Annotated in this window: 104 protein-coding genes, 2 pseudogenes and 1 riboswitch (1 of these 107 running past the window's edge); of the genes and pseudogenes, 75 read left to right on the top strand and 31 right to left on the bottom strand. The window is 33.6% G+C overall.

The features are described 5' to 3' along the window. From DK441_RS07660 to DK441_RS07700, 9 genes are all read right to left on the bottom strand, one after another. A protein-coding gene (locus DK441_RS07660; protein WP_200822834.1) for a hypothetical protein crosses the window boundary here: on the bottom strand, positions 1–710 show its 5' portion. Its footprint begins 109 nt before the window's first position; 710 of the gene's 819 nt are visible here — the first part of the coding sequence; the start codon lies at positions 708–710; its stop codon lies off the left edge, out of view. A 12-nt stretch (positions 711–722) separates the two neighbouring features. Next, positions 723–1676: a DUF5829 family protein gene (locus DK441_RS07665; protein WP_160111990.1), complete on the bottom strand. Its 954-nt coding sequence runs from the start codon at positions 1674–1676 to the stop codon at positions 723–725. A 349-nt stretch (positions 1677–2025) separates the two neighbouring features. Beyond that, positions 2026–2514 carry a hypothetical protein gene (locus DK441_RS07670; RefSeq protein WP_160111991.1) on the bottom strand — a complete coding sequence of 163 codons (489 nt, stop codon included), beginning with the start codon at positions 2512–2514 and terminating at the stop codon, positions 2026–2028. Between the two features lie 47 nt (positions 2515–2561). Beyond that, positions 2562–3002: a hypothetical protein gene (locus DK441_RS07675; RefSeq protein ID WP_235015728.1), complete on the bottom strand. Its 441-nt coding sequence runs from the start codon at positions 3000–3002 to the stop codon at positions 2562–2564. Between the two features lie 66 nt (positions 3003–3068). After that, the gene (locus DK441_RS07680) at positions 3069–4430 is read right to left on the bottom strand and encodes a DUF3526 domain-containing protein (protein WP_235015729.1); all 1362 of its coding nucleotides are present in this window, start codon (positions 4428–4430) and stop codon (positions 3069–3071) included. 65 nt (positions 4431–4495) lie between these two features. Next, the gene (locus DK441_RS07685) at positions 4496–5902 is read right to left on the bottom strand and encodes a DUF3526 domain-containing protein (protein WP_109098198.1); all 1407 of its coding nucleotides are present in this window, start codon (positions 5900–5902) and stop codon (positions 4496–4498) included. Continuing rightward, complete coding sequence (locus DK441_RS07690; protein WP_109098199.1) at positions 5899–6615, bottom strand: ABC transporter ATP-binding protein; 717 nt, start codon at positions 6613–6615, stop codon at positions 5899–5901. Before DK441_RS07690 ends, DK441_RS07685 begins: the two co-directional genes overlap by 4 nt. 11 nt (positions 6616–6626) lie before the next feature. After that, positions 6627–7844 carry a GTP-binding protein gene (locus DK441_RS07695; RefSeq protein ID WP_109098200.1) on the bottom strand — a complete coding sequence of 406 codons (1218 nt, stop codon included), beginning with the start codon at positions 7842–7844 and terminating at the stop codon, positions 6627–6629. Between the two features lie 157 nt (positions 7845–8001). Next, positions 8002–8316, bottom strand: coding sequence for a hypothetical protein (locus DK441_RS07700; protein ID WP_160111992.1), 315 nt, complete (start codon positions 8314–8316; stop codon positions 8002–8004). Positions 8317–8609: 293 nt separating this feature from the next. Between DK441_RS07700 and DK441_RS07705 the strand changes: the two genes are divergently transcribed. The 16 genes from DK441_RS07705 (at position 8610) to DK441_RS07780 (ending at position 20551) form a co-directional block, all read left to right on the top strand. Then, positions 8610–9122: a hypothetical protein gene (locus DK441_RS07705; RefSeq protein ID WP_109098202.1), complete on the top strand. Its 513-nt coding sequence runs from the start codon at positions 8610–8612 to the stop codon at positions 9120–9122. Between the two features lie 419 nt (positions 9123–9541). Beyond that, positions 9542–11731, top strand: coding sequence for a tetratricopeptide repeat protein (locus DK441_RS07710; RefSeq protein WP_109098203.1), 2190 nt, complete (start codon positions 9542–9544; stop codon positions 11729–11731). After that, positions 11731–12468, top strand: a complete 738-nt coding sequence (locus DK441_RS07715) for a LytTR family DNA-binding domain-containing protein (protein ID WP_109098204.1) — start codon at positions 11731–11733, stop codon at positions 12466–12468. The genes DK441_RS07710 and DK441_RS07715 overlap by 1 nt, the downstream gene beginning before the upstream one ends. Positions 12469–12604: 136 nt before the next feature. Further along, positions 12605–13171: a hypothetical protein gene (locus DK441_RS07720; protein WP_109098205.1), complete on the top strand. Its 567-nt coding sequence runs from the start codon at positions 12605–12607 to the stop codon at positions 13169–13171. Between the two features lie 36 nt (positions 13172–13207). After that, the gene (locus DK441_RS07725; protein WP_109098206.1) at positions 13208–13594 is read left to right on the top strand and encodes a hypothetical protein; all 387 of its coding nucleotides are present in this window, start codon (positions 13208–13210) and stop codon (positions 13592–13594) included. A gap of 57 nt (positions 13595–13651) precedes the next feature. Then, positions 13652–14500, top strand: coding sequence for a hypothetical protein (locus tag DK441_RS07730; protein WP_109098207.1), 849 nt, complete (start codon positions 13652–13654; stop codon positions 14498–14500). Positions 14501–14515: 15 nt separating this feature from the next. After that, on the top strand, positions 14516–14857 hold the full coding sequence (locus DK441_RS07735) for a hypothetical protein (RefSeq protein ID WP_109098208.1): 342 nt from the start codon (positions 14516–14518) through the stop codon (positions 14855–14857). Positions 14858–14895: 38 nt separating this feature from the next. Continuing rightward, on the top strand, positions 14896–16176 hold the full coding sequence (locus tag DK441_RS07740; RefSeq protein ID WP_109098209.1) for a hypothetical protein: 1281 nt from the start codon (positions 14896–14898) through the stop codon (positions 16174–16176). Then, a complete protein-coding gene (locus DK441_RS07745; protein ID WP_109098210.1) occupies positions 16173–16904 on the top strand; it encodes a hypothetical protein in 732 nt (243 codons plus the stop codon). Before DK441_RS07740 ends, DK441_RS07745 begins: the two co-directional genes overlap by 4 nt. 16 nt (positions 16905–16920) lie before the next feature. Continuing rightward, positions 16921–17214 (top strand): hypothetical protein, encoded by a 294-nt coding sequence (locus tag DK441_RS07750; RefSeq protein ID WP_109098211.1) that lies wholly within the window; start codon positions 16921–16923, stop codon positions 17212–17214. Positions 17215–17216: 2 nt separating this feature from the next. After that, positions 17217–17678 carry a hypothetical protein gene (locus DK441_RS07755; RefSeq protein ID WP_160111993.1) on the top strand — a complete coding sequence of 154 codons (462 nt, stop codon included), beginning with the start codon at positions 17217–17219 and terminating at the stop codon, positions 17676–17678. Between the two features lie 31 nt (positions 17679–17709). Continuing rightward, positions 17710–18111, top strand: a complete 402-nt coding sequence (locus DK441_RS07760; RefSeq protein ID WP_160111994.1) for a hypothetical protein — start codon at positions 17710–17712, stop codon at positions 18109–18111. Between the two features lie 10 nt (positions 18112–18121). Continuing rightward, positions 18122–18628, top strand: a complete 507-nt coding sequence (locus DK441_RS07765) for a hypothetical protein (protein ID WP_109098214.1) — start codon at positions 18122–18124, stop codon at positions 18626–18628. A 72-nt stretch (positions 18629–18700) separates the two neighbouring features. After that, positions 18701–18934: a hypothetical protein gene (locus DK441_RS07770; protein ID WP_074407322.1), complete on the top strand. Its 234-nt coding sequence runs from the start codon at positions 18701–18703 to the stop codon at positions 18932–18934. Beyond that, the gene (locus tag DK441_RS07775; protein WP_074407323.1) at positions 18931–19509 is read left to right on the top strand and encodes a hypothetical protein; all 579 of its coding nucleotides are present in this window, start codon (positions 18931–18933) and stop codon (positions 19507–19509) included. The genes DK441_RS07770 and DK441_RS07775 overlap by 4 nt, the downstream gene beginning before the upstream one ends. A 196-nt stretch (positions 19510–19705) precedes the next feature. Continuing rightward, complete coding sequence (locus tag DK441_RS07780) at positions 19706–20551, top strand: hypothetical protein (RefSeq protein WP_109098215.1); 846 nt, start codon at positions 19706–19708, stop codon at positions 20549–20551. Positions 20552–20637: 86 nt separating this feature from the next. Here DK441_RS07780 and DK441_RS07785 read toward each other — a convergent pair whose 3' ends face one another. The 6 genes from DK441_RS07785 to DK441_RS07810 all read right to left on the bottom strand — a co-directional run bounded on the left by DK441_RS07785 (position 20638) and on the right by DK441_RS07810 (position 25888). Next, positions 20638–21177 carry a sigma-70 family RNA polymerase sigma factor gene (locus DK441_RS07785; RefSeq protein WP_108809047.1) on the bottom strand — a complete coding sequence of 180 codons (540 nt, stop codon included), beginning with the start codon at positions 21175–21177 and terminating at the stop codon, positions 20638–20640. Beyond that, positions 21149–22330, bottom strand: a complete 1182-nt coding sequence (locus tag DK441_RS07790; RefSeq protein WP_109098216.1) for an MFS transporter — start codon at positions 22328–22330, stop codon at positions 21149–21151. Before DK441_RS07790 ends, DK441_RS07785 begins: the two co-directional genes overlap by 29 nt. Next, entirely contained in the window at positions 22321–22506 is a 186-nt protein-coding gene (locus DK441_RS07795; RefSeq protein WP_109098217.1) for a hypothetical protein, read from the bottom strand. Before DK441_RS07795 ends, DK441_RS07790 begins: the two co-directional genes overlap by 10 nt. 91 nt (positions 22507–22597) lie before the next feature. Next, positions 22598–23959 carry an NAD(P)-binding domain-containing protein gene (locus DK441_RS07800; RefSeq protein WP_200822835.1) on the bottom strand — a complete coding sequence of 454 codons (1362 nt, stop codon included), beginning with the start codon at positions 23957–23959 and terminating at the stop codon, positions 22598–22600. 142 nt (positions 23960–24101) lie between these two features. Beyond that, positions 24102–24809, bottom strand: a complete 708-nt coding sequence (locus DK441_RS07805) for a LytTR family DNA-binding domain-containing protein (protein ID WP_109098218.1) — start codon at positions 24807–24809, stop codon at positions 24102–24104. Continuing rightward, positions 24809–25888: a sensor histidine kinase gene (locus DK441_RS07810; protein WP_109098219.1), complete on the bottom strand. Its 1080-nt coding sequence runs from the start codon at positions 25886–25888 to the stop codon at positions 24809–24811. The genes DK441_RS07805 and DK441_RS07810 overlap by 1 nt, the downstream gene beginning before the upstream one ends. A 140-nt stretch (positions 25889–26028) precedes the next feature. Between DK441_RS07810 and DK441_RS07815 the strand changes: the two genes are divergently transcribed. The 50 genes and pseudogenes from DK441_RS07815 (at position 26029) to DK441_RS08055 (ending at position 91571) form a co-directional block, all read left to right on the top strand. Next, positions 26029–28299 (top strand): GH92 family glycosyl hydrolase, encoded by a 2271-nt coding sequence (locus tag DK441_RS07815; RefSeq protein ID WP_109098220.1) that lies wholly within the window; start codon positions 26029–26031, stop codon positions 28297–28299. A gap of 10 nt (positions 28300–28309) precedes the next feature. Beyond that, complete coding sequence (locus DK441_RS07820; RefSeq protein ID WP_109098221.1) at positions 28310–30133, top strand: sodium:solute symporter family protein; 1824 nt, start codon at positions 28310–28312, stop codon at positions 30131–30133. A gap of 39 nt (positions 30134–30172) precedes the next feature. Then, a complete protein-coding gene (locus DK441_RS07825; protein WP_109098222.1) occupies positions 30173–31141 on the top strand; it encodes a glycoside hydrolase family 130 protein in 969 nt (322 codons plus the stop codon). Positions 31142–31152: 11 nt separating this feature from the next. Next, positions 31153–32256: a carbohydrate-binding family 9-like protein gene (locus DK441_RS07830; RefSeq protein ID WP_109098590.1), complete on the top strand. Its 1104-nt coding sequence runs from the start codon at positions 31153–31155 to the stop codon at positions 32254–32256. A 1-nt stretch (position 32257) separates the two neighbouring features. After that, positions 32258–33367 (top strand): putative glycoside hydrolase, encoded by a 1110-nt coding sequence (locus DK441_RS07835; RefSeq protein ID WP_109098589.1) that lies wholly within the window; start codon positions 32258–32260, stop codon positions 33365–33367. Between the two features lie 57 nt (positions 33368–33424). Next, positions 33425–35677 (top strand): GH92 family glycosyl hydrolase, encoded by a 2253-nt coding sequence (locus tag DK441_RS07840; protein WP_109098223.1) that lies wholly within the window; start codon positions 33425–33427, stop codon positions 35675–35677. Positions 35678–35771: 94 nt separating this feature from the next. Next, positions 35772–36788 (top strand): N(4)-(beta-N-acetylglucosaminyl)-L-asparaginase, encoded by a 1017-nt coding sequence (locus DK441_RS07845; protein WP_200822836.1) that lies wholly within the window; start codon positions 35772–35774, stop codon positions 36786–36788. A 93-nt stretch (positions 36789–36881) separates the two neighbouring features. Then, a complete protein-coding gene (locus tag DK441_RS07850) occupies positions 36882–39203 on the top strand; it encodes a family 20 glycosylhydrolase (protein ID WP_370444306.1) in 2322 nt (773 codons plus the stop codon). A 25-nt stretch (positions 39204–39228) separates the two neighbouring features. Next, positions 39229–40581 carry an alpha-L-fucosidase gene (locus DK441_RS07855; RefSeq protein ID WP_109098592.1) on the top strand — a complete coding sequence of 451 codons (1353 nt, stop codon included), beginning with the start codon at positions 39229–39231 and terminating at the stop codon, positions 40579–40581. 38 nt (positions 40582–40619) lie between these two features. Continuing rightward, the gene (locus DK441_RS07860; RefSeq protein ID WP_109098225.1) at positions 40620–42956 is read left to right on the top strand and encodes a GH92 family glycosyl hydrolase; all 2337 of its coding nucleotides are present in this window, start codon (positions 40620–40622) and stop codon (positions 42954–42956) included. 64 nt (positions 42957–43020) lie between these two features. Continuing rightward, positions 43021–45327 (top strand): GH92 family glycosyl hydrolase, encoded by a 2307-nt coding sequence (locus DK441_RS07865; protein ID WP_109098226.1) that lies wholly within the window; start codon positions 43021–43023, stop codon positions 45325–45327. Positions 45328–45789: 462 nt separating this feature from the next. Next, positions 45790–48903 (top strand): SusC/RagA family TonB-linked outer membrane protein, encoded by a 3114-nt coding sequence (locus DK441_RS07870; RefSeq protein WP_109098227.1) that lies wholly within the window; start codon positions 45790–45792, stop codon positions 48901–48903. 119 nt (positions 48904–49022) lie between these two features. Continuing rightward, the gene (locus DK441_RS07875) at positions 49023–50921 is read left to right on the top strand and encodes a SusD/RagB family nutrient-binding outer membrane lipoprotein (RefSeq protein WP_109098228.1); all 1899 of its coding nucleotides are present in this window, start codon (positions 49023–49025) and stop codon (positions 50919–50921) included. Between the two features lie 283 nt (positions 50922–51204). Beyond that, positions 51205–52641 (top strand): sugar MFS transporter, encoded by a 1437-nt coding sequence (locus tag DK441_RS07880; protein ID WP_109098229.1) that lies wholly within the window; start codon positions 51205–51207, stop codon positions 52639–52641. Positions 52642–52651: 10 nt separating this feature from the next. After that, complete coding sequence (locus DK441_RS07885; RefSeq protein WP_109098230.1) at positions 52652–53551, top strand: ROK family protein; 900 nt, start codon at positions 52652–52654, stop codon at positions 53549–53551. Between the two features lie 169 nt (positions 53552–53720). After that, on the top strand, positions 53721–55664 hold the full coding sequence (gene nagB / locus DK441_RS07890) for a glucosamine-6-phosphate deaminase (protein WP_109098231.1): 1944 nt from the start codon (positions 53721–53723) through the stop codon (positions 55662–55664). Between the two features lie 123 nt (positions 55665–55787). Continuing rightward, positions 55788–56543 carry an endonuclease/exonuclease/phosphatase family protein gene (locus DK441_RS07895; protein ID WP_160111995.1) on the top strand — a complete coding sequence of 252 codons (756 nt, stop codon included), beginning with the start codon at positions 55788–55790 and terminating at the stop codon, positions 56541–56543. A 748-nt stretch (positions 56544–57291) separates the two neighbouring features. Then, positions 57292–57531, top strand: a complete 240-nt coding sequence (locus DK441_RS07900) for a hypothetical protein (RefSeq protein ID WP_109098233.1) — start codon at positions 57292–57294, stop codon at positions 57529–57531. A gap of 577 nt (positions 57532–58108) precedes the next feature. Beyond that, positions 58109–58264, top strand: a complete 156-nt coding sequence (locus tag DK441_RS26480) for a hypothetical protein (protein ID WP_160111996.1) — start codon at positions 58109–58111, stop codon at positions 58262–58264. 32 nt (positions 58265–58296) lie between these two features. After that, positions 58297–60273, top strand: a complete 1977-nt coding sequence (locus DK441_RS07905) for an ATP-binding protein (RefSeq protein ID WP_109098234.1) — start codon at positions 58297–58299, stop codon at positions 60271–60273. A 12-nt stretch (positions 60274–60285) separates the two neighbouring features. Next, the gene (locus tag DK441_RS07910) at positions 60286–60954 is read left to right on the top strand and encodes a response regulator transcription factor (RefSeq protein ID WP_109098235.1); all 669 of its coding nucleotides are present in this window, start codon (positions 60286–60288) and stop codon (positions 60952–60954) included. A 480-nt stretch (positions 60955–61434) separates the two neighbouring features. Then, complete coding sequence (locus DK441_RS07915; RefSeq protein WP_109098236.1) at positions 61435–62004, top strand: RNA polymerase sigma factor; 570 nt, start codon at positions 61435–61437, stop codon at positions 62002–62004. 94 nt (positions 62005–62098) lie between these two features. Beyond that, positions 62099–62767, top strand: a complete 669-nt coding sequence (locus tag DK441_RS07920; protein ID WP_109098237.1) for a TetR/AcrR family transcriptional regulator — start codon at positions 62099–62101, stop codon at positions 62765–62767. Beyond that, on the top strand, positions 62767–63096 hold the full coding sequence (locus DK441_RS07925; RefSeq protein ID WP_109098238.1) for a hypothetical protein: 330 nt from the start codon (positions 62767–62769) through the stop codon (positions 63094–63096). The genes DK441_RS07920 and DK441_RS07925 overlap by 1 nt, the downstream gene beginning before the upstream one ends. Before the next feature lie 151 nt (positions 63097–63247). Continuing rightward, positions 63248–64843 (top strand): SulP family inorganic anion transporter, encoded by a 1596-nt coding sequence (locus DK441_RS07930; RefSeq protein WP_109098239.1) that lies wholly within the window; start codon positions 63248–63250, stop codon positions 64841–64843. Between the two features lie 11 nt (positions 64844–64854). Next, entirely contained in the window at positions 64855–65697 is an 843-nt protein-coding gene (locus tag DK441_RS07935; RefSeq protein ID WP_025663082.1) for a universal stress protein, read from the top strand. 346 nt (positions 65698–66043) lie between these two features. Beyond that, positions 66044–67135, top strand: a complete 1092-nt coding sequence (gene cobW, locus DK441_RS07940; RefSeq protein ID WP_109098240.1) for a cobalamin biosynthesis protein CobW — start codon at positions 66044–66046, stop codon at positions 67133–67135. A 45-nt stretch (positions 67136–67180) separates the two neighbouring features. Further along, positions 67181–67765, top strand: a complete 585-nt coding sequence (locus DK441_RS07945) for a cob(I)yrinic acid a,c-diamide adenosyltransferase (protein WP_074407359.1) — start codon at positions 67181–67183, stop codon at positions 67763–67765. 4 nt (positions 67766–67769) lie between these two features. Then, the gene (gene cobI, locus DK441_RS07950) at positions 67770–68462 is read left to right on the top strand and encodes a precorrin-2 C(20)-methyltransferase (RefSeq protein ID WP_109098241.1); all 693 of its coding nucleotides are present in this window, start codon (positions 67770–67772) and stop codon (positions 68460–68462) included. Next, positions 68459–69814 (top strand): precorrin-3B C(17)-methyltransferase, encoded by a 1356-nt coding sequence (gene cobJ, locus DK441_RS07955; protein ID WP_109098242.1) that lies wholly within the window; start codon positions 68459–68461, stop codon positions 69812–69814. Before cobI ends, cobJ begins: the two co-directional genes overlap by 4 nt. Positions 69815–69819: 5 nt before the next feature. Then, the gene (bluB, locus tag DK441_RS07960) at positions 69820–70476 is read left to right on the top strand and encodes a 5,6-dimethylbenzimidazole synthase (protein ID WP_109098243.1); all 657 of its coding nucleotides are present in this window, start codon (positions 69820–69822) and stop codon (positions 70474–70476) included. 65 nt (positions 70477–70541) lie between these two features. Then, the gene (gene cbiE, locus DK441_RS07965) at positions 70542–71738 is read left to right on the top strand and encodes a precorrin-6y C5,15-methyltransferase (decarboxylating) subunit CbiE (protein WP_109098244.1); all 1197 of its coding nucleotides are present in this window, start codon (positions 70542–70544) and stop codon (positions 71736–71738) included. Between the two features lie 122 nt (positions 71739–71860). Then, positions 71861–72262 (top strand): hypothetical protein, encoded by a 402-nt coding sequence (locus DK441_RS07970; RefSeq protein ID WP_109098245.1) that lies wholly within the window; start codon positions 71861–71863, stop codon positions 72260–72262. A 172-nt stretch (positions 72263–72434) separates the two neighbouring features. Beyond that, the gene (locus DK441_RS07975) at positions 72435–73442 is read left to right on the top strand and encodes an NAD(P)-dependent oxidoreductase (RefSeq protein ID WP_109098246.1); all 1008 of its coding nucleotides are present in this window, start codon (positions 72435–72437) and stop codon (positions 73440–73442) included. Further along, positions 73439–74452 carry a glycosyltransferase gene (locus tag DK441_RS07980; protein WP_109098247.1) on the top strand — a complete coding sequence of 338 codons (1014 nt, stop codon included), beginning with the start codon at positions 73439–73441 and terminating at the stop codon, positions 74450–74452. Before DK441_RS07975 ends, DK441_RS07980 begins: the two co-directional genes overlap by 4 nt. 94 nt (positions 74453–74546) lie before the next feature. Beyond that, positions 74547–76403 carry a precorrin-4 C(11)-methyltransferase gene (gene cobM / locus DK441_RS07985; protein WP_109098248.1) on the top strand — a complete coding sequence of 619 codons (1857 nt, stop codon included), beginning with the start codon at positions 74547–74549 and terminating at the stop codon, positions 76401–76403. Then, positions 76400–77134 carry a precorrin-6A/cobalt-precorrin-6A reductase gene (locus DK441_RS07990; protein WP_109098249.1) on the top strand — a complete coding sequence of 245 codons (735 nt, stop codon included), beginning with the start codon at positions 76400–76402 and terminating at the stop codon, positions 77132–77134. Before cobM ends, DK441_RS07990 begins: the two co-directional genes overlap by 4 nt. A 218-nt stretch (positions 77135–77352) precedes the next feature. Further along, entirely contained in the window at positions 77353–78450 is a 1098-nt protein-coding gene (locus DK441_RS07995; protein ID WP_109098250.1) for a cobalt-precorrin-5B (C(1))-methyltransferase, read from the top strand. Next, complete coding sequence (locus DK441_RS08000; RefSeq protein WP_109098251.1) at positions 78447–79160, top strand: hypothetical protein; 714 nt, start codon at positions 78447–78449, stop codon at positions 79158–79160. Before DK441_RS07995 ends, DK441_RS08000 begins: the two co-directional genes overlap by 4 nt. 67 nt (positions 79161–79227) lie before the next feature. Beyond that, positions 79228–79680, top strand: a complete 453-nt coding sequence (locus tag DK441_RS08005) for a tRNA (cytidine(34)-2'-O)-methyltransferase (RefSeq protein WP_109098252.1) — start codon at positions 79228–79230, stop codon at positions 79678–79680. Between the two features lie 57 nt (positions 79681–79737). After that, a complete protein-coding gene (locus DK441_RS08010) occupies positions 79738–81402 on the top strand; it encodes a VWA domain-containing protein (protein WP_109098253.1) in 1665 nt (554 codons plus the stop codon). Between the two features lie 164 nt (positions 81403–81566). Next, a complete protein-coding gene (locus DK441_RS08015; RefSeq protein WP_109098254.1) occupies positions 81567–82862 on the top strand; it encodes a cobyrinate a,c-diamide synthase in 1296 nt (431 codons plus the stop codon). Then, the gene (gene cobN, locus DK441_RS08020) at positions 82853–86599 is read left to right on the top strand and encodes a cobaltochelatase subunit CobN (RefSeq protein WP_109098255.1); all 3747 of its coding nucleotides are present in this window, start codon (positions 82853–82855) and stop codon (positions 86597–86599) included. Before DK441_RS08015 ends, cobN begins: the two co-directional genes overlap by 10 nt. 149 nt (positions 86600–86748) lie before the next feature. Then, complete coding sequence (locus tag DK441_RS08025) at positions 86749–87384, top strand: transglutaminase family protein (protein WP_109098593.1); 636 nt, start codon at positions 86749–86751, stop codon at positions 87382–87384. Between the two features lie 225 nt (positions 87385–87609). Then, positions 87610–88425, top strand: coding sequence for a helix-turn-helix domain-containing protein (locus DK441_RS08030; RefSeq protein WP_109098256.1), 816 nt, complete (start codon positions 87610–87612; stop codon positions 88423–88425). A 76-nt stretch (positions 88426–88501) separates the two neighbouring features. Further along, positions 88502–88999, top strand: a complete 498-nt coding sequence (locus tag DK441_RS08035; protein ID WP_200822837.1) for a VOC family protein — start codon at positions 88502–88504, stop codon at positions 88997–88999. Positions 89000–89157: 158 nt separating this feature from the next. Then, positions 89158–89586: a hypothetical protein gene (locus DK441_RS08040; RefSeq protein WP_109098257.1), complete on the top strand. Its 429-nt coding sequence runs from the start codon at positions 89158–89160 to the stop codon at positions 89584–89586. 16 nt (positions 89587–89602) lie between these two features. Beyond that, positions 89603–89748, top strand: a pseudogene (locus DK441_RS08045) (DUF2200 family protein); the annotation flags it as partial. A gap of 75 nt (positions 89749–89823) precedes the next feature. Beyond that, positions 89824–90579: a hypothetical protein gene (locus DK441_RS08050; protein ID WP_109098258.1), complete on the top strand. Its 756-nt coding sequence runs from the start codon at positions 89824–89826 to the stop codon at positions 90577–90579. Positions 90580–90815: 236 nt separating this feature from the next. Further along, positions 90816–91571, top strand: a complete 756-nt coding sequence (locus tag DK441_RS08055; RefSeq protein ID WP_160111997.1) for an alpha/beta fold hydrolase — start codon at positions 90816–90818, stop codon at positions 91569–91571. Positions 91572–91977: 406 nt separating this feature from the next. On the opposite strand, the pseudogene DK441_RS08065 reads toward DK441_RS08055, so the two are convergent. Further along, positions 91978–92232: pseudogene (locus DK441_RS08065) on the bottom strand (transposase); the annotation flags it as partial. Positions 92233–92833: 601 nt separating this feature from the next. On the opposite strand from DK441_RS08065, the gene DK441_RS08070 reads away from it, so the two are divergent. After that, positions 92834–93178 (top strand): hypothetical protein, encoded by a 345-nt coding sequence (locus tag DK441_RS08070; protein ID WP_160111998.1) that lies wholly within the window; start codon positions 92834–92836, stop codon positions 93176–93178. 47 nt (positions 93179–93225) lie between these two features. Here the strand turns inward: DK441_RS08070 and DK441_RS08075 are convergent, their stop codons facing one another. Then, complete coding sequence (locus DK441_RS08075; RefSeq protein WP_109098262.1) at positions 93226–93930, bottom strand: hypothetical protein; 705 nt, start codon at positions 93928–93930, stop codon at positions 93226–93228. A 123-nt stretch (positions 93931–94053) separates the two neighbouring features. Next, positions 94054–94857, bottom strand: coding sequence for an SOS response-associated peptidase (locus DK441_RS08080; protein ID WP_235015730.1), 804 nt, complete (start codon positions 94855–94857; stop codon positions 94054–94056). Between the two features lie 386 nt (positions 94858–95243). Between DK441_RS08080 and DK441_RS08085 the strand changes: the two genes are divergently transcribed. From DK441_RS08085 to DK441_RS08100, 4 genes are all read left to right on the top strand, one after another. Beyond that, a complete protein-coding gene (locus DK441_RS08085) occupies positions 95244–95825 on the top strand; it encodes a fibrobacter succinogenes major paralogous domain-containing protein (RefSeq protein WP_109098264.1) in 582 nt (193 codons plus the stop codon). A gap of 192 nt (positions 95826–96017) precedes the next feature. Further along, complete coding sequence (locus DK441_RS08090) at positions 96018–96563, top strand: RNA polymerase sigma factor (protein WP_109098265.1); 546 nt, start codon at positions 96018–96020, stop codon at positions 96561–96563. Beyond that, complete coding sequence (locus tag DK441_RS08095; RefSeq protein WP_109098266.1) at positions 96560–96976, top strand: hypothetical protein; 417 nt, start codon at positions 96560–96562, stop codon at positions 96974–96976. Before DK441_RS08090 ends, DK441_RS08095 begins: the two co-directional genes overlap by 4 nt. Before the next feature lie 14 nt (positions 96977–96990). Next, complete coding sequence (locus DK441_RS08100; RefSeq protein WP_074407391.1) at positions 96991–97209, top strand: hypothetical protein; 219 nt, start codon at positions 96991–96993, stop codon at positions 97207–97209. A 66-nt stretch (positions 97210–97275) separates the two neighbouring features. Here the strand turns inward: DK441_RS08100 and DK441_RS08105 are convergent, their stop codons facing one another. Continuing rightward, the gene (locus DK441_RS08105; protein ID WP_109098267.1) at positions 97276–98142 is read right to left on the bottom strand and encodes a winged helix-turn-helix domain-containing protein; all 867 of its coding nucleotides are present in this window, start codon (positions 98140–98142) and stop codon (positions 97276–97278) included. A 169-nt stretch (positions 98143–98311) separates the two neighbouring features. Between DK441_RS08105 and DK441_RS08110 the strand changes: the two genes are divergently transcribed. The 3 genes from DK441_RS08110 to DK441_RS08120 all read left to right on the top strand — a co-directional run bounded on the left by DK441_RS08110 (position 98312) and on the right by DK441_RS08120 (position 101380). Beyond that, complete coding sequence (locus DK441_RS08110; RefSeq protein WP_109098268.1) at positions 98312–98917, top strand: hypothetical protein; 606 nt, start codon at positions 98312–98314, stop codon at positions 98915–98917. Between the two features lie 183 nt (positions 98918–99100). Next, entirely contained in the window at positions 99101–100168 is a 1068-nt protein-coding gene (locus tag DK441_RS08115; RefSeq protein ID WP_109098269.1) for an AraC family transcriptional regulator, read from the top strand. A 63-nt stretch (positions 100169–100231) separates the two neighbouring features. Then, the gene (locus tag DK441_RS08120; protein ID WP_109098270.1) at positions 100232–101380 is read left to right on the top strand and encodes an NAD-dependent epimerase/dehydratase family protein; all 1149 of its coding nucleotides are present in this window, start codon (positions 100232–100234) and stop codon (positions 101378–101380) included. 116 nt (positions 101381–101496) lie between these two features. Here the strand turns inward: DK441_RS08120 and DK441_RS08125 are convergent, their stop codons facing one another. The 8 genes from DK441_RS08125 to DK441_RS08155 all read right to left on the bottom strand — a co-directional run bounded on the left by DK441_RS08125 (position 101497) and on the right by DK441_RS08155 (position 108788). After that, positions 101497–101946 (bottom strand): tetratricopeptide repeat protein, encoded by a 450-nt coding sequence (locus DK441_RS08125; RefSeq protein WP_109098271.1) that lies wholly within the window; start codon positions 101944–101946, stop codon positions 101497–101499. A 1-nt stretch (position 101947) separates the two neighbouring features. Further along, positions 101948–102544, bottom strand: coding sequence for a superoxide dismutase (locus DK441_RS08130; protein WP_109098272.1), 597 nt, complete (start codon positions 102542–102544; stop codon positions 101948–101950). Between the two features lie 3 nt (positions 102545–102547). Continuing rightward, positions 102548–102724 (bottom strand): hypothetical protein, encoded by a 177-nt coding sequence (locus tag DK441_RS26485; protein WP_160111999.1) that lies wholly within the window; start codon positions 102722–102724, stop codon positions 102548–102550. A gap of 347 nt (positions 102725–103071) precedes the next feature. Continuing rightward, positions 103072–104010 (bottom strand): sirohydrochlorin chelatase, encoded by a 939-nt coding sequence (locus DK441_RS08135; protein ID WP_025663045.1) that lies wholly within the window; start codon positions 104008–104010, stop codon positions 103072–103074. A gap of 168 nt (positions 104011–104178) precedes the next feature. Then, entirely contained in the window at positions 104179–104901 is a 723-nt protein-coding gene (gene cobA, locus DK441_RS08140; protein ID WP_109098273.1) for a uroporphyrinogen-III C-methyltransferase, read from the bottom strand. A gap of 2 nt (positions 104902–104903) precedes the next feature. Next, the gene (locus tag DK441_RS08145) at positions 104904–105719 is read right to left on the bottom strand and encodes an NAD(P)-binding domain-containing protein (RefSeq protein WP_109098274.1); all 816 of its coding nucleotides are present in this window, start codon (positions 105717–105719) and stop codon (positions 104904–104906) included. Next, on the bottom strand, positions 105706–106527 hold the full coding sequence (locus DK441_RS08150; RefSeq protein WP_109098275.1) for a ferredoxin: 822 nt from the start codon (positions 106525–106527) through the stop codon (positions 105706–105708). Before DK441_RS08150 ends, DK441_RS08145 begins: the two co-directional genes overlap by 14 nt. Before the next feature lie 2 nt (positions 106528–106529). Continuing rightward, on the bottom strand, positions 106530–108788 hold the full coding sequence (locus DK441_RS08155) for a TonB-dependent receptor (protein ID WP_109098276.1): 2259 nt from the start codon (positions 108786–108788) through the stop codon (positions 106530–106532). A 104-nt stretch (positions 108789–108892) separates the two neighbouring features. Beyond that, a riboswitch (cobalamin riboswitch) is annotated at positions 108893–109081 on the bottom strand. Positions 109082–109333: 252 nt separating this feature from the next. Between DK441_RS08155 and DK441_RS08160 the strand changes: the two genes are divergently transcribed. After that, positions 109334–111181 carry a Xaa-Pro dipeptidyl-peptidase gene (locus DK441_RS08160; protein ID WP_109098277.1) on the top strand — a complete coding sequence of 616 codons (1848 nt, stop codon included), beginning with the start codon at positions 109334–109336 and terminating at the stop codon, positions 111179–111181. 36 nt (positions 111182–111217) lie between these two features. Here DK441_RS08160 and DK441_RS08165 read toward each other — a convergent pair whose 3' ends face one another. The 4 genes from DK441_RS08165 to DK441_RS08180 form a co-directional block, all read right to left on the bottom strand. Next, positions 111218–111751, bottom strand: coding sequence for an AAA family ATPase (locus DK441_RS08165; protein WP_109098278.1), 534 nt, complete (start codon positions 111749–111751; stop codon positions 111218–111220). An 84-nt stretch (positions 111752–111835) separates the two neighbouring features. Continuing rightward, positions 111836–112774 (bottom strand): adenosylcobinamide-phosphate synthase CbiB, encoded by a 939-nt coding sequence (gene cbiB, locus DK441_RS08170; RefSeq protein ID WP_109098279.1) that lies wholly within the window; start codon positions 112772–112774, stop codon positions 111836–111838. After that, positions 112756–113778: a histidinol-phosphate transaminase gene (locus DK441_RS08175; protein ID WP_109098280.1), complete on the bottom strand. Its 1023-nt coding sequence runs from the start codon at positions 113776–113778 to the stop codon at positions 112756–112758. Before DK441_RS08175 ends, cbiB begins: the two co-directional genes overlap by 19 nt. Further along, complete coding sequence (locus tag DK441_RS08180) at positions 113775–115238, bottom strand: cobyric acid synthase (protein WP_109098281.1); 1464 nt, start codon at positions 115236–115238, stop codon at positions 113775–113777. The genes DK441_RS08175 and DK441_RS08180 overlap by 4 nt, the downstream gene beginning before the upstream one ends. Positions 115239–115343 lie beyond the last annotated feature (105 nt).

Raw genomic sequence — 115343 nt, forward strand, 5'->3', positions numbered from 1 at the left:
CCTTTGATAATCTGCGGGGCCCATTCTGTAATGATAAATTCTTCACCATTAATAGTAGCACGAACTTTATGTCCATCTTTAGAAAGAGTGGTGTTCAATACAAAAAAATCAAGTAATAAATTCTCAGCATCCTTACCGGTATATTCTCCCTTAGGACGACTGTAGATAAGGGTTGGAGCTTTCATATCTAACCCTAGAGAATCTTGGGGATTGGTACCAACCATAAGTTTTCTAACCACTACCGAGTTTGTATTTTTAACCGATTCATGGTACGAACGGCTTAAGAAAGCAACCAAATGATGCACACCATCGGGGATTTCTTTTTTAAAACGCGGTTCGTAATGCGCCGAGTAGGGCTGATTATCCAAAATAAAATGAATATGTTGTCCTTTGCCCGAATTTGCCAACTTTAGAGAATTTGGTCCCTGGGTTTGAGCACCTAATTCATAATTCTCTAAATTAAACGCAAAATCCATATCACCTCCCTGAGAAATTTTTATGGTTTCAGGTAAATCCAAAGTGAGCGCAGCATTTGTATAGACCGGAGAGTTTTCTAATTTTTCTATGGTGATTGATTGTTGAATTTCTATCGATTCTTCAACAGACGGGGTTGCAATTTCTTCTTCTGTAACATTTTTCTTTTGTTGTTTACACCCTATTAAAGTAATAGACAAGGATAGGATTAGGGTAGTTAAATAATAAGTTTTCATTTTTATCTGATTTTAAAAGTTATTTTTATGAAGGTTATCAAAATTCCATATAGATTCTTTCCCTTTGTTGACAATAGTGACATTTCCCAGATTAATTACACTATCGTCAGCTCTATTTAAATGACATCGTATCTGGGTGATTTGGCTATATTCAATCTTATTAGATGTCGTAATTTTTATAATTATATCTCCTCCATCAATACTAAGCATGTGACCATCTTTTTCTAATAGTTTGCATCCCAGATGATATAATTCTTGTGTAATACGGATGTAGTCATCAGTAGTACAAGTCATTGCAATCGATTTTATACCGTTAAAGAGCTTTTGGTTTGCGTAGTTAGGCTTTAAAAACGCTTCACGAGAATAAAAAGGATGATGTTTTTGGTAAAGACTATCAAGAAAAATAGGATTATAAAAAGCATACCAGGTATGTAAAGCAGTGCCAGGACTAGAGGTATAAAACGCTTTGAACCAAGTCTCTTTTTGTTTACTTAATTCCATATCTACAGTTTTTGTAGCATTAAGAAACCGAGTGTTTTCTACTTTTAGCTTTGGTTTAACGCCTAAATGAAAATGTTCATCATCATTCTTTAGAGTAAAACCTACGCCACTTTTTCCAACAGGTTCGTTGAATACATTGTTAGGCCCTAAAATTTCTATATAATGTTTATGTCCTCTTAGATAACACATAGGTGTATCATTATCTATTGGAGCAAAAGAAGGAAGTCCTTTATCTAATGCTCCATAAGTTTTGCCCCATCCAATATCTTTTGTTAAACTAGAGTATGAGAGACTATCCAGAACTATATATAAATGATTCAACATTATCGCAGAAACATGCTTGCCAAAGGCCGCATCAATCTTTTCTCGATCAATTGCAGATGGGACGTGCTTTTTTTGTACTTGATCTTTACAGGAAACTGAAAACATCAAAAGAAAAAGATAAAGAGCAATTCGGTTAAACATGATTAAAACTGTATTAAAAAGTGAGTTTACTGATAATTTATTTTTTGTCTTAAAATATATTCTCAACCTCTACTGCCTTTAGCATAAGATAGTGTAGGTCTTTCGAGGTCATTTTATTTAAGCTTTATTTTCATTGATTTTAAATTTCAGTTTTAGACTTTCTGTTTTCAATGACTTAAGTTCAAAAAATCGGACTTGTTTAATTTCTCATCAACATCCAATACCTACCATCGAAATAATGATAGGTATTTGGAAGCAGGAAGTTGTCTATCTCGTTTTGTACGGCAAAGAGAATCTTCATCTAAAGCAAAAAGACTAAAAACATGAGTTTTTCATTTCATATCGTTTTTTAATTAGCCATCATCCCATCAAATAATTTTGCCCTATTTAAAACATCTCCAGTAGTTGTAAAGTTTTTATTAGAAGGTTCATAAACAAGACTATCTACACCTATCCCATTACGTAGCAATCCAATCCCTAAAAGTTCGGTATTAAGAAGACGTTCTCTTTGCTGGTCAAGGTGTTCGCCTATAATCATTCTCGATTTTAAGAAAGAGCCTTTCTGTCGTTCTATCCTGGGAGCAATACCAGTTTTCAATTGTGCCAAAGATCGCTCCACAGGAAGGTGCAATGGCGTCTGCCAATCGAGCAATGCCCCCTGGTAGAAATCCCCATCAGCCTTGGCGACCAATGTGATATAATCTATCCCCTCTTTGTTTATTAGCTTATAAAGATTATACTGGGTGGATTCATCGAACTCAAGAAAAACCCCCAGGGCAGTATAAAAAAAAGAATTTCCTTTATATCTTTCCCTGATTACAGGTTCTATAAAATCCATAGGACAAACCAGAAAAAGGGTTTTTTCTTGCCGTTTACCAAAAAAAATCATACCGATGCCCCAGGATTATAAGGTAGGGAAGAATGATGAACGTCTATCTTTAATTTTCCAGAAGGATCAAGAGTATAGCCAAAGGTATATTCAACCTTGACCTCCTGTCCATCTAGGTCGGTAAAGTAATAGTTGCCCATGGCCAAAGCTCTTTTTTCTTCGAGTATCATAACTTCGTTTTCAAAGCGTACTTTGGTCCACGGTTGAATAGCAAAACCTCCATCCTCTGGGTATAGATCGTTTCCTGCAATAAAATATGAAAGTGCCCCTTCCTTATCAGGCCTAAATTGAATGACCGATGTTTTGGTAGGCTTGAACAGTACCTTTTTTTTATCAAAAGCATAGCGTTCATCCAGAAAATTGCTTGTAAAACGCTCGCATTCCTCTCTTTGATCTTTTTTAGCACCGATCTCGACAACCCCGTTGCCCCATTCCATTTGTGCTTTTTGTACTTCTTCTTTAGTAATCATTATTATTTTATTTAAAAATTGAACATTATTTTCTTAATTGAGTATACCTTTTGTTTTTAGATGTTTCGAACTGAAAAATCCAAGGCCAAAAAGTACGATGGATATCAGGTAGAGTGTTAAAGCCACTGGAATCAATTGATATGAGGCCGGGCTATATTGAAACTTTGGTAATGTAGCATAGTCCTTCTGCGCAAACTTTTTATTATTGTAAAGAAGGGGGACAAAATATTCCCGCCAATTTCCTGCAAAGGCGATGACCTGTTTTCGGTAATTTTCGTAGTCTTCTGTAGAAGTTCCTGCCAAATGGTTGAATGACTCCTGAACAGTGATTGCCGGAGATATCCATTTGAATTTATTCATCCAGTCTTGTTGTTTTTGTAATTGGTTCTCAAAAGAACTTACTACCGGTTCTAATTCTTCTTTGACCAACTGTTGCGAAGCCATATAACTGTGCCAAAAAGACCTCCTTTGAGAGGTGTCATTAATTGCATACTCTGGATGGTCACGTAAATAATTGTCAAGGATTTCGTCCTGTTTTTTGGTGACTTCTGCTTTCACTTCACGCATCTCATTGACCATGAGGGTACGCGACGGCATAGGATAAAGGGTATTTCCTAATTGGTTTAATACAGAAGGAACCAGTAACACAAATAGTACCCAAAGCCCGAGCATTGCTACTGCATTTTTGGCCGAACTACCTACCCATAGGTTGACCAAAAAGGCTAGAGTAAACCAAAAGAGCATATATCCCAACACCAAAGTGAATAGCCCTAAAACTAAACTCCTTTGGCTTAGGATGTCAATACCGATGATAAGAAAAACAAGTGTTAAAGCTGCAATGACCAAAACCGACATCCAGAAGAAACGTAATCCCAGTTTTTGCATTACCCAATTGGGAATACCAATGGGTTGTGCGGCCAGCAATCGCAGTGCACCACTTTCTTTCTCGGCAGAAAGCACGTTATAGGAAAAAGCAATGATCAAAAGAGGTAGTAGATATACAATCACAAATGCCAGGTCAAAACTGCCGAACAGCAATTGCACAGGACTGGTCATTTCGGTAAAATTTAAGGCAAAATCATCGCCTGTTGCCGTTGGTTTTACAAAATGGGTAAAAAGATCTGCCTGGCCCGTTGATACAAATGCCATAGGTTGAGGCTCCATGGCAGCTACTCTGGGATGATAATTTCCTACAGCCATTGGGCTTGTGGGTAGAGTCCACCGAGAAGCACTTACTTCCATCCCACGTTGTACCGAGTCGAGAAGTTTTAACATTTCGGCATCGTTTTCCCGTAATTCTTCTTGTGCCTTTACAATGACATTTTTACGCTTCTCTACTTTTTGTTTTCCATTAAAAGCCGAAAAACCAAAGAGAAGCAATAATATCAAACTCAAGAGCTGTATCCATCGGCTACGGAGCAACAGCTTTAATTCATATTTAAAATTGTAACTGAACATACTTATAAATTTTTAGGAATGAAAAAAAGGAATCCAAAAGAACCTAAGAGCCAAAACCCCATGACCATAAGGTTAGAAGTATTTTGCTCTAGAATGGCTCCGAGTTGAGGAGGAGTGTAGTTAAAGTCAGGTAACTGTTTCCAGGTTTCGGCATCTGCTTGGTATGCCCAATTACCGTATTCTGAGTTTTTAGCAAAATTACCATTCAAAAATTTTTGAGTAGCGATGCGATAGTCCTCTGCAGCATCGGCAAAATCCCAATGCGTGGCATAATCGGTCTGGGCAATGGCCATACTCAAAAATCGTGTAGGAAGATAGGGAGAGAGAAGCGCCAAATTCCTGTATACATCCGACTGCTGCTCATATTGATTCTTGAGATGATTATAGTGTTTTAGATAGATCTTTGCCTGGTGTTCCTCACCTTTTTGCATTCTATAGGCATCATAGTTAAAGGGAAGCTGAGATAAGCTATCCACACCGTATTCTTTCAATATTTTTTGCTCTAGAAGTTTAGCTTCCTTGTTCCAGGGATTATGACCATCGAGCCCGGATTTTTTGTCTTTTAAGACATTTGCCGTAAATTCTTGTCGTGTTGGGTAGGGATATTTGTTTTCGGCAAAGTTACTTGCCGCTTTTGGTGCTGCCAAACAGGCGATGATCCAAGCACATAGGGACACTACTAGTGAGATACCTGATTTTTTAGTTTTGATAGAAATTAACAGTACCAAATTGATAAAGATAATATAGTAAACTACATATATCACAAACAATAAGAACAATGATTCCCATTTGAACACCCCAAAATCTTGTAAGCTAGACAATAGGATACCTGCTACCAGGAACAGAATAGCTGTAATTAACAAAATAGGGAAGAAAAGTGCCATCCATTTTCCCCAGATCCATTTCCATTGGGAAATGCCCTGACTCTTGAGTAATGTTAAGGTACCCATTTCACGTTCTTTGGTAAAACCGTTATAACCCAGAAGAACAATGAGTAGGGGAATGATAAAGAGCAACATAAAATCTGGTGTCAAATCTCCAAAGCGAGCGAGGCCTGTTTGATCTGCCGCTGCGCTAAATTGTGCCTCGTTACGTTTATGAGCCTCCAAAAAAATGGAGGTACCTGTATATTTATCTACACCTTGATCTACTAACGAAAGAGGATATTTTGGTTTAAAGGCATAAGTACCATAATGTGCTGCAGAATGTGGGTTCTTTTTACCTTGATTATCCCAAACCTCACGTTCTGCCGTTTTAGCAGCAGAGTACTGTGCGTTTACATTTTGGTATTGTTGAGCACTGATCCATACCGCTACACTTAATAAAAAGAATACGATAATTAAGGAGATGCGAACGCGACCGTCACGCAACAATTCCTTGGTTTCTTTAAGAAAAGTTTTTGTTATCATGATACTATTTCTTTATAGTCCATGGTATCGAGATATACCTTTTCTAACTCGGCAAGGGAGATATCGTCGGATACAAATTGTTGCCGTAATTTGCCATCTTTCATGATACCTATATGAGTGGCTACTTCTTTGGCACGAAAAAGGTCGTGTGTCGCCATTAGGGTGGCTATCCCCTTTGATTTTAACTTGTGCAACAGCAATCCAAACTCATTACTAGCCTTGGGATCAAGACCAGAAGTGGGTTCGTCTAACAGCAGTACTTTGGCATCTTTGGCCAAGGCAATAGCGACTCCTACTTTTTGGCGCATACCTTTAGAAAATGCAGCGATACGTTTGTCAAAGGCTTCTGTCTGCAGTCCCGCTTCTTCCAAAAAGCCTTTTAATTCTTTTGTCGAAAGCTTTTTTCCTGCTATTCCAGAAAAATAATCGAGGTTTTCCAAAGCGGTTAAGCTTGGGTAAAGCATCAGATTCTCTGGGATGTAAGCTAAGAAACGCTTGGTTGCCTTGGGATTTTCCTGTACGTCTATTTGGTTAATAGAGGCATTGCCCGAGGTTGGTGTCGTAAAACCTAGCAAGAGGTTGATTGTGGTAGTCTTTCCGGCACCATTAGCTCCGAGAAGACAATATATTTCACCTTCTTTGATTTGAAGATTCAATTCGTTTAGAGCAACGTGTTCGTTGTATTTCTTTGTAAGATTGTTAATATTGATCATAATACTATTATTTATACGTTTGAATCTTGATAGCTTGGGATGGGCCAATTATCGATATTAGAGAACTCTCCTGTTTTCCAGTCTAGTACCTCCTCATCGGTAAGTAAACATTTTTCAAGTTGTAGGGTTATCGCGGTAACATCGAGATGCTGCCCAATAAAGACCAGTTCTATCTTTCGATCCCCGAAAGGGTTTATCCAATCTGACTCTATTAATTTTTGGTTATCCAGAAAGGAAGGGTAGCTAATTCGTTCTGCAAATGACATAGATGCCCACCATACCCCAGCGGGGTCAATTTTTGTAGAACCTCCTGCTGTACTCCAGATTAGGGCTTGATTACTACGAGAGGCCAACCAAAACAGGCCTTTACTTCGAATAATGTTTGAGGGGAAATGGTTAGAAACATAGTCGAGGAACCGTTCTGGGTGAAACGGTTTTTTATTACGGAATACAAAGGAACCAATACCATACTCTTCGGTTTCAGGAACATGTTCATTTTCGAGTTCCCGTATCCAACCTGCAGAACTTTCAGCTTCTTCAAAGTTAAACAACCCTGTATTGATAATTTCCTGTAATGCTATTTGTGAATTTTTAGTAGGAAATATTCTGGCTCCTGGATTTAATTTATGAAGAATATCATACACATTTTTTAATTCTTGTTCGGTAACCAGATCTACTTTATTGAGTAAAATCACGTTTGCAAATTCTATTTGATCGGTAAGTAGATTTACAATCGTACGGTCATCGTTCTCGATATTAGTAAGCTGTCTATCCGATAGATATTGGGCACTCGAAAAATCTTTCAAAAAACTATATGCATCTACTACAGTAACCATAGTATCGACATAACTGAAGCGACTTAGGTCGATACTGCCGTCCTCATTGGCAAAACTAAAGGTTTGAGCCACAGGAATAGGTTCTGAAATACCTGTACTCTCGATAATTAGATAATCAAACCTGTTTTCCTTAGCTAATTTTTCGACTTCTATCATCAGGTCTTCTCGAAGGGTGCAGCAAATACAGCCATTGCTCATTTCTACAAGGCGTTCCTCTGTTCGAGAAAGGGTATTTTCATTTTGTACGAGCTGGCTATCTATATTGACCTCACTCATATCATTGACAATCACGGCAACTTTTAACCCTTCTTTATTATGTAAAATATGGTTAAGCAATGTAGTCTTGCCTGCACCGAGAAAACCACTCAATACAGTAACGGGTAATTTTTTCATGACTAAAAAAAATTAAATACTAAAAATGTTGGAAGAAAATTTTCTGACTAACAGAGAAGGGTAATTGATCTATTGTATACACTATAACATGATTTTATAAATCATATTGTCGTAAGTATCAACGTACAAAAAGAAAATTTTCAAAAATAAAACGCAACTACCCTAAATATTTGGGCGGAGGTTTATTATAGATGCTTTTAGGTAGTGTAATACAGTATTGTGATGTTTCGTAACAAAAATTGGTTTTGTACTCATGGAAATCTATCGCAGATTTTTGTTCTACTTCTACAAATGTATTATCTGTAAAAGGAGTGAGTTTATATGATACCGCAATAATTTCACACAACTCACAATGGATTTGATCATCGTCATCAGAAAAATGAGAAATAGCATGCACATTAACAATTCTAAGAAATAGAAAAGCGGATAGAAAAAAAAGAGTAATAATATTTTTCCAAATGTTCATTCTCATTTGCCAAATATAGTAATTAATTGGATTCTTAAATCTTAAGATATTTATAAGGAATAAATTTTGGCAAAAATTTTGTATTTGTAAAACCTCGTAATGGTTAACACGATACCTACAACATTGAAAAGGAAACTATAATTTATTAGATGAGTACCTCTAAAAAATCGTGAAATACTCCTTAATAATTTTAATTGAGTTTACTGATAATGCAAACATTAAAAATATGGTGACAATAATGTTAAACAATGATTTAGTAAATATTACATTTGCTAAAGTTTAACTAATTTATCAAAATCATGAAAACACTCAGCAAATTAACATTTATCGCAGTATTATCTGTATTTTTTTCTTGTAAACAAAACCCAGCAGAAACACCAGAGCACAAAGCCATGGTAGAAGAGCATAAAGAAATGGAGGCTTCTCATGAAGCAATGGCTACAGAACATAATACTATGAAAGATGATCATCAGCAAATGGTAGATGCTCATAAAGCTATTGAAAACGATTCTATTCATCTAGTAATTGAAAAGAACCACTTGGTTTTATTAGCTAAACACAGTGAACTTATCGCAGCTCATAAAGCATTAATAGAAAAGCATGCTGAATTAGAAACAAAACATGCTTCTGGAGAATTTACTTTAGAACAGATGACAGCAGAACATGAGTCTATGAAAACAGAGCATGCAAACATGGAGAAAGAACACCAGGGGATAGCTGCTGAGCACAAACGAATTACAGAAGAAGATAAAAAATTGATAAAGGAAGATCAAGAGAAAGCAACTGAAGAAGAAAATTCAGAGAAAAAATAAAATAAACATATTTAAGTTATAGAAAAGCCAAATCGTTCCTTAGAGTTCAATTTGGCTTTTTAAGTTATAAAACGTTAATTTTAGTGATCTAATGATAGGAATCATTTTCTTTTTAAAAAGAAGGAGTTAATTCTATTCTCGCTACTAAGCAAAAGCTTTACAGAAATGTGAGGTTTTTTATACCCAAAACCTGATGCCTTGCATCATGGTTTTCTTTGTGCGAGCTCCTCTCAAAGGTCTAACGACAAAATGTAGTGAAGGAGTAAACCGTTCCTATTATTATAGTTTATGAACTTTTTTCTTCTTTTACCTTAATGCGAATTCTTTTTTAGTGTTTTTATCAAAATCTACAAAGCAAGATCGAGTAGAATAATTCCCTGTTTTTTTGATTTAAAATTTTAATAACCGTTCTTTATTTTATGAAAATAATAAATACATCTATTATTTGCTTATTATGTTTCTTGTCTTTTTCTAGAACTGTTTTATCCCAGAATAAAAAGATAGACAGTTTAAAAAAAGAATTAAAAATCTATACCAAAAAAGATACTGTTAGAGTAAAAATCCTCAATCATTTAGCTTATTATCATTATAGAAATAATCCTCCTCAATCATTAGCATATGCCGAACAAGCAGGAAAACTTGCCGATGAAATAAAATCTATAAAAGGAAAAGCCCGCAGTTTTTATATGAAAGGGATTACTCATATGGAACAAGCTAATTTTAAAACTTCTATTACTAATTATGAAAAAGCAATAGAACTATATACGTCTATAGACAATTTAAAAGGATTAGCAGGTTGTAATAATGCACTGGGAGTTCTAAATAAATACAAGGGTAACCAAAAACTCGCTCTAAAATATTATAAAAAAGCTTTAGCAATTGATCAAAAACTGGGAGTGAAAAAGAATATGCCTAATTACCTCTATAATATTGGTAGTATTTACTCTGATATGGGAAAACATAAAGAAGCTTTAGGTAATTTTAGAAAGGCATTAAAGACGTATACAAGCAATAATAACGAATATGGTATGCTTAGCTGTTGGAACTCAATGGCTATAGTGTACCTTGATCAAGGTAATTATCCTCTGGCAATAGAGTACAATCATAAATCATTAGACATTGCCAAAAAATCTAAAGATTCTATTAGTATGTTTCAGTCATTAAATAATATCGGAAATATTTATAGACAACAACAGCTTTATGATAAAGCATTAGATTTTTATAAAAAAGCTTTAGCTATTAAACAGGCTAATCACAATAGCAAAAGTAGTACGGCCATAAAAAATAATATTGGAGGCATCTATATCGATAAAAAAGAATTTGCTAATGCTATCTCTTATTTTAAGGAAACAATTACCCTTAGTAGAGAAATTAAGGATAACGAACATTTAGCGGTTAGTCTTAATGGTTTAGGTTTTGGGTATTTGGGAATTAAAAAATATGCTGAAGCTTTAGCTAGCTTTAAAGAAGCAAATAAAATTACTTCTGTTAATCAAAAACAATACGAATTAGTAGAATCTTATATAGGTATGGCATGTGCATATTACTATATGAAAAAATACAACCAGGCATTAATTAATGCTGAAAAAGGAGCTCAATTGGCAAATACATATAAACTTTTAAAACACCGACGTGATGCCTATGAATTGCTTTCCAAAATAAACAATGAATTAGGAGAACACAAAAAAGCTCTTTTAAGTAATCAACAATTAAAAATATTGAACGACAGTCTTTTTAATAAAGAAAATATTCAGAAAATTACAGAAGTAGAGTATGAATATAAGTACAAAAATGAATTAGAATCTGCAGAGAAAAGAGAACTAAGACTTACACAAACAGTTAAAACTACAACCAATAACTTAGAGAAGTCACAACGAAATTTATTACTTGGTGTGATTGCTTTTTTAGTCACAACTTTAATTTTAGGAGCAACAATTTTCTTTTTAAAATTAAGGAACGAAAAATCTAAAACTCAAAATATAATCATAGAACAGAAATTGCTGCGCTCACAGATGACCCCTCACTTTATATTTAATTCACTTTCTGTATTACAAGGAATGATATTGAATAAAGAAGAAAAAAAATCTGTTTCCTATTTGTCAAAGTTTTCAAAATTACTTCGTATTATTTTAGAAAACTCTAGAGACAAAATAGTGTTGCTTTCTCAAGAATTAACTGCTATAAAAAGCTATTTAGCACTTCAGAATTTAGAAAACAAAACCTATCAATACACTGTTTTTGTAGAGAACACTATAGACGTATCTGTGTTTAAAATACCTCCTATGCTTATTCAGCCATTTGTTGAAAATGCTATAGAGCACGCATTTGTAAATCAAAAAGAAAATAGGATAATTGATGTTCACCTGTCTTATTCAAATAAAAATTTGATTTGTACCATTACAGATAATGGTATTGGGGTTGATTCTCAAAAAGAAAATAAAAAGGATAATAAAAAATCATTATCTACAACGATAACTTCTGAACGATTAAAAATATTATCTAAAGATTTTAAAATGAAAAGTTCGGTTACTGTAGAAGATAGAAAGAAATATAACGAGCAAGGAACATTAGTTACTTTGATCATCCCTTATAAAATACAGGAAGTATAATGAAAACAGTAATAGTAGAAGATAAGGAATACATTAGAAAAGGCTTACTTAATCTATTGCAATTAATAGATGCCGAAATAGAAGTAATAGGAGAATGTGAATCGGTAAAAGATGCTGTTGCTGTAGCAAACGCCTGTAAACCAGAATTGATTTTTTTAGATATAAATCTTACCGACGGTACTGGGTTTGATTTTTTAAAGCAGACAGAAAATCTAAATTTTAAAGTGATCTTTATTACGGCTTATGAAGAGCATGCGTTACAAGCCTTAAAAATTGGTGCGGTAGATTATCTATTAAAGCCCGTAGATATAGATGAATTACAAATAGCATTACAAAAAGTCATAGCATTACCAATAACAGAACAAAAAAAGCAGATAAAAACGGTAAAAGAGGTCTGGAATAATGAAGACTCTACATTAATATTATCGCTTCATGATAGTTTTCAGGTTGTAGATTTAAACGAATTACTATTTTGTGAGTCAGACAAAGGCTATACGACTTTTCATTGCAGTGATAGTAAAAAATATATGGTTTCAAAAACCTTAAAGGAATTTGAAGAACGCCTTTCTAAAGCTAATTTTACACGGCCGCATCAATCATTTATGGTCAACTTAAAATTTATAGATAAGTATGATAAGTCTGGTGTTATTTATTTAAAAAATGGTAAAAAAATACCTGTATCTTCTCGAAAAAAGGAACACTTCTTAAACGCTTTTTTAAATTGGAATAACAACTAAACCTCTTTCTTTTACGGATATTTTTTGAAGTACCGCACTTATGTATTCTAAAACTTCAGAAATAGATTTCCTATTTCCTACTCCACTTGTACTATATACTTTTATCGTGTTGAAATGAACTAAAAACACGCTAAAAATGAAAGTATTAAAATTTACAGTAATCGTAACAGTATTAATTATGTTAATCTCTTGTAGTGGCAGAACTAGTAAAGAACCGGCCAATGCAGAAGGATTTGAAGCCATAGAAAAGGAAATAAAAAGCAAGTTTGGAGAAAATGCCTATTTCACGAATTTGAATATTATTTATAATGAATCTCTAGGAAATTCTATTGGAGTTACTGTTACAGAAGCACCAGAATCGTTACAAATGGGAGAATGGCTTTTATCTCAAGATTCTTGGAGACAAACTTCAGAAATCACTCTCGAAGTTCCTGATGGAAGCAAGGCGGAAGACTTTATGTTTCAGTTAAACGAAAAGATTAGTCTCTCAAAATTAGGAGAATTAGTAGAAAAATCTAGTGTACAACTAAAAACTGAAAAGAATATTAAAAACCCAGTTTTGCATATAGCATTTATAAAATTCCCAGAAAATGGAGACATAACCAAAGCTGAGTATGTAGTAATGTTGAAACCAGAAAGCGGTGGAACCACTTTTACTTTTAATTATAAGTTAGATGGTAACCTTATTGAAATGGATTATTAATATTTAGAATTACCTAAAATCAAAAAAATTAAACCAATGGAAAAAATAATTACAGTTAAAGATCAATACAATTCGTTAGATACACTTTATGATTTTTTAAAAACAGCATCTTCTTTTGAATGTTATAAAAACTATGATAACTGGGAAGTTAGAACAGATGCCAACGGTCAAATGGCGCAATGTATTGTTCTTAAAAAAAGTGCAATGCATGCAGTAAAGCTATATTTTGCAGAAGAAAATACAATAAAAATAAATCATATTATACCAAGTTCGATCATGAATGCTTATTTTGGAAAAAGTGTTAAAGCAAGAAGAAGTATAATTGAAATAATTGCAGGAAAAATAAAAGAAACAGTACTAGCTCCTGCTCAGGAAAAAGCTTTTCAAGAACTGGAAACAGTGGTTAATAAAGCTGCGATGTAAGTATATTCATTTTTTATACTAACTTACTAAGTATACAAATGTATTGAACTCATTCGAATGAAAATAAAATTAGTAATCTTATTGTTAGTATTTGTAGCTTGTAATTCGAATAAAAAGAAAGATACCGATATACTAATTGTTGACACTATCAAAATAGATATAAGTGATTATATAATCACTTCAAAATTGGATGAAAAACAAGAAGTAACCTTAGCTACAATTGATTCTGTAAGCATTAAAGAAATAAAGCAGTATATAGATGATGAGTTGCCCACGATTTTCGATTACTACAAACAAGAGTTGATTGAAGAGCATAGTGCCTGGTCTGATAAGCTATTTGGGAGGTGTTGCTCAAATACAGACCTAACTTTTACCGAGAATTTATTTTATAAAATAAATTCTAACGTTAAGAATGAAAAATATCCGATTATAAATATCTCGGATGCCGATTATTCAACAGCTTATGTTTTTAAACCCAATACCAAAGTCAAAATAAATATACAATTAGACCTGAGTGAATCTTTTTTAAGTGGTAAGTATTCAAACAAAAAATTGCTGAATCCAAATGAGGTTATTATGAATCCCATAAAACTAAGTTTAATTAATGGATACGTGAAATCAAAAGCGCTTTTTTATGAGAACACAAGAGTTAAAGAAGTAAAAGTATATATTAATCATGAATACATAGAAACAGTAGTTTTGATGGATAAACCTTTAGTGCAAGAATTTAAAGTGAATGCAATTTTTAAAACTAACGATATAATTACATTAGAACCAATAAGCTTTTACAAAGGGAGTAAATACGATGACGTTTGTATTTCTGAAATACAAACAAATTTAGGTAAGACTGCACTTCCTGGTTTAAATAAAAAATATAATCTTATGGAGTTATTGAATAAACAGTGAATCTAAAGCAAAACTATGAAAGCCTTAAAACAAGTTTTAACCTACTTAATATGGATTGCAGTATCACTTATACTAGGTATAGTATATATGCGTATTCTCTTAGGTCCCAACAAAGCATCTTCGGATGGTCTATGGTATCTGCTCCATATTTTTTACAATTTAGGTTTACTTCATATAGGCGCAAGCATTGGAGGTGTAATCGCCCTTTTGTTTATTCTATTGGATGTTTTTTACCTTAAAAAGAAATTAAAAAACAATATAAAAGCAACAATTACTCGGTTTATGTTTCTTATTGGTATTACTATGGTTGTTGCAGTAATACATTATGTATTAGAGAAGGTTGTTGATGTTATTTAGAAAAAAGAATCCTCCAAATCATTGAAAAAAGTAAAAAAATGAAAAATCGATACATTCTAGTCTTACTGGTATTAATCTCTTGTTCTCAAAAAGCAAAAGAAAAAGAAGAAACCGTTGTAAAAGCACAAGATGCTGTTGCAGAATCAATCGATTCGACGAAAGAAGTAAGTCCTATAAGCTTTAACAAGATCATTAGCGAAATTAAAACCAAATCAACCCCACTAATAGACGCTACAAATTTTGACAGCTTCATTGATGAAGATGATTATAAAAAAGTAGATGTTAAAGCGTTAAAATTAGAAAATATATATCCTGATTTTAATAAAGAAGGTCACCATTATAGAGCAATAGCTTCCTATAGAGTAAAAATATCAGGAGAGTTTCATTCTATTGTAGTAACTATTCTTAAAGGCGACCATGAAATGGAGTCTGTACTAATTAATTACGATTTAGAAGGAAATATTATCGATTCTAAAGTCATTTCTTATGATGAAATAGCCGAAGGTCAATCGAGAATTGAATCCAAAATTGAAGAAAACGAGCTAACCATTAATAACATACTATGGATTGATGAAAAGAAAGTAGAAACAACATCATTTCAAATAAAAGCTAACGGAAAAATAGAACCTATTTCTCAAGAAGAAAACCTTATTGATAGCGCAATACAACAACTTAATTTAGAGATTTCTAAGGTTAATATCGATTTATTGGTTACCAAAGTAATGCCTAACAATCCTCAAGAAACTATCATCGTTATTCCTGAATATGTAGATGATCATAATGATGAATATCATTTTGAGTTAAATAGCCACATAATAGTAGTAAATAGTATTACAGGGAAAATAACGCACAAATACTTTGAAAGTTCTGAAACAAATGGTTGGGTCTCTGATGCAATAGAGTTGTCAGAAATAGCAATTGATACAGCTCCATACATAGTTGCTAAAGATACAAGAGCCTTTGGTATTCGAGTGTATCATTACGGCAGGTCTAAACCAAACCCATACAGTAACAGAACCATTTCTTTGTTTATAAAATCAGGAGATACTTTAAAAAAAGTGCTTGATAATTATGACGTAGAGGATTATGGTGGAGAATGGGATACCCAATGTGCTGGAGAATCCACGAGTGTAAAAAACACACTCATTATGTCTGAAGAAAAGACCAATGCATACTTTGATATTATTGTAAAAAGCAAGGTTCTGGAAAGTAAAACTTTTGTAGATGAAAACGGAGAATGCGATGAAGAAAGTAAAACCTCTTCTAAAACAACAGTATTACAATTTAATGGAAAAGAATATGTAAAAAATAAATCATGAAAAAATTAGAATTCTTTTTTTGCATATGCTGTCTATTTTTAACCCTATCAGGGTGTGCTCAAAATAATAGTTTAAAAACACAATTACAGCTATTACAAAATCCATCAGGATATAAATTCCCTTTGGACAGTACGGGATTTTCAGTAATAAAAAATGCTAAATTCTATACCAAAAATGGGGATACAGATGTGTTTGATATCAATAGCGAAAATATACATGTAGTAGATGTTAATAATGATGGAGAAAAAGATATCATCTATCAAGATATTCGGCATTATCAAGCAACTGTATTACTGCTAAAAAAAGGTAATGATTTTGTTGAAATATGGAATGGGCCAGGAGCATTAGTTAGCCTAAAAGAAGGGGGGAAAACCACTATGTATGTTTTAAGCAGTGCTATAGGTTGCTTTGATATGACGATGTTGTCAACGCTTGTTATTAACAGTGATAATACCCTTGTCGAAAACACGATAGCGCTCTATTCGGATACAAAAATGAGTACAATTAGTAAGACATTCGAACAGAAAATAATTTTAGGAATCCTAAGAACTCAACCTGTTATAAATGACCAAAAGAAAACAGATCCTTGTACTGGTGATCTCAAAACGGGAAACCAGATAAGAACCATAGAAAACAAAGCCGTAACTGTTATAAAAAAACAAAACGAGTGGTTCTTAGTGGTTCTAAAAGAAAAAGATCAAAGTATCATTGGTTGGATAAAAAATTAATTCTAACAATAAATAGATGAGACTAAGCAATTCATTTAGCGGCGCACTAAGAACATTTGCCTATTTTATGGCGAGTGGTACACACTACCAATTAAAAGGGATTGATTACCTAAAACTGTATGGAGAAGAACCCAGTGCTATAGAACAAGTCTTTGCCATATTTGCTAATGTGATTGAGTTAGACGAAAACGGAAATATATTAAACGCAAAATATGCCGAAAAAAGAGCGGTAGATTACCTTCGCTCGTATTGCGATCCAGAATTTGAAGTTAAACCCCCTTATGAAGATTGGGAAATAGAATTACATTAATTATGTATAAGAAAAAAAACATAAAACTTAATACCTGTAGTAAAAAGGCTATTGTTGTGATGATACTGTTTTGTATATGCTGTTTATCATCTCATGCCCAGGGAATGAAAAATCATTTAAACAAAAAACTCACAGCAAAAGTTGGAGCTGTCTACGAGGAAACTCCCGATGACAATCCTTGCGCAGGTAGCGAAATCTATTTATCGTTATTTTTTGATAAAAAACAGGTAAAAGTATCAGAAATAGAAATATTAACCTGTGGTAAAGAATCAGTATACGAAATAGGAAATTATAACTGGGAATTATTGTACAATAAAGAAATCAGTATTGATTTTATTCCAGAACAAACAAAAGGTACTTACGCAGAGTATTTGTCTTTAGAGCTACGGGATAAAAAGCTTATTGCGTGCATAACACATTTAAATGGAAAAGTAGTTGAGTATGTTTTTAAGGAGGAAAAGTAATCATGAAAAATCAAGAGATAAAAATCTAAAAATGAAGCATATTTATTATATACTTTTAGTCATAGTTAGCTCTTGTGCTCAAAACGTAAAAGAAGCTAAAACTAATGGTAATCAAATAATTGAAAAAGTAGAAAAATCAAAAGATAGTATATCTATTCAAGAATTGAAGCTTTTAACAAAAGTAGAAGCCGTACATAAATACGGTACACCTTCTTCTATAGAACAATTTATTTTACACGATGCCTATGGAGAATTTAGAAATACTATTACCAATACATACAGCCAAGAAGAAAGGCAAAGCGAATCTATTGTAATAGATGAACTTACCTGGGAAAAAGACGAAGAAACCTGGGTTACGGTTTGGTACGAAGTTCAGCAAAAAAAATCAGTACCTAAAGAAACCTATATATGGGATAAAGGGACAGAGTTCTAAGGTGAAAAAAATGAAATTAAAAACATCCATAGAAATTGATATTCTAGAATTTTTTAAGACAGCGAAGTTTGACTATTTAAAACTGGGACAAACCAAAGAATGGATCTTAAACAACTTTCCTGATCCTGATTGTTTTGGAACCAATTTTTTAACAGAGGAAGTCAATATCTGGACCTATGGCGGTATTGAATTGCATTTTGAAAACAAAAAACTCTATTTAATATTTTCAGATTATTGGTACGAAGGAAAACTAGATAGCAGTCGCCAACTAAAATTAAACAAATGGATCTTCGAAGATGTTAGTCAACTCAACCTATTATTTGTTTTAACAAAACTAAACGAACACAATATTGATTATAAAAAGAAAACCGATAACCTGGGTGTTTTATTGCGATTAAAAAGTGGTGTCGAATTAACCTTTGAAAATATAAATGACATTGAAGGGTTAAACTCAAACGGTTTTCAATTAACCTCTTTTGCCTTGGTGGAAGAAAATCCATATCGTTGGAAAGAGTAGTACTTTATTATGAAGATGTAGAAAACTCTGGAACATTAGATGTTAGTGAAAAAGAACGATTTTTAAAGAATTATGAAATATATACGCTACATCATACTCTTAATCATTGGATTAATTACCTCTTTCTGTATTTGGAGTTACATCCAAAGAGCAAATTTTGAGTATAACCCTGAAGGTAAATTTTTATCTCCTGAAGATGGAGTAGTTTATACAGAACAAGCAAAAGAAGTATATGGAATTCTTGCGTTTCTCGGACTGATTGTAACAGGAATAATTATTTATAGAACAATAAAAAAATCTAAATGAAAATAGTAGCACTAACATATCTATCTGTTCTATTACTCTTTTTAAATAGTAATGCTCAAACTACTAACAATGAAAATAGGATGTTACATACTATTTTTAAAGTTATTGATGCTCATTCACGTACCGAAGTCCCATTGGCTATTATAGAAATTAGTTCTGGAAACAAAAGAGTCGGTGGGATTCAAACAGATTTTGACGGATTAAGTCCTTGGGATGTATGTTCTAAAAAATTAGTAGATCATAAATTTAAGATTAACGTATTTGGAATGAATTATAAACCTTTTGAAAAAACATATTCCATTAAAAATGACACTATACTTACTATTAAACTCGACCCTGGAGAAATAAAATTTAAGAATCAAGGAGAATGGGGAACCTTTATTCGAAGGGAATTAAGGATTCCTTTTTGTGGAACAGGCTTAGAAATAGACATAGACATAGAAGTTTTAGAAAATGCAGAATATCGGCATTGCGATGGTCGTATAAAACGATTTAATGATATCCCTACAAAAGAATTACATCAATGGGAAAAAATACATAAACAATCAACTAAAAAAACAAAAGATGAGAATTGAAGAAGCCAAAAAACGTATACATCAAGTTTTTTTTTCAGATGACGGTTTAGATATGTTATTTAGAATGAGTTTTGATGTATAACAATCCTGATAATTATGTTTTGTTTGAAATGTGTATGAAAGAAGAGCGAAAAGAAACGCTAAATGATATAAAAGAGATATTAATAGCGTTTGACAGAATCATCAACTAAATTCTATGAAAACCACTCAATTAATCTACATACTATTCTTTGTAAGCTTTATTTCGTGTAAAAAAGGAGTAACAGACAAAACCTTTAAAATATTCCATTTAAAACCTAATAGAGTATATACAGATACCGCAGCAGTCAATGGAAAATTCTCTAAAAGAAGAAACGATTTTTTTGTAGTGAAAAATTATGATATCAATAACGAGCAACACAAAATTAAAATAGACAGTTTTATAGTTAATTATGTAAAGAAAGATTCCTTTTTAATCCAAAACAAAAATGTGAGTTGGAGATTGACTTTTTTTAAATATGGCGATGGAATTGATGAATATACCCAACACGAATACGATACCGATTATACCATTCATGATTTGTTTTCATACAAAAAGGAAATAGGTAATGTTTATTTTGATACGAAAGAAGGTTACAGAGGTTCTAATTATAACGTACCTCCTGACAAGCATACGAGTAGCAACCGAAAAATAATCACCGATTATTTTAATACCAATATTAAACTGCAACACAACATAAAACAAGAGCAAAATGCTAGAGGTAGTTTTAATCCATACACCTATAAACAAGATACCATAAAAGTAGTTGCTAAATTCATAAAAAGAATAGGAGGTAGTAAAATACAAATAGTGCAATACAAATTTTTAGAACCTATTACAAGACTCATTGTATTAGAAGGAGACACCCTTAATATTGCCTACTCTATAGCTTATGAACCAAAAGAGTTTCCAAAAAAATCAATGCTAACCTTGGTAAAAGATAGTGCAAATGTAGGATTAAAGAACTACTATATTTTTCCTGGTTACAACCCTGAAAAAGGGATAGAACCTATTAATGAATAATGTTATATCAAAATAAAATATTGGAATAAAAATTAGAGAATGATAAAATTTCATTTTTAGACTTAATAAACAAGAAGGAATTGTATTTAACAGGATGATTTCTTATTACTTCCGGTTTTTGATTCGAAGTCTATTATACTCCCTTTCCCACCTTGTAAAATAGTACAACAACCTTCAAATAATTCTTTAAGTTTTTTTCTTCCCCGCTGAATTTTAGAACGTACCGTAACATAATTTATATTAAGCTGTTCGGCTATTTCTTTTTGTGGTATTTCCTTTATTTCAGATAAGATCATTAATTCTCGATACTCTTCTGGCAATTGATTAACAAAAGAATGTACACATTTACCCAGCTCTATCCCAGCATCCTCATTGGTATCATAATCAAAAAAGGTGTCATCTTCAATTGAGTTAGTTTGCAGCTGCTTTTTCCTGTAGTAATCGGTAATTGTATTTTTGGCTATAGTATACACCCAGCTTTTAAGGTTATCGACACCATTACTATTCGATTTGGATAATTTTAAAAATACATCTTGGGTTAAATCTTCGGCATCTTCCTGATTGCGGACACGCTTTTTAACATAGCCCAATAATGGATTATATAGTTGAACGACTTGATTTTGCATTTTTTATAGAGAAATTGATGAATAAAATTGTTCCGGTTATACACAAAGATAAATATAGGTTTTGTATTCCAAGAAATTCTATGGCGTAGATTCCGATAAATGCACCAACAGCAGCACCTATATCCCACCATGTACTTACACTAGAAATTTCCTGTAAGGAATTATCTTTATTTTGTGAGTTCTTGATGGCAATAAGTGGCGAAAAAGTAACCACAATTGTATTGAATACAAAAGCTAGAATAATACCCAAAATGGTACTGTCGAATGCAATCAACGCCATTGCTAATAAACAAATACTAATTGAAATTGAAAATAAGATTAGTGGTCGAAAACGTATGGTGAGTATGCCTCCGATTATAGAAAACAACAAAACAAATAATCGTTTTAATAACAAATAAAACGCCACATAACCAAGTAACTCACTCGAATTGATCATGTTTCCTGATAATAAATGTGATAGGGATACAACTAAAATACCATCTATTGAAACAGATATTATAAATACTAATAAATTGATAGCATTTGGATAAAAAGTAAGGTTTGTTTTTACGATATCATTTTTTGCCTCAGTTTCAATTTTTGGTAATGAATACGCTAAAAGTATACCTAACGAACTTATTAAAGCTATGCTAAATAAGCCATTTTGAATACCAAATTCACTAATGACGATTGGCCCAAACCAAAGTACAAATAAAGCTCCTAATGATTTGATGCTTTGTGATAATCCGAATGCTAAACCAGACTTTTCTTTAGCTTGTGAAGCATAAGATAAAGTGGATATTTTTAATCCGGAATAACTTAAACCCCAAAAAATTCTTGCTATTAAAAAAGAAATTAAACCTAATTTGAGTCCATATATAAAGGTGGTTAGCGTAGCGAGAGTTGCAGTAATGATCAGCATTTTTCGAATTCCGATTCGATGTACCCAATTCGCAATAGGTGTGTTTGCAATAATCCTCACAAAACGGTTTATGGATAATAATATGCCAATAAAAAATACCGAAAAACCTAATTCTTTACCATAAATGGGAAGTACAGGGTATAAAACGGCATCACCTAATCCTGCAAAAGCCATCACCCCACTAGCACGCAAAGCCCCTCGAAATGAGGAGCTTTGTTCTTTAGGGATAGGAGAGCTTTTGGTTAGCAACATCCCGTTTTTTCAATGTTAATTTCTTTACGCTCTTCTTTATCGCAACACGATGATCCATCCGTAGGTTGCTCACAACAAGAGCTTTGTGCAGATTGTGCTTGAGCCGATGTAGATTCACAGCATACACTACTTTGTTGAATTGTTTCTACCTGCTTATTTGTATTTCTCTTTTTCATAATTATTGATTTTAATACTTCTATGTTGTTATGTATTGTTTTCACTCTTTAAGACGCAAGACTTTTATAATGATGCATCATTTTTATTTTTTTAATTGCATCCCGATGTACCGCAACTCGAACCTGTAGTTTCTACTCCTTCTATAGTTAGTTCTGAAGAACAACAAGCTACACTGTCACTTTTTTTGTCTGTTGCAAAATCGGTACTACACACTCCTGTTTCTGGTAAATTAAGTTCAACTCGCTCTGCAGCTTCAATATCACCAGCCATATGAGCTACTATAGAGCGTACCTGCTCATATCCTGTAGCCATTAAAAAAGTTGGAGCTCTACCATAACTTTTAGAACCCACGATGTAAAAATCTTTTTCGGGATGGCGAAGCTCTTTTTCTCCGTGGGGTCTTACTGTTCCACAACTATGAACATTTGGATCAATTAATTCGGCAAGATCAAAAACCGATTCTAGCGAGGCATCTAAGTCTGTTCGTACCTCGCGAATCATTTCCAAATTTGGTCGAGAACCTGTATTACTGATTATTTCGTCTATTTGGTTAATGGTTTCTATTTCGCCATTTAGGTCACCGATGATTTGGATACCGTCTTCTTTTTTAGTCAGTTTTAAGATATGGAAAGGCGTATAGACATTTAATTTTCCACTATTCACCAATTGCTCAATACGAATACCAAGAGCACCTCTGGCTTCCAATGCATCCTCTTGTTTTCCACCATACACCTTGTTCATATTATCTTTTCTCAATACCCAATTAAGTTGTGTTTCTGGGTATTCTTTCTGAATGTCTCCTAAATCTAATAAAGCATTAATAGCAGAATGCCCTCCCCCTACAACAACTACATTTTTGTTTTTATAACGTTCTAGATGTTCTGCTTTTACATTTGGGATACCATAAAAGATATGCTCATTTAGTTCTTGCTCTCCTTCTGCAAACACACCGCCAGAACCAATGGGATTGGGTTGATTCCAGGTTCCTGTAGCATCAATTACTGCTTTTGCTTCATAATAATTAATATTTTCATTTTCTTGAACCTTAATAGAGAAAGGTTTATTCTCACGCCCCCAGGTTTTCATTTTATCCAAGCCTTTTCTTCCTATAGAAAGAACTTTGCTATTCAAATGAATGTATGGTTTAATCTGAGGTAAATTTGCTAATGGGTGAAAATAGTGCTCTACCAACTGTTGTCCTGTTGGTAATTCATTTTCATCGGGAGCTATCCAATCGGTTTGTTCTAATAATTCTTTCGCAGCTCGATCTATATTATATTTCCAGGGAGAAAACACACGAACGTGGTTCCAGGAACGTATATTTTGTCCGACAGAGCTTCCCGATTCAAATACAATGAAAGGAAGATTTTGTGTTAGTAAATGTGCAGCTGCAGCTAATCCTACTGGGCCAGCACCTATTATTGTTATGGGTAAATTATTGTTTTGCATCATTTTTAGAATTTGTATTCATCTCTTAAGACGACAACTTTAAAAAATGATGCACTTTACTATAAATAAAAAATCAAGTAATTAAGGTTAGGGTATAAAAAATGATCGTGTTTTACCATTTTATATATGAGATTTAATCAAATCGTTATGCTTTAAAAATAACACTTCTTACTTCATTTAAATAGCTTCTTCCAATTGGATATCGATTATTTGCAATTTCTATACTATTACCTTCAATAGATTCTATTTTATCAATTGATATGGTATAAGATCTATGAATTCTAATAAACTTATCAGAGGGTAAGTCATCTGTAAAATTACTTAACGTTTGATGAGCAATATAGTTGCTTGAGGACGTATTTACTTTAATATAATCCCCAAGGCTTTCGATAGATAATATTTCATCCAGATATATTTTTTGCATCTTTTTTTTGTCGATTTTCAAAAAGATATATGCTCGTTTGTTAGGAGTAGTAAAGCTATCTTTTTGTTGATACTCTTTTATTTTGAAAGCTTTATTTACAGCCATAATGAACCTATGAAACGAGATGGGTTTTACCAAATAATCTACTACCTCTAACTCATAACTTTCTACTGCAAATTCTTCATGGGCAGTAGTGATTATGGTAAGTGGTTTTTGATGCATGCTTTTCAATAGATTCAACCCATCTAAAAGAGGCATGTTAATATCTAAAAAAAGAAGATCTATTTCTTGATTCCTTAAATAGTCAAGACTTTCGGTTGCATCGCTAAATGAAGCTAAAAAAATCAATCCTTTTGTTTGATCAACATAGTTTTTTATCACTTTAATTGCCAGTGGTTCATCATCAATAATAACACATTTTAAATCCATTACACTTTAATTTTTAAATCAACAATATATTGATCATCGTTTTCACTAATCGTTAAGTTATATTCATCAGGTTTATAACCCAATTCAAGCCTTTTTTTTACGTTTCCTATTCCAATACCACCAGAAAAGGAATCAATTTTGTTTTTATTATTTTTAGAAGGAATTGGGTTGGTAATCTGAAAATACAGGAAATCATCTATTATGATGAAGGAGATATTAATTTCGATTTCTCCAACGTTTTTGTTAGCTCCATGTTTAAAAGCATTTTCTATAAATGAAAGAAGTAACATTGGAGCAATTTTTTTACCTTCTATCTCTCCAGAAATATTTACATTTATTTTTAAGGAATCTCCATATCGAATTCTTTCTAAATCTAAATAGTTTTGAAGACACATGATTTCTTTACTAAGATATTGTCTTTTTTGATTGGTTTCATGCAATAAATACCGCATTAATTCAGATAACTTCAATATAGTTTTTGGAGTTTTGTCTGATTTTTCAACAGAAAGAGAATATATGTTATTTAGGGTGTTAAAAAAGAAATGAGGGGACATTTGAGCTCTCAGAAAGCGTAATTCTGTTTCTAATTGTAATTTTTCTACATCAATTAATTTTTTGTGCTCTCTTAATCTGTCTAAGGTTACTTTGATAGCAGAAACAAAAGACACCACATAAAGCTCACCCAACATCATTTCTATAGTATAATTTAAGGTCAATTTATTGGTTACTTCAGGGCCTTCTGGCCATACATTATGATTAACAAGAAAATAAGTAAAATAAAATTTTGCCAAGACCATTGTAAAAAGAGATGTAAATAGTAAAAATATGTATATCAGGTATTTACGCTTATCTACAAATTTTGGCATTAAATAATATATGTTGAAATAACTTAGAGACATATGTATAATAAATCCTAGAATAGTGGTTTTTAAAGAATAGGCATAGTCGTTAAAGTAACTTCCCCATTTAAAAGTTGTAAATAGAAAATATACGAGCCAGAATATAACATGATGTTTTGTTGTTATAGTATAATTGTTACCAGATGTTATATTAAGTGCGTTTTTAATTTTTTGCAGCATATTTCCCCAAATTTTATGACGTTTAACTGAGTTGCTTTGTTATTGATCTAAAATTATTCTTTTAACCATAAGTTTTGTAAATATTTATGTCTTTACTTGCTCTTTCTGTAGAACAATGATAAAAAAATAAATATAAATAGATGAAAATACCTCGTAATATTAAATTATTGATAATAGCAATATTGAGTACTTTTTCGTGTAAGAAAGAGCATGAAAATGAGGATAGTATAAAAATAAAAGACAGTACTATAATTGAGTATGTAAACCCTTTTATTGGTACAGGAGGTCATGGTCATACCTATCCGGGAGCAACAGTACCATTTGGGATGGTACAAGTAAGTCCGGATAATGGTATTTCAGAATGGGATTGGTGCTCGGGATACCATTATTCTGATTCATTAACTATAGGTTTTAGTCATTTACACCTTAGTGGCACAGGGATTGGAGATCTTAATGATATTAGATTGATGCCAATTAATAAAAAAGTAGATTTATCTACTTCTTTTAAAACAAGAGACGAAATACCTTTTAAGTCTAAATATTCTCATGATAAAGAGAAAGCTACACCTGGATATTATAATGTGTTTTTAGAAGATTTTAATATTAATGCAGAATTAACGTCTACCGTTAGAACAGCTTTTCATCGATACGAATATAAAGAAGGAGACACACAATCTGTAGTATTAGATTTGGGATATGCTATTAATTGGGATAAAACGGTAGAATCACAAATACATATTGAAGATAAATTTACAGTTTCAGGATATAGAAATAGTACCGGATGGGCAAAAAATCAAAAAGTGTTTTTTGTGATAAAATTCTCTAAAGCTATTAATGATTATGATTTATATACAGATACAAAAAAGGTTGAAAATAGTAATATTATCAAAGGTGTAAAATCGTCGGTACAGTTGTTTTTTAATGAAGGAAATAAAAATCAAATACAGGTTAAAGTAGGGATCTCTTCGGTAAGTGTTGAAAATGCAAAAAATAATATTTCTAACTATAAAAATAAATTTGAATTTGATAAAATCGTTGAAAGTGCCAATTCATCATGGCAAAATGTACTATCAAAAATAGAAGTAGACACTAAAAATGATTCGTTAAAAACCATTTTTTATACTGCACTATATCATGCTCAGGTTGCACCAGTTACCTATAGTGATATGGATGGTGCGTTTAGAAAAGAAAATGATAGTATCGTTTTTGCAGAGAATTTTACTGCATATTCTACACTTTCGCTATGGGATACCTTTAGAACAGAACATCCATTACTCATATTCTTAGAACCAGATAAAGTTTCTGATATAGTAAATTCTATGTTAGCTTATTATGAACATAAAAAGATTTTACCAGTATGGACTTTATATGCTAACGAAACCAATACCATGACAGGATATCACTCGGTTTCGGTAATTGCAGAAGCGTACTTAAAAGGTATCAAAGGCTTTGACATCGAAAAAGCATATGAGGCGATGAAAACGACTATGATGGAAGATGAAAGAGGGTTAGAATATTATAAAAAATATGGATACATTCCGTATACTTTACTAGATGAATCGGTTACCATTACATTAGAATACGCCTATAATGACTGGTGTGTTGCACAAGTTGCCAAGACTCTGGGGAAAGAAGAAGATTATAAGTATTTCCTAGAACGATCCAAAGCATTTGTACATCTCTTTGATACTAAAACAGGATTCATGAGAGGAAAATCTGAGGATGGAAAAAAATGGCATGAGCCATTTGATCCTAAATACTCTGCACATAGAGTGCATGCTGATTATACAGAAGGAAATGCATGGCAACATAGCTGGTTTGTACCTCATGATGTTAAGGGACTGATACAATTGTTTGGAGATGAAACCACTTTTGTAACAAAGCTCGAACAGTTATTTACTGAAGATTCTAAAATTACAGGAGATAATATTTCTGCAGATATTACAGGCCTTATAGGGCAATATGCACACGGTAATGAACCCAGTCATCATATTGCCTATATGTTTAATAAAGCTAATGCTCCCTGGAAAACTCAATATTGGGTAAGTCAAATATTAAAAACACAATATAATACAACACCTAATGGATTAAGTGGTAATGAGGATTGCGGGCAAATGTCCGCTTGGTATGTCTTTAGCTCTTTAGGGATTTATCCTATGAACCCTGCATCTGGAGAATACCAAATTGGAAGTCCGATTTTTGAAAAAGCTACTTTAAAATTATCAGACAATCTCAACTTTAGTATAGAAGCCGAAAACGTTTCAGATAAAAATATATATATCCAATCTGCAACTCTAAACGGAAAAGAATTTAATCGATCATATATTACTCATCAGGAAATAACGCAAGGAGGAACGTTGCATTTCGTAATGGGAGCATCTCCTAATAAAAACTGGGGTGTACAGAAATAACCAACTCTAAATGAACCTAGCTACCGTAGATATTGTAATAATTCTATGTTATATTATTATTACTCTTCTTTTTGGATTTTATGTTGCTAAGAAGGCATCAAAAGATATGAAATCGTATTTCCTTGGCGGAAATGAAATACCCTGGTATTATCTCGGATTGTCAAATGCTTCAGGGATGTTTGATGTTTCTGGTACGATGTGGACAGTTACTATTCTTTTTGTCTACGGAATGAAAAGTGCCTGGCTCCCTTGGTTATGGCCCGTATGGAATCAGGTTTTTATTATGATTTTTATGGCCGCGTGGTTACGAAGGTCAAATGTGATGACAGGAGCACAGTGGATAACCTATAGATTTGGATCTGACATGGGTGCTAAATTATCTCATATCATAGTAACAATCTTTGCCGTTATCAGTACTTTAGGTTTTATAGCCTACTTTTTTGAAGGGATCGGTAAATTTGCAATTATATTTTTTCCTTGGGACTTATCTATAGACCTTGGATTATTTGTAGTAGCTTCAGAGCAATCTTATGCTTTGATAATTATTGGTATAACTACTTTATACACTTTAAAAGGAGGAATGTATAGTGTAGTAGGAACAGAAGTCATTCAGTTTGTAATTATGACCATTTCATGTTTGGTTATTGGATATATTGCTTTTACCACTGTTACAGCAGAACAAATTGCCATGGCCACACCAGAAAACTGGAATAATTTATTCTTTGATATGAAATTGGATTTGGATTGGACCGGATATATCGATAGCGTAAACGAAAAGATAGAGAAAGACGGATTTTCTTTGTTTGGTTTCCTATTTATGATGATGATCTTTAAAGGTATTTTTGCCAGCCTTGCAGGCCCCGTTCCCAGCTATGATATGCAACGTGTTTTGTCTACTAAAAATGAAGCCGAAGCCTCAAAAATGAGCGCTTTTACAATCATTGTCCTTTTCGTACCCAGGTATTTAATGATCACCGGCTTTGCTGTACTAGGTTTGGTGTATTTAGGACCAGAATTACAACAAGCAGGGATAGATGTAGATTTTGAAACCATACTGCCAGTGGCCATTCATCGCTTTGTTCCAATAGGTTTTAAAGGGTTATTGTTGGCAGGTTTATTAGCCGCTTTTATGGGAACATTTGCAGCATTTATAAACGCTGCGCCAGCATATATAGTTAATGACATTTACAAGAAATATATCAACCCAAAAGCATCAAATAAAACATATATTAAGTATAGCTATTTATCATCTATTCTTATCGTATTAGTAGGGGTGATTGGTGGTTTTTTTGCATCATCTATTAATGAATTAACCATATGGTTAACCTCAGCTTTGTATGGAGGATATGCAGCAGCAAATGTGCTAAAATGGATATGGTGGAAATTTAATTCTTATGGGTATTTTGGAGGAATGCTAGCAGGACTTATTGCAGCAACAATAGTACCTGGTTTTTTCCCTGATACAACAGCTATTTACTTGTTTCCAATAATTTTATTGATGTCCTTTATTGGTTGCCTTTTAGGAGTAATATTAGGAAAACAAGATGATATAGAGGTGTTAAAAAACTTTTATAGAACCACCAAGCCCTGGGGATGGTGGAAACCAGTTATTGATGCAATACAAAAAGAGGATCCGGATTTTTTACCTAATAAAAACTTCTGGAGAGATATGTTTAATTGCGGTATTGGAATTATTTGGCAAATGACCTTTGTTCTGGTGCCTATGTATTTAATTATAAAAGAATATTATAGCTTGGCTTTTGCGATAGTATTAATGATCATTACATCAGTAATATTAAAGAGAACATGGTATGATAAACTTAAGACAAAATAATACTTTTTGAAAAGTAGTAATATTTATACTAGAAATACGATGAAAAAAGAAATACCATGGCAGGATAAACCTGAAGGATGCACTGATGCTATTTGGAGGTATTCTGCAAATCCCATCATCTCTAGAGATGCTATACCCACTTCTAATAGTATATTCAATAGTGCTGTTGTGCCATATAATGATGGTTATGCAGGAGTGTTTAGATGTGATAATAAAGCTGTACAGATGAATATTTTTGCAGGATTCAGTCATAACGGGATTGATTGGGAAATTAATGAAGAGCCCATTGTCATGGAGGCAGGAAATACCAAAATGATAGCTTCTGATTATAAGTATGACCCTCGCGTTACTTTTATTGAAGATAGATATTGGATTACATGGTGTAATGGGTATTATGGTCCCACTATTGGAATTGCTTATACTTTTAACTTCAAAGAATTTTTTCAATGTGAAAATGCATTTTTACCTTTCAATAGAAATGGAGTATTATTTCCAGAAAAAATCAATGGTAAATATGCAATGTTAAGCCGCCCAAGCGATAATGGGCATACTCCTTTTGGCGATATATTTATTAGTTATAGCCCTGATATGAAATATTGGGGAGAACATAGAAACGTAATGCAGGCAACTCCTTTCGAAGAAAGCGCCTGGCAGTGTACTAAGATAGGAGCTGGATCTGTCCCTCTTCTTACCGATGAAGGGTGGTTGATGTTTTATCATGGGGTAATAAACACATGTAATGGCTTTAGATACGCTATGGGAGCTGCAATTTTAGATAAGAATAGCCCCGATAAGGTAAAGTACAGGACAAAACCATACCTTTTAACACCTTCTGTGACCTATGAACAAATAGGAGATGTTTCTAATGTGATATTTCCTTGTGCAACTCTACAAGATATCGAGCAGGATAAAGTAGCTATTTATTATGGAGCAGCAGATACTGTGGTTGCATTGGCTTTTGGAAGAATAAGTGAAATTATTAAGTTTACTAAAGAAAATTCATTATAGAAATGTTTACAATGAAATTGAAACTTTTTCAAAATCTAATCAATACAATACTTTGTATCATAGTATTAATTTTGAGTAAAACAACTATTATCTACGGGCAAAATGTCGAAAGTAAGATATCTCCAAAATCTTATATCGCGCATTATACCAAAGAATCAATAGATATAGATGGGTCTGCCTTAGAATCTTCCTGGAGTAAAGCAAAATCTACAGAGTTTTTTATAGATATTGAAGGAAGCAAAATCCCGAAATATAAAACTACTGTAAAAATGCTTTGGGATGATGAGTATTTTTACTTTTTGGCAGAAATGGAAGAACCTCATGTATGGGGTAACCTTAAACAAAAAGACACCATTATTTTTTATAATAATGATTTCGAAATTTTTATCGATCCAGATAATGATACACATAATTATTATGAATTTGAAGTTAATGCATTAAATACGTTATGGGATTTGTTTATTACAAAACCATATAGAGAAGGAACCCCGGTATTAAACGATTGGGATGCGAATGGATTTAAATCTTCAGTTAAAGTAAACGGAACCATAAATAACCCACACGATACCGATAAAGGATGGATACTAGAAATAGCTATTCCGTTTAAAGTATTTAGAACCTCATATTATCACAAAAACATTCCGAAAGATAAGTTTTGGAGAGTTAATTTTTCCAGAGTGAATTGGGATTTTGAACTTCAGAATAATAAATACTCCAGAAAGCGAGATAATAAGGGAAAATTTAAACCAGAATACAATTGGGTTTGGTCTCCTATCGGTGTGATTAATATGCATCAACCAGAAGATTGGGGATACGTATATTTTTCCTCAAAAGAAGTGGGAGAAAATGATGATTTCAGAATTCCTGAAGATGAAAAAGTAAAACGATTGTTGTATCAATTATATAGAAAACAAAAGGAATATTTTAAAAAGAATACCCGTTGGGCAAAAACTTTTAAAGAACTAGAAGCCAATGATCTGTTGGTTGATGGAAATAAAGTTGTTAAAACCATAGAAAATCACCAAACAGGTTGGAATATAACAGTGGTAAGCCCAGATACAAAACACCTGTTCATTATTAAAGAAGATGGTAAAATTATCCAAAAAGAAGATTGATATGAAGATGCTCAAAATTATACTCTTATGTACTGTATTTATTAGTGTTAGTTGTAAAACTGAAACTGAAAAAGAAGAAGAAATCGTAAAAGAAGTTGTAGAAGAAGTAAAAACAACATCATTTAAATACTGGACCTGGATTACTGCGAACCCCTCAAAATCAAATGATGAATATAGAGAAGAGTTCAAAAATTATAAAGAAAATGGCATAGACGCAGTATTAATAAATACATTGGCTGACCCCGAAGTTTTAAAGAAACTAACACCTTTAGCCACAAAAGAAGGATTAGAAGTGCATGCCTGGATGTTTACCATGAATCGACCAGGTGACAAAGTTGCTTTAGAGCACCCAGAGTGGTATGCCGTAAGCAGAGAAGGTAAATCGTGCTACGACACACGACCATATGTAAATTATTATCAGTGGTTATGTCCTACCAGAAAAGAATCCAGAGCACATATTTTGGGGTTAGTAGAACAACTGGCAAAGGTTGAAGGCATAACTAGTGTACATCTCGATTATATTCGATATCCAGATATCTATTTGCCTATAGGGTTATTACCAAAATATAACTTAGTACAAGATGAAGAGCTGCCAGAGTTTGATTTTTGCTATTGCGATGTATGTATAAAAACATTTGAGCAAGAGCATCATAAAAATCCAAAAGAAACTAAAAATGTTGCGATAGATATAGAGTGGAAACAATTCAGATTAAATCAGATAAAAAGAGTAGTAGATGAGGCTTATGAAATTGCTCATAAATATGATAAAAAGTTAACCGCAGCCGTATTTCCATATCCCGAAATGGCGGATCATATGGTTAGACAACGATGGGATAAATGGAATGTAGATGAAGTATTACCTATGATTTATCACAACTTTTATAACGAAGAGGTAGATTGGATTGGTTTTGCTACCAAACAAGGAGTTAATGATCTGCAAGGAAAGCAAACTAAATTGCATACAGGAATATATCTTCCTCCTATGAGCGCAGATGATGTATCAAAAGCTATACAATTAGCAAAAGATAATGGAGCATCGGGGATTTCATTTTTTGACGGAAATGCAATAACAGAAGAACAACTAGAGGCAATTAAAAAATCAAAAAAGTAATTCGATATATGAACTTAGTAGGTTTTCAAAATCTGTGAAATCTTATTCATACCAAAAATGAAAAAAATATTCTATTCACATATCATTCTTTTACTATTGTTTTGGTCTTGCAATCAAGAGAAGGTTTCAGTAAATCTACCAGAACAATCATTAACTTCTTATGTAAATACATTCATAGGAACAGATGGTCCCGGCAATACATACCCGGGAGCAACTCTTCCGTTCGGGATGGTACAGTTGAGTCCGGATATAGGAATTCCCGGATGGGATAGAATTGCAGGATACTTCTATAAAGACTCTATAATCAGTGGTTTTTCTCATACACATCTTACCGGGACCGGAGCAGGAGATTTATATGATATTTTGGTAATGCCCACAAATAACAGGTTTTCAAAAAAAATAAAAGAAAACAACTATAAACCATTCTCTACATATAGTCATGATAGAGAATTTGCTACACCAGGATATTATACCGTAGATTTATTGGATTATGGGATTAAAGCAGAACTTACAGCAACCAATAGAGTAGGGATACATAGATACACGTTTCCTAAAGATACTGCAACAGCAATACATGTGGATCTGGGATATGCTATAAACTGGGATAAACCTACTGATACTTATATTGAAAAAATAGATGACAAAACGATTCAGGGATATCGGATGTCTACTGGGTGGGCAAAAGATCAACGAGTCTATTTTGTAATGCAGTTTTCAAAGCCTTTTACGACATATCAAGTGTTTAAAGATGAAGAACTAACTACACTTCCCGTTCAAGGAGCAAATACAAGAATTGTATTACACTATAACACAGAAGAGAATGAACAGGTTATTGTTAAAACCGGATTGTCTACAGCTAGTATTAAGGGAGCCCAGGAATCAATAAATACAGAAGCTCCTGACTTCGATTTTGATCACTATGTTAGAAAAGCACAAGCCATTTGGGAACGTGAATTACAAAAGATTCAAATTACAACTGCAGATGATGATAAGAAGAGTATTTTTTATACAATGATGTATCAATCTATGTTGGCCCCAACATTATTAAGTGATCCTAACGGAAATTATAAAGGAGCTAACGATTCTATTGTAAATGCCAAAGGGTTTAATCGCTATGATACATTTTCGTTATGGGACACCTTTAGAGCAGCACATCCTTTATATACAATAATTCAGCAAGAAAGAGTTCCTGATATGATCCAATCTATACTGGCTCATTATAGAGAAACTGGAGTATTACCTGTATGGTCTATGCAAGGAAATGAAACCAATATGATGATAGGGTATCATGCCGTTCCGGTTATAGTTGATGCATATTTTAAAGATTTTCAATTTGATGCCGAATTTGCTTACAAAGCGTGTAAGGAAAGTGCCATGGTAGAGGATAGGGAAATAGATATTTATAAGAATTTAGGGTATATCCCAGTAGGAGAACATCACGAAAATTGGTCTGTTTCTAAAACTCTTGAATATGCCTATGATGACTGGTGTATCGCTATGTTTGCAAAAGACCTGGGTAAAGAAGAGGATTATATATATTTTATGAAACGTTCTGAGAACTGGAAAAAATTGTATAACCATAAGAATAACTGGATTCAACCCAAAGACACGCTGGGAGAATTTGTAGTTCCTTTTAAACCAAAAGAATATACACCTTTTTATTGTGAAAGTAATGCCTGGCAATATTACTGGTTTGTACCTCAACATATAGAAGGGTTGATAAAAAATACAGGAGGAAAAGAGCGATTTATCCAAAAACTGGATTCAATGTTTTCTTATGACCCCAAACCAGGAGATAAACTACCTATTTTTAGTACAGGAATGATTGGGCAATATGCACATGGTAATGAACCAAGCCACCATGTAGCGTATCTATACAATTACGTAAATCAACCTTCAAAAACTCAGGAATTAACCTATAAGATTTTAGAAGGGCAGTACAAAAATGAACCCAATGGACATTGCGGGAACGAAGATTGTGGACAGATGTCATCCTGGTACATATTTAGTTCCCTTGGGATTTATCCTGTAAACCCGGCGCAAGGAGTATATCATATTACAGCACCAATATTTAAAGAAACCAAAATACATCTATCAAACGGGAAAACATTTTTAATCACGGCTAAAAACCTATCTAAAGAGAATACATATATTAAGAACATAAAATTAAATGGAGAACCACTTGATCGTATGTATATAACACATAAAGAAATTGTAAATGGAGGATTTCTCGAATTTGAAATGAGTAATTCTTCAAATGATGAAGCCTTTAAAAACTCATCCTTACCAGAAGTAAATAAAATATATTGATTATGAAATGAGCCATAATTATTAGGTTAATACCAACCGATATGATCAATGGTGAATTCCATCTGACAATTAAAAGAACAATAAAAAAGAACAGATGAAAATTAACACTAAGTATTGCTACGTATCACTTTTTTTAATACTAACAACTTTTGGTTGTAACACAAATGAAAAAGAAGGAGAAACAACAGTGATTAAAGAAGAAAAAGAAATTAAAAAGAGTATAAAACCTATTGTTATTTCGACCTGGAATCATGGTATTGCAGCCAATGAAGAGGCATGGAAAATATTAAGTAAAGGAGGCAATGCATTGGATGCAGTAGAACAAGGAGTGCGAGTAACAGAAGCAGATCCAAAAAATCAAAGTGTTGGGATAGGAGGATTTCCTGATAGAGAAGGTAATGTTACTTTGGATGCTTGTATAATGGATCATAATAGCAATTGCGGAGCCGTATCCTTTTTGCAACATATCAAACACCCTATTTCTGTAGCTCGAAAAGTAATGGAGGAAACACCCCATGTTATGTTAACTGGCCAGGGAGCATTGCAATTTGCTTTAAACCAGGGATTTGAAAAAGAAAATTTATTAACTCCAGAAACCAAAAAAGCGTACGAAGAATGGTTACAGAAATCTAATTATAAACCCGTAATAAATATCGAAAACCATGATACGATAAGTATGCTGGCCTTAGATGAGGATGGAAATATATCAGGAGCTTGTACAACCAGCGGTGCAGCCTGGAAAATGCATGGAAGAGTGGGAGATTCTCCAATAATTGGAGCCGGATTATTTCTGGATAATGAGGTTGGAGCAGCAGCAGCGACCGGCTTAGGAGAAGCTGTTATTCGTACAGCAGGAAGTGCTATGGTTGTAGAATTAATGCGTCAGGGAAAATCTCCTGCAGAAGCTTGTAAAGAAATCGTAGAACGAATCTATAATAAACATAAGAACCATAAAGATATGGAATACCTTCAGGTGGGATTCATAGCTTTAAATAAAAATGGAGAATACGGAGGCTATAGCTTAAGATCAGGCTTTAATTATGCTATAAATGATATAGAGAAAGGAAACAGACTAGAAGATGCAGCGTTTAAAATGGCTTGGGAAAACTAGAAATGAAGGTGGTTTTATAGATAATACTAGCTCGGGTCTATCAAAAATAAGTATAACAAGGTGTTCAGATTAAATCAACACAAAAACCATATTATGATGAAACAACTCACAATATTCATCACCATTCTATTAGTATTAGGTTGTAAAACCAATGAAAAAAAAATGTATTCAGAAGAGGATATTCATATTATCCCAAAACCAGAAATGGTAAAAATCAACCCTGGAGTATTCGAATTTAATGAAAATACTAGGTTTTTTATTTCAAATGATATATCCAAAGAACCAATTCATGTCTTAAAAGATAATTTTAAAACAGTAGCAGGATGGAATTTAATAATAACAGAAGAACAGCCCAAAAAGAATTATGTAGCCTTTACGATTGACAAAACCAGAAAACCAGAAACATATAATCTTAAAGTAGATAATAATCATATAGAAATCACGGCAAGTAGCCCATCAGGTTTTTCATATGCAATACAAACAATACGTCAATTACTACCTCCCGAGATAGACAGCAAAACTAAATTAGAAAATAGAACCTGGGAAATTCCGAATGTAGAAATTAAAGACGGTCCCCGATTTAAGTGGAGGGGCTTAATGTTGGATATTTCTCGTCATTTTTTTGATAAAGAATACATCAAGGAGGTAATTGATGGTTTAGCTATGCATAAGATGAATGTGTTACATCTGCATCTGGTTGATGATCAGGGGTGGCGAATAGAAATAAAAAAATACCCAAAACTTACAAAGGTAGGAGCATGGAGAGTAGATCAGGAGAGCTTACATTGGAATGCCAGACTACCTGTAAAACCAGAAGATAAAGGGACTTATGGAGGTTTTTTAACTCAAGAAGAATTAAAAGAAATAGTTAAATATGCTCAATCTAGAAATGTAGAGGTTATACCCGAAATAGAAATGCCCGCTCACATATCTAGTGCGATTGCCGCATACCCACATTTATCATGTTTTGAAAATCCAATAGGAGTACCTTCAGGAGGAGTTTGGCCAATTACAGATATATACTGCGCAGGAAAAGAAAGTACGTTTACTTTTTTAGAAGATGTATTAGTCGAGGTTATGGAAATATTTCCTTCAAAATATATACATATAGGGGGAGATGAGGCGACTAAAACTAATTGGGAGAAATGCCAGCACTGCCAGAAACGAATAGCAGAAGAAGGATTACAAAATGAAGAAGAATTACAAAGTTATTTTGTAAAACGAATGGAGAAATTTATAAACTCTCATGGTAAGAAATTAGTAGGTTGGGATGAGATTTTAGAAGGAGGATTAGCTCCAGATGCAACTGTGATGAGTTGGAGAGGCGTAAAAGGAGGACTAGAAGCCGCAGCACAAGGACATGATGTAGTCATGACACCTGGAACTCATTGTTATTTTGATCATTATCAAGGGCCACAAAATGAAGAACCATTAGCAATAGGTGGATACACACCATTAAGTAAAGTATATCAATTTGATCCTGTAGTAGATTCAATGACTGCAGAAGAAGCTGAGCATGTGCTTGGTGGGCAAGCAAACTTATGGTCAGAGTATATCTCCACAAAAGAACATTCCCAGTATATGATTTACCCAAGATTAGCAGCCTTGTCAGAAGCCGTATGGAGTGCTAAAAATCAGAAAGATTGGGATGATTTTTCAAATAGAATGACCAATATGTTTCAGCGGTATGAATTTTTAGGAATTAATTATGCAAAGAGCTCGTATCTAATACGACCAGAAGTCGAAACAAATTTAGAAAAGAAATCAGTTTCATTAACACTACAAAGCGAATACACTAATGCAGATATACGATATGTATTGAACAATAATAGACTAGAGGATACTCCTGTTAAATATGAGAAACCAATTATATTAACCCAAACTACAATAGTTAAGGCATCAATATTTAAGGAGAACAAACCGATTGGTAAAGTATTTCAGGATACCATTGTATTTCATAAAGGAGTAGCCAGTAATGTAGTGTATACTATTCCTTATAGTGATCGATATACGGGAACAGGAAAATCTACATTGGTAAATACCTTAAGAGGAACCAAAAATTTTCAGGATGGGCAATGGCAGGCATGGTTAAAGGATGATATGGAAGTCATCATAGATCTTAAAAAAGAAGATACCATAAATCAGGTAATTGTTGGATCAATGGAACATCAAGGCCCGGGAATATATTTTCCTGTTGCAATAGAAGTGTTTACAGGAATAGATAGAAAAGATTTTAAAAAAGTAGGAGAAGTAAAACGACCTTATGCTGATAATGCAAATATTGAATTAAAAGATTTTAAAATTAATGTTGAAAAACATACAGCAAGATTCATTAAAGTGAAAATAGCAAACTTAAAAGAAAACCCAAGAGGAGGAGATACCTGGTTATTTATAGATGAAATTTTAATTAACTGATAATTAGATATTTAAAATGAATCAGATGAAATGTATAAGAACGATTTGCATGCTTGTTTTGTTGAGTATCGGAAATCCGATAGTTGCACAAAACGAAAAGCCAACAGAAAAAGAACGGTTATCCTGGTTTGAAGATGCCAAACTAGGGGTATTCATTCACTGGGGATATTATGGCGTGAATGGAATTGCAGAATCCTGGTCATTATATCACAAAAAAATCTCATATGAAGAGTATATGAAGCAGGGCAATGGATTTACAGCAAAGCATTATGATCCAGTAAAATGGGCTAAACTGTTTAAAAAAATAGGAGCAAGATATTCTGTAATGACTACCAAACACCATGATGGAGTTTCTCTGTGGGATACCCAATACAGTACTCTAAATGTTAAAGAAAAAACACCTGCAAATAGAGATTTGATAGGCCCATATGTAGAAGCACTTAGAAATGAAGGATTAAAAGTAGGATTATACTATTCTTTATGTGATTGGTCGCACCCAGATTATGATGTTGTATTTCCCAGGCCAGATACTAACAATGAATACCCTCAAAAAGGATTGGAGAACCTAACAAGATGGGAACGTTTTGTTAGATTCTATAAAGGGCAATTAAAAGAGCTAAGTAATCGATATCAACCTGATTTGTATTGGTTTGATGGAGATTGGGAAAAATCAAGTGAAGAATGGAGAGCACAATCTTTAAAAGATTCATTACTATCCTGGAATCCTAAAACCATTGTAAATTCTCGCTTAAAAACACATGGAGATTATAGTACTCCCGAACAAGGGATTCCTGTGGTGAGGCCAAAAGGCCCATGGGAATTTTGCATGACTATGAATGATAATTGGGGGTATTTTCCTTCGGATACGAACTACAAGCCTTTCTCCCAGATTATAAGAACCTTTGTTGAGGTGATAGCCTCAGGAGGAAACTTACTGCTTAATATTGGAATGAAACCAGATGGAACAATTCCTAAAGAACAAGAAGAACGATTAGAAGTACTGGGAAATTGGATTAATACCCATAAAAAAGTTGTTTTTGGCACTAAAGCAGGATTGCCATATGGTCATTTTTATGGCCCCACACTATTAAGTAAGGATACTACAAAATTGTATTTATGCCTGTTTGATGAACCCAAAAATTATATCTCTTTAAAAGGAATTCAGAATAAAATAAAATCAATTAAAGTAGTCGGAAAAGAACAAGAATTAGTTTTTGTTCGAAACGGAGGAGCATCCTGGAACAATATTCCGGGAATTGTAAGAATAGAAGTCCCTAAAAAAGAAAACTTAGATACCTATGTAACTGTTTTGGAGATAGAATTAGAAGGAGAATTAAAACTGTATAGAGGTCATGGAAATGCTGTAGAGTTAAATTAACAATAGAAGGTAGGGTTAATACATAAAAAAAGTAAAAGATGAAAGGTAGACTAATATGGAGTTGTTTGATGGTGATATCAATACTATCCTGTAAAGAACAAAATGTAGAAAAGATAGAAAGTAAAGAAACTGTTCTAACACAAAGTTTGGTAGATTATGTGAACCCATTAATGGGAACCGACTCAGCTTTTGACTTATCTAATGGTAATACCTACCCCGCAATAGCTACTCCCTGGGCAATGAATTTCTGGACACCCATGACTTCAAAAATGGGCGATGGATGGACCTATAAATATGATGAGAATAAATTAAGAGGAATAAAACAGACGCATCAGCCAAGTCCCTGGATTAACGATTATGCGGCATTTTCGATAATGGCCATAACAGGAGATCTCAAGTATAAAGAAGATGAAAGAGCCTCCTGGTTCTCTCATAAAGCAGAAACCGTAAAACCATATTACTATAAGGTATATTTGGCAGATTATGATGTGGTAGCAGAGGTTGCACCTACCGAAAGAGCAGCACATTTTAAATTCACTTTCCCCAAAGCAGATCAATCCTATATTATGTTGGATGCCTTTTTTAAAGGTTCTATGGTAAAAATTATCCCAGAAGAACGTAAGATAATAGGATATTGTAGAAATAATAGTGGAGGGGTTCCAGATAATTTTCATAATTATTTTGTGGCCGAATTTGATAAAGATTTTAACATCAATCATACCTGGGGAGAGGATTGGAAATTGGTAGAAAATTCAAAAGAAAATGAAGGAGAGCATGTGGGTGCTATAATAGGTTTTGAAACTAAAAAAGGAGAAACGATACATGTAAAAATAGCATCATCCTTTATTAGTCCAGAACAAGCACAATTAAATTTAAACCGGGAAATAGGAAACGATACATTCAAACAGACTCAAATAAAGGCAAAAAAGGCCTGGGAAAAAGAGTTAAGTAGAATTAAGATAGAAGATGATAATTTAGATCATATTAAAACTTTTTATTCCTGTTTGTATAGAGTGTTACTTTTTCCAAGGAAATTCTATGAATTCAATGAAAAGAACGAGGTGGTACACTATAGTCCATATAATGGGAAAGTGTTACCAGGTTATATGTTTACGGATAATGGATTTTGGGATACCTTCAGAGCAGTATTTCCTTTTTTCAACATGATGTATCCAGAATTGAATAGCCAGATAATGGAAGGGTTAGTAAATACCTATAAAGAATCAGGGTGGCTCCCCGAATGGGCTAGCCCGGGACATAGAGATTGTATGATTGGTTCTAACTCTGCACCCATAATAGCAGACGCATTTTTAAAAGAAATTCCTAATATGGATGTAGAAACCTTATTCGAAGCGATCCTCAAAAATGCGACAACATCAGAAGGGCGTCCCTTATCTAATGGCAAGGAAATCCGCTCTGTAGGAAGAGAAGGGATTGATTATTATAATAAATTGGGATATGTCCCATATGATGTTAATATCAACGAAAATGCAGCAAGAACCTTAGAATATGCATATGCAGATTTTACCATTGCTAAAATGGCAGAAAAACTAGGAAAAAAAGAGGTCGCGAAAACATTCTATGAGCGATCTAAAAACTATAAAAATTTGTTCGATCCTACTACTAAATTAATGAGAGGTAAGAACCAAGATGGTAGTTTTCAATCCCCTTTTAACCCTTTAAAATGGGGAGATGCCTTTACCGAGGGCAATAGTTTGCATTATACATGGTCTGTTTTTCATGATATAGAAGGTCTGATTCAATTGATGGGAGGGAAACCTGAATTCGAAAAACAATTGGATCATGTGTTTAATATGCCGCCAGAATTCGATGCTTCCTACTATGGGTTTACAATCCATGAAATTAGAGAAATGCAAATTGTAAATATGGGAAACTATGCTCATGGAAATCAACCTATCCAACATATGATTTACCTCTACAATTATGCTAATGCTGCGTATAAAACTCAGGAAAAAATACGAGAAGTATTAACTAAACTGTATTCTGCAACACCAGATGGATACTGTGGAGATGAGGATAATGGTCAAACTTCTGCCTGGTATGTTTTTAGTGCTTTAGGGTTTTATCCGGTTACCCCGGGAGTAAACCAATATGTAATAGGAAGTCCATTGTTTAAGAAAGTTACAATTACATTAGAAAATGGAAATGAATTTGTAATTAATGCTCCAGAAAATAATCAGGAGAATTTTTATATTCAATCGACTTCGTTAAACGGAGAAACATATCATAATAGTTATTTGGATTATGAAGCAATTCAGCAAGGAGGTCGTTTAGATTTCAAAATGACTAATACTCCAAATAAAGATTGGGCCAACTCAAATGAAGAAGTTCCCTATTCTTTAAGTAAGGAATAGTTTTAATTATAAAAGAGACCTTCATGGATTACATCTCGAAGGCGTTATATAAAGATTAGAGAAGATGAATAGTATTGTTTTTAAAAAGACGTATTTTTTGAAGCTATGGGTAATAATTATAGTATTGTTTTTTTCTTGCCAAGAGAAGACTAAAGTAGAAAATACAAAAGAAAATAATACATCTAAAAAGTTGTCAATTGATGTGACAAAGTATGTAAACCCGTTTATCGGAACCTCAAACTTTGGAACAACTAATCCAGGGCCAATTGCAGTACGAGGAATGGCAAGTGTATCCCCTTTTAATGTGGCAGGAAAACAAAATCTTCCTTTAGAAAAAGATAGCCGTTGGTTTTCTACACCTTATGTTCACGAAAATAAGTATTTAACAGGTTTTAGTCATGTAAATCTTAGCGGAGTAGGATGTCCTGAATTGGGTGTGATTCTCGCAATGCCAACCACAGGAGCGATTGAAACTGATCATTCTTTATATGGTAGTACGTATTCTAATGAAATTGCAGAAGTAGGCTATTATTCTAATATGCTGGATAAGTATACTATTAAAGTAGAAACAACCGCTACGACCAGAACAGGAATAAGTAAATATACTTTTCCAAAAGGAGAATCTAATATAATGCTCAATCTGGGATTAGGACTTACCAATGAGCAAGGAGGAATGATCAAAGTAGTATCTTCAACAGAAATTGAAGGAATACGTGCTGTAGGGTCTTTTTGTTACTATAAACCCGAAGAAGCATATCCAGTGTATTTTGTAGCTCGATTTTCAAGACCAGCAGACGAATTTGGAGTGTGGAAAAAGCCAAAGAAATACAAGGGAGTTGAAGCACAGTGGATGGGGTATAATGGAAAAGAAAGAATAAAGAAAGGATACACAAAAGAGGTAGTAGGAGATAGTATTGGAGGATATATGAAGTATCATTTTGAAACTCCTACACAAGTAGAAATGAAAGTAGGAATCTCGTATGTAAGTATTGAGAATGCCAGAGAAAACCTGGAAAAAGAAACTTTAGATAAAACTTTTGATCAAATTAGACAAGAAACCAGGAAAAATTGGAATCAATACTTATCAAAAATTGAAGTAGAAGGAGGAAAAAAAGAGGATAAAGTAAAATTCTATACAGCCCTATATCATACGCTTATACATCCAAATACTCTGAATGATGTAAATGGAGAATACCCTAAAATGAAAACCAGGGAGACTTTAAAAACAGAAGGAACGCGATATACTGTTTTTTCACTTTGGGATACCTATCGAAATTTACATCAATTGATGAGTCTAGTATATCCAAAACAACAATCAGATATGATCAAGAGCATGTTGCAAATTTATGATGAAACAGGATGGCTACCTAAGTGGGAATTAAATGCAACAGAAACAACAACTATGGTTGGAGATCCTGCAGGAATTATTATTGCAGATACTTATCTCAGGGGAATTAAGGATTTTGATGTTGAAAAAGCATATAAAGCTATGCTCAAAAGTGCAGATCAATTGGATGATAACCCGCTGCGTCCCGGTATCAAAGACTATATCGAAAAAGGATATCTCACCACAAAAACAACTAATAGCGGATCGGTATCTACCACACAAGAATACAATATTACAGATTTTGCCATAGCGCAACTAGCTAAAGAACTGGGAAAAGAAGAAGATCACTTACGTTTTTCAAAGCGGTCATTAACATATAGGAAGCTTTTTGATAAAGAATTTAATTTATTACGACCTAAAAATGATGATGGAAGCTGGTTAGCGCCTTATAATCCTGATACAGGGGCTAATTTTGTAAAAAACCCTGGATTTATAGAAGGAAATGCATGGCAATATACTTTTATGGTTCCACACGATATCTCTGGGTTAAAAAAACTTATGGGGGGTGATCAACCATTTTTAGAGCAATTACAGAAAGTTTTTGACAATAAGCAATACGACATGGCCAATGAGCCAGATATAGCATACCCTTTTTTGTTTAACTATATAAAAGGAGAAGAATGGAGAACACAAAAAACAGTCGATGAACTTTTAGAAACGTATTATAAAAATACTCCGGATGGGTTACCAGGAAATGATGATACTGGTACTATGTCTGCATGGGCTATATTTTCGATGATGGGGATATATCCAATTTCTCCAGCCCAACCCATATATACGTTTTGTACTCCAAAATTTGAAAAAATTACGATTCATTTAGATAAAGAATATTATAAAAATGATAAGATCGTAATCACCTCTACTATTCCTGAAAAAGTATCTTTTATAGATACAGTAATTGTAAATGATAAAGAATGTCAGGATTATTTTATCTCACATCAGGAATTAATTAGCAAAGGAAGATTACAGTTTGTTTTGAAATAGAAGTGATTTAGACTTTTTTGATTCTGGCGAAAAATAATTGTTTTTGATTAATTAAAGTGTTTTTTGCACTTCATAGTAGCACTACAGAGTAAGGAAAACGCGAAAATTGAGTGAAAAAAAGCATTTTTATAGCGAATTGAAAAAAGCTTAAATCACTTCATAGTAAAGATAAACTAGTTTACTATTTGATATAAAACATGAAAAGTATTAATTCAATTTGGTTTTTATATCATTGGATAATGATCATATTAAATATAGAAATAACTGCATGAGAAACTATAATATGAAAATGGTATGATTTGAAAACGATTGATTTGTCAATATCTACAAAATTTTATGAATCAATTCGATGTTATCTAACCTTTTTGAGTTGTCATTGATCGAAAAATTTATATAAAAAATTAACATTAGAGTAACATTTGTACTGTCGATATAGAAATAAATTAACTAAAAGAAGATAGTATGATTGATAAATTACTGATTTTTTTAACAATTGTGTTGTGTTTGTCAAGTAATGTAACATTAGCACAAAGTAAAAAAACCGTTTCTGGTATTGTAACGGGTGAAGACGGGATACCACTAGTTGGGGTGAATGTGATTGAAAAAGGAACATCTAATGGTACATCAACAGATTTTGATGGGAATTATACTGTTGTAGTTTCGGATCCATCGGGTATATTAATATTTTCTTCTCTAGGATTTGTAGAAAAGGAAATCCCTATAAATGGGCAATCCGAAATTAAGGTGTCATTAATTGAAGATACTGAGCAATTGGGCGAAGTTGTTGTTACAGCTTTGGGAATTAAAAGAGCGAGAAAATCTCTAGGGTATTCTGTGCAAGAAGTAAAAGGTGCTGATGTGTTAGAAGCAAGAGAGAATAATTTGGCAAACTCAATTTCTGGTAAAGTAGCCGGACTTCAAATTGTAAGAGGGAGTAATGGCCCAGCAGGTTCTTCAAAAATTGTATTAAGAGGAAATAGCTCTCTTACAGGAGACAACCAACCATTAATTGTAGTTGATGGAATACCAATGAACAATTTTACAGGAGCTACCGAAAATGATTTTTTCAATCCCTCACAGGATTTAGGAAATGGTTTAGGAGATTTAAACCCAGAAGATATAGAAAGCATTTCTGTGTTAAAAGGAGGGGCTGCTGCTGCGTTGTACGGGTCACGTGCAGGAAATGGTGTGATACTAATTACAACGAAGACAGGAAAATCAAAACAAGGACTAGGGATAACATTTTCTGCAACTACAGGATTTCAAAGTATATTTTTAAAACCAGAAATTCAAAACTCTTACGGACAAGGAACAAACGGAGTTTTTGAAAATCAATCAGTTTCAAGCTGGGGACCAAAAATAGAAGGACAATCAGTAGAGGATTGGGAAGGGAAACAAGTTACCTTAAAAGCTTATGATAATTTAGACCATTATTATAACGGAGGATTTAATCAGACGTATAGTATTTCATTTCAGCAGCAGGTTACCGATGCAACATCAGTTTATTCTTCGATAAATTTTTTAAATGATGATAGTAATATCCCGGGAGCTACTCTAGAAAGACTAAACTTATTAACAAGAGCAGTATCTAAATTTGGTAAAGAAAACAAATGGACTACAGATGTTAAAGTACAATATACCAACTTAAAAGCAGAAAACAGGCCGTTAAATGGAACAAATATCAGTAACCCCTATCGTACGGTGGTATTATTACCAAGATCATTAAATATTGCAGAATTTGAAATGCATACAGATCAATCAAATAATATGAGATGGTATTTGGATACTAATGCAGTAAACCCATATTGGTCAACAGAGAAGAATTTAAGTGAAGATTCAAGAGATCGTTTTTTATTAAATGGCTCATTAAAGTATGAAATGACCGACTGGTTAAGTGCTGAGATTAAAGCAGGTGCCGATTTGTATACTACTAACGCAGAGTCTAAATTGTATTCTGGTAGTCCCCTTTCTAATACCGGGAGATATTCTTTAGGGAAAAATACATTTATAGAAAAAAATTATAGTGCTTTACTTACTGCTTCAAAGAATAATATTGTCGGAGAGTTTGGTGGTGTATTGACTTTAGGAGGAAACTTAATGTCCAATAGAGTTAGTGGATTAAGTTCTAATTCTGGAGATCTAGAAGTTCCAAATTTATTTTCATTAAATAATGGAATAAATAATGCAACTATAGAACAAATTTTTAGTGAAAAAAAGATTAACTCTCTATATGGTTCATTGCAATTAAACTATGGAGGTTATTTCTTTGTAGAGGCAACTGGACGTAATGATTGGTCTTCTACATTAAGCAAAGCGAATCGATCATTTTTCTACCCATCTATCAGTACTTCTTTAGTGTTTACAGAAATGTTTAATGAATTACCAGAGTGGTTAAATTTTAGTAAAATAAGAGCTTCATATGCTTCGGTAGGAAATGATCTAGATGCATATAAACTCTATAATTTTTATACAATAGGGAGCGATCCCAATGATAATACAACGGCCACTAGTGGTGATGTCTTATTTAATTCTGATGTGAAAAATGAATTGATTAAAACGTTAGAAGTTGGATTTGAAGGACGATTTTTTAATAGTCGCTTAGCTATTGATTTTGCGTGGTATAAATCTAATGCTACTAATCAATTAATAGAGATTCCTCTAGATCCATTAAGTGGTTTTAATTCTGAAATAATTAATGCAGGTGATATACAAAATGAAGGGTATGAATTAGGGATAAGTGGAAAAATACTTGATAACCTGAAAGGGTTTTCATGGGATGCAAATCTTAATTACTCAACCAATGAAAATACGATACAGGAACTTACAGATGAGGTCACAAAATATCGTTTGGGAGGATTTGATAATTTATCGATCCTGGCATTTAAAGGAGGAGGTTATGGTGAAATATGGGGAACCAAATATAGAAGAGTAGAAGATCCATCTAATGCAAATTTTGGTAAAATAATTGTTGATGGAGATGGATTGCCTTTGGCAACTGAAGAGAGTTTCAAATTAGGAAATCAACAACCAGATGCAATGATTGGGTTTTCCAACACATTTACGTATAAAAATATATCCCTTGGGTTCTTGATAGATGCTCGTTTAGGAGGAGAAATCTTTTCAGGAACAAATCTAGCACTACAAGAAGCTGGTAATGCAGCTGTTACGGTAGTAAACGGAGAGAGACAAGATATCTTGGTCGATGGAGTAGTAGATGATGGTAGTGGTAATTTTACAACAAATACAGTAGCTGTTTCTCCTGAGAATTATTGGACAGCAATTACAGGTAGATCTGGTAATTTAGGGATAAGTGAAGCTAATATTTATGATGCCACGAATATTCGATTAAGAAATGTAAACTTAAGGTATTCTCTTCCATCTAAATGGCTAGAAAAAATAGAAATTCAAAAGATGACATTAGGAATTTCTGCTAACAATGTTTGGATGATTAAAAGTCATTTAAATGGTGTTGATCCAGAATCAGTTTATGCAACCTCAACTAATGCTACAGGTTTTGAAAGCCTTTCATCTCCAACAACACGTAGTATAATTTTGAATGTATCGGTAAGTTTTTAAAAATTTAATATAGTTGAATGGAATTATGAAATGAACCATAACAATAAAGTTATACTACCCAACTGAAATGTTCAATGGTGAATTCCATCTGATAATTAGAAAAAAATAAATTTAAACAGATGAAAAAAATATTAAAAAAAACAGCTTTGCTTTTGAGCTTGTTGATGTTTTCATGTTCTGATTTTGAAGAAATCAATGTAGACCCTATAGCAGCTAATGAAGATCAAGTGCAGATAGAATATTTTATAAATAATTCTATTGGAGGAGCACAACAAGACCCACATATTGCAGAACGAGTTTTTGTATTGTATTGGAAAGATGCAGGACGAATGGATAGAATTGGAACATTATCTGAAGGTTTTCAAAATGATGGATGGACTAGTGACTATTATAACAGATATGTTTCTAAATGGTTAAATGATATTAATTCTGGAATCAAAATAGCAGATGCTCATACCAATTCTGGAATAGACAAAGAATATACTGCTAATTTAAAGCAAGTTGCAAGGATTTGGAGAGCATATGTCATGAGCGAAATGAGTGACAATTTTGGACCTATCCCTATTCAGGGTTTCCAAGGAGAAAATCCAGAATATAATAGTGTGAAAGATGTGTATTATTATCTTTTATCTGAGCTGAAAGAGGCCGCAGCAGAATTAGATGTGTCAATTATTAATCCAAGTGGATTAGAAAAACTAGACCCTGCTTATGGATATGATTATACCAAATGGAAGAAATATGCTAATTCATTAAGAATGCGTTTGGCTATGAGATTATCTGAAGTAGATCCTTCTAAAGCGCAACAGGAGTTTGAAGATGCGGTGAGTGATGTGTATATAGCATCTTTAGCAGATAATTTTGAGGTTCAGGAAGTAGATGGGTGGAATTCTTATACTGGAGTAATGACTAGACAATGGAATAATCAGTATTTATCTCCAACTCTTAACAATATAATGATAGGTTTAGGGGGTATAACATCTCAAGATTTATTACCAGTAGATAAACATACCAATATAAAACCAGCAAATTATATCGGATTAAAATTTGAAGATCATTTTACAACAATGACTAATGATCCTTCTGCGGGTTTTTGGTTTGATGGATTACACAGCAGTATAGACCCAAGAGCGTATGCGATGTATAAAATCCCCGGAGATTTTGATGATCCAGATTTTAATACTTACCCTTCTTGGTCCAATGCCGCAACTACAACTAAGAGAGACTTACTTGATGATACAGACAATGTTGTTGTTGAAATAGACGCTGCATTTACTTGGAATGCTCCAACTACTGGCGACTGGGGAGCTAAAGGTTCAAAAAATGGATTGAGATATGCGGGTACATTACCACGTTTATCCAATAAGTATAGAGATAGTGCTGCCGAACGTATATTTTTTGCTTCATGGGAATCTTATTTCTTAATTGCAGAAGCTGCTATAAGGGGGTGGAACGTCCCAATGAGTGGCCAGGCAGCTTATGAACAAGGGATTAGTGAGAGTTTTACCCATTTAAATGTTTCTTCACATTTAAGTTCATATTTGAGTTCTCAGGATTATAATAGAGTGGGAACCTCTGTAAGTTGGGGGCATATTATAGAGCCACCTACGAATATCTCGATGAACTATATCGATGGTTATACAGGTACTCCAGGATCAGTTAATGTTAACTATCCAGAGAATACAATTTATAAATCTGGTACTGTGAAAAATGATCATTTAACTAAAATTATTACACAAAAGTATATTGCTCAAACACCATGGTTACCCCTAGAAGCCTGGAGTGATCACAGAAGACTAGGCTTGCCATTTTTTGAAAATCCTGCAGTTGAGAATCTATTACCAGATTTACCAGCATTAAATAGTGGTAATTTTATGACTAATAGCGTGAATTTTTATGGACAACGGCTAAAATATCCTTCTGATTTCCCTAATAATGTACCAAATGGATATCAACAAGCTATCAATCATTTGGGAGGAGATGATACTGTACATACTCCCTTATGGTGGGCTAAACAATAATAAAACTATAGTTCTCATAGTGTGATTTTTTTGATAGTAATAATCAACCCTCCTATATAAAGGGAGGGTTTTTAAAGAAATTATTTTTGTTCTACAACTCCATGAACTATTTAAAAGGAATCTGATATAGAAATCATAAATGGTACTATAAAAATAGAAAAATGAATAAGTGAGTTTAAGAAACCTAAATATTTATTTGTCATAAGATTTTGCCAACTAAAACAGCATAGGATTTTATCGAGTTTTTTCATGGCCCATTTTATAAACAACAATTTTCAATAGTATGTCAATATTGTCAGGTTACGAACCCACAAAATCAGAAAAGCAAAACAATTATAATAAACCCTTTTTTGCAATTATCTTTTTGTTTTTTTTATGGGGTTTTATTACGGTTATGAATGATGTGTTAATTCCTCATTTAAAAGCTGTTTTCGAACTTAGTTATTTTCAGGCGGCATTAATACAGTTTGCTTTTTTTGGAGCCTTTTTTATCATTTCTCTTATTTATTTTATTACTTCGGTAAGTATAGGAGATCCCATTTCTAAGATAGGATATAAAAATGGAATTATTATAGGGCTCATATTGTGTGGGATTGGCTGTTGCCTTTTTTACCCTGCAGCTAGTTATCAACGATACCCTATATTTTTAGGAGCCTTGTTTGTTCTTGCTTCTGGGGTAACAATTTTGCAAATTACTGCCAATCCATATGCAGCCATATTAGGAAAACCAGAAACTGCATCAAGTAGACTTAATCTCGCACAAGGATTCAATTCTTTTGGTACTACATTGGCCCCGATTGTAGGTGCAATACTGCTATATAAAGTGTTCTCTGATGGTGAAATTACAGTAGATTCTTTAAAGATGCCATATCTAATATATGGAAGCCTGTTTTTTATATTAGCTATTATCATAAAATTTGTTAGGCTACCCTCTTTTATCAATAACGAAAAAATTGAGAAAGGGTTTGGAGTATTAAAATTCAGGCATGTTGTTTTGGGTATGTTTGCTATCTTCTTTTATGTAGGTGGTGAAGTATCTATTGGGAGTTTTCTGATAAATTTCTTTGGCCTGGAAACCGTTATGGGAATGGAAGAAGCAGAGGCAGGAGTATTTTTATCATACTATTGGGGAGGCGCAATGATTGGAAGGTTTTTGGGATCGGTATCTATGAGTGAAATTACCAGCCAAACGAAAAAATATCTCCTCATGGCTTCATTGTCGATTCTGTTCTTTTTTGTTCTTTATTTTATTACTGCGATAAAGATTGAGGATGGTATATTTTCACTACAATTTTTATCATTTTCTAAAATTTGGTTATTTGTAGTTTTCTTAATTAGTAACTATTTGTTTTTTCTCATAGGGGGTACTAAACCTTCAAAGGTATTAACCTTATTTGCAGGAATAATTATAGTATTATTATTGATCATGATCTTATATAATGGAGAACTAGCCTTTTGGAGCGCTATAGCGATTGGAGCATTTAACTCAATCTTGTGGTCAAATATATTTACACTAGCGATAAAAGATTTAGGAAAATATACAAGTCAAGCATCTTCATTATTAGTAATGATGATAGTCGGAGGAGCACTAATACCTCTATTACAAGGAGTAGTAGCAGATTATATAGGTATTAAACTATCCTTTTTTATACCTCTCGTATGCTATGGGTATTTAATTTTCTATGGTCTGGTTGGATACAAGATAAAACATACACTTTAAAAATATAAAAATGGTTCTAGGAGTAGATATCGGAGGTAGTCATATTTCTGTAGCTATTATAGATGAAAATGTACCAAATCAAGTACAGAACATCTATACAATGAAAATTAGTAATACATCTGATTCAGATCTGATATTAGATAGTTGGATTGGTGTTATAGAAATGGCAATAGATAATTTAGGAAATCAAAAATTAAAAGGAATAGGCATAGCTATGCCAGGCCCTTTTGATTATGAGAAAGGAATTTTTCCTGGCGAAGGAGAAAATAAGTTTCAGAAGCTAAGTAATCTTAATCTTAAAGATCATATTATCAAAAAATTAAATCTAAAACCCGCTGTTTCTGTTCGGTTTTATAATGATGCAGCCTGTTTCGGAATAGGAGAGGCTTGGGTAGGAGAGTTGATTTCTTTTAATAAAACTATTGCAATTACTTTAGGAACAGGTCTGGGAGCTACTTTTTTAGAAAAAGGGATTCCTATATTAGAAGGAAAAGGAGTTCCGTTATACGGAGAGTTGTATCATTTACCATTCGGAAATGATATAGCAGATACTAATTTTTCTACCGTGTGGTTTCAAAAGCGTTATAAAGAAATTACTAATAAAGAAATAAGTGGAGTAAAAGAACTCATTAGATTTGAAAAAGATAATACGGTAACCGTACAAATTTTTAAAGAATTCTCAGAGAATTTAGCAATTTTTCTAGCTCCCTGGCTAAGAGATTTTGAGGCAGAAGCTATAGTAATTGGTGGTAATATTAGTAACGCCTGGACATTTTTTATAGAAAGCTTAATCCAAACACTTAACAAACTAAATATTACCATACCGATTTATAAAAGTACACTTAGAGAGAGTGCAGCTCTAATAGGTGCAGCCAGATTAATAGATAATGATTTTTTTAATGAGTTATAAGGGTAGTAAAGTACCGATGTATAAGGGTAACAGTACATTTTAGAAATATTAAGCAATTTAAAAATTAATACAAATAGATTTCATTACACAAACTATTAGTGATAATAAATTTGAAGAAGAGTAAATACGTTATTTTTATCATGAAATCTAATAACAATTTAAAAGGATTATGATTACTAAAGTTGAATTAAAGGGGGTTAAAGATATTAGTTATAAGGAAGCCGGAATTTATGAAAACACCAAGTTTGAAAAAATTCACAATGTTATATTCAAAAATTCAGATTATGCATCTATAGTAATTGCTCAGGAAATAGCTGCATTAATAAAAGAAAAGCAAGCAAAACAGAACTATTGTGTTTTAGGACTAGCTACAGGTTCATCTCCTATTAAGGTTTACGAAGAATTAGTTCGACTTCATAAAGAAGACAATCTAAGTTTTGCTAATGTTATCGTATTCAATCTGGATGAATACTACCCTATGGAAAGAACAAGTGTGCAAAGCTATCATTACTTTATGCATGAACACTTATTTAATCATATAGATATCTTACCAGAGAATATTCATATACCAGATGGCACGGTGTCACAAAAAGATCTTCATCAATATTGTATAGATTATGAGCTAAAAATAAATGCAGTAGGAGGTTTAGATTTTCAGTTATTAGGAATCGGAAGAACGGGGCATATTGGATTTAATGAACCTGGTTCACATCCAAATTCAGGAACACGAATTATCACATTAAATCACATCACCCGATCTGACGCTGCTGAAGCTTTTTTTGGTATAGAAAATGTCCCCAAAAGAGCCATCACTATGGGAATAGGAACCATAAAGAAAGCCAAGCGAATAGTAATCATGGCTTTTGGGCATAAAAAAGCACCTGTCGTAAGAGAAGCAATAGAAGGAGCTATAAAATCTGATATTCCTGCATCGTACCTACAAGAACATAAAAACACCACCTTTGTACTGGATCAGGAAGCAGTCGGAGAATTAACAAGAATTAAAACTCCCTGGTTAGTAGAATCTTGTATTTGGAATGAAAAAATCAAAAATAAGTCAATCGCCTGGTTAAGTCAGAAAGTACAAAAACCAATACTGAAACTTACCGATAAAGATTATAATGACAACGGAATGTCTGGATTATTGGCAGAAAAAGGGTCAGCTTATGATCTTAATATCGATATGTTTAATAAACTACAATCTACCATTACCGGATGGCCGGGTGGTAAGCCAAATGCAGATGACACTAACCGGCCAGAACGTAATACACCCCATAAAAAAAGAGTTTTGATTCTTAGTCCTCACCCAGATGATGATGTAATATCGATGGGAGGTACTTTTCTTCGCTTGATCGAACAAAAACATGAAGTACATGTAGCGTATCAAACTTCGGGAAACATAGCTGTATCTGACGAAGAAGCCATTAAATATGCAGAGGTTGCTAAAAGTATGTCATTAGAAAATGTAGGAAGTGTAAATATTGATGCTATCATTGCCGAACTTAAAAAGAAAAAGGAGAATGCTATTGATGTTATAGCGATTAGAACCCTTAAAGGGCTTATAAGAAGAGTAGAATCATTAGGAGCGACTCGTTTTTTTGGGTTACCTGATACTCATGTGAGTTTTTTGGATTTACCATTCTATGAAACCGGAACGGTAAAAAAGAAGCCTTATGATAAGAAAGATATAACCATTCTTACCAAGTTAATACGGGATATAAAACCACATCAAATATATGCCGCAGGAGATTTGGCAGACCCTCATGGCACCCATAAAGTCTGTTTGGATATATTGTTTGAAGTAATAGAAAATAGTAAGGAAGAGGAGTTTATGAAAGATTGTTGGGTATGGTTATATCGTGGTGCATGGCAGGAATGGGATATCCATGATATCGAAATGGCTGTTCCTCTAAGTCCCGATGAGGTACTTAAAAAACGAAAAGCAATATTTTTTCATCAATCTCAAAAAGATAATGTAATGTTTCAAGGAGATGATACCAGAGAATTTTGGGTAAGAGCAGAAGAACGTAATAAAGATACCGCAAAGAAATATCATGAATTGGGATTGACAGACTATGCCGGGATCGAAGCTTTTAAAAGGTATTATTTTTAAGTAATAAAACAAAATATATAGATTTTTCATTAATGATAATAAAACCAAAAAATGTCGAAAAATATAAAGCTGATCGCTCTATTCGTATTCATTACTTTGAACCTTAGTGCTCAAAAATCTATAATGTCTTACAACATAAGGTATAACAATCCTAATGATAGCGAAAATTGGTGGGAGAATAGAAAGCTAGACGTAGTGGATATGATAAACTATTACGCTCCCGATATTTTAGGAATTCAGGAAGGGTTAAACGACCAGGTAACATATGTAGATAGCCTGTTAACAAATTACAGTTTTGTTGGTGTTGGTAGAGAAGATGGTAACCAAAAAGGAGAATATGCTGCTTTATTTTTTAATACTAATACTATTGAGTTGATAGCAACTAAAACATTTTGGCTTTCAGAAAAAATAGATACAGTATCTATTGGTTGGGATGCCGCAATGGAGCGAATTGTGACCTACGGTAAATTTAGAGATAAATCTACTAATGATACTATTCATGTTTTTAATTGTCATTATGATCACCTTGGAGAAGTAGCAAGGGAAAATTCTTCTACATTAGTACTCAGTCTAATTAAAAAAATGAAAATAGAAGACGAACGCATTGCAGTAATTGGTGATTTAAACTGTTTGCCAAAAGCAAAACCTATTCAAATATTAAAAACCAGGTTAGAAGATTCATTTGAGATTAGTAAAACTCCTCCGTACGGTCCAATAGGAACTTTTAATGGTTTCAATTCAGAAAAAAAGATAACTTCAAGGATAGATTACATCCTGACCAGAAATATAATAGTGAATAGCTATACCAATGTTGATGATAGAAGAAAGAATAACTTATTGCTTTCAGATCATTTACCGGTCTTCATTAGAATAGAATAAGATACTTTATTAAATTTTAATGATCACCTGGATCGAATTCATATTCAAATACATATATTTGCGCATTAATTTGGAAAATAAGACTAAAATCGTTATTTTTTGTATAACAAAATGAAACAGAATAGTATACATATGGCATTAATATTGCGGCTTAATCAGTGTGATTATCGATGGATTAATGAAGTCTTTCTACAAGAAAGGACGCTATGTGACTATTGTAATTGTTTTTTGAAGTGATATAAATTAGAAAACGATATAATATAGCAAGCGTCCAAGAAATTGGACGCTTTTTTTTATTCAGGTTTTTTTGGTATAAACCAAATTCAAAAGCATAAAACCGATAAAGGGAAATAGTAAAACACACACTTAAATAGTAATATGTTATAAAACAATTTAAAAGAAAAGAAGTAAAATTATAAAGGAATGCGTAAAAGCTAATTAGTACATAAAGAGTAAGTGATTGGAAAGCAAGTATCAGGTAATTAGGTGATTGCCAAAATATCCAAAATCTGTTATAAAACGGACAGGGATTTCTTTGCTTAATTTTAATTGTAAATACTTGATAATCAATAAATTAATATTAAAAAATAGTTGCAGGATCTTAAAAATATCCGTATCTTTGTATCTCAATACAAGCATTATATTATTCGTTCAGTTTTAGAAAAAATAATACGAATTGACTACGTAAAAAGAATACGTATTCATACTGAACATTTATATGCTAATTAATTAACTAAAAAATAAAACAATGAAGTATAATCAAAATTCTAAAAAAGGACAGGAGGACAGAAACCATCTGTTAGCCGATGCATTCGGAAGTGTCCTTGGGATGGGTTTATATACTTCGGTTGTTAATCCTCTTCCAAAAGTGATATCCGAATCATTAGATGGCGAAAGACAGGAAGAAACACTTCAATTTATAAGTAAAAACTTCCATGAAGTAGTAATCAAAGGCAGTTATGTTTCTTGTAAAGTATTCGTTTCGTAAACTTTATAAGAGTAATTATAATTCGTATTAGTGATTGAGTTTGTCTCTCGAGGCAAACTAAACAATAGTAAGAAAAACATCGATTTCCATTCGAGCAATAAACACACCGTATTAGCAAGTGCTAATATGAAAAACCGAGTAGGATAATCGATCAAGTATCTAACCATGTAAGATCGCTAATACATTAATTACATACGCTAGCTGTTACCGACACTACCAACCAGTATTTTCTATAACACTATAGGGTTTTTAGAACTATATATAGTTTTTGGTGCAAAAAGCCTGAAAACCAAGTATATCTAAAAAAACAATATCCACAGCGTGTATACTTAACAAATTGTTAGGGCTACAACCGGATTGTATAGAAAATACAGAAAACTAACCCATCAAAAACATCCAAATTACAGTTTGCTGCTACCCAAAAGGGGAAAGTAGGGTATCGCAACTGTATTGGATCACACTTTCCCAAAAACCAATTGATGATTCCCATAGGTAATGGGTATGTAACAACATACCGATCTGGGGTTGACACCTATGGGCGTACCCTAAACTTTGGAAAACAAAAAATTTAGCAACAATGAGAACTTTAAAATACATACTAATAGCCATACTTTTAGGAGTCAACTTTGCTTCTTGTACGCCAGATGATAGCGTTAAAGAAAACGAAATCCTAAAAACTGAAGTGTTAAGTACTGATGGAGAAAATGAAGTAATTGAAGAAGATGATATTTAATCTTAATCATTATAATTTAGTACTTTTGAGGGATGAAACGATATACAGTTTTATCCTTCTTTTTTTTGTATATATTGATAGGTGTTTTTTTTAATTCCTGTATTCATGAGGTTACCAATGATCCGATTTCCTCACAGGTAATCAAACAGGTCGATTCTTTACATAGCTATTACGATATAGCCTCGAGTAATTCGAATACTGAAGAAAAGAGGTTAGAAGCTATGGACCATTTTTTACATGGAGCCAGGAAGTTGGAAATAGATTCGTTACACCATAAAGGGCTCTCCTTATATGCAAAGTTGCTTAATAAGTATCAAGGCCCTGAAAAAGCGATTGAGCAATCCTATTTGTTATTACAACTTGCTCAACAAAATAAGGATAGTATTTATATAGGAAAAGCATTATATAAGTTAGGTCTTTATAACAAAAAACAGAATAACTACCTGGAAGCTTTTGAGTATTATAACCAATCGTTTAAGGTTCACAGAAATCTTAAGGATAGTATCAATGCAGGAAGGTCTTTGATGGCTATGTCTAATATTCAAATTGCTTTAGGGGATCATAATGCCAGTAAAACGACAGCTACAGATGGTTTAAAATATGTAGAGAATTCTTCTGAATACAAAATAATATCTGGATTGTATCACGGTATATCTATATCTTTTACTGAATTAAAAAACCCTGAAAAAGCTTTACTTTGGAATTCTAAAGTCTTAGAATTACTTAGTGATTCAATTGCTAAAAAGAAGATAGGGATTCATAATTTACCAATTTTTAAAAATACTCGAGCAAATATTTTGGCAGAGCAAAAAAAATACCAGGAAAGTATTGATATTTTACAGTCCTTATTAAAAGACGAGAATGTAATAAAAAAACGAACGCGATATGCGCAAATCTTAAGCAATCTGGGACATATTAAATTCCAAAAAAACTCTTTAAACCCAGAAAGTGAATCTTTATTATTAAAAGCATTACGAATTAGGAAAGAAAAAGGTGTAATATCTGGTTTAGTTGCTAGTAATGTACACCTTACAAAATATTATCGTAATAAGAATTTAACAAAATCACTTCATCATGCTAAAGAAGCTTATCGAAATGCAGTAATTAAGAATAATCAAGAATCGATTTTTGAAGCTTTAGATTTAATCACTGATTTAGATACAGGTTCCATTGAATACCATCAACGCTTTAAAGACGCTAGTCTTAAACTCATGCAGCTTCGAAAAAAGACTCGAGAAATCTATGCACCTACACGATTCGAGAATGAAAACTTACTCAAGGAGAACGCAGAAAAAAACAGAAAAATATCTGAGGTTCGTAACGAAAATACAATCTACCTTCTCGGGATGTTACTATTAATTACCGGTATTGGGTTTATAGTCTATTTTTTTAGACAACAAATGCATCATCTCAACCAGCAAAATAAAATAATACAGTTTGAAGCCAGCTACGAAACCGAAACCCGTATTTCTAAACAATTACATGATGAACTGGGGAATGATATTTTTCAGGTGATGATGCAATATCAAAACGATCCTCATGATCCTCATATTAAAGATAAACTGAATACTACTTACCTCAAAGCACGTGATATCTCGCGCGAAAACAATGAGTTCGAAACTGGTGAGACCTATCCCGAAGAATTAAATAACATGCTACAAAACTATACCCAAAACGGGATTCAGCTAATCGCTATAGGATTTGATAGAATTGATTGGGATGCGATGGATAAAACCGTAAAAATAACGGTATACAGAGTATTGCAGGAATTAATGACCAATATGCAGAAACATAGCCAGGCCAGCCTGGTTAAATTGAGGTTTTCTAATGCTAATGATACCCTCACAATTAACTACTCTGATAATGGTGTAGGGGTAACAAAAGAACATGTTAAATCCAAAAATGGACTCCGGAATACAGAAAACCGTATTCGGGCTATACTAGGAACACTTATCTTTGACTCAGAAAAAGGAAAAGGCTTTACAGCCGAAATACAAATCCCTAATTAAAAAGTCAGCAAGATGTTTTCTAAAGTATTGGTAGCAGAAGACTATGAAATTGCCAACCAAGGCATTATAAAAGTATTAAATGATGAAATTGGAATCCATAATATTGAGGAAGCTAAATATTGTGATGATGCCTATCTCAAATTCCGAAAAGCACATAATGACCAGGAAGTATTTGAGTTATTGATCACAGATCTTTCGTTTAGAGAAGATCATAAGGTGCAAACCAGAACCTCGGGTATCGAACTCATAAAAGATATCAGAAGTATACAACCAGATATTAAAGTGATTGTATACTCACAGGAAAACAGACCAGACAAAATCAAAATGTTGTTCGAAAAACTTAATATCGATGGATATGTTTGTAAAGGTCAGCATGCCATAAAAGAATTAGTAGCATGCGTAGATGGTGTTTATCAAGGTAATATAGTATGGCCACCAGAATTATCCAATAATTCTGCCACAAATACGATGATTCATCTGGATGATTTAGATATGATACTGTTAGAAGAATTATCAAAAGGATTTACCAAAAAAGAAATCCGAATCAAGCTTAAAAAACAAAACATATCTCCAAACGGTGAAAGTGCTATCGATAAAAGAGTAAGTAAACTTTTTGATGACTTTAAAGCTAAGAATAGCACTCATCTGGTAGCTATTGTAAAGGATTTAGGAATATTATGACCTGAGTTTCGATGTAAGCTAAAATATTTAAAAAGCGTCAATTCGAGTGGTTTTTCAGAATGACCCCTCGATGGAGCCTGTATTGAGCAAAGTCGAAAGGTTCGAGGGGACATGGAGGAAAACTGTACTTCGGCAAGCTCAGTAGGACTATAGAGAATAGCTTTTTCCTACATCGAATTCATGCTTATAGTAGCATAAAAGCATTACTCAAGATGAGTTCACTGATAAAGAAAAAGTACTGTACATCTTCAAAAGCAGTATAATATATTTTTTTGCAAAAAAAACAGATCACATTACAGAAATCTGTATTGACATCTGACGTAGTCGATTTATGTTTGTGTCATAAAGGCAAGTGAGCGATAAATGACAATGAGCTTATACCATTTGTTGTTTGAATTTACCTGAAAAGAACATTTTATCCTAGTAAACTCAAACGATAAATGGTATTACCTAAATCCTAAAAGATACAAACTCACAATAATGATGAATAACGATCAAATAATCATAGCCGGAATCATTGATGGGGACGAGAAAATACTAACCTGTTTTTATAAAGAAAATATACGATACATTCAGGGATATATTCTTCGTAATAATGGAAACCCCGAGGATGTAGAAGATGTCTTTCAGGATGCATTAGTTGTGCTATATCAGAAGCTACGATCAGGTCTTTTAGAACTAAGAGTACCGATAAAAACCTATTTCTATGGGATTTGTAAAAACCTGTGGAGGAATCGCTTAAAGAAAAAGAAAAAACTCGTTATCGATGATGGGTGGTATCGTTTTGAAGAAGGAACTAGTGAACCCTTAATAACCGATATTGAAAATCAAGAACGCGAGCATCTTTATAGAAAATACTTTCAAAAACTAAGTACAGAGAATAAGAAACTATTATCTCTTTTTTTTGAAGGAAAATCAATGAAAGAAATTTCGAAAATCATAGGACATTCTGAAGGGTATACCAGAAAAAAGAAATTTGAAGCCAAAAAAAAACTGTTAAACATGATCGAAAAAGATCCAATGTATAATGAGCTAAAGGCGGTATGTTAGCATATATCAGAGGGTTATAAGTATAATACTTTCATAAAAAATAGTTAAACCACCTCGATTTAATAGTAATACTTTCATATCTTTGCTTTCCTAGATGGAAAGTTTATCAATACATATAACAATTAATCCGGAGTTATACACCAAAAATCCTGAATCCTCTGATTTGGGAAAGAAAATAGTACAGACTAGTATCGAGATGATAAATGATTTAGGCTTTGAATCTTTCACATTTAGAAAGCTAGGAGTCGTTATAGGATCTAATGAAAGTTCGATTTATCGTTATTTTGAAAGTAAGCATGCGTTATTGGTATACTTGATCAATTGGTATTGGAGTTGGATTGAGTATAAACTGGTTTTTGCAACGACAAATATTACCTCTGCAAAAGATAAATTGAACATCGCTATCACACTATTTACTCAAGAAGTAAAAGAAGACAACTCTTTTACTTTTATTAATAAAGTACTACTTAATAAAATTATCATTTCAGAATCTGTTAAAGCTTATCATACAAAGGATGTAGACGAAGAAAATAAAAAAGGATTCTATAAAACTTATAAAAGAGTCGTACAAAGAGTAAGCGATATGGTTTTGGAGATAAATCCAAAATTTGAGTTTCCGCATATGCTTATTTCAACAGTAATTGAGGGAGCACACCATCAACGTTATTTTTCTCAACATCTTCCTTCTTTAACCGATGTTGAAGAGGGAAAAAACAATGTAGTGAGATTTTATACTGATTTAGTACAAAAAACTATTGCGTAATGAAGTTATTTTGTCATAACATATTTAGTTTTATAAAGTATGGTTCATTTATCATTGTGCTTGTAAGTATGTTATTACAGTCAATAGTACAGACTATTACACTTTTGGCTAACGATGATATCGAATTAGTTGAAGTAGGTTGGGAAGAGGATTCTGATGAAGAAGAAAAACAAGAAGATGATTGTAAGTATGAAAAAAATGAATTAAAAATTTTAAATTCTTACGATCGTCATTTTATCTATGCTTCAGAACATTCTTGTTATCAGGTACTACAACCTCATTATGATTTTGATCTCGAAATTCCCATCCCACCTCCCGAACAGGTGTAATTATTAAATTAGGATTCTACTTCTTAATCCGAATCCTTATCATATTTCAATTTGGTTCCATTATTATGGGACTTATCATTTACATAATAACTTATTAATTGCTCAATGTTTTTGTACCTAATGGGTATGGCATTTTCAAATCTAAATAGCTATGAATAATTCAAATTTATTTAAAAATTTAAAGGCCGATATTCCGGCCAGTATTGTCGTGTTTTTTGTGGCGCTACCTTTATGTTTAGGTATCGCTTTGGCAAGTGGAGCTCCTCTGTTTTCTGGTTTAATTGCAGGTATCGTAGGAGGTATCGTAGTGGGAGCCATGAGTGGATCCCAAATTGGTGTTAGTGGCCCAGCGGCTGGGCTTGCTGCAATTGTATTAACCGCTATTGGCGCATTGGGAGGGTATCAAAACTTCCTTTTGGCTGTCGTTTTGGGTGGTGTGATACAATTGGCATTTGGTTTTTTGAAAGCAGGAATTATTGGATATTATTTTCCATCATCAGTAATTAAAGGAATGCTTACAGGAATAGGTATTATTATTATACTTAAACAAATACCACATTTCTTTGGATATGATGCAGATCCAGAAGGTGATTTTGCATTCTTTCAGGTAGATGGAGAAAATACGTTTTCAGAAATTTTAAATGCAATTAATGCTATTAGTCCTGGAGCTACTTTAATAGCCGTTATCGGTCTTGGAGTTCTTGTTTTATGGAGTAAAGTACTCTCTAAAAAAGGAAGAATATTTCAACTTATTCAAGGGCCTTTGGTGGCAGTTGCTGCCGGTATTATATACTTTATAGTTACAGCAGGAAATAGTACCTGGGGGATATCTTCAGAACATCTGGTAAGTGTACCTGTACCAGAGGATGCATCTTCGTTCTTAGCGCAATTTAGTTTTCCGAATTTTGGCGCCATTACCAACCCACAAATATGGGTAACTGCATTTACTATTGCTTTGGTAGCTAGTCTAGAAACTTTATTGTGTGTAGAGGCTACCGATAAGCTGGATCCTCGCAAACGGGTAACACCAACCAATCGAGAACTACTAGCTCAGGGAACAGGAAATATTATTTCTGGACTCATCGGAGGATTACCTGTTACCCAGGTAATTGTTCGTAGTTCGGCAAATATCCAATCAGGAGGTAAGTCCAAAATGGCAGCAATCTTACATGGGTTTTTGTTGTTAATTTCTATAATTTTAATACCAAAACTTTTAAATAAGATTCCATTATCGGTATTAGCTGCAATTCTTTTTATTGTTGGGTATAAGCTTGCAAAGCCAGGATTATTTAAAACCATGTATCGATTAGGTTGGAAACAATTTGTTCCGTTTATAGTTACAGTTACAGGTATTGTATTTACAGATCTTTTGGTAGGGATAGGACTAGGCTTATTAGTAGGTGTTGTAGTTATTTTGATAAAGAGTTTTCAAAATTCACATTTCTTGCATATCGAAGATAAGAGTAACGGAAAACATAAAATAAAGATGACATTAGCAGAAGAAGTAACATTTTTTAATAAAGGTGCTATTCTTAAAGAATTAGACAGTCTTCCCAGAGATACCTATCTAGAACTTGACGTTCGAAAAACAAGATATTTAGACAATGATATTATCGAAATTCTAGAAGACTTTTCTGAAAAAGCAAGAAATAGGAATATCGACATTCAACTTATTTCAGAAAGAGGTACTATAGAAAATCCAGACAGTTTTATTAAATTTTTCAGATTACGCCCTAAAAGCGCTTAAAATAAGAACTTATGAAAAAACGTATATTAAAAACAAAATACAGATTATTAGTATTAATTGATCAAACCAAATCTTCATACACGGCTTTACGAAATGCCGTGAATTTGGCAAAGGTTATAGATGCAGGAATAGAGGTTTTTTATGTAAAATCACCTATGCAGGTTGTTCAGTATGATAATCAAATAGCAGCATTGCGAACATTAGACGAAGAAAGAATTGCTTCAAAAAAGGCAATGCAAAAATTGGTCGATACTGTATCAGACAACGAAAATATTCCTATTATTTACAGTTTTGCTTTCGGGAATGTTATTGCCGAAGTACAAAGTCATATTGCTAAAACAAATCCGGATATCGTTGTTATTGGTAAACGAAAACCTAAACGAGTGAACTTTTTGAGAGGTGGATTAACTTCTTATTTATTGAAGAATTATAAAGGAGGAATTCTTATTTCTGGAAATGATAAGCATCTTATTTCTGGCCATAATGTATCTCTTGGTTTTCTTGATGATACCTCTATCCATAATGAAGTCGGGATTGTGCAGGATTTAAAAAAGTGTACTGATATACCTTTTAAATTGTTTAAAATTAAGAAAACAGGATCTCAAATTAAAACACCAACGGCATTTTCACAACCTGAAGAGCAATCTATTGTAGAAAATACAGTAATCTTTGAGTTTGAAGAAGGAATGGATACCAGTAGTGGTCTCTCAAAATATATTGAAAAAAATAAATTAGGATTGCTTTGTGTAAAAAGAGAAGCCAAACAAACACTAAGTAAATCAATTGGTTTTGATACTAAAATTCAACAAACCATAAATAAAACAAATGTGCCAGTTCTTATACTGGATAACTAAAAATGCTGATGATGAGAGGAAATACTAAATAGAGGTAACACCCCCTATGCCAGATTTGGATCCGGATATTACCAGAGTAAGAATAACCGATCATCAAAATATTAAAAGTAAGCTGTCTGAAAAGTGATTTTTAGACAGCTTTTTTTATTTATAGATTGTCAATAGAAATGAATGTATGTTTAAAGATTAATAATGAGGCAAAATCGCAATAAAACGATCTAATATATTTCTATTAGTAGATCATTATAAAAACATGTGCACAATCTAATATAAACATATCATAATTTGTTTTTTCCTTTAAGCAATAATAGATAGTTTTGCTTAGAATCATTTTTGATAAGAACATATGGCTTTAAACACACAAAAAATACCTGTAACGATTATTACAGGGTTTCTGGGATCTGGAAAAACGACTTTGATACATCAAATTGCTAAAAATGCAAATGGTAGACGATTAGCAATAATTGTTAACGAATTTGGAGAATTAGGAATGGATGGAGAAATTCTAAAAGGTAACGACTGTGGGTGTGAAGAAGAAAATATATTAGAATTGAGTAATGGATGCCTTTGTTGTACAGTACAGGAAGAGTTTTTGCCCACCATGCTTCAATTGATGGAGCGTAAACAGGATATTGATCATATTATTATCGAAACTTCGGGATTAGCATTGCCTAAACCATTATTAAAAGCGTTTAATTGGCCTGATTTGAAACCACAAATCACTGTAGATGCTGTAATTACTGTTGTCGATTGTGTAGGACAGGCCACAGGCGAAATATGCGACCGTGATAAGGTACAATCTCAGCGATTAGACGATGAAAACCTGGATCACGAATCTTCTATCGAAGAGTTATTCGAAGATCAGCTTTCTTGTGCAGATTTGATTATAATGACCAAATCAGATTTAATCAATACAGAAGAATATAATCAAGTGAGAGATATTATCCAGAATCGTGTTGGCGACAACATCAAGTTGATTTCTGCAGTAAAAGGTAATATTCCTGCCGATGTACTATTAGGAATTGATGCTAAAGCCGAAGATCATGTAGATGACAAACATTCTCATCATGAAGAACACCACCACCATGATCATGATGAACATGGTCATCACCATCACGACCACGATCATGATGATTCAATCAATTCTATTGTAATAGAAATTAAAGCACCTCATACCCCAGATACGCTAATCAAAAATTTAAAATCATTAGTAGCAGAACACCATATCTACAGGATTAAAGGAATTATCCATGTGCCTGGTAAACCAATGCGTATGATTGTTCAGGGAGTGGCAGATCGGTTTGAAAACTATTTTGATAGAAAGTGGATTGAAGGAGAAATCAAGGCCACTCGATTAGTAATTATTGGTGAAGAACTCGAAGAGCAAAAGATTCAGGAAATATTAGAAGAAAAATTACTGGTAGGAGAAAGAGTATAACCATTCATTGACATAATTTCAGTATTAATTTAAAATTTTAATCCCTTGAAAATATACACACGTAAAGGAGATACAGGTAAGACTGGAGTCTTTGGAGGAAAAAGAGAATTTAAAGATTCAGCACGGATAGAATGTAATGGAGCTTTGGACGAGGCGAATTCTACTATTGGATTGCTACGTGCAAAATTAGGTAATGACCACGAGTGGCAGCCAAATCTTCATAAAATTCAAAAAGATCTTATGGATATGATGTCACACCTTGCAAGACCATCAGATTCTAAAAAAGAAAACCCTAATCCCAAACCTAAAGACGGAGCAGATTTTTGTGAACAATGGATGGATGAGATGGAAGCCAATATTAGCTCTCCGTCTGACTATTTTTTACTACCAGGTGGAAATGAAATTTCAGCACTATGTCATGTGTGTAGAACACAAATAAGAAGAGGTGAACGCAGATTGGTTACCTTAATGCATGAAGATCCCGAATCTGTAGAAGAATACGTGGTTGCCTATATTAATAGACTATCAGATTTATTTTTCACCATGGCCAGAGCAGAAATGGATAAAGCCGGAGTAGCAGAAGAAAAATGGCAATTGTTTTTGTATAAAAGAAAAAAGAAAAGAACATAACGGTTTGCATACAATTTATGGAATAGCTTTAGGGCCCGGAGACCCAGAACTTCTTACACTTAAAGCGTTACGAATACTAAAAGAAGTCGATCTTATCTTTTATCCGGGATCTATTACCAAAGATCAAAAAAAGAGCTTTGTATATCCAATATTACAATATCATGGATTAGAGCATAAAGAGCTAAAAGGATTTTTCCTAAATATGTCATACGATCGCCAAGAGGCTTCAAAAACGTATGCAGCAACGGTAAAAGACATAGAAAAAGCTTATCAGGCAGGAAAAAAAATAGCAATTGTATGCGAAGGAGATATTAGTTTATATGCTTCTTTTTCGTATATATTAATAGGGCTTCAAGAATTGCAATTACCAGTATCTTTGGTGCCGGGAATCAATTCTTTTTCGCTGGGAGCATCGCAACATCAAATACCATTAAGTTTACTTAATGATAAAATTGCAATCGTTCCAAGAGTAAAAAATATCGCAGAAATCTCTAAATACTTTTTAGAATTTGATACCGTGATATTAATGAAAATACGCTCTGGTTGGAATGATTTTCACTCAGAATTAGTACAGAAAGATTGGAAATGTTATTATTGTGAACGTTTAGGAACCAATCAAGAATATATAACAACAGATTTAACCACTCTGACCAATAGAGAAATTCCATATTTCTCTTTATTAATTATCAAACAATGATCAAAGTTGTAGGACTAGGTCCCGGGCATTCAGATTATATCATTCCGATGGCTACACAAGCAATTTCAGAAGCTTCTGTAATCATAGGATATCACTATTATTTTCAATTTATTCAACATCTAGTGCGTCCTGATGCTTTATGTATTGGTAAAGAATTAAGTGAAGAAGAAAAAAGAGCAGAAATCGCAATACAACATGCTTTAGAAGGAGAACAGGTTGTCGTTATTGGTTCTGGTGATGCCAGTATATATGCAATGGCATCTATAGTATATCAAAAAGTTGCAGAGCAAAAATTAGATATTCCTGTAGAGACTGTACCAGGCATTTCTGCCTTTATCACAGCAGGAAGTAAATTAGGAGCTATCTTAGGTCATGATTTTTGTTGTATTTCCTTATCTGATTTGATGACTCCCTGGACCACAATAGAGAAGCGCATCCATGCTGCGGCAATGGGAGATTTTGTAACAGGGCTGTATAATCCTAAAAGTAAAAAACGGTATTGGCAATTGGGAGCGTTAAAAACTATTTACCTTAAATATAGACCCAAAACTACACCTGTAGCGATATGCAAACAATTAGGAAGAACAGAAGAAGAGATTAAAATCACCACTTTGGCAGAGTTAGATGTCGATGAGGTAGATATGTTTTGTGTGGTATTGATAGGAAATAGTCAGACTTTTAGATATAAAGATTATCTAGTCACACCAAGAGGATATTTAAACAGAAAACCAGAGACTGGTGTAGAAATACAACAAGCCAGCTTTAAAGAAATATTAGATAATATCCCATCAAATACATTAGCAAACGATACTTTATGGGCAGCAATACGATGTATACATACCTCTGGTGATTTTGAATATATAAACTATCTGGAGACTTCTAAGCATGCGATTGCTACCTGGCATGATTATCTTAAAAATGGAGGTACAATCGTTACCGATGTAACTATGGTGGCTGCAGGTATTACAAAAGCATATACTGCCAAATATGGTAACCAAGTAGTTTGTTTATTAAACGATAAGGAATCTCTTCAACTTGCAGAAAAAGAAGGGTTAACACGAACACAGGCGGGAATAAAACTCGCTGCAAAAAAATACCCCAACGCACTATTTGTTATCGGAAATGCACCTACTGCATTAATTGAGATTGCAGATCAGATTCAAGAAGGAATATTATCTCCTACAGGAGTTATTGGAGCGCCAGTAGGATTTATCAATGTAATAGAATCCAAAGAACGACTAAAAACAATATCCCATATTCCGTATGCATTGATTACCGAAAAGCGAGGAGGTAGTAATTTTGCAGCGGCTATTGTTAATGCAGCATTTACGCTAGAAGAAGCCAAATTATAGAATATATGAAAGAGCATCCACAACGTATATTTAACGATAAAGAACAAGCATTGCTCGAAGAGGTAATGGCGCATCGCAGGGATGTCCGAGGAAATCGATTTTTAAATACTCCTATATCTCAAGAGTCAATTGATAGGATCATAGAAGCTGCATTGGCAGCTCCTTCGGTAGGGTTTTCGCAGCCCTGGGAATTTGTATTGATCCAGGATCAAAAAACGAAGCAAGCTGTAAAAGAAACTTTTTCTGAAGAAACGGCACGTGCCGCAATTCAATTTACAGACGAAAAGCAAAAAGAATATATCAAGCTTAAACTAGAAGGGATTCTAGAATCCCCTCTAAATATGGCCGTATTTTATAAACCTGCAGAAGGCCCTGTTTTGGGACAAACAAGTATGCCTAATATGGGTAAATACAGTGTGGTTTGTGCGATACAAAATATGTGGCTCATGGCACGATCCTTAAATATAGGTATGGGATGGGTGAGTATTTTGGATCCAGAAAAAGTAAAACAAGTACTTGGTGCTCCAGAACAAAACCAATTAATAGGGTATTTATGCTTTGGGTATACCGACATGTTTTATAACCAACCCGAGTTAGAATTAAAAAAATGGGATCGTAAAAAACTTCAAAAAGAAGTCGTTATTCAGGAAAAATATACCTAAAAAGAGAATCAATCTTTTATGGCATTTGGTAATGCTATCAGAATATATACAATATCAATAATACTATGACTTTCCATATTATAGGTATCGGAAATAAAACCCCGGATTTCACAACAGAACAACAACAAAATATTCTGGATACCCTATTTTTTAGTGGAGGAAAACGTCATTACGAATTGGTTAAAGACTACCTTCCAGAAAATCATGAATGGATAACTATTCAATCTCCGATGTCTCAAGTATTCGAGGCATATGAAAAAGCAACAGTACCAATTATTGTTTTTGCTTCTGGCAATCCACTGTTTTATGGATTTTCGAATACATTAAAAAATAAATATCCCGATGCAGAAATTATAACAACACCCTATTTTGGTTCAATTCAATTATTGGCTAATGCTATGAATTTGAACAGTAATCACTTACAAACCATAAGTGTGCACGGAAGAAGCTGGAAAGCATTAGATGCTATCTTAATCCAACAAAATGAAAGTATCGGGGTACTTACAGATGCAGAAAAAACCCCAGCTATCATTGCAAAAAGACTTTTGGAGTATGGATATGATAATTATGTCATGCTTGTAGGAGAGGATATAGAAGGAGAACAGGAAAAGTTTCAGGAACTAGCTTTGCAAAAAGCTTCAACAATGAAGTTTTACTCACTGAATTGTGTGATATTAAAAAAAACAGCGCATCGCCAAATTGATTTTGGGATAAAGGATGCTGATTTTAAAGGTTTGCCAGGAAGACCTAAGATGATTACCAAAATGCCTGTTCGATTAACGACGCTACATTACTTAAATGTTCTTAATGTTGATACATTATGGGATATTGGCTTTTGCACTGGATCTGTTAGTGTCGAGGCTAAATTAAAAAATGGGGATTTAGATATCATTGCTTTTGAAAAGAGGCCAGAGTGTAAAGCCATTTTAGCGGAAAACCAAAAACGCTTTGGAGTTCCTGGGATTCAAATTGTAATGGGAGATTTTTTTGAGCAGGATCTTACTCAATTTGCAAAGCCTGAAGCAATTTTTATTGGGGGTCATGGAGGTAGATTAGAAGAACTTTTTCTAAAGATAACTCCGGTTTTAAAACTTGAAACCTGTATAGTAATTAATGCTGTAAAAGAAAGTTCGGTACAAGCTTTTAAAGCAGGTTGCGATAAAATAGGGTATACTATCATAGAAGAATCCGTATTATCACTTGATGAATACAATACAATTACGTTACTTAAGGCAATAAAATTAAGGTCTAAAACCAAATAGGAATCTAATTTTTTTTCAGTATGTGATTTGCTCGTTTTTGATAAAATTCACGGTTTCCAGTGTGTTCTTCACTTCATATAGTGTATACTTTTGTGTCTAAGTATTAGGAAAAGAACATGATTATGAAAAAAAATAAACTACTTAGTTTACTGGTGATTGGCGCTGCTGTTCTATATTCTTATAGAGAGGATGGTGATATGTCCAAACTCGACATCAAAAAGATAGAAATAGAAACAGAGGTAGAAGAAACCAACAGTGTTATAAGTACTATTTCTTCTGAAAAATTACTTACAAATCATCTTATTTTAGAAGATATAGATACAAAGAACATTTCATTACAGAATGTTGAAATTATTATTGATAAAGCAACAGAAACTAACGATAATAATAGGTGTGTCACTTATAAAAACATTTTATTGAATGAGGGTTATTGCTTAGGATCAGACTCAGAAGACTTGATCGAATCACTCACAAATACTCGCATAACACCATTTCTCATATTAGATTATCGTTATAGACTCTAGAATCATTAACGTTTGGTTGTAAAGCCTGTTATATAAGAGTGTAAATAACAGAAAGCTTGTTTCAAGATCTATTATAGATCTTGAAAATAATTCATTTTAAACAAAATCTGCCCCATATATGATCAATTTATGTAGGTTTGCCAAATGAAACGAGCATTAAAAATTTAAACGTGTGAAAATAACTTCACTTGTAACTGGCGGAGCAGGATTTATAGGTTCGCATGTGGTCAATCATTTACTAAAACAAAATCACCAGGTTATAGTTTTAGATGATCTTTCTGGAGGAGATAAAGAGAATATAAACCCAGCCGCACTATTTTATGAAGGGTCGATACTAGACGTTACCTTAATACATACTCTTTTTGATGAGTATAAGTTCACTTATGTTTATCATTTGGCTGCCTATGCGGCAGAAGGGTTAAGTCATTTTATTAGAAATTTCAATTATCAGAATAATCTGATCGGTAGTGTTAATCTGATTAATGCATCAGTAGCTCATAAGGTAAAATGTTTTGTTTTCACCTCTTCTATTGCAGTCTATGGAACAAATACATTGCCATTGGTAGAAACACAATTTCCGCAACCAGAAGATCCGTACGGAATAGCAAAGTATGCCGTAGAATTAGATTTAATAAATGCACATAAGATGTTTGGTATGGATTATATCATTTTTAGGCCTCATAATGTATACGGAAGACATCAAAATATAGGAGATAAGTATCGTAATGTTGTAGGGATATTTATGAATCAGATTCTAGAAAATAAACCGTTAACTATTTTTGGAGATGGTAAGCAAACCAGAGCTTTTACACATATTGATGATATTGCACCTTATATTGCTAATTCGGTAACAGTACCCGAAGCATATAATACAGTTTTTAATATAGGAAGTGATACAGTTTACTCTGTAAAAGAGCTGGCAATAGCAGTTAGTAATGCAATGCAATCAGAACTGAATATAGAGCAATTAGAAAAACGGGAAGAAGTGACTCATGCCTATGCTAATCATTCAAAATTTGATACTGTTTTTAACCCCAAAAAACATATAGATTTAGAGAAAGGGCTTTTAGAAATGGCCAAATGGGTAAAAACTCATGGGGCGCGTTCTAGTAAAGAATTCCAAAACATTGAAATAACAAAAAAGCTACCGAGTTCCTGGAGAAAACCTTTAAAGCAATGACAGATCAACCACTAGTTACTATTGTAATGGCCGTTAAAGATACGGCTCCCTATTTGAGGGATTGCTTAGATTCTATTTTGGCACAAACGTATCAAAATTGGGAACTTATTGCGGTAAATGATCACTCATCTGATGATAGCCCAATAATTTTGCAGGAATATGCTGAAAAAGACTCCAGAATTCGATTTTTTAATAGTGATAGCCCTAAATTAATCCCAACACTACAAGTAGGATATGCAGAAACCAGAGGAATGTTGATTAACAGAATGGACTCTGATGATAAAATGCCAGCGTATAAAATAGAAGTACTTGTAGAAGAATGGAGTAAACATGGAAAAGGAACTGTGATTGCAGGAGGAACTGAGCATTTTGTTGATGAGGGAGTTGTAGGTGATGGGTTTCTTAAATATGAAAAATGGCTTAATGAAGTTGCCAGAACAAGTACTCACTATCAAGAGATTTATAGAGAATGTGTTATCCCATCTCATTGTTGGTTACTACACAAAGAGGATTTTGATGCGGCAGGAGCTTTTGATCCGATTGTATATCCCGAAGATTACGACCTCTGTTTTCGGTTTTACAGATTAGGTTTAACAGTGGTAGGGATTGATAAAATTCTACATCACTGGAGGGATCGATCTGATAGAATCTCACGTACCTGGGACGAATATAAAGACAATCGATATTTTGATCTTAAGCTACGCTTTTTTTATGAATTAGATAGAGATAAAACACGACCTTTAGTACTGTGGGGCGCAGGGAAAAATGGTAAAGATATGGCCAAACTCTTGCAATCTTATGATGATAAATTTCATTGGGTATGTGATAATGAGAGAAAAATAGGAAAGGACATCTATGGAGTACGATTAGAGCATTATGACAATGTCAAAATGCTCGAGAATGCTCAGATAATTATTGTAGTAGCATCACCAACAGGGAAAAAGGAAATAGAAGAATTACTCCTCTTATGGAATAAAAAGCCTGTTGTTGATTTTTGGTTTTTTGCATAACAGATATGCATAATCTTAATAAACATTTTTTAAGACGTTAATAACCTAATATCTTTGCGTCGTAGGAGAATTTAATAGCTTTTTCAAAAAACACATGTCAGAACACACTATAAAAGTTGCAATACTCTGTTTTACAGATCAGGGATTGTCTATTGCTAAAACCTTGCAAAAAGAATTTTACCGCTCTAAGTTGTTTACAACAAGAACAGTAGAAGCGAGTAAAGATATAAAGCAAATCAATTCGGTATCAGAGTTGATAGAAGGCTTATTTCATAACTATGATGCATGGGTTTTTGTCGGAGCATTAGGGATTTGTGTGCGTAGTATCGCCCCACATATCAAGGATAAAGCAAGTGATCCTGCTGTGATTAATGTTGATGATCAGGGAAAATTTGTACAAGCTGTACTTAGCGGTCATATTGGTAAAGCCAATACACTCACAGCCCAAATTAGTAGAATCTTAAATGCGCAGGCGGTGCTATCTACATCTAGTGATTTGCAAAACCTATGGGCACTGGATACATTGGCAGAAACCTATGGATGGAAAATGAAAAGTTCTATTCCTGTAAATAAGATCATATCACTGTTTGTGAATAGGAAATCTACAGCATTAGTGTTAAAAGTTAAGAATAAAGGAGTTCAATATCTGGAGAAAACCTATCCGGATTTTGTAGATATTTATTATGATCAGGGAGATTTTGAACATAGCAATTATGAATTAATACTATATGTGGGTTATGAACTTATCGTTACAGAGACTCCTCTTCTTTCTTTCTACCCTCCTTGTGTGGCATTAGGTAGTGGGTGCGCAAAAGGTATAGAGCCTCAACTCCTAATGAAAGGATTAGAGTCTGCATTAGAAGAACAGCATATCGCGATAGAAAGTATCTACGCTATAGGATCTGCAACTATTAAGAATGAGGAACAAGCATATCTTGATTTTGCAGGGTATTATAATATTCCTTTTATTACCTATACAGGCGAAGAACTTAATACCATTACAGTTGCCAACCCTTCAGAAGTTGTAAAGAAAAAAGTAGGTGTTTATGGTGTTTCTGAAGCCGCTGCGGCATTAATAGCAGGTCAATCAACATGGTTGGTCGAAAAAACAAAAGCGCTCACATCGTCTGGTAAGAAATTTACCTATGCATTAAGCTTGTCGGCCAGATATGAGCGTAAAGCAAGTATTGCAATTGTAGGCGCAGGATCGGGAGATCCAGAATTATTGACCTTAAAAGGGCAGTACATTCTAGAAAATGCTGATTGTATTTTATATGCCGGGAGTTTGGTGCCAGAAGCTTTGACGCATATGGCAAAAGAAGGCGCATTGGTGCGTAATTCTGCATCGATGACCTTAGAAGAGCAAATAATGATTATTGATCAATATTATGAACAAGGAAAATCTATTGTGCGCTTACATTCTGGAGATCCTTCTATATATGGGGCAATACAGGAGCAGATGACTATTTTTGACGAAAAAGGATATGATTATTATATCGTTCCGGGAATTTCTTCATTTCAGGCGGCAGCTGCGTATCTCAAATCAGAATTTACCATTCCCGAAGTAGCACAAACTATTATCCTTACCCGAGGAGAGGGAAATACACCAATGCCAGAACACGAAAAAATTGCAGATATGGCAAAATTAAGAGCTACCATGTGTATTTTCTTAAGTGTAGGCATCGCTAAAAAAATACAAGCACAACTTCTGGAACATTATCCAGAAAATACGCCATTAGCGATATTATACCGTGTGAGTTGGGAAGATGAAGAAGTATGGACAGGTACCCTCTCTGAACTAACTACTATCATCAAAAAAAATAAGCTAACTCGTACGGTGCTTATTGTAGTTGGCGAAGCTGTAGGTGCCCGTAAAAACAGATCGTGGTTATATGATGATAAATGGCACCATATCTTTAGAAAAAAAGAAAAAGAAATTCAATCTTCATGATACTCGTTTTTGGAGGCACTACGGAAGGGAAACAAGTCGCCAGAATATTGGATGAACTAGAATATCCGTATTACTATTCGACCAAAACAAGAGTGGATTATGAAGGGAAAGGAATTCCTATAGATGGAGTAATGACAACTTCTCTCTTAGAGAATTTTTGCAAGAAACATGAGATTACACATATTATTAATGCTTCTCATCCTTTTGCAGTGCAATTGCATCAAATGATTGCAGATATTTCGATCGCATTGCCTTTAATACGTTTTCAAAGACAGTTTTCTCCAAGAATACTAGATCAAAACGTATTTTATGCAGATAGCTTTGAAGAAGCGATACGCTATTTTAACAAAAATAAGTATAGTTCATTACTGGCACTTTCGGGAGTGCAAACTATTGCGAAATTACGATCCTACTGGAAGAATCACCTTACCTGGTTTCGTATTTTGGATCGGGATAGCTCTAGAGCGATTGCCGATGAGGCTGGATTTCCAAAAACAAAGTTATTATTTGGATATCCACAGTCTAAGGCCGCCGAAATGGAGTTATTTACCAAACTATCTCCAGGGGTAATTTTTACTAAAGAAAGTGGAAGTAATGGAAAACTGGAAGAAAAAATAGCTGCGGCCTTAGCAATAAATATTCCGATAGTCATTCTCAAAAAACCAAAAATTTCTAATCGATATCTTTGTGTAAATACAGAAGCAGAGTTGATTAAAATGATTAGTAGATAGAAATTAGTTAAGAATTTCTTTAATGATGGTATTTTGCGTGAAGGATAGTAGTGAAAACCCCGCAGTATTGCCTTCCTGAGCTTGTCGAAGGCTTGACCTGAGCGTAGTCGAAGGATAGAAGATACGAGGAGTTGTAACGAATAGCCTGACCCAAAGGGGGCACGCCACAAAAAATAACTGTATGCTATAAAAAGAGAATTGGTTTAAACTAACAACTATTGAGCGAATTACAAGACATACCAGATAGACCTTTACGAAGAGGGTATACCACAGGAGCCTGTGCCACGGCCTGCGTTAAAGCTGCGTTGTGGAGTTTGGTAACCCAACAGGAGATTACCGAAACACAAGTGCAATTGCCTATAGGTGAAATCGCTACATTTCAGGTTCAATCCAATACGTTAACACAAAAAGAGGCTACATATTCGACAATAAAAGATGCGGGTGATGATCCCGATGTTACTCATAATGCAGAGATCATGGCTACCGTATCTCTTAATAATACAGGAGATATTCTTTTTAAAAGAGGAAAAGGAGTGGGGCTAATTACCTTACCGGGATTAGAAATACCTGTTGGAGAACCAGCAATCAATCCAGTTCCCAGAGATATGATGCGTATCGTTTGTAAAAAGATAATATCAGATTATCAACTCGAGAAAAACGGAGTAACCATTACGATATCGGTGAAAAACGGAGAAGAGCTTGCTAAAAAAACATTGAATAGTCGCTTAGGGATATTGCATGGAATTTCAATATTGGGAACTACGGGTATTGTTACTCCGTTTTCTGCTGCGTCTTATATTGCTAGCATTCAACAAGGGATTGATGTTGCTGTTGCCAATGGCATGACAGCATTATTAATAAACTCTGGAGCACGCAGTGAGAAGATGTTGAGGTCTATATTTCCTAACATTTCAGAAGTATCTTGTATACATTACGGAAACTGGATACAGGAAACTTTTGAAAAGATTGATCAATCTCCCCAGATTACCAAAGTATCTATGGGGATTATGCTAGGAAAAGCAGCAAAATTAGCACAAGGTAGAACGAATACACATAGTGGAAAAGCAACATGGGATAAAGATTTTATATACCAGTTGGCTATATCAGCAGGATATCCAGAGGAAATTGCTAACAAAGTTTTAGCATTAAATATGGCAGGACGTCTTCGGGAAATTTTTACTTTTACAGCCCAGGAAAATTTTTATCAAAAACTAATAGAAGAATGCCATTATCATTGTCAGAAAATAGCACCAAATGTAACGATTGCTATGTATCTGATTAATAACGATGGAACTCACATATCATACACTATATGAACATCATGAATCTCGCCCGTCCTCTGATCGCAGGAGTTTTACATTCTTTTGAACCGGATCATATGTCGGCAGTATCCGTACTTGCGGCAGAAAATGCTATTCAAAAAAAGAAAGTATCTTTTAAAACGGCATTCACAGCATCTCAATGGGCATTAGGACATTCGGTAACTTTGTTGATGTTTGGAGGAATTGCGTTAGTATTTAGAGCTGCCTTACATGCTTTTGTAGAGAGTATCTCTTTTTGGGCAGAATTTTCTGTCGGTCCAATTATGATTTGGCTAGGTGTAATGGCTATTCGAAGAAATCATAAGATTAATGAGATGATGGCAGATCATAAAAAAATAGAAGCGCATGAGCATGTAGCTAATAATCCTATTCATTTGCATGGAAAAAGAGGCGAAGAAATTGCTATGAATCCTATTAACAGGTCGTTTTGGATAGGGATGTTACATGGATTGGCAGGTACAGGAGGTGCGCTAACCTCTGCACTAATAATTAGTGCAGACACAATCTCTGATGCTATCCTGATATTAATAGTAGAATCTATCGGGATTATCTTTTCTATGGCAGTATATAGTTATGTACTAATCTTTACCATGAGCCGTTTTATAGAGCGTAATATGTCTATATTTAAATGGATGAATGGTGTTATTGGTATCATTTCGATAGTCGTTGGATGCATTGTATTACAAAGTGTACTTTTTGAATAACCTTAAGTATACTAGTTACTGGCATATATTGCTTATAAGTGATTGAAGAGCGTAGATATAATAAAGAATGGCATATAATATTGTACTTGTAGAACCAGAAATCCCTATGAATACGGGTAATATAGGTAGACTTAGTTTAGCATCGGGATCAAATTTACATTTGGTAAAACCATTTGGGTTTGAATTAAGTGATTCGAGATTAAAAAGAGCTGGGCTAGATTACTGGAAACACATCTCGGTATATATGTATGATAGTATAGATGAATTTTATGTTATAAATAAAGGTAAAAACATGGTATACCTATCGAGCCATGCAAAAAAAGACTACTGTTCTATACCCTATGAAGATGATCTATTTTTTGTTTTCGGAAAAGAATCTACTGGTTTGTCAAAAACTATAACAGAAAAATATCCAGATCAACTCTATAAAATCCCAATATACAGTGATAAGGTAAGAAGTTTAAATCTGGCTAATGCAGTGAGTATTGTAGTCTATGAAGGGATAAGAAATATTAAATAAATAGATCTTAGCTACATTATAGAATTCCGTATTTTTACCAATCATACAAAAATACAGATGAAACCAAAATATACCTATCCTTTTACTGCTATCCCCGATCAGGAAGATCTAAAATTATGTTTGTTACTCAATCTGGTAGATCCAAGTATTGGAGGAGTGCTGGCAACCGGTGATAAAGGTACTGCCAAAACCACTATGGTAAGAGGGCTTAGTCAGTTGATGGGAGAAGATTTCCCATTTGTTAATTTACCTATTGGCGCTACCGAAGATCGGGTATTAGGGAGCATTAACCTGGAGGCATTGATTAACCAGAAAACTACGATTGTAGATAAGGGGTTATTATCGCAGGCACATCAGGGGTTTTTGTATATCGATGAGGTGAACCTCCTCAATGATTATCTAATGGATGTATTATTAGATGCTTCGGCAACAGGAGGGTATCACCTGGAGCGTGAAGGAATCTCACAATGGATGGATAGTCGTTTTTGTCTTGTTGGTACAATGAATCCAGAAGAAGGAGCCTTGCGACCACAGTTACTAGATCGATTTGGATTAAGTGTTACCATCCAGACTCCCAAAAAAATAAAGACACGTACCAAAATTGCAATGCAACGTCTTAGTTTTGATAATGATCCAATAGCATTTTATAATCGGTTTCAAGAAGAAGAACAGCAGGTTAAACATCAGGTGATTTTGGCCAAAAAGATACTTAATGCTGTAATTATTCCAGAATCGATACAAGAACAGTGTGCTACATTAACTATAGCTAATCAGGTAGAGGGAATGCGTGCAGATATCTTACTTTTAAAAACGGCAAGAGCATATGCAGCATTTTATAATGAGAAACAGGTAACTGAAGCAATGGTAGATCGTATAGCACCTTTTGTATTACAACATCGTGCAAAAGAATATACGCCTCCAACAGATCAGAATAAAGAAAACCCTTCTGATACAGAAAATTATACTCCCAAGGAAGAAACGGCACCTCAAAACGAGCAAAATAATACAGCATTTCAATTGCCAAAGGCTGTACAACAAGGATTGAAATTTTCGGCTTCAAAGGCAACTAAAAAACAAGAAGTCCTTTTAGATACTCAACAGAAATTATATTCAGTAGCATATCCGGCAGAACGACAACAAGAAATATCAGTACTGCAATCTGTAAAAGAGTATCTAAAGACAGGGAAATTTACAACAGTATATAAACAAGCAACAAAGAAAGCAGTAGCACGAATTATATTCCTGGTAGATACCAGTGCTTCTATGGCGCTAGATCAGCAAATGGCATATTTAAAGGGAATCATAGAGAAAACAATTACATCTTATCCTCTGCAAAAAATCCAGTATGCTATAGTTGGCTTGCAGAATACTACAGCTAAAGTTATTCAGGGATTTACAGCCAACACCGAACAAATTTTGAATATAAATCACGAATTAAAAACAGGAGGAAAAACGAATTTGGGAGCTGCTTTTTTTAAAGTATATGAGTTATTGCGATCTGTAAATACACAAACAGTACAACTATTTGTTTTTACAGATGGAAAAATAAATGCGGGAGCAGAAAACCCATTTCAGTACGCGGTTTCTACCTATAAAAAATACCTGGCGAGGATTCAAAAAGCTACTGTTATTGATACCGAAACAGGGTTTGTACGATTAGGTAAAGCCAAACAATTAGCACAACAACTAAAACTGAAGTACACTATAGTTTCTGATTTTTAATGATGTAAATAATTATGTGTATAGAAATATACAAGTATAAAAAAGAATGTCCTTCGACAAGCTCAGTATGACAATGAATCGACTAAATTACGCCAATACAAAATTTATAATCTAATCTCTAACAGCGAAGCGATCTAAAATCTCAATTCTTTTTAAACCACCATATGTCCAAAGCATTTTTAATAGCTGCTCCGTGGAGTAATTCGGGAAAAACAACACTTACATTAGGGATGTCTCGTTGGTTTAGTAACAAGGGAAATACCGTACAAACGTTTAAATGCGGACCCGACTATATTGATACGATTCATCACAGTACTGCTGCCCGAAAATCAGCCGTAAATTTAGATACCGTGATGATGCCTGAGGAGCATGTGAAAACCGTTTTCGAACGGTATAGTGCGTCTGCCGATATTAGTATTGTAGAAGGAGTGATGGGATTGTTTGATGGTGCAGTAAAGGATAAGGGAAGCTCGGCAGCGATAGCTAAATTATTGGATATTCCGGTAATCTTGGTGGTTAATGCCAGTGCTATGGCATATACTATTGCTCCAATCTTACACGGGTTAAAAACGTTTGATCCCAAAGTTAAGATCGCGGGTGTTATTTTTAATTTTGTAAAAACAGCATCACATTATGCATTCCTTAAAGAAGCATGTGATACTGTGGGGATTCTATCTTTAGGATACATTCCGCCGAATGGGGAAATTGCAATTCCCTCACGCCATTTGGGATTACATATCGATGGTACTTTTGAAAATGTTATCGAAAAAGCAGCCTCACATATTGCAGCTCATGTATCATTAACTACACTTTTAGAATGCGCAAAAATAGTCCCTAAAATAGATCAGGAAGCATCAGTTATTATAACTTCTGAAAAAAAATATAAGATAGCGATAGCAAAAGATGAGGCATTTACATTTACCTATCTCGAAAATCTAAAATGGCTAGAAGCTATTGGAGAAATCCTATATTTTAGTCCAATTCATGACCAGAAACTCCCTGAAGCAGATATGATTTATCTGGCAGGAGGGTATCCTGAATTATATCTTGAAATGTTATCTGATAATATCGCAATGCGAAATCAGTTAAAAAAAGCTGCTGATCGAGGAGTAAAAATCCTGGCAGAATGTGGTGGGATGATGTATCTGGGAAATACCATTATTGATGAAGAAGGTAAAGAATATGATATGGTAGGGATATTTCCGTTTCGTACATCTATGCAAAACAAAAAATTATCTTTAGGATATCGAAAAGTAGTGTACAAAGGATTAGAAATTTGGGGGCATGAATTTCATTATTCTAAAGTGCTAAATGATGATATCATACCCACTGTAGGGCAAGTATTCTCGGCAAGAGAAAAAGAAGTTACCACAAAAATATATCAATATCAAAACGTATATGCCAGCTACATTCATTTGTACTGGGCAGCGTTAGAAGAACCTATAGACTTATGCATCTAATCGCAACCATACCCGGAGGGTGGAACCCCAATGATGATGGTATTTTTTATATCGATCAGCAACCGGGAGATATTGTATTTCTGAGTGCCGGAGATACCGAAATTCATACTTTAAATGAGGCGTATAAGGGACTATATAAAGCAGAAGGAGATAAATTGCCTAGTTTACGAATGACCAACCTGGTATATCTCAAACAAGAATTGACCATAGATACTTATCTTGAAGAAGTATTAAGTAAGGCCAAAGTCATTGTTTGTAGTATGCTGGGAGGAATCAGCTATTACAAATATTTAGTTGAGTCTCTGGTGAGTTTACAAGAGCAAACGGGTAATACGATATTGTTTTTACCAGCTCATGAACCTGATTTTGAGTTAATGCAATTGTCATCTGTCGATATACAAATTGTACATCAGTGTCGACAATATTTACAGGAAGGAGGAAAAGAAAATGCTGTTGCTTTATTCAATTATTTACGAACTCGTTTCTTTGATATACAACTTCCGATTGTACCTGCTATAGGTATTGCAGAGGTGTTTTTATATACTACAGCGTTAGGAATGACTACTCAAGAAGTTTTAGAAAGTACTATAGATGCCTCTAGACCTAATGTGGCATTATTGGGATATCGCACCCATTTTCTATCTGATAATATGGAGCCGTTACATGCGATGAGTACAGCGCTTCAGGAACGAGGAATGAATGCTTTTGTGGTTTTTGCAAGTAACTTGCGAGATCCTAAATTATTAGATCAGGTACAAGCATTAATGACTCATAACGGGGAGCGTGATGTGCATACCATTATCAATACTACAGGATTTACGATCAAACCCATGGATGGTTCAGTGTTTATCTTCGAAAAACTTAAAATTCCCGTTTTGCAAGCCATATTTTCTACTGCTAATAAGCAAGTATGGGAAGAAGGACTCTTTGGATTACCGCCTACAGATATTGCTATGAATATCGCCTTACCCGAAATTGATGGGCGAATTATCGGTCGAGCGGTTTCGTTTAAAAAAGAAATTAGTAAAGATGCACTTACCGATAGTTCTATTTTAAAATACGAAGCCCATATTCCTGCCTGTGATTTTATGGCAGAATTAGCCCAACGATGGGCTGCATTACAGTATAAAAAGAATATAGATAAAAAGGTAGCGGTCATTTTACCAAATTACCCCAATAAGGACAGTCGTCTTGCAAACGGAGTAGGTCTCGATACACCCGAAAGTTGCATTGTTTTATTAGATACCCTTAAAGCCGAAGGATATAGTGTAGGAGAGCAACTACCAAAGAGTGGTACAGAGCTAATGCATTGGATTACACAAGTAACCACTAATGATGTTACGACCACGATGACCCGGCCGCATGCATTGACTTTTGATCGAGCAGATTTTGATATATGTTTTTCGGCATTATCTTCAGCATTACAAGATAAAGTAACAGCGCAATGGGGGACACCAGAAGATGATCCGTATTATACCGGTGATGGATTTATAGTATCTGGATTCTTATTGGGAAATATCTTTGTGAGTATTCAACCTTCCAGAGGGTATAATCAGGATCCACAGGCAATCTATCATTCTCCTGATCTGCCACCAACCTATCAATATCTGGCTTATTATTTTTGGTTACAACAAAACTATCAGGCAGATGCCGTGATCCATCTAGGAAAACACGGAAACCTGGAGTGGTTACCCGGAAAAAGTGTTTCACTAGATCCCGAAACTTGCTTTCCTGCAGCCGTATTTGGCGCATTACCACATTTTTACCCGTTTATTATTAATGACCCGGGAGAAGGAACACAGGCAAAACGACGCAATCAAGCCGTGATCATAGACCATTTAATTCCACCGATGACCCGAGCAGAAAGCTATGGTAGCCTAATGAAACTAGAGCATCTGGTAGATGAATATTATGAAGCTTCTACCTTAGATCCCAAACGTTCGCGTGTATTAGAAAAGGAAATTGCTGATCTGGTTACCCAAACCAAGCTCAATGTAGATTTGGGAATCGCCTCAGATGATGTAGATGAGTTATTAGTCAAATTAGATGGGTATTTGTGTGAATTAAAAGAAGCACAAATCAGAGATGGACTTCATATTTTTGGAAAAGCCCCTGTAGATGAACAGCTCATAGATTTGTTAATAGCATTGCATCGCGTACCAGGATATCAACAGGAAGGAATCACACAAGCACTGGCTAAAGATTTGGGAATTACCAAAAACATTCTTGAGGTTGCCTATACAGAACCTATGGAGTTGACTATTGAAGGTGTTTTTTGTAAAACGACAGGACACGTGATTCAACAATTAGAAAGTATTGTAAAAAGACAATTGATTACGTATTTAGAAAAAGAAATCCTTGCCGAAGAATATCCTGTCTTAAACAAGATGTTACAATATGTCAAATCTACAACTTTGGTTGCGGTGCAACAGACTACAGATGAACTACGATATTTATTAGGTGGCCTTAATGGATGCTATGTTCCTTCTGGGCCGTCGGGAGCACCAACACGAGGTCGATTGGATTTGTTGCCTACCGGTAGGAATTTTTATTCTGTAGATGTACGTACCATTCCAACTGAAACGGCCTACCGTTTGGGAGAGAAAAGCGCACAGCTGATTATTGATCGATATTTGCAGGAAAACGGGGATTACCCAGAAACCATTGGAGTTTCGGTATGGGGAACCTCTACCATGCGTACAGGGGGAGATGATATTGCACAAGCATTTGCATTAATGGGAGTACGCCCGTTATGGAAAAATGCCAATCGCAGAGTTACCGATTTTGAGGTAATTCCCTTAATAACATTAGGAAGACCCAGAGTAGATGTTACATTACGGATCTCAGGGTTTTTTAGAGATGCATTTCCCGATGTGATCAATCTGTTTAATGCGGTGGTAACGCGTTTGGCAAATCTGGATGAACCTTTAGACGATAATCCCATCAGAAAACGGTTTTTAGCAGAACAATCACAGTGGCAAGAGCAAGGATTACCACAAGAAGAAGCTTCGCAACGTGCTTTATATCGTGTGTTTGGTTCTAAACCGGGAGCATACGGAGCAGGGCTGCAAGCCGTAATCGATGAGAAAAACTGGCAAACCCAGGAAGATCTTGCCAAAGTATATATCAATTGGAGTGGATATGCCTATGGCAATTCTAAAAAAGGAGTTTCTGCGCATGAATCGTTTCAGTATCGATTGCAAGCGATGCAGATCGTAATGCAAAATCAGGATAACAGGGAACATGATATTTTGGATAGCGATGATTACTATCAATTTCATGGGGGATTGGCCAATGCCGTAAAAACTGTAAAAGGTAATGAAGCTGAAATCTATTTTGGAGATCATTCCAGACCAGAAACGCCCAAGGTAAAAACACTGAAAGAAGAATTACTAAAAGTATACCGCTCACGGGTAATTAATCCCAAATGGATTGCCGGAGTACAACGGCATGGGTATAAAGGAGCTTTTGAGATGGCTGCCACTTTAGATTATCTGTTTGCCTATGATGCCACGACAAACCTAATTGATGATTTTATGTATGAAGGGATTACAGAAAGCTATTTGTTAACTCCCGAAAACAAAGAATTTATTACCCAAAATAATCCCTGGGCACTAAAAGATATGAGCGAACGCTTGTTGGAAGCCATACAACGAGGAATGTGGGCAAATCCATCTGATGAAGTTAAAAGACAATTAGAGGAGTTGTATATGGAAGGTGAAGGATTGGTAGAGTAGTAGGATAGACCATATGATAAGTTACCAGATTAAAAATAGTTGATTGAGTAAAAACCGGTAGATTTGTAGATACAATAGTATTTAAAGGACATGTATCCTTTATAACATTGTTAGCCACAAGCACAACAATAAATACAAATAATAGAAAAATGAATTATTTAGAATCTACATATTATTTTGACTATGAAAGTGACGAAATTCAAGAAATCATCTCTGAATTTAAAACAGAATCATTATCCAAAAAAGAAAAGACTATAAGTTTGTATTTGAAAGTTCGTGACTCTTGGAGATATGACCCCTATAATTTGAGCTTTTCAAAAGAGAATTTTAAAGCAAGTACCATTGCTAAAAAATCAAAGGGGCATTGTGTAGAAAAATCTATAATAATGATTGCTTGTCTTCGGGCTTTAAGAATTCCTGCTAGACTTCACTTAGGAAAAGTTAAAAATCATATCGGAGTGGAAAGATTGACTGAGAAATTTGGAACAAACGTATTAACGCCACATGGAATGGTTAATGTTTTTTTAAACGGTAAGTGGCTTAAACTATCTCCTGCCTTTAATAAATCAATGTGTAGAATGTGTAATGTTGCTCCTTTAGAATTTGATGGAGAAAATAATTCATTTTTACAACAATTTAATGACAAGGGAAATCTTTTTATGGAATATCTTGATGATTATGGACATTTTGAAGATGTTCCATTAGAGTTTATGATAAAAAATGTAAAAGAGCATTATCCTGATATTTTTGACACTAAAGAAAATATCACAGAATTCAAATTATAAAAAGCCAGTGGCTAACAATGTGTAAGAAAACATAGGGCTACTAAGCTTAATCGAATGACTAATGTCTTTTTGTAAAATTGTCAAATATAAATTTAGTATCTACACGAAATGATAAGAGCAAAATATTTATATTTGATTTAGTGCCAACCCGAAACATATTGCTTATAAACTACCCTGCGTTTCTTATATGGTACGTTATGTTTCACCTAAGAAAACAAACAGTTAATGAACTATCAAACTTTTCAGCCCCATCCAGATTTAGAATCGCTAATTAGTTGTTATTGGACTTTGGAAGTTCCTGCAACAGAGGATACGCAGAGACAACGAATAATTCCTGATGGCACGATCGAAATGGCATTTATACTTGGAGATGATATAAAACGATATACCACCGAGGATAATTTTATTATACAACCTCGTTCAATGGTATTAGGACAGATCATTGACCCTTTTTATATAGAACCAACAGGATATGTTAACACATTTGCAATCCGTTTTTATCCTTATGGTTTTGCCAATTTTGTAACTACACCAATCAAAACATTGGCAAACAAGGAAACGCCAATTGAAATGTTATTTGAAGAAAAAACTGCTCGAAAATTAGAACAAGAGATAATTCAAGCCACAGATACAAAACAAAGAATAGAGATCATCGAATTTTTTCTTCTTAATAAACTCAGTGAGCAGGTCACGGTCGACAATATTGTTAAAACAACTATAGATACCCTCTTATCAACAAAGGGGAGCACATCTATACGTGATATTCTTAAAAAAGATGTATCCAAAAGAAGACAACTTGAAAGATTGTTTGTAAAACAAATAGGGATCAGCCCGAAACAGTTGGGTAGAGTAATTCGGTTACAAGGTGCCCTAAAAATGTTACTTAACGAAGAAGGAGAAAGTCTTACTAACATTGCTTATAAAAGTGAATACTATGACCAGGCACATTTTATTAAAGATTTCAAGGAGTTTACAGGAATTAGCCCGAAAGAGTTTTTAGGAAATGAAAACATGACGCTTTCTTCCATTTTCTACAAATGAAATAGATCTGTCGCATTTTTACAATTTCGTTTCTCATAGACAGTTTAACTTTGCCGCAATATTTTAATCAATAAGCATGAGGAGAATAATATGTAGTCTTTTTATAGTAATATTAATCTTGGGTTCTGCTGCTTGTAATAGCACAGATAAACCCAAATTAGAGAGACAAAAGAGTGATTCAGTCATAAATCAAAGTGCAAAAGACATGAAAAGTTATATTTCAATTTTTGAAATTCCGGCAACAGATATTTCGCGAGCAATCGAATTTTATCAAGCAATTTTGGATATAAATATTGAGAAAATGGAAATGCCAGGTATGGAAATGGGCATATTTCCATATGAAGAACAAATGGTTACTGGTGTTATTATGAAAGGAGAAGATTTTAAACCCTCTGCAGATGGTGTGACTATATATCTAAATGGTGGAGACAACCTTCAGGTAATCCTTGATAAAGTCGAGAAAAATAGCGGTAAAATCATTGTCCCCAAAACACCTCATGCCGATGAAAGTGGATATTTCGCATTGTTTCTTGATTCTGAAGGAAATAAAATGGGGTTACATTCTCCAAATTGATTACAGAAAAAAGCAAACGCAAAACAAGGTATAGTAACAATAGCGGTTCGGGTACAAACTCGAACCGATTTTGTGTTTAAATAGGTATATTGCTACATAAAAGGAAGTACCTTTTACAAACCATTCCCAAACATTTAAACAGAAATACCAAACTGAATATGCAAATAACATTAGAGTATTGGAATACTTTAGCTAATCAAACTATTCTGATAAGTTCTTTATTGAGCGGATTTTCTATTACAGTAGTTGCTAATCTGTTGGTTTCTGATAAGAAAGATAAACTAACTAATAAAATTTTGAAATCCGCAACATTATCTGCTGGTTGTTTTCTCGTTACTGTATTTGCAATGATGCAAATCTCAATGATAACTACACCAGGAGGATATGTAAAGAATGTTGTTATAAATGACTTTTTAATGCCCAGGATAATTGGGATGTTGACTTTTATGATTGGACTCTTTTCTCTAACAGTTATGATTTCATTATCAGGATGGACCAAATCAAAAAAAGTGGGAATGTTTACAACTATTGTTGGGATAGTAACATTGCTGCTAATTTTTATTACGATGATAAGAATAAACTTTTAATTAAGGATGATACACTAATACTTCCCTTATTACTGATGTAATTTGTGGTTATCGAGTAGAAGACATCGAAAATTTGTTAACACAACACCAAGGTACTTAGACAAACTAGTAGACGAATTGGCAAAAGGGCGTAAGATGGATAAGATTTTTCGAGTTGGATAAGTCGACTTATCTTATTGAACTGTAACGTTTTGATATAGTTGTACTCTTATATTTAACCCGTTAAATATAAATATCATGCAAGCATCAATCAAAAAAAACAAATCACTATTTTATTCAAACCTCTTTTTTTTACTATTTCTATTTTTCTTCTCTAATACTATTTTTGCACAGAAAGAACTGCTTTGGTTTGGAACCTACACAGACGAGAACGGAAAAGTACATCAAGGCAGGTATAACATCATCAAGGACGGTAGGGCTTTAACTAGCATCATTCTCGCTCCATATGGAAAATCTCCAATGCAATTCACTGTTATCAAAAACGACACAGTTCAAAGATTTGTAGAGATTTCTTGGCCCGATATGCCTAAACGAATAGCAACTCTTATTCAATATACAGATGGTTATTATGCGGGAAACTTTGAAGACGAGACAAAAATACTCCCTATGGTCATTAAGGAATTTAACTTTCAAGATGCACAATTACAAGGAAATTGGTTTAAGCCAAGTGAAATTGAAGTAAAAATTATAGAAAACACGATTAAACTACTGGATTCTAAGAAAAGTTGGAATAAAAATGATAATAGAGTATGTGAATCAAATAACACCTATAGCTTATTTTGTGCGCTCTATGAATCATCTATTGTTATTGATGGAGAATATCGTCATTTAAGGCCTGCAGTAAAATTTGTTAGGGATGCTATACAAGAAAAATATCCTAAAAAATATGATCATGTTCTAGTTGATTTTAATAATGCAGCAGAAATATCTCTAAAAGAATTACATGAAATTTTAAAGTTAGCGAAAGAAAATCTAATTAATGCTATAAAATAGCTATTGTACAACATCAAGTATGTGACCATAGCGATAATATGATTAATCAAAGGTTCTTGTATATTTGCGATAGCGCAAAGATTTTTATGATGAGAAATCATGTAATCAGTACAGCACTATCGATGGCAAGGTAATTTTACTCTGCTACAGGACATTCTTATAACGTTTGCTGCAATAACTAAAAACCAACAACTAATTTAATGATAAGAACTACTATACTTTTAACCTTAATATTAATGTCAACTAATATACGCTCTCAATCACCAAGGAAAGCCGAATCGGTTTCGGTAAATGGAAAAAACATATATTACGAAATTTATGGAGAAGGAAAACCTTTGTTTCTTTTACATGGTTACACACAGTCTTCTAATTCGTGGAAACCATATGTCAAAGACTATGAAAAAGAGTATGAAGTGTACTTAGTTGATTTAGCTGGCCACGGAAAATCGGAGCCCTTTAAGCAAGATCTTAACATAAGATCTGTGGCTGAAGATCTTAATTCTCTAATCAAATATTTAAAATTAGAAAAAATCAAAGCGATAGGATTCAGTTTTGGCGGGGATGTACTTTATCAACTAGCTTTGATCAATCCAACTTTGATAGAATGCATGATAACAATCGGCGCAGTAGGGACTTGGACAATTCTTGACTTTCCCGAATATTTAGAAGCATTTACTTTTGAAAATCGAACCAATTTTCCTTGGCTCAAGACATCTCATGATGGAGATGAACACATCAAAGCAATAATGGATCAGTTTAAAAATTATATTGTCAAACTAAGTGACAAAGAATTACAAAACATAAAACCAGAAGTATTAATCATGATCGGAGATGATGATGAAGGGATGAGTCTAAATGAAGTAGTACGTGTGAAGGAAAATCTACCTAATTCTGATCTTTGGATATTACCTAATGTTTCTCATGGGGCTCACGAAGGTGAAACCAGAGAGGAGTTTATCATAAAATCAAAAACGTTCCTAAGTAAAAGATAATACTACTACTCATCATATCTCTTCAAAACATTGAAGTTTGTTATATTTAGCGTTGTTACTACAACACGAAAAAGTACTATAAAATTGAATGAACAACCGATCAAAGTAAAAAAAAGAATTGATGTATTAGATGTTTTCCGAGGATTTGCAATTCTCGGAATTTTTGTGGTCAATATTGTGATAATGAATTCTACTTTTCTTAATCAGGATGAATTTGCAAAGCAATGGACTTCTAATACTGACCAAATTTCGAATAAAATTCTGCAACTATTTTTTTACACAAAGTTCTTTCCTATCTTCTCTTTGCTTTTTGGCTTAGGAATTTCAATGCAAGCTTTAAAAATGCTTGATAAAGGCAAACTCTCATTTTCATTTTTTGCAAGGAGAATGTTCATATTGAAGTGGTTTAAACTTTTTTGTTATGTTTCTTTTTTATTTTTTTGAGTGCTATAGCCATGAATGCTAAATAATTAAATCCCTTCCAGCTTTCTGTTGTCGTATCAAATCTGTTGAGTATTGATCTATAGCTATCCATCCAAGCATTCGATCTTTCTACGGCATATCTTTGTTCATAGAGTTCTTTGTCAAAATATTCGTTTCTATCTGTATTTTCATTTCGCTTCTTGAAACAGATATTAGCATTGATCTCTTTTTTTGAACATGATTTGTGTTTTTCGAAAACCTTTTTTAAATACACTAATAATCAGTTTGCCGAAAAAATCATTCTTAGAAAATGTATAGTGTTTACCAAAACTATACTCCAAAAACTTCTTCACGTGGAGCGATACCGGAATTTCCTTTATGATATACTTACTTATTTTTACCCTTTGTTTTCATAAGTAAAATAATAAAATCAAATACGATTGTAGTTATTATCTATCATGATTTTAATCATAATAACAAAAAACTATTTTACATATTCATTTTATAACGCTTAAGGTTTAACTGAGTAAAAAGCGTTAACATTTTTTTACAACAGAAAAAAAAGAAAAAAACTATAAAAATATATGTCTCTATTTTTACGATTCAACGTTCAACAGTCCAACACTTTTGTTTAAAATTCTGAAAACCAAATTATTATTGATAAAAGTAAAAATCTGAAATATTGGAACTTGTTGAACTGTTGAACCGGATTCGCTCATCTCATTAATTGTTTTTATAGTTTTTTAAATTGGGGCGCGAGGAAAACAAAAAATAACGCTAGAAGATCAGTAAGATTAAAATATCATGATCATATTTTTTACGGTAAAACCGTAATATTAGTGGAATATTTCCTAATTTTGGGAAATATCTCCAATATAATGTTGAGTAAATCTCAAAAGGCTATAGGTGTCAATCCAGAGTTTATCGATAAAAAGATAAACCATGCGTATTGTGGTTTATCGTACATTACAGTAAAGGATTCTGGAAAGAAATATGCATCTCTAAAAAATAAAGTGTACCTCTATTTTGATGGTGTTAAGAAATACTCTGGTAAAAGGAGTGAACGAGCTTGCAAAAAAATATTTACTGAGCTAATTGGTATTCATAAGAATTTCGAATGTGATAATGTACTATATTATTTTAATGATAATACTGGGTTTTGGATGTGGCAAGGAATAAGTTAAAATAAACCCTTATGATACTCATAAGGGTTTGTTGATTCTTATTTAAATTAGAAGCCACCGATCCCGATCCCTCCACCACTACCGCAAACTGGGGGGCTAAAATTCGTGCTTACTGTTCTTGTACAGGAATCCGATCCAGATGAAGCCGTTACTGAAGCCGTAACTTTTTTAACCCTATCTGTACAATATACTGGAATTAATATTTGAGGATAGCCATTAGGGTTTTGATAACCAATGAAATTAGAAACATTATTGGATTGATAAGTTACTGAAAAAGAGCTGCTTGTAATACTCCATCCTGAATCTAATGTCGGTATTGTAAAAAAGGCTACTTCATTTTGTTGATTACCATTAAGCTCTCCTACATTGCTAAGATTTAAACCACATATATCTGCATTAATATAAAAAAACACACTACATGTATTATTTACAACATCACCTGCATTAAAATATCCTCCTGTAAAATTCGAATTAAATTTTAAAGTCAGAGAGAATGAATTTGGGTTTCTATTTTCTTGTAAAACTGTAGTATTAGAAGGAGCACTCCATGAAATATTATGGCCATTTACATCAAATAGTGTATAAGTATGTATTGTACCAGGTATCACTAAATTAGGACCTTGATATTGACATGTTGGATTGTTCTTTTCATAAATTAATGTTGGATCAATTTCTTCTTCAAGATTATCGATTTCATTTCCACAGGAATAAAATAGAGTAACTACTACAAATAAACAAATTATGTTTTTCATTTTTAAAGGTTTTAAGTTAATCACAAATTTACGTCTTAATAGTTGATGTCTTAACTCGAAAAAATGATACTTAATACTTTAAAAATTAACACTAATTTATGATATACAAAGATGAAATATAAACTAGAAGACTAGATTTTCGTATTCTACTGGTTTGGTAATGTCTTCAACATTACCCATGTATGCTTTACCCCTTAATCTATCTATTGTATAGCAATCTAACAAATCATCTGGATAAGGCTGTATAAGTTCTTGAATTTCCTTTTGATCTAGCTCATCAGTGATCGGATTAAGCCAATTATCTGCCAACTCATCAAGAAGTATTACAGGCATTCTTGGTTCCTTCAATTTTGGATTATTATGAATCTTGGCCAATAATGCATTTCCCTTTGTAGTAACAATGGAAAATGAATTTAATACTTCCCCAGTACTTTTATCAATCCATTCATTCCAAAGTCCTGCAAATATTATTGGTTCTCCGTCTTTCCTATGAATATGAAAAGGATAGGTTTTACTTTTGAAGTGATGATGCTCATAAAATCCATCTACATAAACTAAGCATCTATTATTTTTTGCCGAGCTTCTAAAGGAAGGCTTTTCAAATATTGTTTCTCCTCTGGCATTTAGTGTGCTTCTCATCATAGAACTGGCCTGATTTAAATCTTTAACCCAACTAGGAATCAAACCCCATTTAGATACCGTAGGAATATTAGGATTACAATCAGTGTAAATTAATAGTTTCCTATGTGAGTGACCCTGCGTATGAAACAAAGGTAAATTCGTTTGAGGGACTATTTTTTCTTCAATCTCCTTTATTTGTTCATCATTCCCATAATGCTTTACTCTTCTTAACTGAGATTTTAAACTAGCATGTACATCGTAACACATAATTTTAGTTATTATCAACTGAAGGTAGCATCCCTCCATTTAAGTTAATCTTATGTCTAAATTGTTGCGCATACTTAATACGCCCTTTTATTGTAAACAATGATAAGTCTGTTACAACTGCATCATTATTTCTTTTTGGGGTTTTGCATATCGTGTTTTTATGGTCGGGAGATGTTTAACGTATAAAGAATTATTACCCATAAAAAGAAATACTACATCCAACAAAGGATAAAACATTGTAGTTAAGAGATTAGCCGAAGCTTCTTGTATATTTGTTCTAGAACGAGATTTTAGAAAGGAAAAGATATAATGCTTGTACTCACACCAGGCTTAGTATCAATACAACGTTGTAGATAGAATCTGATAACATTTGATTTTATTACAATTCGTCTTATAATGTTGTATTTCATTAGAAAAACTTAGATATGAATAAAATATTTTATAGAATACTCCTTTTTTGTATGATTATTAGTTGTAAAAGTGAAACAACGAAATTGACTGATATTGATGGGAATCAATATTCGATAGCTAAGTACGGAGAAACTTTTTGGATGACTGAAAATCTTAAAGCTAGACGAGATATAAATGGAAACAATGTAAACTATTTTTTTCCTGATAATGATTCAGGTAATGTTCAATTGTATGGGTTGTTATATGATTTTGAAACTGCATGCAAGGTATGCCCTCAAGGGTGGAGATTACCGAATAATAAGGATTGGGAACAACTATTTAATTTTTCAAAAGATAATGTAGCTGGCAATTATAAAGATAAACAGTTTTGGAAAGGTGAAATAAATTCAAACAATAGTGGATTTTCTATAAGGCCTTCGGGAATAGGGAATAATGAGGAACATCCAAATAATTTTGGAGAAAACACATTGTTTTGGTCAGATTCTAAAGAAGAAGAGCATTTTATTTGGACGTATATTTTGGAAAAAGGTAATAATAAAATCAGAAAAGCTTCGCAACATCCAACGTATGCTTTTTCTATACGATGTATTAAATAAATTAAGTGTTTAAAACACGGATTCTTATCTTTTAGTCTAAACTCTTTTTTCTACTGCACGGCTTATATAGTCGCTAGTAAAAAGAAAACAATCCATTATAAATTTTATTTTTTTTCAAAAAATATATTGAAAAATGCAATAGATTAAAAAAGTATCGTCTTTTTAATCGAAGGCCCTTCATAAAAGGTTTTAATGAATTTGGAATCAGAAAATAATAAAAAGCTTACCGACTTTTTTGGAAGAGAATATGAATCTCTCAAGAGGTATGTGAAAACTAAAATAAGTGACACAGCCAATCGTGATGCAGAAGATATCATCCAGGATGTCGCTCTAAAATTATTTTCTGGAGCAGATCGATATGCTCCAATAAATAATGTAGCTGGTTTTGTTTACAGATCTGTAAAAAACAAAATCATTGATGTGATGCGAACTACAAAAAAAACGAATTCGGTAGACGCTGATGAAGATTTAGTAGAGCTGGCAGAGGTACTACACCAATCAAACGATAATTACACTTCTTATCAGATGATTGTAGTGCTAAAAAAATGCATCGAACAGCTAAAACCAGCATATAAAGATATCATTATAGCTGTAGACTTTGAAGGGTATACATATAGAGAGATTTCAACTAAAACAGGGATTTCTATAGGAACATTAATGTCTAGAAGGCATAGAGCAATTGCAGTATTATATAAAAAAATAGAAGTAGAGATTAATAAAAATAAAAATATATTATGACAAATTTTTTCACTCATAAATTTAGAAAAAAGTCACCAGTAGAGATTGTAGGAATAATCATTTTTGGTGCCATAGCAATAACAGGATTAGCCATTTTATTTGGCTTTGTCATTATGTGGTTATGGAATTGGCTTATGCCCGAGATTTTTGGGCTAACAACGCTTACCTATTGGCAAGCTGTGGGAGTATTTATATTATTCAAAATACTTCTTGGCGGTTGTGGTAGCGGTAGTAGTAAAAAATCATCAAAAGATTCAAACGATCATTGTAAAAAAGATTCGAAGACTGATTTCTCAAAATGGAAATACTATGATAAATTTTGGAAAGAAGAAGGTGATGAATATTACAAACAATATATCGAACGACAATCAAACCAAGTGCAAGAAGACACTTCAAAACCAGATTCAGAATAACAATATATTTTAATATGGAATTACTAATATTTCGAACAGATATTAAATCAAAGAAAAAAGTTAGATCATTAAAACCAATGCTTAACAATCATTCAGATATCATTAAATGGTCAATTGATTTAGAAGATATAGACAATGTACTTAGAATTGAAGCTACCACAAATTTATCAGAGGGAGATGTTATTGACCTGGTAGAAATACAAGGCTTTTATATCAAAACATTGTCGGATTAAAACTCCTAAGGAAAAGCCTGCTATAACCACCCAAAATTGAATTTTAAAAAGTGAAAATGATACTGCTTAAAGTTCTATTTCTAACTTATAGCCTATACCATGAATATTTGTTAGTTTAATCGCCTGGTCGTCTTTTAATTTCTTACGGAGTTTAGAAATGTACGTATCCAGGCTTCTCCCTACGATTACACCATTGTCTTCCCATACTTTTTTAATTAATTCATCTCGTTTGACAATTTGATTGGGATGCGCAACAAAAATCTCTAGTAGTTCGCATTCTTTTTTTGAAAGACTAATTTCGACAGTTTGTTTAGTTAATTTGTGTTGCTTAGGATAAAACTGAAAACTACCTATAGGTATATAATTTATGCCATTTTCTTTAGTATCCCGAAGTTGTTTTCGCTTATATAGAACTAATAAAAGGAGCACAAATACAATAAAAAGTATACCATAGATTAATGTTTGATTGCTAAAGCTACGTGATGCTGTTTCGGTAAATCGAACTTCAATAGTATAACAGTTTTTGGGTAAAAACCTTCCACCACAAGGGACAATATCTCTTGCAACGTCATTTCTTATTAGGTAACTATACGGAACTTCTTTATTTATACATCGCAAGACTTCAACACGATATTCTTCTGGTAATCCGGCTTTTCGAAAACTTTTTTTTACAATAGAAACCAAATCACCAGGATCGAATGAAAGTGTATTTTTAAAAGAAAGTTGATACTTTGATTTTTCTAGTTTAACTACTGGTAAAACCAAAGAAGTACTATCTTGATTAGCTAATAGTAATTGGTTACCAACATCGCGTAACGCAATTTTTACTAGTTCTGAAAACTCCTCTGTTTGCTCTTTTATATCAGAGAAACCCAAAATGAGAAAAATAATTCCTGCCAAAGCTCCTAATGCATATATCTTTTTGTTCTCCATGTGTTACAAATAACATACAATCTTACGAGATTTTACAGTGGTTGACACTTCTTTGACACTTTTTTGACACTTTTAACCGCAGTTCGATTTAGTTTTACTAAAAATAAAAAATAATACAAGAAGAATCATAAGAAAGTATATCTCTACTAATCATTAAAACAATCAAAAAATGAACAAATCTATCATCATACTCATAGTACTATTAAGTATTGGTTGTACTAAAAATAATCAAAACGACAAGGTAGTAACAGAAACTGCTCAAACAGATACAGCCAAAACGGCAACGATTAATAAAATGGATACCCCTTATGCGTTAGTGTTAAAAATCGATACTACAGATAAGGGTGAGCCGCATTTTATTGTTTCGATAGATTTATATGATAAATCCTATTTTGTATCTCCGCATTCCAATGGTAATTTCTTGGGACGTTTTAACCTTTCATTAGATGAAACTAAGCACCTTACCATGAAAGATTCGATTATAGAATTTCCGAAGTCGTTAGAAAGTTATGATCCTTTTAGTGGTAGACAGGTAAACTTTGTAAAACGTAATACCACCTACACCCAGAAACTTACCATTGACTCGCAAAAAGATTTTGAAGTAACTGGTTTGATCAAATTTGTGATTGAACCACGTTGTACCATGGAAAAGGTAAAATTCGTTATTTCACAACGTTCTGGAGTCTTATCTGTAGAAAAACGACAAGTATCTGCTCACTTTGGGATCTTTGCGGATATGTTATGTGATGTGTCTAACGCAGCAAAGAAAAGATGAAGTTTGTGAGGACATATAAAAACAAAGATTTTAAAAACTTATTATGATTCTGAAATAGACATAAAAGAATGTTGTACTAAGATATTAGGGTTAAAGATTTTTTGAAATTAAAGAAGAAATCATATTATCTTCCCACTAATTTTTAATACTATCCGGCAACTTAAGTCAAAATCTATAATAAAAATGTCTAATGTATTAGTCGTAATTTTAGGAATTGGATCTATTCAGAGTATTTTATTTGCGATACTTATTGTATTGAAAAAGAAAAGAAAACTATCAGATCTGATTTTGATGACTTGGTTTTTAGTATTCTCTGTCCATTTATTATTAGGGATAGGTAAGAGTTCATACTTAACTGATGTAACCGGGATATTAATAGCTACAATTAGCTTTTTGCATGGCCCTTTTTTTCTGTTTTATACCAAATCCTTATTTAATCAATATATTGCCAAAACCAATCTTTTACATTTTTTACCATTTGTAATTTTTACATTTTTTAGTTTTTTTATCAGGCAGGAATTAGAATTATTATGGGAAATAATAATTCTAATTGCAAAATTGATTTCTCTAACTTTTTATCCATTATACATACTATATTTCTATTACAAAACAGATAAGTTTTTTAAGACCCATAAGGCCGATAGTAGTATGCTAGAGCTCTCCTGGGTTAGAATTATTGCAATTTTATTTCTTATAAGTACAGGAATTAGTCTTGTAAGATTAGCAATAGAACTTTTGGTGGGAGTAGCATATTTTCAAGTTTGGGATGTTTTACGGTATGTTATTCTCGTAACTGTGATCGGGTTTTATGGGTTGAAATATGGAATGGTATACCGCCCTGAAGTACCTTTTGATGCTGTAACTGATAAAAAGAAATATAAGCATAGCCCGCTTAAAAACGATGAGATAATTATGTTTATAGATTCTATTAATCGGTTTTTTGGAGAAAATAAAACATATTTACATCCCGATTTTTCATTAGCTATTTTGTCAGAATCTGTAAATATTCCTAAACATCATCTTTCGCAGATCATAAATTCTGAAATGAATACTACTTTTTATGATTTGGTCAATACCAAAAGAGTAGCGTATGCTATAGACAGAATAAAAGAGGGGGATAAATTAAAGTTAACTTTAGAAGGTATAGGCTATGAGTGCGGATTTAACTCTAAATCGGCTTTCTTTCATCATTTCAAAAAACATACGGGTAAAACCCCAGGACAATTCAAAAAAGAAATAAGTACTGATTAATTAAGGAGTTCCGTTATTCTTTTACTTGCCCCCATATTTGTATTCTAACATAAGATGAATTACATGAATAAAAGAGATTTTATTAAAACTTTGGGGGTTGCTTCGGCCATTACTTTTTTAAACCCAATAACTGCTTCTGGATTTAAAATGTTTAGTGATACCAATAAAAAAGTACTTATTCTGGGAGGTAGAGGGTTTTTGGGGCCTACTATTGTCGAAACATTTTTAGCCTCAGGTTATGAAGTAACATTATTGAACAGAGGAAAAACCAATCCCGAACTTTTTAAATATTTACCTGCTATCATTTGTGACCGGGAGAAAGAAAATAAAGAAGGGCTTAAAAATATTGATAAAAAACATAAAGAAACCTATTGGGATATTGTTGTAGATACATGGCAGAAATCTCCAAAAGCTGTTTCAGATTTCCTTGAAGAGTTTAAAGGGCAATTTGGCCATTATCATTATATATCTACAATTTCGGTTTATGACAAATGGGATAAAAAGTTTATTGAAGAATCAGAACCCTTAAATCCTCTGCCAAAATTCCCAAAAACGATAAGCGAAGATTTTAGATATGCTATAAGAAAAACATTCGCAGAAGAAGCGATTAGAGAACGAATAGATAACTTTACGATATATAGATCTCATGGAATGAAAAGTTTTAGAGTTACTCGTCCAGGTGATCCAAATGCAGAGCCTTTTTGGCCGATTAGATTTTATAGGGGAGGAGAAATACTATTGCCAAATGTTCATAATCATCACATGCAGGTTACAGATGTAAAAAGTTTGGCAAACTTTATTGTTCATTGTTCAGAATCAAAAATATATGGCGAATACAATGTTGCTTCTAATCCAACTCCTTTTAAAGATTATGTATCTAGTCTTATTCATGCTACAGATATGCCCAAAAAACTGCATTGGATTGATGGAGATTTTCTTATAAAAAATGAGATTCTTCCCTATAAAATAATGCCTTTATGGAGGTCAAGACCAGTAGGGGCGTATTATTTTAATGTTCAAAAAGCTATTAGCGCTGGGTTAATTAACCGTCCTATGGTCGAAACGATATCTGATCAATTAGAAGGATACAAAAGCAGATACCCCAAAAATGATATTGCCTTTGGCGAAGTAATACAGGGAAAACAAATAAAATACTATAGTGCAGGAAAAGAAAAGGAAGTCATAAAAAAATGGGTGTCCAGACCAAAATAAACTTTCTGAAAACATAAATAATTCATTTACAAAAAGTGTATATCTTAACTATACAGACCTCACAGGTTTTTAAAACCTGTGAGGTCTGTACTAAAAATAGCCCGCTTTAGTAATAATCAATAGCTTTCTATTAATTGTTCTTTTAGTACAGTAAATAATGTTTCCTGTTGTTTTCTATCTCCTCCGTTTTCCTTCACAAAATTTACATAAGCAATGGTAGCTCTTTTTAGTTCTGCTTTAATTTCATCTATGTTTAAGTCGATATTACTGGATAAATGTAAAAGGTAGTAAACAACTCTTTTAAGTGTGTTTTCAGTCTCTTCGTACTGTTTCAATTCCTTATAAGTATTAGCAATGTTATTACAAGAAATGATATATATCTGTATAAATGGAATGTTATCCCGAATACAATCCGACTGATTTATGTTTAATATTTCGGCTCGGTATAGAGCATCTTTATATCCTAATAATGCTTGGTCGAATTTACCTTTATTAAACAATGTGTTAGAAGTTGTTATTTTGGCTTTCCAATAATTTTCAATTTGATTAGTGCATAATTCGCTCATCTTATTTTAGATTTTGGTTAGCAAAATTCCAGTTTACAACCTCCCAAAAACTCTCTACAAATCTTGGACGTGCATTACGATAATCTATATAGTATGCATGCTCCCAGACATCGAGTGTAAGGATCGGAGTTTTATTTTCAATTATAGGTGTTTGAGCATCTTTCAAGGATAAGATTTCTAATTTTCCTTCCTGGTTTTGTACAAGCCAAGTCCAGCCTGCGCCAAATAATTTAATGGCGCTGGTAGAGAATTGTTTTTTAAATTTTTCGAATGTTTCAAAATCTCTTTCGATAAGTTTTTTGATCTTCCCGTGTGGTTTTTTTCCTTCATCTGGAGATAAACAATGCCAGAAAAAACTATGATTCCAATGTTGAGCAGCATTATTGAAAAGCAAAGTGTCATTATGTTGAAACCCGTATTGAATTATTTCTTGTACCGTGACGTCTACTAATGGAGTATCTTTTATCAATGTATTTAAATTGTTTACATAAGCTGCATGATGTTTTCCATAATGGTAATCAAAAGTTTCTTCGGTGAGTATGGGTTCAAGTGATTTTTTATCATATGGTAGGTCTGGTAATTGTTGTGTGATCTTCATGTTTTAATTTTTGTATTTGTATTTTTTTGATTTTAAAACCTTTATTGCTTTGGTTATTTCTGTGATTTTTGATAATTCTGAAATTCCTTTTCTAATATCTTTCTGCAGAAGATTTTGATTCATGACTTCACGGTTTAACTGCCGTTTCTTCATTTCCAATAGTTCAATAACGTAGTCCATGTGTAAATATATAATTTATTAGTTATATAAAACTAAAAAAGTTAGTCTTAACTAACAAATTATATTTTATAAATATTTTTATAACATGTATAACGCCATAATTACATATAATGATAAATGCATAAGGGAAGAATATTTTTGTTTATACTACTGATAATCAATATCTAATGAGGTGGTAGAGCTTTAGGAAGATATAAAAACGAATGGGATCGTCTCAAAACGATATCAGTGCACATAGAATGGCTTAGTAAAAACGAATTAATACTATTCTGTAAGACTTGTATTGTACGTATGCTAAGTTCGGAATCTTATTTTTACCAGGATTATAGGAATAGAATTTCAAAAATCTAAATCCCCAGCATCTTCTTGATTTTGCTACCCAATGAGTTTTTTACTTCACCTGGTTTTTCATCTTCTTCAAAAAGGATACCTTTTACGTTGAGGTGGTGTCCAACTTGTTCTTTACCATAATCCTGCTCAAACCCTACCACTTGCTTTCGATATTTACAAAGTTGGCAATTCATATGGGCAGTACCGCTTTTAGCTTCTTCTAAGCGTTCATCAAAAGCTTTCATTAATAACTCATCGGTACCAAAAGGATCTGTATAGATATATTCTAGGGTAGAAGATGTATTCATATCGGTAACATGACCATAAATACGTTCTAGTAATACTCCTGTAAAAAAGAAAAAAGGAATAACAATAGTTCGCTTAAATCCTAATTTTTCAATCATTTGTAGAGATTCGTCAACTTTGGGATAGGCTGTTCCGCTATACGCTGTAGTAGCAAATCCAAATCCCATTCCTTCCCAGAGCATGCTGGTTAGTTTACATACATCGCTATTGGCATCTGGATCTGTAGTGCCTCTGCCCACAACTACCAGGCAGGTTTCTTTTCGATCTAGAGTAGATAAAGTAGCTTCTGTCTCTTCGATTCGCTTTACAGCAAGATCTAACAAAAAAGAATTAACACCAATATGCTTTCCCATGGCAATGGTTAGATCTTCATGATAACTTTGAATGGTGTTCAATTCATAAGGGATATCATTTTTGGCATGAGATCCGGCAAATAAAATAACAGGAAGCGCATATATTTTTCGGATTCCGTTCAGGTACATGCGCTCTACTGCAGCTTCGTAAGTAGGGTGATTAAATTCTAAAAATCCATAATCTACTTCATAGTCATTTTCATAACGTTCTTTTAGGATACTTACCAGCCGTTTAAAAGAAGTAATGGCAGCTTCTCTACGGCTTCCATGTCCACAAAGTAATATTCCTTCTTTCATCTGTTCTTTTTTATTGTCTTTTAGTTGTCAGATAAAATTCGCCATTGAACATCTCGGTTGGTATCAACTCAATTGTTATGACTCATTTCATTGTTTTTGTTTATAAATTGAATTGTCCACTATAGTTGAAAATGGATTCCAGTCTGCGCTGGAATGACAAACATTAATCTACCTAATTGGATGTGCCCCGATTAATAATACTACAGGCATTTGTAATGTACTATTTTTAATCTGTTCTTGTATACTCCCTAGCGTACCCGTTATAATTTCCTGATTAGATCGTGATACATTAGAGGCTGCATTCACTGGGATAGTATCATCTTCGCATACTTCTAAGAGCTTGGGGATAATCCTATGTAAACTTTTAAGTCCCATATATATCGAGATGGTATTTCCGGCTTTAAGCATATGGGCAATACCGGTGAGTTGTTCAAAAGAATAATCTGCAGTATGTGCTGTGCATATCAACATGGCATTAGACTTATTCCTTTCGGTAATAGGAATATTAAAAATATTAGCAGCTGCCAGTGCTGCAGAAATACCGGGAATTACCTCAAAAGGAACATTTTTTTCAGTCAGATATCGTGCTTCTTCGGCCGCTCTTCCGTAGACATAAGGATCACCAGATTTAAGGCGAACTACTTTTTTGCCTTTTTGGTAATGAGCACAAAGTAGTTCATTGATCTTTTGCTGACGTTCTATTTGATCAGACGTATCTCCAAATTTACGCCCTACATATACTTTTTCTCCAACTGTATTGATCGCTAAAATAGCATCTGAAACGAGATTATCATGAAGGATGATATCTGCTTCTTTGATAAAGCGAGATGCTTTTACAGTTAATAATTCTGGATCTCCGGGACCAGCACCTACTATGGCTACAATATTCATAGTCAAATTAATTTTAAAGGATCGGGATGAATATAAGAATACCCCAAAAGTGTTTTGCTTTTGGTATTAGAGATAATCTTATAAGCTTGTTTTTCTTGCTTGATAAAAGTAGGAGGGGTAAGTCCTATTTTTTGGGCAGCAAGTGTATAATATTCTTTTCGTATCGGGTGTTGGTCTGCACAACCATTTATAATTTCTCCCCAGGCTTCTTTTTCTATAACCGCATTAATTAATCCAATACAATCCTCTCTATGAATTACATTAATGGGAACATCTCCATTCTGTACTTCTTTCTTATTAGCAAGAAATCGACCTGGTAAGCGATCATCACCAATAAGACCCGATAGTCTAATAATACTCACTCGGTTTTCGAATTGTTCCTGCAATAATCGCTCTACAGCGGCAACTGCCTTTCCTGATTCTTTTTCTGGCGCAATATTCAATGTTTCAGTTACCTCTGCATTTGTATTTTGATATACCGAAGTAGAACTGATAAAGATTATTTTTTGAGTATCAGAAATAGATGGAAGTATACTTTTTATTTGATTTTGGTATATTTCTATAATGTTTGGAATTCGTTTAGGAGGAAAATTAATAATGACAATTTCACTTCCTGATAGAAAATCCAAATATTCTTTTTCCGAAGATTTTCCAAGTGTAAAAAGATAAGGTGTAATCCCTTCGGATTTTAGTTTTTCGATTTTACTTTCTGTGGTTGTAGATCCTTTTACCGTATCCCCATTGGCAATTCGATTTATTGCCAATGGTAATCCTAACCATCCACAACCTAGTATGCTTATGTGTTTAGACTTCTTCACTGATTCTAATATGGTTTGGTGACATTCCCAGATAAACCGTAAGGATATGTTCCCACGTGTTTGTATCCTCTTCTTTTATCCAAAATGTGACCAGGTGTTTTCCTTTTTTATTTTTTAGACGTATTGCCTTGGTAAAGATAGTAGATTTTTTAAGCCAGATCACTTCTGCAACACTTACTTTACGATCGGCAATCTCTTCTGAAATGTCTTTCGGAATTCCAGCGATTGTTAATTGTAACTGAAGCTCTTCTCCCGTAATTTTTACCTCATAATCATCAGTATAATCGACATAGTGAGGTAATTTTATTTCAAGGGTAGCTGTGTCGTATTGTTGCACCACAATACGTTTTGGTTCTTGAAATAAGTATTTAAATAGAGGATAGAGATGTTGATCTGAAGCAAAAGACCGCGCTACTAACGCTTCTCCGAGTTCTGGATCTATTTTATCTTTAAAAACAATTGGTGCTATAGTTTTCTCGTTCTCTGTGGCTAATTCTGGCCATCCTTCTTTATATAGTAAATACTCTTCGACAGGTTGATCTTCTTCTAAATGGGATTTCAGAATTGAAACGGCTTTATCGGGAGTCAGGTTTTTATACCAATAGTTTCCAGGTTGTACAATCCAGGTCGGTGCATCTTCACAACGACCATTGCATCTTGTTTTGATAGTATGCGTAGCATCCCAAAGCCCGTTATTGCGCAAATATGCTCTGGCTTCTCGTATAGCTATTTCACCTTTTGCTTTTTGGCAGGACCCTCCATCACAAAATTGAAAGGTGGTATTTACTTTACTTAGATTTTTTCCCATAATTAAAAGAAATAAGTTACACTTAATTTGGCTAAAAAAGGTGTTCCTGGAGTGAAATGAAAATCATCTACAGGAGTAGTTTCATTTTGAAGTTGAGAGGAATCATAGAATACCGCTTCCATCCATTTTTGATCAAATATATTTTCTATCGCTAATCCGATCTCGTAAGAGGGGTTGGTGTAATTAAGTACAGCATCCATCAAAAAGTAATCATCTGCTTGTACAGATTCATCTTCAATTAGAGGTCGTTCTGCCATATACCTGTATCGTAGAGATCCTTTGATTCCATTTTTTAATTTTAAGGTAGCTCCGCCAGTCGAGGTAAATCGAGGAGCAGATGGGATTTTGTTTGCCTCTTCTGGTTCATCCAGTAAAGTCCCATAACTATAGTTTAGATCAGTGTCTAACCAAAAATAGGATAGTGGTTGATAACGAAAAGAGGCTTCTGCACCAATACGCTCAGAACGGCCTTTATTTTCGAACTCAAAACCATCAGTAACAAAAACATACTCGGCATCACTTTTTATGTACCAGGCAGCAAGATTAGCAATCAATCTATTGCCAATTTTAAATTCTGTACCCAAGTCATAGCCAATAGCTTTTGGCAAAGGGTGAACAGATTTTTGATCTACAGCAGCCTGACTATAATTAGAATGAAAACCAGAACTCGCTTTTACATATAGTTGGATTTTTTGAGTAAGGTCATAGAACAGGCTGAGTTTAGGACTAAATCGAAATGCGTCGTTATCATCTTTACCAGGTTCTGGAATAAGTTCTTTGAGATCAAAAGTGAAATAATCCCCTCTAAGCCCTACCAGTATCGAAAGCTTATCGGTTAACTTTAGTTGCTCTCTAAGATATACGCTATAATTGGTTTCTTTTATTTTGAAGGAGTTTACAGTTTCTAATAGAACTCTTTTGTTATTTCTATCCAGTTTAATTTCATTGTTGTTATGTTGTACACCAAATCCAAACTCTGTTTTACTATTCATTGTTCCTAATTTGGTGTCTAAGGATAGCCTTCCGTTATAAGCAAATATATTCCTGTTTTCTGACTGATGTATCATATCCCCATTTGTTGGGTCATTGAGATAAAAGGAAAAATTAGAAAACAGATTATACTGGTTAGATACGTAGTAAAGTTGGTTTTTAAAACTAATCTTTTCTGATAGTTTAGACTGTAATTGGGCATTAATATGAATACGTTCTGTATCTCCCCCTTCACTATCGTCTATGGCACCAAATCTGTTTATTAATCCAGACTGTACCGCTCTTAACGGTATTTGTCCAGATGCATTCCAATTACTATGGAAAGTAGATACCGAGGTTGTTAGCGTATTATAATCGTTAATATCTACGGTATATTTAGAAAAAGTGTTTAATCGTCTTAAATTTTGTGGACTGTCAAAAAAGCTTTTATTGTAGGTTCCTTCTATTGCGATATATGCATTCTCATAGTTTTTGGATAAAAAGTTCTTTTTATCCAGGAGCGTAACCATACCTAGTGCTCTTATAAAATTATACTGACCATATTCTAACTTTAAAGAGTTTTGATTCAGCCTACTTTTTGTAGTGTATGAAGCAGCACCAGATACTGCAAAATTACCCAAAGAAGCCTCATGTGGCCCTTTATAATAATTAGCATCACCTACAGTTTCGGAGATAAGAAAGTGCATATCTGCATATCCCTGCCCATGAGCATGAGAACTCAAATTGATTGGGATATCATCTACAGAAACAGCAAAATCAGTACCGTGATCATTGTCAAAACCTCGTAAAAATATCTGCTCGGCTTTACCTCCTCCTGCATGTTGTGCAATAAAAAGACCAGGAACTGTTTTAAGTAAATCCTGGGCACTGTTTACCGGTCTTAACTTTAAAGATATTTTGGATACATGATGTACTCCTATTTCCTTTTTTTTGTCTGATTGGATAATTACTTCAGACAATTCTGTGGCAGAAACGGGAAGTCCTACATTTAAGATGTTTTCTTCTCCTTTTAGTACTACCTTTTTGATAATGGTAGTATATCCTATTGCCGAAAACTGAAGATCATATTTTCCTGAAGGTAACGTTATTTGATATTGACCATCTAAGTCGCTAATAGTTCCTTTACTTTGTTCTACTATCGATAGAGACACATCAGGAATATTATAGCCAGTGCTGGCATCTTTTATAATTCCTTTTAAAATAGTGTTGGATTGTGAAAAGACAGATTGACTAATCAAAACCAATACACCACAAAACATAATTCTTTTCATCTAAAAAATCTAAGTTATGTGGGAAAAGTTATAGAGATAAAAAGAGTCTTTTTAAATAGAAAGTAAGACCCGTAGTTATATCTAACTCTTTACCCGAGAGTTAATATTATATTTTGATTTATGGCAGGTCTCCTGACTTTACACAATTATGATCACCTTCCCATAGTTGTACTACAGTGGCATATAGATCATAATTTTAGATATGTATTACAGTTGCGGGAACAGTTTTGGATTTTCACCAAATTCCCTTTTCATCTTTTGTTTCCAAAAGAACCGTAAATCAGCAGCGAAGATACTTTTTTTGTTTAAATAACAGATCTAATAAAATCTACACGTTTTGTTAAAGTTGTTTTGGGTATTAATTTTATTGCGAAATTGCGGCTTCGATCAATATGCTAATATAGGAAGTAAATACATATACAATAAACTTGAATACCATTATGCCTTTACTCTATACGGAGTATGATCTTCATTTTTTTGGGATATAAGCCCACCCTCATTTTAAAAATAAAAATGATTTTATTGAATAAATAATCAAATAGGTAATGAGAAAAAATTATAAATTACAATTAGTATTCACATTCTTTTTTATAATTACATTAAATGCGCAACAAAAAACTGAACCTGTTTTTAAAGATGGAGAGGCCCAGATTGTTGAAGCTTTTAATACGCCTGATCAATGGATCAGGCACGATCTATGGGTAGAGACAGAATTTGATACTGATGGAGATAAAAAGTTAGATAGAATGCATGTTTCTGTTACACGACCTTATCAAACAGAAACTGAAGGTTTAAAATTACCAGTCATTTATGTATCTAGTCCATATTTTGCAGGAGTTGCCCCTGATGTAGAAGGTTTATTCTGGAATGTAAAACATGAAATAGGAGAGCAACCAAAACCAAGAGTACAGGTAGAAGTAACACGTACAGGAAAAAGACCAATTATTTCTAATTCTCACATAAAAAAGTGGGTACCAAGAGGGTATATTGTTGTTCATTCTTCTTCACCAGGAACAGGCTTATCTCAAGGTGCTCCAACGGTTGGTGGAGATAACGAGTCTTTGGCGCCAAAAGCAGTTATTGATTGGCTATGTGGCCGTATCGATGGATATACAAGTCCAACAGGAAATGAAAAGATTAGTGCATTTTGGTCTACAGGAAAAGTAGGGATGACAGGAACTTCGTATAACGGAACCATTCCGTTGGCAGCAGCAACTACAGGAGTAGAAGGGTTAGAAGCAATTATTCCTATTGCACCAAACACATCGTATTATCATTATTATAGATCTAATGGTTTGGTACGTTCTCCTGGAGGGTACCTAGGTGAAGATATAGATGTATTGTATGATTTTATTCATAGTGGAGACGAGTCTAAACGTGCTTATAATAATAAAACAGTACGGGATACAGAAATGAAAAACGGTATGGATAGAATTACGGGAGATTATAATGATTTTTGGGCGGGACGTGATTACCTTAACGATATGAAACCCATGAAAGCTGCCTTATTAATGTCACATGGTTTTAATGATTGGAATGTAATGCCTGAGCATAGCTATAGAATATATAAGAGAGCTAAAGAAATGGGTATTCCTGCTCAGATTTATTATCACCAAGGTAGTCATGGTGGTCCTCCGCCAATGAAAATAATGAACAGGTGGTTTACAAAATATTTGCATGGAATTGAAAATGGAGTAGAAAAAGATCCAAAATCATGGATTGTACGTGAGAACAAGCCATATGGTGAACCAGTCCCCTATGTAGATTACCCAAACCCAGATGCAACAGATGTGATACTGTATCCCAATTCTGGGGGTACGAAAATAGGAGAATTAAGTAATAAAAAGGTAGTAGATAAGAACACTGAGACATTAATTGATGATTATACTTTTTCTGGAGATTCTTTGGCAAAATTAAAAAGCTCAACTCACCGCTTGCTCTATGTTACACCAAAATTCACTGATGATATACACATATCCGGAGTTCCAAAAGTTACCATTAAGCTTGCTAGCAGCAAACCTGCTGCTAACCTTTCGGTTTGGCTAGTATCGTTACCATGGAATGAAGAAGTTTCTAAATCTCTAAAAAAGAGAACTGTACAAATTACAGACAATATCATAACCCGTGGTTGGGCAGATCCGCAAAATCATGCATCTTTAACAAAAAGTGAACCACTCAAACCTGGGAAATTTTATACGATAAGTTTTGATTTACAGCCAGATGACCAAATTATTAAAAAAGGACAACAAATAGGGTTGATGATTTTTTCCAGTGATAATCAATTTACGTTATTACCCCAATCAGGAACCGAATTAACAATTGATCTTAGTGAAACTTCTATTGTGATTCCTGTTGTAGGCGGTAAAAAAGCATTTAATACAGCTATAAGATAAAATAAGAGTTATATCGGTTATAGGTAATTTAGGATTTTATCGTTGTAAAATAAGAGATTGTACAAGATCTACACGTTTTGTTAAAGTTGTTTTAGGGACTACTTCTATTGTAAAATTGAAGTTTTGGTAGACTTCTATAAGATGCTTATGAATACATTGGGCTTCTACGAATGATTGAGGACGTTGAGGATCGTTGATATAAATTTCTTCCCAGAGAGGCATTAAAAATACAGTAGATGCATAATGCGTCTTGAAAGGAAAGTCCAACAGATATTCTGGAATAGAATGAGATTTTGCTTTTAGATAAGCTATGATATCAGGTAATCCCCGATCTACATAAGAATTTTCTTGAAGTGGTAATTGTAACTCTTCGAGAGTTTGAAGATACACCAAATTAGCAAAGCCAGGAAGATCTCCCCACGGAGTTTTATTACTTTTTATCTGTTGTTGTTCAAGTATTATTTTTCTCGAAATTTCGGAAAAACACAAGTATCCATTAGCTTGTAAAGCCTGGATTAAACTTGTTTTTCCGGTTCCCGGTGCTCCGGTAATGATATATCTTTTGGGCATATTTTTTTTAGATGTTAGAATTTAGACCGTTTCACTAATTAGATTTTAGATCTTTTTCTAATAAATCGAAAAATTATTGTCTTGTTATGTGTTTAAATAAAGGAAATAGTAAACCATACAAATTAAAAGAACAAATGTAAAGGTTACTTTTTGATTGATCCTTGCTACTGTTTTTATTTCCTGATCCTTCAGGATTCGATCATTCGTTCCTATAAATGGTTTATCAACCAGTTTTCCGTGATAGTAATTAGGTCCGCCAAATTTGCAATCTAGAATCGCAGCCAGTGCAGCTTCGGGATATCCGGAATTAGGGCTGGAGTGTTGTTTACCATATTGTACTACAAAAGAGATTTTATGAAGTTTGCCAGTTACCAGTAACATTAGAAATGCCGTAAGTCTAGCCGGGATATAATTAACCACATCGTCTAGTTTTGCAGCAAACTTGCCAAAATGTATATACCTTTCATTTTTATACCCAATCATTGAGTCTAATGTGTTAATCATTTTATAACTCATTGCTCCAGTAACGCCAAACAGAGCGTAATAAAAAAGCGGGGCGATTACTCCATCACTCAGATTTTCGGATAATGTTTCGAACACTGCCATTTTTATTTGTTGTGGATTTAATTGGTCTGTTTCCCGCCCCACAATCCATGACAGTCGTTTTCTACCTTGCTCTATTCCTTTTTGTAAAGCTGTAAAAACAGCTTTACCTTCATCGATTAAACTCTTATTGGCCAAGGCGTAGAATACAAATATGGAAGTAAATGTATAGTATACTATTGGATATGGAGTAGTTAATAAGTGTAGAACATAAAAAAACAATATAGTGATTACTAGCAAGATCATAGTAAGTATCCTACCTTTTTGAAATGCAAAGGGTGGAATGTTTAATTGTTCCTCTCCATACTGTATTGCATTCCCGAATAATCGTATGGGATGAGGAAGCCATCTGGGATCTCCCAATATCAAATCAAGAATATACCCAATCACTAAAGGAATAATTACTGTAGTGTACTCCATTGCTGTAAAGCATTAATTAATAGCTCATTTTTTTCGGGATTCTGACTAGCGATACGAATGTAATGACTACCTAAACCCTTAAAGTTTGAAGCATCTCTGATTAACAATTGATGAGTGTGTGCTAAATAATCTTTGAGAAGAGGAGCACTGGGTGTTTCTAGTTTTACTATAAAATAATTAGTATTTGATGGGGTAACAGTAAATCCATCTAATGTATCAATTTGTTGTTGTAATTGACTACTATATCCTAGAAGTGTTGCCATATCTGGGTATAAAGTCTTATAGTTTTTAAATATGTATTTTCCTGCTTCAATTGCCATGGTATTAACACTCCACGGTATTTTAGCATGCTGCAGTTTTTCTCCTATTGCTGTACTACACAGCATGTATCCTAACCGTAATCCTGGTATCGAGAATAATTTGGTTAACGATTTTACGATGATGAGATTGGTATATTTTTCGAGAAGCTCGACACAAGGTTTGATCTCATGGGTAAACTCGATATAGGCTTCATCGATAACAAATGTAGTATTAGGGAAATCAGCTATTAATTTCTCTATTTCTAGAACCGTATTGCTATGACCATTGGGATTGTTAGGGTTGCAAAGAAATACAAGATCTTCTTCAAAAGAGGTATGTAGTACTTCAGAACGATCAAAGTACCTGATTTTCATATCACTTCTTAAACAAGCATCTTCATACTCAGAAAAGGTAGGAATGCCTATGGCGGCTTTTTTACCAGAAAAGAGAGGGGTTATATTATAAAAAGCTTCTGTAGCTCCATTAGTTATTACTACTTGTGATGAATTTAATCTATGGTGCTCTGCTACTTGTTGTGTTAGTACATCTGCACTAGGCGTTGGGTAATTAGCAATAAGAGGTAGCTGCTCTCTAAGATATGAAAGTAACAGCTCTGAAGTTCCCTTATGCCAAATATTAGAACTAAAATTTGCTTTAAATGGTATTGCGTAACGATAGCCGTCATCACCGTGTCCGTATATCATGATATAATGTGCATTTCAGAAATAATAGAATCGATATCAATACTTTTTTCTAATAAAGCAGCTAACTTATCATAATTTTCTTCTTTATAGGCTTTATAATCAAAAGATGTTTTGGTATTGGTGAAATTTTGTAACACATCTTCAATTACAGTAGAGTGATCCAAAATTCCATGAATATAGGTTCCCCAGCAATTTTCGAGTATATATCCTTCAGGTTGACCATCGATATAATTTAGAGGTTGATGATTTTCAACCGTAGTTTCCCCCATATGGATTTCGTATCCCGAAATGGTTTCAGGATACTCTTTAAACTTAAAATTACATTGTATAGTTGTCTTTTCTGAAGTCAACTGCGTGGTTATAGGTAAAATACCTAATCCGGGAATCGTTTTAATATCACTTTCGACTCCCAGAGGATCTTCAACCACTTTTCCTAGCATCTGATATCCACCACAAATACCGATAATGTTTTTTTGTGATTTGTGCGCATCTAATATCACTTTAGCAATGCCTTTTTCTCTAAGAAATATAAGATCCTGGATAGTGTTTTTACTCCCCGGAAGTATAATAATATCGGCTTCAGATATACTTTTGGGATCATTAGAATAAAAGAGATGTGTTCTTGCATCCTTTTCTAATACATTAAAATCGGTATAATTAGAAATATAGGGTAGTAGAACTACTGCGATATTCACTAATCCGCTCACTACGGTTTTCTCTTTTTTCTGTAAGGCTACAGAGTCTTCTTCTTCAATATAGATGTCACTGGCATAAGGTACAATCCCTAAGACGGGAATTCCGGTTAGTTTTTCTAACATCTTTTTTCCATCTTCAAATAAAGAAATATCTCCTCTAAATTTATTGATAATCACTCCTTTCAAAAGTTTCTTTTCCCAGGGTTCGAGAAGTGCTATTGAACCATATACACTTGCAAAAACACCTCCTTTATCAATATCGGCAATAAGATATACATCTGCACCAGCTGCTTGCGCCATACGCATGTTTACAATATCTCGGTGCTTTAGGTTAAGCTCGCTGATGCTTCCTGCTCCTTCTAAAACGACAGGATTATATTTTTCCTGAAGTCGAAAAAATGCAGTTTTAGCTTCTTCAAAAAGTTGTTGCTTATTATTTCCTAAAAAGTACTCTTTAATGGTTTGATCACCAATAGGTTTGCCATGTAAAACGATCTGGGATTTATTAGCTCCAGAAGGTTTTAATAAAATAGGATTCATATCTGTAGCACAATCAATTTTGCATGCTTCGGCTTGTACAGCTTGTGCTCTCCCAATTTCTAATCCATCGGGGGTTACAAAACTATTAAGCGACATATTTTGTGCTTTAAATGGGGCAGGAGCATACCCTTTTTGTTTCAGGAGTCTACATATACCAGTAACAAGAATGCTTTTTCCAACATCTGATCCTGTTCCTACAAACATAATAGGCCGTAATTTTGTCATTCTTATTTGTGAAATGAATTGGTTTCAAAATTAGTTAAATATTCTGATGAAAAGAATTTCTGTAGTAAGCATATAAGAAAATAGTATTAAAGATTAATCTGTATA

Source organism: Aquimarina sp. AU58 (assembly GCF_900312745.1).
GTDB lineage: Bacteria > Bacteroidota > Bacteroidia > Flavobacteriales > Flavobacteriaceae > Aquimarina > Aquimarina spinulae.

Excerpts from the sequence above, each read along its gene's own strand:
- DK441_RS07665 (WP_160111990.1), bottom strand. The coding sequence starts at position 1,676 with ATGTTTAACCGAATTGCTCTTTATCTTTTTCTTTTGATGTTTTCAGTT.
- DK441_RS07670 (WP_160111991.1), bottom strand. The coding sequence starts at position 2,514 with ATGGATTTTATAGAACCTGTAATCAGGGAAAGATATAAAGGAAATTCT.
- DK441_RS07675 (WP_235015728.1), bottom strand. The coding sequence starts at position 3,002 with ATGGAATGGGGCAACGGGGTTGTCGAGATCGGTGCTAAAAAAGATCAA.
- DK441_RS07685 (WP_109098198.1), bottom strand. The coding sequence starts at position 5,902 with ATGATAACAAAAACTTTTCTTAAAGAAACCAAGGAATTGTTGCGTGAC.
- DK441_RS07690 (WP_109098199.1), bottom strand. The coding sequence starts at position 6,615 with ATGATCAATATTAACAATCTTACAAAGAAATACAACGAACACGTTGCT.
- DK441_RS07695 (WP_109098200.1), bottom strand. The coding sequence starts at position 7,844 with ATGAAAAAATTACCCGTTACTGTATTGAGTGGTTTTCTCGGTGCAGGC.
- DK441_RS07700 (WP_160111992.1), bottom strand. The coding sequence starts at position 8,316 with ATGAGAATGAACATTTGGAAAAATATTATTACTCTTTTTTTTCTATCC.
- DK441_RS07705 (WP_109098202.1), top strand. The coding sequence starts at position 8,610 with ATGAAAACACTCAGCAAATTAACATTTATCGCAGTATTATCTGTATTT.
- DK441_RS07710 (WP_109098203.1), top strand. The coding sequence starts at position 9,542 with ATGAAAATAATAAATACATCTATTATTTGCTTATTATGTTTCTTGTCT.
- DK441_RS07715 (WP_109098204.1), top strand. The coding sequence starts at position 11,731 with ATGAAAACAGTAATAGTAGAAGATAAGGAATACATTAGAAAAGGCTTA.
- DK441_RS07720 (WP_109098205.1), top strand. The coding sequence starts at position 12,605 with ATGAAAGTATTAAAATTTACAGTAATCGTAACAGTATTAATTATGTTA.
- DK441_RS07725 (WP_109098206.1), top strand. The coding sequence starts at position 13,208 with ATGGAAAAAATAATTACAGTTAAAGATCAATACAATTCGTTAGATACA.
- DK441_RS07730 (WP_109098207.1), top strand. The coding sequence starts at position 13,652 with ATGAAAATAAAATTAGTAATCTTATTGTTAGTATTTGTAGCTTGTAAT.
- DK441_RS07735 (WP_109098208.1), top strand. The coding sequence starts at position 14,516 with ATGAAAGCCTTAAAACAAGTTTTAACCTACTTAATATGGATTGCAGTA.
- DK441_RS07740 (WP_109098209.1), top strand. The coding sequence starts at position 14,896 with ATGAAAAATCGATACATTCTAGTCTTACTGGTATTAATCTCTTGTTCT.
- DK441_RS07745 (WP_109098210.1), top strand. The coding sequence starts at position 16,173 with ATGAAAAAATTAGAATTCTTTTTTTGCATATGCTGTCTATTTTTAACC.
- DK441_RS07750 (WP_109098211.1), top strand. The coding sequence starts at position 16,921 with ATGAGACTAAGCAATTCATTTAGCGGCGCACTAAGAACATTTGCCTAT.
- DK441_RS07755 (WP_160111993.1), top strand. The coding sequence starts at position 17,217 with ATGTATAAGAAAAAAAACATAAAACTTAATACCTGTAGTAAAAAGGCT.
- DK441_RS07760 (WP_160111994.1), top strand. The coding sequence starts at position 17,710 with ATGAAGCATATTTATTATATACTTTTAGTCATAGTTAGCTCTTGTGCT.
- DK441_RS07765 (WP_109098214.1), top strand. The coding sequence starts at position 18,122 with ATGAAATTAAAAACATCCATAGAAATTGATATTCTAGAATTTTTTAAG.
- DK441_RS07770 (WP_074407322.1), top strand. The coding sequence starts at position 18,701 with ATGAAATATATACGCTACATCATACTCTTAATCATTGGATTAATTACC.
- DK441_RS07775 (WP_074407323.1), top strand. The coding sequence starts at position 18,931 with ATGAAAATAGTAGCACTAACATATCTATCTGTTCTATTACTCTTTTTA.
- DK441_RS07780 (WP_109098215.1), top strand. The coding sequence starts at position 19,706 with ATGAAAACCACTCAATTAATCTACATACTATTCTTTGTAAGCTTTATT.
- DK441_RS07785 (WP_108809047.1), bottom strand. The coding sequence starts at position 21,177 with ATGCAAAATCAAGTCGTTCAACTATATAATCCATTATTGGGCTATGTT.
- DK441_RS07790 (WP_109098216.1), bottom strand. The coding sequence starts at position 22,330 with ATGTTGCTAACCAAAAGCTCTCCTATCCCTAAAGAACAAAGCTCCTCA.
- DK441_RS07795 (WP_109098217.1), bottom strand. The coding sequence starts at position 22,506 with ATGAAAAAGAGAAATACAAATAAGCAGGTAGAAACAATTCAACAAAGT.
- DK441_RS07800 (WP_200822835.1), bottom strand. The coding sequence starts at position 23,959 with ATGATGCAAAACAATAATTTACCCATAACAATAATAGGTGCTGGCCCA.
- DK441_RS07805 (WP_109098218.1), bottom strand. The coding sequence starts at position 24,809 with ATGGATTTAAAATGTGTTATTATTGATGATGAACCACTGGCAATTAAA.
- DK441_RS07810 (WP_109098219.1), bottom strand. The coding sequence starts at position 25,888 with ATGCTGCAAAAAATTAAAAACGCACTTAATATAACATCTGGTAACAAT.
- DK441_RS07815 (WP_109098220.1), top strand. The coding sequence starts at position 26,029 with ATGAAAATACCTCGTAATATTAAATTATTGATAATAGCAATATTGAGT.
- DK441_RS07820 (WP_109098221.1), top strand. The coding sequence starts at position 28,310 with ATGAACCTAGCTACCGTAGATATTGTAATAATTCTATGTTATATTATT.
- DK441_RS07825 (WP_109098222.1), top strand. The coding sequence starts at position 30,173 with ATGAAAAAAGAAATACCATGGCAGGATAAACCTGAAGGATGCACTGAT.
- DK441_RS07830 (WP_109098590.1), top strand. The coding sequence starts at position 31,153 with ATGAAATTGAAACTTTTTCAAAATCTAATCAATACAATACTTTGTATC.
- DK441_RS07835 (WP_109098589.1), top strand. The coding sequence starts at position 32,258 with ATGAAGATGCTCAAAATTATACTCTTATGTACTGTATTTATTAGTGTT.
- DK441_RS07840 (WP_109098223.1), top strand. The coding sequence starts at position 33,425 with ATGAAAAAAATATTCTATTCACATATCATTCTTTTACTATTGTTTTGG.
- DK441_RS07845 (WP_200822836.1), top strand. The coding sequence starts at position 35,772 with ATGAAAATTAACACTAAGTATTGCTACGTATCACTTTTTTTAATACTA.
- DK441_RS07850 (WP_370444306.1), top strand. The coding sequence starts at position 36,882 with ATGATGAAACAACTCACAATATTCATCACCATTCTATTAGTATTAGGT.
- DK441_RS07855 (WP_109098592.1), top strand. The coding sequence starts at position 39,229 with ATGAAATGTATAAGAACGATTTGCATGCTTGTTTTGTTGAGTATCGGA.
- DK441_RS07860 (WP_109098225.1), top strand. The coding sequence starts at position 40,620 with ATGAAAGGTAGACTAATATGGAGTTGTTTGATGGTGATATCAATACTA.
- DK441_RS07865 (WP_109098226.1), top strand. The coding sequence starts at position 43,021 with ATGAATAGTATTGTTTTTAAAAAGACGTATTTTTTGAAGCTATGGGTA.
- DK441_RS07870 (WP_109098227.1), top strand. The coding sequence starts at position 45,790 with ATGATTGATAAATTACTGATTTTTTTAACAATTGTGTTGTGTTTGTCA.
- DK441_RS07875 (WP_109098228.1), top strand. The coding sequence starts at position 49,023 with ATGAAAAAAATATTAAAAAAAACAGCTTTGCTTTTGAGCTTGTTGATG.
- DK441_RS07880 (WP_109098229.1), top strand. The coding sequence starts at position 51,205 with ATGTCAATATTGTCAGGTTACGAACCCACAAAATCAGAAAAGCAAAAC.
- DK441_RS07885 (WP_109098230.1), top strand. The coding sequence starts at position 52,652 with ATGGTTCTAGGAGTAGATATCGGAGGTAGTCATATTTCTGTAGCTATT.
- nagB (WP_109098231.1), top strand. The coding sequence starts at position 53,721 with ATGATTACTAAAGTTGAATTAAAGGGGGTTAAAGATATTAGTTATAAG.
- DK441_RS07895 (WP_160111995.1), top strand. The coding sequence starts at position 55,788 with ATGTCTTACAACATAAGGTATAACAATCCTAATGATAGCGAAAATTGG.
- DK441_RS07900 (WP_109098233.1), top strand. The coding sequence starts at position 57,292 with ATGAAGTATAATCAAAATTCTAAAAAAGGACAGGAGGACAGAAACCAT.
- DK441_RS26480 (WP_160111996.1), top strand. The coding sequence starts at position 58,109 with ATGAGAACTTTAAAATACATACTAATAGCCATACTTTTAGGAGTCAAC.
- DK441_RS07905 (WP_109098234.1), top strand. The coding sequence starts at position 58,297 with ATGAAACGATATACAGTTTTATCCTTCTTTTTTTTGTATATATTGATA.
- DK441_RS07910 (WP_109098235.1), top strand. The coding sequence starts at position 60,286 with ATGTTTTCTAAAGTATTGGTAGCAGAAGACTATGAAATTGCCAACCAA.
- DK441_RS07915 (WP_109098236.1), top strand. The coding sequence starts at position 61,435 with ATGATGAATAACGATCAAATAATCATAGCCGGAATCATTGATGGGGAC.
- DK441_RS07920 (WP_109098237.1), top strand. The coding sequence starts at position 62,099 with ATGGAAAGTTTATCAATACATATAACAATTAATCCGGAGTTATACACC.
- DK441_RS07925 (WP_109098238.1), top strand. The coding sequence starts at position 62,767 with ATGAAGTTATTTTGTCATAACATATTTAGTTTTATAAAGTATGGTTCA.
- DK441_RS07930 (WP_109098239.1), top strand. The coding sequence starts at position 63,248 with ATGAATAATTCAAATTTATTTAAAAATTTAAAGGCCGATATTCCGGCC.
- DK441_RS07935 (WP_025663082.1), top strand. The coding sequence starts at position 64,855 with ATGAAAAAACGTATATTAAAAACAAAATACAGATTATTAGTATTAATT.
- cobW (WP_109098240.1), top strand. The coding sequence starts at position 66,044 with ATGGCTTTAAACACACAAAAAATACCTGTAACGATTATTACAGGGTTT.
- cobJ (WP_109098242.1), top strand. The coding sequence starts at position 68,459 with ATGATCAAAGTTGTAGGACTAGGTCCCGGGCATTCAGATTATATCATT.
- bluB (WP_109098243.1), top strand. The coding sequence starts at position 69,820 with ATGAAAGAGCATCCACAACGTATATTTAACGATAAAGAACAAGCATTG.
- cbiE (WP_109098244.1), top strand. The coding sequence starts at position 70,542 with ATGACTTTCCATATTATAGGTATCGGAAATAAAACCCCGGATTTCACA.
- DK441_RS07970 (WP_109098245.1), top strand. The coding sequence starts at position 71,861 with ATGAAAAAAAATAAACTACTTAGTTTACTGGTGATTGGCGCTGCTGTT.
- DK441_RS07980 (WP_109098247.1), top strand. The coding sequence starts at position 73,439 with ATGACAGATCAACCACTAGTTACTATTGTAATGGCCGTTAAAGATACG.
- cobM (WP_109098248.1), top strand. The coding sequence starts at position 74,547 with ATGTCAGAACACACTATAAAAGTTGCAATACTCTGTTTTACAGATCAG.
- DK441_RS07990 (WP_109098249.1), top strand. The coding sequence starts at position 76,400 with ATGATACTCGTTTTTGGAGGCACTACGGAAGGGAAACAAGTCGCCAGA.
- DK441_RS08000 (WP_109098251.1), top strand. The coding sequence starts at position 78,447 with ATGAACATCATGAATCTCGCCCGTCCTCTGATCGCAGGAGTTTTACAT.
- DK441_RS08005 (WP_109098252.1), top strand. The coding sequence starts at position 79,228 with ATGGCATATAATATTGTACTTGTAGAACCAGAAATCCCTATGAATACG.
- DK441_RS08010 (WP_109098253.1), top strand. The coding sequence starts at position 79,738 with ATGAAACCAAAATATACCTATCCTTTTACTGCTATCCCCGATCAGGAA.
- DK441_RS08015 (WP_109098254.1), top strand. The coding sequence starts at position 81,567 with ATGTCCAAAGCATTTTTAATAGCTGCTCCGTGGAGTAATTCGGGAAAA.
- cobN (WP_109098255.1), top strand. The coding sequence starts at position 82,853 with ATGCATCTAATCGCAACCATACCCGGAGGGTGGAACCCCAATGATGAT.
- DK441_RS08025 (WP_109098593.1), top strand. The coding sequence starts at position 86,749 with ATGAATTATTTAGAATCTACATATTATTTTGACTATGAAAGTGACGAA.
- DK441_RS08030 (WP_109098256.1), top strand. The coding sequence starts at position 87,610 with ATGAACTATCAAACTTTTCAGCCCCATCCAGATTTAGAATCGCTAATT.
- DK441_RS08035 (WP_200822837.1), top strand. The coding sequence starts at position 88,502 with ATGAGGAGAATAATATGTAGTCTTTTTATAGTAATATTAATCTTGGGT.
- DK441_RS08040 (WP_109098257.1), top strand. The coding sequence starts at position 89,158 with ATGCAAATAACATTAGAGTATTGGAATACTTTAGCTAATCAAACTATT.
- DK441_RS08050 (WP_109098258.1), top strand. The coding sequence starts at position 89,824 with ATGCAAGCATCAATCAAAAAAAACAAATCACTATTTTATTCAAACCTC.
- DK441_RS08055 (WP_160111997.1), top strand. The coding sequence starts at position 90,816 with ATGTCAACTAATATACGCTCTCAATCACCAAGGAAAGCCGAATCGGTT.
- DK441_RS08075 (WP_109098262.1), bottom strand. The coding sequence starts at position 93,930 with ATGAAAAACATAATTTGTTTATTTGTAGTAGTTACTCTATTTTATTCC.
- DK441_RS08080 (WP_235015730.1), bottom strand. The coding sequence starts at position 94,857 with ATGGAGGGATGCTACCTTCAGTTGATAATAACTAAAATTATGTGTTAC.
- DK441_RS08085 (WP_109098264.1), top strand. The coding sequence starts at position 95,244 with ATGAATAAAATATTTTATAGAATACTCCTTTTTTGTATGATTATTAGT.
- DK441_RS08090 (WP_109098265.1), top strand. The coding sequence starts at position 96,018 with ATGAATTTGGAATCAGAAAATAATAAAAAGCTTACCGACTTTTTTGGA.
- DK441_RS08095 (WP_109098266.1), top strand. The coding sequence starts at position 96,560 with ATGACAAATTTTTTCACTCATAAATTTAGAAAAAAGTCACCAGTAGAG.
- DK441_RS08100 (WP_074407391.1), top strand. The coding sequence starts at position 96,991 with ATGGAATTACTAATATTTCGAACAGATATTAAATCAAAGAAAAAAGTT.
- DK441_RS08105 (WP_109098267.1), bottom strand. The coding sequence starts at position 98,142 with ATGGAGAACAAAAAGATATATGCATTAGGAGCTTTGGCAGGAATTATT.
- DK441_RS08110 (WP_109098268.1), top strand. The coding sequence starts at position 98,312 with ATGAACAAATCTATCATCATACTCATAGTACTATTAAGTATTGGTTGT.
- DK441_RS08115 (WP_109098269.1), top strand. The coding sequence starts at position 99,101 with ATGTCTAATGTATTAGTCGTAATTTTAGGAATTGGATCTATTCAGAGT.
- DK441_RS08120 (WP_109098270.1), top strand. The coding sequence starts at position 100,232 with ATGAATAAAAGAGATTTTATTAAAACTTTGGGGGTTGCTTCGGCCATT.
- DK441_RS08125 (WP_109098271.1), bottom strand. The coding sequence starts at position 101,946 with ATGAGCGAATTATGCACTAATCAAATTGAAAATTATTGGAAAGCCAAA.
- DK441_RS08130 (WP_109098272.1), bottom strand. The coding sequence starts at position 102,544 with ATGAAGATCACACAACAATTACCAGACCTACCATATGATAAAAAATCA.
- DK441_RS26485 (WP_160111999.1), bottom strand. The coding sequence starts at position 102,724 with ATGGACTACGTTATTGAACTATTGGAAATGAAGAAACGGCAGTTAAAC.
- DK441_RS08135 (WP_025663045.1), bottom strand. The coding sequence starts at position 104,010 with ATGAAAGAAGGAATATTACTTTGTGGACATGGAAGCCGTAGAGAAGCT.
- cobA (WP_109098273.1), bottom strand. The coding sequence starts at position 104,901 with ATGAATATTGTAGCCATAGTAGGTGCTGGTCCCGGAGATCCAGAATTA.
- DK441_RS08150 (WP_109098275.1), bottom strand. The coding sequence starts at position 106,527 with ATGGGAAAAAATCTAAGTAAAGTAAATACCACCTTTCAATTTTGTGAT.
- DK441_RS08155 (WP_109098276.1), bottom strand. The coding sequence starts at position 108,788 with ATGAAAAGAATTATGTTTTGTGGTGTATTGGTTTTGATTAGTCAATCT.
- DK441_RS08160 (WP_109098277.1), top strand. The coding sequence starts at position 109,334 with ATGAGAAAAAATTATAAATTACAATTAGTATTCACATTCTTTTTTATA.
- DK441_RS08165 (WP_109098278.1), bottom strand. The coding sequence starts at position 111,751 with ATGCCCAAAAGATATATCATTACCGGAGCACCGGGAACCGGAAAAACA.
- cbiB (WP_109098279.1), bottom strand. The coding sequence starts at position 112,774 with ATGGAGTACACTACAGTAATTATTCCTTTAGTGATTGGGTATATTCTT.
- DK441_RS08175 (WP_109098280.1), bottom strand. The coding sequence starts at position 113,778 with ATGATATACGGACACGGTGATGACGGCTATCGTTACGCAATACCATTT.
- DK441_RS08180 (WP_109098281.1), bottom strand. The coding sequence starts at position 115,238 with ATGACAAAATTACGGCCTATTATGTTTGTAGGAACAGGATCAGATGTT.